Genomic DNA, 105,151 nt, shown 5'->3' with positions numbered 1-105,151 from the left:
CTTCCTCGGGTTCCTCTTCCTCGGGTTCCTCTTCCTCGGGTTCCTCTTCCTCGGGTTCCTCTTCCTCGGGTTCCTCTTCCTCGGGTTCCTCTTCCTCGGGTTCCTCTTCCTCGGGTTCCTCTTCCTCAGGCTCCTCTTCCTCGGGTTCGTCTTCCTCGGGTTCGTCTTCCTCGTGCTCCTCTTCCTCCGGCTCCTCTTCCTCGGGCTCCTCTTCCTCGGGCTCCTCTTCCTCGGGCTCCTCTTCCTCGGGCTCCTCTTCCTCGGGCTCCTCTTCCTCGGGTTCGTCTTCCTCAGGCTCCTCTTCCTCGGGCTCGTCTTCCTCGGGTTCGTCTTCCTCAGGCTCCTCTTCCTCAGGCTCGTCCGCCGACTCCCCCTCCGAGAGTTCCATCAACATATCGAACAAACGGGTTTCGTGCTCCACCAAGTCCTCAATTTCCTGTGGGACTTCCACCTCATCAGCCTGTTCGTTGATCAGCAGTATCAGCTCCCGGACCCCGCGGCTTTCTCCCCAATCCGCCTCTTCGGACCGCCCGGATTGTGCGTAGGTCAAAAACGGTTGAACACAGCCAAACACCAGGGCCGCCACCCAGGCAATCAGTCGTTTGTTGGCGTTTTGTTGGAGTTTTGTAATCATGAGAAACAATCGGAATTCTCGCCGGAAAATTCCTCTTTGCTCCAAAAAAAGTGCACAACAAACTTGGCCCCACCCAATTCGCTGGCCAATAACTCAATGCGCCCGCCATGAAGATCCACAATACGTTTGACAATGGCCAGACCCAGACCGTAGCCACCGGTGCTCTGGTTACGGCTGCTGTCCACCCGGTAAAACGCCTCAAATACCTTGGATCGCTCCTCCTCGGGAATACCCACACCATCGTCTTCAATCCGAATGCTGTAACAGTCTTGGGTAATCACCGAAGAGACTCTCACCTGCGTCCGAGCATGCTTGCAGGCATTACTGATGAGATTCTGCAACAATCGGGTCACACCGGTCGGATCGGCCATCAGCGGTTCTGAGGCCAAGTTACTTTGATCCATATCGATGTGTGGGTAGAGTATGTTGAGATTGCGACAAATCTCGTTGACGGGTTTAGACAGACTGAAAGCGGCTTTTTCCAGAATCGGCTGATGAACCAGCTTGTGATGCTCCAATACTTCTGCCACCAGCTGCTCCAGTTGATCGATATCCCCTCGAATAGCATCGGTCTTTGGCGTAACGCCTGCCTCCAGCAGGTCGTCATCAAGCACTTGGAGTCTGAATCGTATCCGGGTCAGCGGGGTTCGAAACTCGTGTGAGACCGCCTGCATGATCTCCCGCTGCCCCTTCAATAACAGCTGTATACGATCAGCCATCGCATTGATCTTCTCGGCCACCAGCGCGATCAGATCCCCTCCGGCCATTTTCACCCGCTCTTCCAGCTGCCCTTCGCCAAAGCGATTAACCATGGCTGCAATCTGGCCGAGACGCTGCTCCAGACGGTGTACCAGCCAGTAGGAAACCAGCGCGATCAACAAGATCGTAACCGTAATCATGCTAAGCACCAGCTTGGCAGGCAACTGCTCGAACCGCGGGATCGGGCCGATACGCAGAACCTCACCATTCTGCCAATAGGCAAATACGCTGAAGTGGTGTTCGGTTTCTGCCCCGTAATCCACCACCGCAGTACCTTTGCGTAAGCGGGAACGTTGCTGGCGATCCAGCCCCAACGTGTCCCTGGATACCAATGCCAGGGGATAGGCGCTGTACCGCTGCAACCGTTCAGGGGCAAGACGACCGGTTTTGCGGCTCAGTTCGGTAATCAACAACAGTGCATGGCCTCGGAACTGCTGCTCAGTAAGTGAGCGAATCCTCAATTCCACCAATTTGACCGGTTGTGCTCCCTGGAAGTCGAGCGGCAGCAGCCAGCGTATGCCTGATTCCTGTTTCGATAGGTTGACCGCCTGACCCGCCTCCAGGGCCAATTGTTGCGAGGCACTCAGGTTCTGAAAGAATGCTTCTCCATGATCAAATGTTACGGCTCCTAACAATTCCGCCGCGATCTCCAGATAGCGAGGACGAGCACTGGTAGGGGTTTTGGCCAACGCATCGGCCAACAATGACATAACGCCGGTCATTGCGTTTTGCTCATAGACCCGATAGCGGTTGTCATAGCTGAAGGCGTACAGCCCATAGTTGAGCACTGCCGCCAAAACAACCGATGCGAAAATACCACTATAAATCCGTGTAAACATTGTTCGTGTATTCTTCTCGAGCTCCCCGCTTTGGTCTCAGTCTACATCACCCCCCTCGCGCGACAAAATCGCCGTATGGGCTGAAACCCGCTTTTTAACGTTTCCTGAACATCGCCTACAAAACCACAACATTCCCCCCACAGACGAAGTGCGCGTGACCACCCAGAATGACATGGCTGACCAAGCACCTGCGCCGGTCACCACAGATATAAACCACCCCAAAAAAATGTGACCCAATTCGCTTTCAGGATGGATTGATGAGTACCAAGACACACTTTTTAAGGACTGAAGCCTGGTTGGCTTATATAGCCATTGTCCTGCTGTTATTGCACGTCAGGTTAGTGCCGTTTGAGCCGGATGCAGTTAAACCGCGCAATATCTTTCAGTTTGATCTGATGATGACGTTCGACGCTGCTCCCGCAGATACTGCGGTTTCGGTGTACCTGCCCCAACCGTCCGAACGCCAGGATGTATTTGCTGAAACGGTGCAGGCTAATCACATGGAGCAGTCAGTCTATACCGCCGACAGCGGCAGGATTTCGCGCTGGATCGGCGGTCGTGATGCCGACAGTATCAGCTATAGCGCGATGATCAGCAGTGTGGGATACCGCTACGAGATACCCGCCGAACTTCGAATCAATCCTGATCTGGACTCCAGCTGGCAGCCTTACTTGCGGGCTAGTGAAGCGATAGCCGTACAGCACCCGGAAATACAGTCCCTTTGGCAGAGCATCAGTCCCACAGACGACCAAAGTGTTTTGCAGGTTCTCCAGGTCATCTATAACTACACCAGCGGCCTGGAGACACTGCCCTTTAAGGGGCTCACCGACTCTCTGACGGCCCTGCGTTTAGGTGCCGCCAGCTGTAACGGCAAGAGCCGCCTGTTCGTGTCCCTGGCGCGCCTGAATGGCATACCCGCGAGATTGGTCGGTGGTATCGTGCTGAACGAAGGTCGCAAGAAAACTTCTCATCAATGGGTGGAAGTCTACATAGAGAACCAATGGGTTGCCTTCGATCCGACCAATCGCTACTTTGCCCAGCTGCCCTCACATTATCTGGAGCTCTATCGGGGCGATCACAGCCTGTTCTCACACACAGCGAACATCGGATTCGACTACAGCTTCAATATTCAGGACCAGTTTATCTCCCCGGCCTTGCTGCCACATGTCAACGAAGATGATGCAGGAGCCACTGTTAACAGCAGTATCAACCTGGCCGCATTGTTGACGCAAATAAACATGCCGGCAAAAACAGTTTCTATCTTTTTGATGCTACCCATTTGCGCATTGATCATCACCGTTATGCGAAATCTGATGGGTCTCAAGAGCTTTGGTATTTTTATGCCCATGTTGATCGCATCTGCCTGCGCATTCGTGGGTCTCGGTCCGGGCCTGCTGGGCTTCGCTCTCATTGTCGTCATTGCCTTTGCGGCTCATGTACTACTCCATCCCTTGCGTCTACTGAAGATTCCGCGACTCGCCACCATTATAAGCGTGATCAATTTAGCGACGATTGCCTTGCTCTACACGGTGGATCGGTTTACCGATATGCAGTTCGGCCTGATGTCTCTGTTCCCAGTGATCATCATCAGTTTTGTAGCGGATAAACTCCATGACTTGGCCGAAGAGCGTGACTGGCTGGAACTCGCCAAAACCATTGCCGGAACCCTGATCAGCATCGCTGCCTGTTATTTATGCCTGACCTCCGCGCTATTGCACGGAATATTCGCCGTCTACCCTGAAACTTACTTACTGGTTCTGGCAGCTCAAATCTATATGGGGCGTTGGACCGGCATCCGGGTCGCAGAATTGTTACGTTTTCGTAACCTTGTGAATCAACAATTCGGCGTCATGGGCATTAACGCCCGCAATCGCGACTACGTTGCACGTCTGAATTCCAGCCGAGAGCTGCGCAGTGCGGCGGACAAACTGGAATCCAAGACCAGGCTGCGCTCTGCCGGCATCCCCGTCCCGGACACACTGGCGGAGTTTTCGGAGTTTGCGCAACTTGAGCAACTGAACGAAGTCCTGTCTTCACTCCAGGAGTTTGTCATTAAGCCGAACGCCGGCAGTCAGGGCAATGGAATACTGATTATTAAGGGCCGCCAGGGCGAACAATTCATCGGCAGCAGTGGTCAATCCATCTCCCTGCTGTCGATTCGACGACATCTAACGGAGATCATCAACGGCAACTACTCGCAGCTTGGTGACAGCGACACCGCCTTTCTGGAGCCATTGATTCACCAGCACCCCCTGTTGCAAACCATCGCGCCTTACGGTTTGTGTGATATCCGCATCCTGGTCAGTGAGGGGCGTATCTTGAGCGCCATGTTACGACTCCCTACCAGGGATTCCGGCGGCAAGGCCAATCTTCACCAGGGAGCGATTGGCGCCGCTGTTGATTTGCAAACCGGCGAGATCAGCCGCTGCCAAAGGAACGGACAACCCCTGGCCAGGCACCCCGACAACCAGGAGCCCTTAATCGGAGTGAAACTACCCTATTGGCAGCAGATATTGGATATCAGTGACAAGTGCAGCCAGGCCATTCCTCTGGGTTATATGGGCATAGATATCTGTCTGGACAAAGAACGTGGCCCGCTGGTTCTTGAAGTCAATGGCCGTCCCGGGCTGGAAATTCAGAATGTGAACCACTTCGGCCTCTACGACCGTCTGACCATCAGCAATGGCGTTACTCAATCCACCTAACTCACCTTGGTTTAAAAAGGAGACTACCATGCGAGTCCACTCCACCTGGATACCCGTATCTGTATTCTTTGGTCTGTTCAGCGCGGTCGGGGCAACCGACTACTGGTTATCCCAGGACCAACTGCGCTATAAACAGGTCGTCGTCAGTCCGATCGATGTGCCCGAAAACAGCAGTGTCGTTGTCAGAACGCCCATTGATCAGCAGAGCGTTTCCCAGGCGCTATACACCGACATCCTTCAGAAGGAACACGCCGGAGTCCCCCTTGCCGACCAGTCGGCGTTTACACAATTGCCGGATATCACTCAAGCCGCCATTCTGGATAAACGAATTCTGGAGCTTATGCAAAATAAGGAATACAACGAGGTGATCCGGTTATGCCGCAGTACCCATCTTCAGCGGCGCCTCTCTGCCGGCATTCAATTTGATTATGCACTTGCACTGTCCCGCAGCGGCCAACACAAAGAGGCCATGCAGGCCTACCGAGTGCTGCTCGACCATCAACCGAACCACCAGGCGGCGGCCATCAATCTGGGTTTGCAGCTCTTGGTTTCGAAGCAATATGCCGAGGCCGGCGAGATACTGACCGGGGCCGTCAGCATCAGCTCCGGTGTGCGCAAAGCCAAGGCGCTCTCTGCTTTGGCCAGCGCCCTTAAACGCCAGGGCGATTGGGCCGGCGCTGAGAAAGCCTATGCCCGCTCCATCGAATACCGACCGGGGCATGCCAATACCTGGCTAAAGCTGGCTCAGGCAAGACAACAGCTGGATATGCCCTATGTCCATACGGAAAAAACCTACGAGCGCGCTGTGGCTCTGGCTGTAGACAGCGCGGCAGCCTGGAGCCAACTTGGCCGCTACCGGTTGCTTAAGCTCGACTTCACCGGCGCCATCGACGCCCTGAACCGGGCCTCAGCATTGAGCGGGCGCAATGAACGACTGCGCAAGGATCTTGCCTGGGCGAACCTGGAGCACGGACGGGTGAAAGCGGCACATGGTCACTGGAGCTGGTTAAAGCGATACGCCAAATCGGACAATGACCGGCTTCTGGCCGAACACATGCTGGGATTGATCAATCAGCAACAACGGTCCTTGGCACCACTGCCCCAACATCGGGCCGAATTCCGCTACGCACAGGCACTGCTTGCGGGCAAACCCGGCGGCCACAATAACTCCGACCATGAGAACGGAGACCACGAAAGCTCGATAAAGCAGCTGCAGACGCTGCTGGCGTCACCGGAATGGGAGGCGCGGGCCAGGCTGCAACTGGCCAGAGGCCTTGCCAATCACGGAATCGAAACAAGATCCGCAGAGTACAGCAATGGCGCGAAAAACCAACTTTTTGTCGCGTATGAGCACACTGTCACAGCATTTGCACCGCTTTTAAAGGAGAATCTCCACTTACCTGAAATCCATCGGCAGAAAATTGAATTTGCCAGCCAACACGGAATGCTTGATCTGGCCTTAATGGAGCTTGAAGAATCATTGAAACAACACCCGGATTCCATCATCCTTGCCGCACAGAAAATTGACCTGCTGAGTCTCCGACAACAGTGGGATCAGGCCAGCCAATATCTGGATACGCTACCCGAAACCATGCGTAACCATGACGATATTGCTCGCGCCGCCCACCGGCTGGAAAACCGGTTCAAACCCGGCAAACGCCACTTTTCGGCCATTTTACCGTCGGTTCATTCGATTTTATTCAATGACGCCAGTATCTAACTAAAATCGAGTTGATGACCATGAAAAACGCTTGTATCTATTCCACTTTGCTGTTCGGCCTCAGCTGCGGTATTCAGGCTGCAGAAATTGACCTGAAAACCGGTATCGGCCATGACAGTAATCCCTTTCGATTGACCGATTCCTTCCCTGTCAATGCGGACACCTACTGGCATCAAGCCGTCAGAATCGATCTGGGAAAAGACACCTCCTGGATTGGCCAGCTCAATTTGCGGCGTAATATTTACCAGGAAATCGATACGGCTGATCACCGCAGCATTGATGCCCGAGCGGGCTACAAAGGAACGTTTTCAGACGGAGTGCACGACTATAAGCTCTCTCTTGCATACCGCGATCAGGACAAGAGCTACGTCAGTCGCTTTAGCGGCTTGCCCTATGCCGTTGGGGGTACCTCGGCCTCTGATCGCTATGATTTCAGTCGCTGGCATCCTCGGGCGGATGTGAACTTCCAGATTGCCAAAGGACAAACCCTTCAAGTCAGACTGGAACACCGAGATATCGATTATGAAGACTATCTCGATCTGGGACTCACCGATCTGGATTACCATCAAACCGGTGTGAGGCTCGGATGGAAGCATCGACTCAACCGTGAATTCCGCTACGAGCTGTTTTCCGACGTTCAACACCGGGAGTATGAAAATCGCCTGGCCAAAGATGACCGCGGCGGCAACATTAGCGATAAACACTCACAGTACCGCTATCTCACACTCGGTGCCAAGATGCGTTATCGACTGGCTCGACAGACCTACGTGTATCTCGGCCTCGAAGTGATAGACCGCAATGATAACGGCGGAGGATACTACGACACGGAAACCTATCGCGGCAGCATCCGCCTGCGACGAATTTTGCCAACCAAGTCCGAGTGGAGCCTGAGCCTGAGGTACAGCGATCTGAACTACGATCGTAAGGACACCAATGGCGATTTGGAAAACGATGCGGAAACCCCCAGTACCGACGGATTCAGTGCCGTCGCTCGTTATACAAGACCGTTATTCACCCTGGGTGACGCACCCGTAGAAGGGTATGTGCAGCTTAACTACGATGACTACGACGCCGAGATTGATGCCTATGCCTACGACCGTACCCGGTTTGAAAGTGGCCTCAAGGTAACATTCTGACCTGAAATTTGACTGCCGGCAGGCTATAGAAAAACTTTGTTTTTATGGCCTGTTGTCTCGCCACCTGCCTCAGTGCTTTCTCATCTCTCTCCATGGTTCCAACATACCCGGCCGACTTTCACAATCGCTCCACCAACGCACTAAAACGCAATCCGCGATAAAAAACCGACACTTTTTAGAAAATTAATTTTTTTGATAATTTTTGACGGAATTTTCTCAATCGCTGCGTTTACCCCTTTGAGGTGAGTGACTTTCAATAACCTTAAGAACTTTTGAGAGAAGTGAGCGATGAAAAACATAAAGCTAAGAAATGCGATTCAACATATCAATAAGTCCGTATTGGCCTACGGCTCCCTCGGCGCCATGGCGCTGTTTAGTCTGAGCGCTGCAACTCAAGCACAAGAAACGCCTGGTTTCAGCAGCGATGAACAGGCTCTTGCCAGTCAGATTGAAGAGATCGAGGTCATGGGCATCCGCCGCAGTCTGAAACGCGCCCTGGATGTAAAAGAGAGTTCCAACTCCATCGTCGACGCTATCAGCGCCGAAGACATCGGCAAGTTTCCTGATAAAAACGTTGCCGACTCACTGCAGCGAATTCCCGGTGTTTCCGTGGACCGAGGCTGGGGCGAAGGACGCGACATTTTTGTTCGTGGTACCGACAGCGCTCTTAACCGCACATTGATGAACGGGCAGAATGTTGCCTCGGCCTTTTGGTGGGCCAACGACAACCCCAGCAGGGGCTTTAACTATTCAATGCTCGCCTCAGAATTGGTTTCCGGCCTGGAAGTCTACAAGAGCCCAGAGGCTGACCTTGACGAAGGCAGCATCGGCGGTGCGGTTATTGTCCGTACCCGTCGCCCGCTGGATCTCGATCCACTGACAATCAACGCCTCGGTCGAAGGACTCTACAGCGAACTACCGGACGAAGTGGACCCTCAGGCCTCCGGCTTAATCAGCTGGAGCAATGAGTCGGGAAGCTTCGGAGTACTGGCTTCATTTGCTTCACAAAAGCGTACCATGCGCCGGGACGGCCTTGAGGCGTTTCCCACCAACAGCCTTTACGATGTCACCGACCAACACGGCAATGTGACCAATGATGTTTACGCAGTATGGGGCGGCGGCTCAGCCATCTTCAGTCAGGAGCGGGAGCGCGAAACCAGCAACCTGACTCTGCAATGGCGCCCCACCGACCAGTGGGACATTGTCTTTAACGCCGTCCAGTCCGGCATGGATATGGACAACAACAACCAGAACTACCTGTTCCTCGCTGGCGGTGCCGCGGTGGACAATAATATCGCCGTCACAGATCCCCGTTTTATTGACACGTCAGATGGCAAACAGGCACTGGTTGGCGGCACCTTGCAGAACCTGAGTGGTACCGGCGCGGCCATTGAGCCGATTTACCGTCGCGGTGCCTATGTGGAAACCGAAGTTTATGACATTGATGCCACCTTTGAAGGCAATGGTTGGCAGGCGCATATGCAGGTGGGCATTACAGAAGCCTCCGGCGGCAGCGACCACGATCAAAACTATTGGTTTGAAGGCCCTACTCGCTCAGTCATCAATCTGGGACCGGAAACTGTTGAATTCAGTTATCTGGACATGGACGCAACCGATGCCTCCGCCCTGACACTCAAACCGGGTAACTTCCGCGACTTTATTCGCAAAATGGAAGACGAAGAAACCTACCTGCAAGGTGACCTGACGTTTGATGTGGAATGGGGTCCGGTGAACAGCTTTAAAGTCGGCGCCAAATACCGTGACCACACCATTGAAAACAACCGTACCACCGGTCGTGCCAATCCCGATCACCCTCGTTTTGCCGAGCTTGAAGCCATCACCCTGGCTGACGTTTCCTCAAGCCTGACACCCAAGCTGCATGAAGAAACCGCCAGCGCCGGCTCACTGACCCAATACGCCTGGCTGGACGAAGATCTCGCCCGTGAACGCATCGACTCCATTCTGGAAGACGGCGTTTGGGACTACAACTTCGACCAAAATGCCCACTACAACATCAACGAAGAAATCACCGCCGTTTACGCCAAAGCGGACTTTGAAACGGAAAAAATGCGCGGTAACTTCGGCTTACGGGTCGTCAAAACCGACCTCTCTTCGTCCGCATACCAGAACGGCGAGCTGGGTACCGTCAGCACCAGCTACACCGACTACCTGCCCAGTCTGAACCTGGTCTACAATCTCTCGGAAAATATCAACATCCGCGCGGCAGCTTCCAAAGCCATGGCCCGCCCCAGTTTCCAAAAACTGTCTTCCAACCTGGTGGTCGACGCCACCAATGGCGAAACCGCAACGGCGGGTAATCCACTGCTGGACCCCTTCTACGCCAAGCAATTTGAAATTGGCGCTGAGTGGTACTTTGGCGACGCAGGCATCCTCTCCGGCACCTACTTCTACAAAGACATGTCCACCTACATCGTCGACAGCACCCAAGTGGAAGTGATTGATGGACAAAACGTCAGCGTCACTCGCCCGTTCAATGCCGAGGGCGCTAAAATTCAGGGGCTGGAGCTGCAATGGCAACAGGAACTCGGCATGGGCTTTGGCATAGTGGCCAACTACACCTTTACCGACGGAGAGATTGCCGCGTCTGTGGGTGACTTCGAACTGCCCGGCAACTCCGAAGACCAGGCCAACGCATCGGTATACTACGAAGACTCAAACTTCAGCGCGCGACTGTCCTACAACTACCGCTCCGAATCCTACGGAGATCTGGTATCCGGCTCCCAGCGAGTTATCGCCGCTTACGACCAGTGGGACGCCACCTTCAACTGGAACGCCACCGACAACATCGACGTGTTCGTGACCGCCGTCAACCTGACCAACGAGGTTATCTACCAGACCACCAGCGATGGCATTCCCGGCTGGGGCTTTTATGAAAATGGCCGCCGCTTTAGCGCCGGTCTGCGGATGAACTTCTGATCACCCGCAACGGTTAAACCCTCTTCTCAGAGCTTTGGGGCGCACGCGCCCCATTTTTTATGTACAGGATGTACGGTACTTCTTTATCACCTCGGATCCGTCAACTCTACACCGGGCCGGGTTTTATTACGCTGCCAAAACGCATGCAAAGCGGGTTTATCCTCAACCCGATAAAGCTCACGAAACTCAATCCAGTCCAGCATACAAAACAGCGAAATCGACCGATAATCCCACTGGTCAAACTTACCCTCTGCACACATCTGCTCCAATGCATCCATTGTTAATTCGATACGTTCACGCTGCAACTTGCCAATCACACGTTTCTCAGCGTCCTCCACCTCAGAACGCTTCAACAACAGCAGAATCACAAAAGAATCGTTGGCCCCATCGATCAACGTCAACGTATTCTGCCCGTCCCAATCCAGCTTCTCACGACCCAACTTCTCAGTCAGATAATTATAAATCTGACGGGAATCCATAATCGTCGTATCACCATCAACCAACACCGGCACCTTCATCACCGGACTGATACGCTTCATCTCCCGTCGGCCCTCAGGCCCCAACACATTCAATTCAGCAAATTCATGCTCAACACCATCAAGATACAAACGAATCCGACGCGCAAACGGAGAAGGCAAAGAGCCAAGAACTTTCATCGTTAAAACCTCTTAAATTCTACAATTCTACTGAACCAGCCCAAGTGGCAACTCCGTGGTGTACTTCACCTCACTCAGCGCCACACTGGAATTAATATCCTGTACACCCGGTAACTGCGACAAATGCTTACGGAAAAACTCCTCATAGGTCTCCACATCCCGGGTAACAATACGCAACAGAAAATCCGTCCGTCCCATCATCACATAACACTCCGTGACCTCGGGAAAAGACCGGATCTTCTCCTCAAACTCCCCCACCGCCTGTCGCCCGTTAGCCGTCAATTTCACCTCTGTATAAATCACAACATTCAGCCCCAACTGCTTGCGATTCAACATCCCCACCCGACGATCAATAAAACCCGCCTCCTCCAGCCGCTTGATCCGCCGCCAGCACGGGGGCTGCGAGAGATTCACCCGCTCGGCAATCTCAGAGGCCGACAAACTGGCATCGGACTGAATCAACTCCAGGATTTTACGGTCAGTTTTATCAAGGGATATAGGCACAGGCCGGGCTCCACAATGGACAATGGTCACAAGAAGGTTCTAGAGATTAAATTAATACCCACAAAACGGCAATCAGTATATATATCATTCCTCCGCGGGCCAATAGATGGTGAAAATCATACCCACCTCAACATTAAAACAAGCAAGAACACCACTTAGAACTAAGCCCATCGAGCACTACAGACTAAAAGGCGGATGGGGGCTTCGTTTTTGAGCATCAAAGGCGAGCGCCGAAGGAGTAAAAAAGACCGGCGTATTTTGCCGGGCTTTTTTGGGACTGAGGGAACCCCGGAGGGGCGCCGACTCGCTCAAAAACGGAGCCCCCAGCCGCCGCTTGAGGCACCCAAATACGGCCCACCCGCAACACAAAGTACGTCCATATAATAAGGAATACTAGAGTACAGCCCAATTGTGCTTTAACATATAAATATGAATTATCTGAAAGGAACCCCACCCCAGTGAACTTCGATCAATCCGGAAGAAACCTCACCCAACAACTCGTCCACACACTGGGAATGGACATCGTCCAGGGCAAATACACCCAACAACAGGGTCTCCCCTCCGAAGCCGAACTCTGCGAACAATACAACATCAGCCGCAGCGCCACCCGTGAAGCGGTCAAAATGCTCACCGCCAAAGGCCTTATCTCCTCCCGCCCCCGGCAAGGCATCCGCATAGAACCCAGAGACCAATGGAACCTCTTCGACGCCGAAGTACTCCAGTGGATCCTGCAAGGTACCCCCACCCTCGAAATGCTTCGCGACTTCCTGCAACTGCGGATCGCCGTAGAACCCGAGGCCGCGGCCCTGGCCGCCGAACATCAGGCCCCCGAAAAAATCGCCCTCATCGAACAAGCACTGGAACGCATGAAAGCCGCAGAAAGCGGCCTCGACGACGCCCTCGAAGCCGACATCGCCTTTCATCTCAGCATCCTTGTCGCCAGCGGCAACCCCTTCTATCTGCAACTGCGCAGCTTTATCAACACCGCGCTGCGAGTCAGTATCCGATACACCAACCGCATTGCCGGCGTCGAAACCGCCAGCTACAAAACCCATAAAAAGGTCTACGATGCCATCGTCAAAGGCAATGCACAGGCCGCCCGCCGGGCCAGCCGGGATCTGCAGGCAGAGGCACTCGAACTGATCAAAGACGAACTTCAGGCGGAGACGGCTTAATCCCCCTGAGACCCAATTAACTAAAAGGGAGTTCAATCCATGCTGCGAAAGATAGTCACCCTATCCCAACTGACCTTTTGCCTACTGATTCCCTATACCCCCGCCTTCGCCGCCCCATGCGACACCGACGCCCATCGTGCCTTCGATTTTTGGCTGGGAGAATGGCGGGTAACCACTCCCGATGGCAAAGTCGCCGGTATCAATCGCATCGAACAGCAATACGGCGGCTGTGTCATCAGCGAACGTTACGTTACCGGTCGAGGCTTCAGCGGGGAAAGCCTCAATATGTACGATACCGGCCGCGGCATTTGGCACCAAACCTGGGTGGATAACACCGGCACCCTGCTGCTTCTCGAAGGCGGTATAAAACAGGGCAAAATGGTGCTTGAAGGGAAAAACCGCGACGGTGACGGCAACATCACGCGGCACCGAATTACCTGGACCCCCAACAAAGACGGCAGTGTGCGACAACTCTGGGAATCCACTGACGAAAAAGGCCACTGGAAAACAGTGTTTGATGGCCATTATAAACGTCAGTGAAATCCCACGACCTAAGTTGACCCTGTAGCCCCCTCCCCACCAATCCCCACTCCAAACGGTGCATTTTAAGACTTGCCTGCCCCTCTGTTTATTTATAATATAAATACTATTGTACAAGACTACCCAAGAACCCAAGGCAGCCAGGACAAACCATCCATGTTGAGCCAATATAACGACCTGAAAGACGCCACCGTATTTATCACGGGAGGCGGCTCCGGTATAGGTGCCGCCTTTGTTAGAGCCTTTTGCCGGCAAGGCGCCAGAGTCTCATTTGTCTCACTGGCCAGTGACAATGGCGATGCACTGTGCGATAGCATCGAGTCAGAAACCGACAATCGTCCATGGTTTCAAGCCTGTGATATTACCGACACAGAACACCTCAAAACCTGTATCCAGGACACTCAGTCCCAGCTGGGAGGCATCGACATCCTGATCAACAACGCCGCCCGCGATACCCGCCATCGGCTGGACCAACTCACCCCGGACCAGTGGGACGAATCACTGAATACCAACCTCCGCCCCCACTTCTTTACCGCCCAGGCGGTCGCTCCGGCCATGAAACAACGGGGTCGCGGCAGCATCATCAATGTCGGCTCCAATTCATCACTGCTGGGGCTTAGCGGCTACCCCGCCTACGTCACCGCCAAAGCCGGTATTCTGGGTCTGACCAAAGCCCTGGCCAGAGAACTGGGGCCGGACAATATTCGTGTCAATGCGCTGATTCCCGGCTGGGTCATGACCGAGCGGCAAAAAGCACTTTGGGTCACACCCGAAGCCCTGGAAGAATGCCTGGCCCAACAGTGTCTGAAAACCACCATCTCCGAAGAGGATGTTGCCAATTCCGCCCTGTTCCTCGCCTCCAGCGCCTCGGCAATGATTACCGGACAATCTCTGATCATCGACGGCGGTCGTGTCTGATGACGCTTCCAATAAAGTATATTGCCGTGGATTGGGGCTCCAGCTCCTTTCGTGCCTACCTGGTGGACGAAGACAGACAAATTATCCAGCAGGTGGAAAATGATCGCGGTGTGCTCTGCCACAAACAGGAAGAATTCACAGATACTCTGGCAAGCGCTTGCAGCGACTGGCTGGACAATGACCCTAACCTGCCCATTGTGATGGCCGGTATGATTGGCAGCCGCAATGGCTGGCAGGAAACGGACTATGTCTCCTGCCCAGCGGACGCCAGTGCCATTGCCTCACATATCGCACGGCTGGAATCAGAACTGGCAACCGACATCTTGTTGGTGCCTGGCGTGTGCGGAAAAAGTCCCAACGGGCTGGCCGATGTGATGCGCGGCGAAGAAGTACAGATACTGGGCGCGCTGGAGCAGTATCAAAGCTCGGACGCGCTCATTTGCCTGCCAGGTACACACAGCAAATGGGCGCAGGTTCATGATTCGAACATTAAACACTTCTCCACTTTTTTCACCGGCGAGATGTTTGCTCTCCTGAACCACCACAGTTCCATTGGTTCCATTCTGGAGAACAAAGAATACTCTGAAGATGATTTTTTTCGCGGCCTGCAATGCAGCCGCAAAGACGGCGGTCTGCTTCAGCATGTCTTCTCTACTCGCGCCAGCTTACTCAGCAGCCAATGGGACGGGGAAAGCCTCCATTCCTACCTGTCCGGCATCGTTATCGGCAATGAATTCAAGGGCGCATGTGAACTTTATGGTCAACCGGATAGTAGTAACTTACTACTGGTCGGTAACAGCCAGCTACAAAAACTGTACCGTCAGGCAGCAGACTTTTATGGGTTCAGCAGTTTCTCCATTGCCGCTGAAAGCGCATTTATCTCGGGCCTGGATCAGGTCACTCAAGCCTATTATTCATCTACCACGGAAGCGCTATGTTAACGCCCTATATTAATGACTGCCCGCTGGTTGCCATTCTTCGCGGCATCACGCCAGAGGAAGCATTACCCGTTGCGGAAATTCTGCTTGAAGCCGGATTCTGTATTCTAGAGGTGCCACTCAATTCACCGGAACCCTACCGTTCAGTTGAAGCCATCAGTGCCAAATTCGGAGAACGGGCACTCATTGGCGCGGGAACCGTTACAACCCCGGAGCAAGTGAATCGAGTTCATAGCGCCGGGGGCCAATTGATTTTTTCCCCCAATTGCAATGTGGATGTGATTCGACGCACCGGTGAGCTGGATATGGTATCCATGCCGGGCTGCTGCACACCCACAGAAGCCTTCACTGCCCTGGACGCCGGTGCCGATGCGCTCAAGTTTTTTCCGGCGGAGTTGATCAGCCCCGCAGCCATCAAAGCCATGAACGCGGTGTTGCCTCCCATACCCATGCTGGCGGTTGGCGGCATTAACAATACCAATATGCTGGATTACCTGCGTGCCGGAGCCACAGGGTTTGGCATCGGCTCTTCACTGTATAAACCTAGCAAGCCTTTGGAAGAGATTCGCAGCAGTGCCCGCGAAATCATTGCTGCCTTCAAACAGGCGCAAGCTTCACTTTGATTTGAACCGCTATGACAGATTCGATTGACTATGAGTAAAAACAAGAAATCACTACGCAGCCGCGAATGGTTTAACAATCCTGAAGATCCCGGCATGACAGCCCTGTACCTGGAGCGCTACCTGAACTACGGCCTCACCCAGGAAGAACTGCAAAGCGATCGCCCGATTATCGGCATTGCTCAAACCGGGTCGGATTTGGTGCCCTGCAACCGTATCCATATGGAGCTGGCCGATCGTGTCAAACAGGGGATTCGCGATGCCGGCGGCATTCCACTGGAATTCCCGGTACATCCTATTCAAGAGACCGGGCGGCGCCCAACAGCGGCCCTGGATCGCAACCTGCAAACCATCTCCCTGATCGAAGTGATTCACGGATACCCTCTCGACGGCGTGGTGCTGACAACCGGCTGCGATAAAACCACCCCGGCGTTGATCATGGGAGCGGCCAGTACCAACCTACCCTCCATTGCACTGTCCGGTGGCCCCATGCTTAACGGCGACTATAAGGGCCGCTGCGTGGGTTCCGGTACTGTAATATGGGAATCGCGTAAGCAGCTCAGTCGCGGCGAAATCACCACCGCCGAATTTATGGCCAAGGCGGCGGGCTCAGCACCGTCGGCAGGCCACTGTAATACCATGGGTACCGCATTGACGATGAATTGCCTGGCGGAAGCACTCGGTATGATGTTGCCCGGTTGCGCCTCCATACCGGCGCCCTATCGCGAGCGGGCGCAGATGGCCTACCACACCGGCAAGCGTATCGTTGGTATGGTGCACGAAGACCTGACACCGGAAAAAATTCTCACTCGTGAAGCGTTCGAAAACGCCATTATCATGTGCTCGGCCATTGGCGGCTCCACCAATGCCCCGATTCATATCAACGCCATTGCCGCCCATGCAGGCCTGGAAATCACCTTGGACGACTGGCAGCGCCTGGGGCAAAAAGTACCTCAACTTGTCAATTGTCAGCCTGTCGGTGAATACCTCGGGGAAGAATTTCATAAAGCGGGTGGCGTTCCCGCAGTTTGCCGCCAGCTGCTGGAAGCCGGCTATCTGCGCCAACAAAGTCTGACCGTATCCGGACAGACGCTGGCGGAAAATTGTCGAAAGGCTGAAACGCTCGATAGCCGCGTGATCAGGTCCGCAAAGGAAAGCATCACCGAACACGCGGGGCTGATGGTGCTGAGTGGCAACCTGTTTGATTCCGCCGTTATGAAAGTTTCTGCCATCGACGCGGAATTCAGAAAGCGTTACCTGTCGAACCCAGAAGCTCCAAATGTATTTGTGGGTCGAGCCATCGTCTTTGACGGCCCGGAACATTACCACGCGGCCATCGATGACCCCAGCCTGGAAATCGATGAAGAATGTATTCTGGTGATGCGCGGCGCGGGCCCCAAGGGTTATCCCGGCTCCGCGGAAGTCGTCAATATGCAGCCACCTGCGGCATTGTTGGACAAGGGCATCAGCTCCTTGCCCACCATCGGCGATGGTCGCCAGAGCGGCACATCAGGATCGCCCTCTATCCTCAACGCATCACCCGAAGCCGCTGACGGCGGTGGCCTGGCATACCTGCAAACGGGAGATCGCATCAGGATCGATCTGGAAAACTGTCAGGTAGAAGCTCTGGTAGACGAGCAGGAATGGCAACAACGCAAGGACAACTGTGAGTTCAGCGTACCGGAGAGCCAGACATGGTGGCAGGAAACCTACCGGGCCCAGGTGACCAATATGGATCGCGGAGCAATCTTTGAAGACCTGGTCAAGTATCGCAATATTATCGCCAGTACCGCTCGGCATTCGCACTGAGCCTCACAACTTTTCGCAATTCTGTATTAGGAGATGCTATAAGGTTTGTGGGTTGTTTTGGTTCAAACTATGGCGGCAAAGTGCCATAACCGGAAGTTCATAATCCTGGTTCAGGGCACCATGGGCCTTCGATGATGTCCGCAACGGCCGCACGGATGTAGGTCGGATTAGAAGCGCTTCGCGCTTCGTAATCCGACGTTCCGCCGAAGGTTTAAATTGGCGGCGGCCGTGTATAAATCACCTGTTGCAGGCACATTCAAGGGTGTTAAAAACCGGGCCGCAGCCAACGAACAGCTCCAGCGGAACCGTCGGATTACGCTCCGCGAAGCGGAGCTAATCCGACCTACGCGGGAAGAAAATCCTGTTGTCTCGAACGGCAGCTCCTGGCACTTTGCCGTCTAACCGATCCCAACCACCGCCTATTGTAAATAAAGCTCAATCTTCAATATAAAAAGTCAGAATCTCAATAAGTTGGTCATCTTACCAGGTACACTAAACCGCTGGCGCCAGCTCCTCTGAAGATCGCCAGACCAACTCGGCACGGTTTCCAAACACCAACCGATTGAGAGTCAGAGCGATACAAACACAAAGCACCAGTGTCACCAACATCAGGTGAATATAGTGAATCGGTGTCCAGACGAAGGAGAAAAAAGCGTAGATAAACACCCCCATTACCACTGCTGCCATACCTGCCTTGGCCTCTACGTTGCGGAACATCAGACCGACAATAAAGATTGACAGAATCGGCATACTGAGAAGCCCCCAAAGCTGCTGCAGCAAGTTAATAATACTGTCGGCCTTCTGATACATAGGAACCATCAACAGTGAATTCGCCACCAAGATTACGGTAACAATCGCACTGATCTTTGATACCTTGACGTCCTTGTTGACATAGTTTTCGTGAATATCGCAAACATATAACGCCACTGCGGAATTCAGATTACTGTTGTAAGTCGTCAACACGGCAGCCGCCAGTGCTGCAGCGAAAATACCGGACAACCAATGTGGCAACAACTCACCAACCAGTCGGCCATAAGCGGCATCGCCAATGTCTCCATACAATTTGTAAGCGACAATACCTGGGAGAACCACAATCGCCGGTACGATCAACAGCCGAATACCGGCTGCGGCAAACACACCCTTTTGCGCCTCCTTTAAGCTCGGAGCCGCCATAGCCCGCTGGGTAATCACCTGATTGGTGCTCCAATAAAACGTCTGAATGAAAATCATACCGGTCAACAGTGTCGTCCAGGGTATCGGGGAGTCGTCATCACCTATCATCGTCAGACGATCTGCAGGTATACCCGAAAAGTCATAGTCGATAGCCTGCAAAGACAGGATTACAACCATGATGGCCATACCTAACAACAGGATACCGGAATAGGTATCGGACACCGCCACCGCACGCAGACCACCAAAGAACGCATAGGCTCCTCCCAACAGCGCGAATGCCGCAGCAATCACGATCAAGGGAATATCCACCTGAAACATATTCTGCATAAACAGTGAACCGGAATAAATCGCTGCGGGCATCCAGATAAAGGCAATCGCCAACAGGAAAATGCCGCCAATCAACGCACGGATATGGCGGTTGTTATAGCGTTTCTCCAACAGTTCCGTGGTAGTGGTGCAGCGGTGCTTATAGTACTGCGGCAAGAAAATTTTGGCCAAAATGATCAAACCCAGTACGGCGGATATTTCCCACCAGGCCATCAACATCATCTGGTTGCCGTTCATACCCACCAGCTGATCGGTACTGAGATTGGTCAAGGTGATAGAGCCGGCAATAAAAATCCAGGACAAGCCGCCACCGGCTAAAAAATAGTCCCGATTGGAATCTGAATCACTGCGCGGTGCCTGTCGGCATTTTAAATAGGTGACCAAGGCAATAGCGGCGGTAACCGCGAAAAACACGGCGACCTGAATTACTTCCAACTGCATAGATTTCTCCCGGAGGTATTATCAATTATTATTTGAGGTGGTCCAAACGGCCACATCATGTGCACCGAGTTCTCTACCACCAATCAAGAAACGAGCGTCCTCGGGTGCAGGTACTGACTGAGCCGACACGCTATAGTTAAAGGCAAAACCCAGTTGGCCCCGGCGGCGAATACGCAAGTCCTTTGGCAATGCCAGCGTTTCGACACCCGCCCGCTTGCACACCTCCGCGGTTAACTCTTTGAGGAATGACTCGCAACTCAACGTTGCCATATAGGTATAGGGCCCCAGCCGAACGACGGCGGCACGCCCATCTTCATAGGTCGCCAGCGTTTCTACATCGGCGTTGAGCAGCTCGATGGATTCACACCACCGCTGACTCTCGTAGACACGATCACCTTGCCGTAATGGATCGTGACAACCCTGACGTAACGTTTCCACTGACAGGACTTTAATCGGTATTAAGCACTGCAAGGGCCCGGGAGGCAAATTGTCAGGCAGATTAAATTCGCTCGTTTTAGCCCCTGTTCGCGGTGCAAAAATAAACTGCGCCGAACTCGCCTGGCACCGATCCACAAATTCTTCCGCAAGAATCGGCAGGCACGGCACCACCACCAGGGAGTAACCGTCGAAGCTTGCCTCGGGGGAAATGAAGTCCACATCCACACCTAACTGCCTTAAGGCCGAGTAGTACTCCAGCTGTATCTTATTGAAATCGTAACTCTGACCCTGAACCTCGATTTCACTCACCCATTGACCTTCGGCCGCTACCACAATGGCTGCGGGCGCCTGCGCCGTCTCTTCGTTAGTCAGTGCAAGCAACTCAATCTCATCGGCCAGGGTTTCGATTTCCGACCAGGCTTCAGAGCGGGATTGATCAGGGCGCAGCAGACCGGCGTGCATTTGCTCCTGAGCAAAGGCAGCTTGGCGCCAGCGAAAAAAGCAAACACTGGCAGCACCGTGAGCAAATGCCTCCAGACTCCATAACCGCACCATACCCGGTGCCGGGCGGGGATTTGACGGCGCCCAGTTTACCGGCCCGGGTTGTTGCTCCATGATCCAAAAGGGCCCCTTGCTTATCCCGCGCGTCTGATCATGGTAATAACTTGCGTAGTCCGGGTGACCGGTGCGCATATAAGGCTGGATGTCTTCCGGTTTGGCATCGGCAAACAAGAAGTCGGTCCGACCCAGGGGATAACTGTCGTAGCTGGCAAAGTCCAGAGGCGCAGCCAAAGCAAAGTTGTCGACCCCGGTATCCTTCATGGGAATAAAGTTGTGAGTAATAAAATGACTGGGCGCATACTCCCGGATAACGTTCACCATCTCGCTATGGAAGCGGATCACTTGCTCCGACGAATAACGTCGATAAGCCAGCCGATGGGATGGATTGGTTTCGGTGACCGCCCCCACCGGCAGTTCGATTTCGTCGAAGTGGCGATATTCCATGGACCAGAAGACATTGCCCCAAGCCCGGTTCAGGCTATCGATGTCTGAATAGTTTTCTTCGCACCAGCGGCGAAAACCGTTCAGAGCAGAAACGGAAGCGCTTAAAGTCGTATCGTGGCAACAGAGTTCGTTGTCCGTCTGCCACCCGACGACGCCCCCACGAGCCCCATATCGTCGCACCAGTTGCTCGGTGATTCGCAACGCTTCGGTACGATACACCTCACTGGAAAAATCATAATGACGCCGCGAACCAAATCCACGAACCCTACCACTGTCCGGGTCCACCGCCATGATTTCCGGGTGCTGATCCACCAGCCATTTAGGTGGGGTGGCGGTAGGGGTACCAATTACGACATCAAGCCCTTGCGCTACCAATGTATCAATGGCCCGATCGAACCAATCAAACTCGTAATGCCCCGGAGAGGGTTCCAATCGAGACCAGGCAAATTCGCCAATACGAACAACCGCCAAGCCCAACTCTTTCATCTGATGGGCATCGCTGGCCCATAACTCTTCTGGCCACTGCTCAGGGTAGTAGCAAACTCCTAGCATAGAATCATCACCTTGGAATAATCAGTCGGTTATTTTGTCGCGGGATAGTTGATCAACCAGGGTAACCCGCATAAACTCTTATAAATAATATGATAAATAATATGCTTGTGATAAACGCCCGTCAAACGGTTTGACCCCTGGAACCCGACATGACCGAACAGTCCACGTCCGAGACGCCTTTTGTAACCCTGGAGAACGATCACGCCAGCTTTATCCTGGATTGCCGCAATGGCGCTCCCGCCCTTCTTTATTGGGGGGCTCCGCTGGGAGATTCAACAACACCGCCTATGCTTGCCGACCTCCATACTCGCCAGGAGGCGCCGTGTTGTAGCGATACAGAAGCAGAGATTAGCCTGACGCCAACCGACGGCAGCGGCTATTTGGGCGAAACCGGTCTTCAGGTTCATCGTAATGGTCAAAGCTGGGACATATTCCTGCATCTTGTGGATATTCAGCTCCTGAACAGCAACCGTGTAGAACTGACCAGTGAGGACCATACCCACGGTCTGCGGCTTGTTCATCGTCTGCAGCTGGAGGACAGCGGCGTTCTGCAAATCAGCACCGAAATCACCAACACGGCCGACCAGCCATTAACCGTTAACAGCTGCAGCGCTGCCACCCTCCAATTGCCCACTTGTCTGGATCAGATTCTGTCGTTCGAGGGACGTTGGGCCAACGAGTTTCGGCTACAGACCGTCGACACCTTCAGTGGAAGTTTTTGTCGCGATAACCGCCACGGGCGTACCTCTCATCATTCCTTCCCCGGCCTGATTGTCCAGCACAGTGGTACCAACGAAAATCATGGTGAGACCTATGGTTTTCACCTCGGCTGGAGTGGCAATCACCGTTTAAAGGTAGAGCGGCTCGCCGACGGGCGTCAGCTGGTGCAAATGGGAGAACTGCTGTTACCCGGAGAAATCATTCTACAGCCCGGACACAGTTACCTCAGCCCGTCGCTCTACGGTTGCTATAGCTCCGATGGCCTAAATGGCCTGCGCCGCGGCTTTCACGCATTTGTACGTAAACACCTGCTATCGCCGTCGCTGAAATCGAGACCGCGCCCGATTCATTTTAATACCTGGGAAGCCCAATACTTTGACCACAATCTGGACACCCTTGAAAAGCTGGCCCGTGCCGCCGCCGAAGTGGGGGCCGAACGCTTTGTACTGGATGATGGCTGGTTCAAAGGTCGGCGGCATGATCGAGCGGGGCTTGGCGATTGGTCCGTCGACTCAGACATTTACCCGGATGGATTGCAACCGCTGGTCGATACCGTCAAATCACTGGGCATGGAATTTGGTCTGTGGCTGGAACCGGAAATGGTCAACCCCGACAGCGATCTTTACCGCCGGCACCCGGATTGGGTATTGAGCTGTGAACCGGCGCCACAGGTGCTGGCGAGACATCAACTGGCGCTCGATCTGAGCCGCCCGGAAGTACAGGACTATTTGTTTGAACGCATCGACAAGCTGCTCGGAGACTATGATATCGGCTATCTCAAGTGGGATATGAACAGAGACCTGCACCAGCCTGGAAACCGTGAGGGCCGCGCCTCAGTCCATTTTCAGACTCGTGGCCTGTACCGGCTATTAAATCGAGTCCGCACCGCTCACCCTCATGTGGAAATCGAAAGCTGCGCCTCCGGCGGAGGCCGCGCGGACTATGGCATTCTGGCCCATACTGATCGTATCTGGACCTCCGACAGCAATGACGCCCTGGATCGACTCGCCATTCAAAAAGGCTTTTCGCTGTTTTTCCCGCCTGAAGTGATGGGCTCCCACGCAGGGCCCTTGGATTGCCATATTACCGGCCGTCGTATCCCCATGGCGACTCGCGCTGGTGTGGCTTTTTTCGGGCATATGGGTATGGAAGTTAATCTGTTGCAGGAAAGCCCGGAAGAAAAGGCATTGCTGACCGATGCGATTAAACTTCACAAACTTTTTCGCCCGCTGTTACATAAAAGCCACACCCTGCGCTTGGATACTGAGGCCTTTATCGATGCCTTTGGTATTATCGCCGACGATCGGCAACAGGCCTTGTTCAGTGTCACAATGCTGAGCGATCACCGCTCTACCCTGCCGCCTCGACTTTATTTTCAGGGATTGGAAGCGACCACTCGATATCACCTGCAACTGGCATGGCCTTCGAATATTGAATTGCCTTTTGTGTCCATTCTCGACAAACTCAAGAGCGATGGAAATTGCTCCGGTGGCATGATCGCCAGCGGAGAGGCATTGATGACGCACGGTATGCAGCTGCCGTTAATCAAACCTCAAACTTTATTGATTCTTTCGCTGCTAGCGACGGAGACCTGTTAATATGTCGTTCATCAGATTTAACGCCCTGGCTGCCTCACTCCTGTTGATTTGCACCCCATTTTTGGCCACGCACTCATACAGCGAACAGCTCTATCCCCCGTTCGTCGCCAAATTACAACCACAGCTGGCACAGGTGGGAACACACAAAGTAGGAGTGAGAACGCTCAAGGTTGTGCATGGGAATCAGCTCGATTTCCGCACTTTTGAATATCACGATCGCCCGTTGACACTGGAGGTGTGGTACCCAGCCCGAGCCTCCGGCAATGAAAGAACAGCCAGTTACGGGAATGTCACAAGAAAAGGCAAACGCTTTAGTCTGACTGGTACCGCTTTTCGCGATGCGCAGCCTCTGCAAACCGAAGGAGGTTTTCCGCTGGTCGTCATCTCCCACGGTTACACGGGTTATCGCACGCTGATGTTCTACTTGGCCGAGCATCTGGCCTCTCATGGCTATGTCGTGGCGGGCATAGATCACACCGATTCAACCAACGCCGACATCAGCAATGGGCTGGACGACAGTGTCGGTTTTCCCAGCACGCTCTACCATCGCTCTCGCGATCAGCAGTTCGCACTGGACTATCTTTACAACACCAGCTTTGTTCATAGTAACCTCGACACAGATAACGCAGGACTGATCGGGTTTTCGATGGGCGGCTATGGTCTCATCAACACCGTGGGCGGATGCTATCAATTCACCAGAGAATCCATTCTGCAACTCAATCCGGATTCGACTGCGGAACAAATCAGCCACTTTCAGACCCTACTGAACACCTGTACTGCCGGCAAAGCGTCTTCTCAACCAGACCCTCGCTGGAAGGCTGCCATTGCGCTCGCTCCCTGGGGTCAGCAGCTGAACTTACACGACAGAGCCAGCCTGGCAACGATCAAAACGCCACTGCTTTACGTCTCTGGCGACTTGGACGACGTATCACACTACCCCAGCATTGAGCGCCTGTACCAGGATACAGGCAGCCGGCATAAATACCTGCTGACACTGCTCAATGCCCGCCACAATATCGCCCCGCACCCGGCCCCCGCGGTAGCCTACGAAGATGCCTACGATCTGGAACACTACTTTGAACCGGCCTGGAGCTTGCCGCAATTAAATCAGATCAACCGACATTTTGCCCTGGCCATGATGGACTGCCATGTGAAAAATCTAAAGGACCGCTGCAAAATGCTGGAGCTCTCAGGAAACAGTGGCACCAAACCCCACTGGCCGGGATTCCCCGCGCGCTTTTCTACCGGAATGACCTGGCTGAATGGTCATTCGTCCTCTCAAGCATCCGCTGACTAGGAGCGGTGTAACACCGCACCCTAACCCTTACAATCCACAGCCCAGGAGACGCCACTAACGACTTTTCAACACCATTTATATCTTATATAAGATAGTCTATTGAATTATATTTGTATGATATATATTATTCATTAGGCAGTTAAACCCATCCAATAATAATTTCAGGAACGCTGATCATGTTGATAGAGAGAAATCACTGGAACATCAGGAAGCGCCAAGCGCTGGCCGCCACTCTGGCGAGCACACTCACCCTATACGGTGCAGGCACTCTGGCGGAAGAGATCAAAGGACAGGAAGACCTTCTGGAAGAGGTCACTGTTACTGGTATCCTTGGCAGTTTGAAACGCGCCATGGACGTCAAACGCGATGCCGTGGGCGTGGTAGATGCCATCGCCTCAGAGGACATCGGCAAATTCCCCGACCAGAACGTCGCCGAATCCCTGCAGCGCATTCCCGGTGTATCCATTGACCGCAGTGGCGGTGAAGGCCAATACGTGACCGTGCGAGGTCTCGGCCCCCAATTTAACTCAGTCTTAGTCAACGGTCGCCAGATCGCCACCGAAAACCAGGGGCGAGAATTCAGTTTTGATACCCTGGCTGCAGAACTCATCGCCGGCGCCGACATCTACAAGAGCCCCACTGCCGCTATGCAGGAAGGCGGCATTGGCGCCACCATCAATGTTAAAACCGCCCGCCCGCTGGATCTGGATGAATTTACCGCATCCGGCAGCCTGAAAGGTGTTCACGATGACCTCACCGGCGAAACATCGCCATCCTATTCCGGCCTGGTCTCCAACACCTTTGCCGACGGCACCATGGGTGTGCTGCTGTCGGTATCACACAGCGAGCGGAACGCTCAGAACAATCTGGTGGAAACTCGCTACTATCGCCCCGGTCAGTCCATTACCACGCAAAACGGCGAAACCTATAACGGTGTCTATATTCCCCAGAACTTCGACGTAATGGTGGACGAACAGGACCGCTCCCGTACCAATGCCAATGCGGTGTTCCAGTTTGCACCTAATGAAAACATGGTGATCACCGCCGATGCCATGTACTCGGCATTCGAAGTGGAGTCCGATACCCACGCTCTAGGTCACTGGTTTACCGACAGCAACATTATCGACGCAGAACTGGGCGCCAACGACACGCTGGTATTCCTCGATAGCGCCGCCACCGGGGCTACCGATTTTATCCGTCGTACCTACAACCGCGATACCGAAACCAAAGGGTTTGGCTTGAATCTGGACTGGCAGATCAACGACAATCTGAACGCCAAGATCGATCTGTCCACCTCCACCGCCGAAGACAACAGTGGCGGCAATATTCCATTCACGGTGATCGGTTATAACAACGCCTACCAGTGGGATGGTCGTGCAGGGGACGCCGGCTCCATTACCATCGCTGGTGGCCAGGATGCCCTTCTCAACGCTTCCGCCGGCCGCGCTCATTACAATGAACGCAACGGCTGGGACCGCGAAGACGAAATTACCGAACTCAAGGCGGATTTTGAGTGGACCCCCGATTCACAGACTCTGACCTCTGTAAAATACGGTTTCTACTACCAGGACCGCACCAAAGACAATCAGCGCAAGTTCGCTTCAGACTGTAGTTTCTACTGTGGATACGGCACCGATGTTCCTGACGAACTGCTCAGAGTCTACAACGCCGAGAACTTCTTTGGCGGCCTGCCAAGCCAGTGGCTGACCTACGATATCGAAGCCTACTTTGACTACCTTGCCACGGGTGGCGTTGCCTCACTCCAACAGCAGGCCGACGAAGCGGGACAAGACGTGGATATTGCTGCCCTCTACGCCGCGTTGAACATGGACAATCCCAATACGGCGGCAGACAAATTCAGCGTAGAGGAAGAAATCGTCAGCGTTTACCTGGATCTGACACTCGAAGGCGAAATCGTGGACTTGCCCTGGCAGTTAAACCTGGGTGTGCGTTACAGCCAGACCGACTCTACCCTGGGCGGCTTCACCACCGAGCTGTCTGACCTGCAACCCATTCCCAACGATCCTTCCGACCTGAATGAGGTTTACAACAGCGACGGCACGGATGTTAACGCCAACAATGAGTACACCAACATACTGCCGAGCGCGAATCTGCGCCTGGATCTGAATGACGACATGTTGGTTCGTCTGGGTTTCTCCAAGACCTTGACCCGTCCCACCATGGATGACTTGGTACCGGCAACAACTATTACCGTATCTCGTCCTGATACTCTGCAAGCTGTTGGCGGCAACCCCGATCTGAAGCCGTTCCTGTCTACCAATCTGGACCTGTCTTTCGAGTGGTACTATGATGCGGGCAGCTACTTCTCCGCCGCCGTTTTCACCAAAGACGTTGAAGACTTTATTACCGGCCAGGTCGCTACTGAAACCTACAACCTGGAAAGCGGCGCCTACGAATTCAGCGTATTGCGACCACGCAACGGTGAAGAAGCGACCATCGACGGGCTGGAACTTGCCTGGACTCACATCTGGGAGAATGGCTTCGGCATCCAGGCCAACGCCACCTTTGTGGACAGCGATGCAGAGCTGGACCCGAACGACATCAACGAATCCTTCGGTCTCGAAGGCTTGGGCGATTCCCACAATATCGTTCTGTTTTACGAACGCGGCCCGCTGCAGGCGCGGATCGCCTACAACAACCGCGGCGACTTCCTGCAGAACGTGGTTAACCCTCGCGGTGGTACCGAGCCGCTCTACACCGAGGAATATGCCCAGTGGGATATCAGTGCCAGCTACGATGTTACCGATAAGATCACTGTATTCTTTGAAGGTGTCAACATTACCGAAGAGGAAACCCGTCGCCACGGTCGTTTCAGCAATCAGCTGATTAGCCTGGAAGACAATGGTGCCCGTTATGCGATTGGCATCCGTGCCAACTACTGAGTTTGTCTTGTCTTGTACCTGTGCTTTTTAGGGACTAGGGAGAGCGCTGCTCTCCCCTTTTTTCTTTATCTCCACACAGGAGTCTATAGCAATGACAAATCCAGTGAATCATATCGTGATCGTTGGAGGCGGCACCGCAGGTTGGCTGACAGCCGGCCTGATCGCCAGCAAAAATCAGCCGCTGGATGCATCCGATCTTAAAATCACACTGATCGAATCCCCCGACATCCCCACCATCGGCGTCGGCGAGGGCACCTGGCCCAGCATGCGCCGCACTTTACGGGAAATCGGTATACGAGAGACCGACCTGATTCGTGACTGCCACGCCGCCTTTAAACAGGGCAGTCAATTTATCAATTGGTGCAGCGACAATCGCCAAGAACATTACTTCCACCCATTTAACCCTCCCATAACCACCAGCGATCCGTTCGAATTCTGGCAACGCCAGTCGGGCTCAACACAAAGTTTCGCGGACTGCCTGGACGCCCAGCCCACTCTTTGTGAAGCAGGCCTGGCACCCAAAACGATTACGACAGCCGAATATGCGGGAACGCTCAATTACGGTTACCACCTTGATGCCGGTGCTTTCTCTACCCTTCTACAGAAACACTGCTGCAATGCTTTGGGCGTTCGACATCACCTGCAGAATGTACAAAGTGTGCACCGCGCCGAAAATGGTGACATCTCGCACTTGATCACTGCCGACGGGCAAACACTGCAGGGAGATTTATTTATCGACTGCACCGGATTTCGCGGATTGTTGATCGGTGAATCTCTGCAAGTGCCCTTGATTCCCCAAGGCCACATTCTATTCGCAGACCGGGCGCTGGCAGGCCAGGTTACCTACGACCAACCAGACCAGATCATTGCCTGCCAAACCCGCTCCACCGCACAGAGCGCAGGCTGGATTTGGGACATCGGCTTGAGTCACCGTCGCGGTATAGGCTATGTGTATTCCAGCAACCACATCAGCGACGAAGCCGCCGAACGCGAACTGGCGAACTACATCGGGCCGGGCTTCGGAAATACCAGTGTGCGACGCATCAACATCAACAGCGGTTACCGAAAGAAATTCTGGGTGAACAACTGCATCGCCATCGGCTTGTCCGCTGGGTTCCTCGAACCTTTGGAAGCCTCCGCACTTATGCTTATCGAACAATCCGCCAACATGATCGCCGAGCGACTGCCGGCCAATAGAATGGTAATGGATCGCCTTGCCGAGCAGTTCAACCAACGCCAGCACCATCACTGGGAACGTATTGTAGAATTTTTAAAACTGCATTACGTACTGAGTAACCGGCAAGCCCCCTTTTGGCAAGAAAATCGGGAAGTCTCGTCCATTCCGGAATCGCTGTCTGAAAAACTCCAACTTTGGGAATACCACGCTCCCACCGCTCAAGACTTTAGCGCTGAAAGCGATGTCTTTTCCTGGATCAGCTACCAGTACATTCTCTACGGCATGGGCTTTAAAACCGAGGCGAGACCTACTTGTGCCGCAGACCGCTGCGCGAAACTGAGCCAACTGCGTGATCGACGATTAGAGCAATTGCTGACCCAGCTGCCAAATCATCGCCAGTTGGTCGATAAAATTCGGCAATACGGTTTACAAACCGTCTGAACCCGAGCGCAAACAGGTATTACTATGAACATCACTCCCCTTGAACAACTCAACACCACCGACCTGGCCATTAGCGGCACCCAAGGCCACCCTCACGCAAAAAGCAGACAGTTGATCAATTTGGTGGTCACGGAAATCGCACAGATTTCATTGGATATGCCTGTGATTTTCGTCAAGGACGGCAACACGGGCCAGTTCCGTTGCGTCGCCCTCCTGGGGCTGGAACAGAATCAGAACCTGATGTTCAACCAACCCAGATGGCACAGCCACTCCATCCCCAAACATATTCAGCGCGAACCCTTTTGCATTGGACCTATTGATCAACAGCGAAACACTCTTGGCCCCTGCATTGATCTGGATAGCGACTATGTCACCACTCAATCCGAAGGTACTGCTCTCTTTACCGAGTTAAGGGAGAAAACTGAATTCCTGAAACGAGTGGAGGAATTTCTGGCGACGCTGTTCGAAGAAGAGCGTCTGACTCAAGAATTTATAAACACAATAGTGGAGCTAGGCCTACTCCGTGAAATTTCCGTCGAGTGTCAACCTCAACAGGGAGACAACCGCTCGCTGAGCGGGCTGTTCATCATTGATGAAGAACGCTTGAGACAGTTTGACGCCGATACCGTTAAAAGACTGATGGACCAGGGGTTTTTAAACCCGATATTCGCCAGCCTCAACTCCCTGGGTCAACTCAATCGGTTGACGGCGCTCTTCAATCAACAATCAGAATCCACTCTGGTCCAAACAACCGTTCAATTAAAGTAACCCCTGAACATCAACGTACCAGAGGATCTGCAATGCCTTTCATCCCCAAACGGTAAATCAAAACATTGCCCGCTTCGGGCTGCTCTGCAAGTTGAGCATCCGTCAGATTTTCACGAGCACTGGTAATAAACATCGTAGCCAGATCATTGCCACCAAACGTCAAACACGTCGGCTGGCTTACCGGTAACGGCAACTCACCCACCTTTTGTCCGTCCGGGGCATAACGAACCAGCTTGGAACCTCCCCACTGTGCGCTCCAGAGAAACCCTTCAGCGTCCACCGTAGCACCATCCGGATAACAACCCACTTCGGTCTTGGCAAACAAACGTCGGTTGCTGATCGACCCGCTTTCAGGCTCAAAATCGTAGGCATAAATCTCCTGTCGAGGAGAATCCGAGTGGTACATCACCCGAGAATCGGGACTCCAGCACAGACCGTTTGAAATCGTAATCCCGTCAACCACAGACGACAGACTCAAATCCGGGTTCAAGCGATACAGACCACCCTGGTGATAAGAATCATCCGACTCAATCATAGAACCCGCCCAAAACCGCCCCTGGCGGTCCACCCGGCCATCGTTAAAACGCAGACCGGGTTTATCCAACTCAGGACGCGCGATCCAGTCCAGCTCACCGGTGTCCAAATCATAACGTGCCACACCACTGGCAAACGCGGCCATGATCAATTTATCTTCGGGAACACCTTCAAAAAAACCAAAACACCCCAGCCTTTCTGGAAGAGACCAATCCTGGCGCTGCTCCGTGGCCAAGTGATAACGGTACAGTTTGCTCTCCTGAATATCCGTCCACCAGACAGCACCATCCCGCGCATGCCAGATTATGCCCTCACCAAGATGATTGCCGACTTCAATGCTGCCTAGTTTTTCACCAGAATACTGTTCCATCGTTCCATTCACAGAGTGGGTTAAAGACATCAGAATTATAATCTCATTTATATGATTATTTAAAGGCCTATGAACAACCAGTCACAGATAAATCGGCAAAGGCTTTGACTCCAAAAATCCCGCAGCTATACACTCGTTTGAAAAGCAAGAGACATAGAAGAACCTGCAAGGAGCCACACCATGACCGCCGACTACACCCTCTACGGGGCCGATTTATCACTCTATACCGGCAAAGCCAGAGCCTATATGCGCTACAAAAACCTGAACTGGCAAGAAGTGCTGGCCACCGCAGATGTCTACCGCGACGTCATACTTCCCAAAGTCGGAGCCCCCATCATTCCCGTACTGCAAACCGCAGAAGATCAAGTCGTCCAAGACACCACCGATATTATCGACTTTCTTGAGCAACGCCACCCGGAAGGCTGCATCTACCCCAACACCCCCAAACAACGACTGGCGGCACTACTACTGGAATTTTTTGGTGACGAATGGCTACTCCTGCCCGCTATGCACTACCGCTGGAACTACCTTGAGCAACAACGGGAATTTATCTTGCAAGGATTCGGACAAATCGCAGGGCCCGACGCCAGCACCGAAGAACAAATCAAACTGGGCGAACAACTCTGCGCCCCCTTCCGCGGTTCGGTAGAAAAAATGGGCGTCAACGAAGACACCAAAGCAGCGATAGAACAAACCTACCTCACCCTGCTCGATCAACTCAACGAACACCTCACTCACCACCCCTACCTGTTGGGAACACGCCCCTCCATCGGCGACTTTGGACTCATGGGCCCACTCTACGCCCACCTCGGTCGCGACCCCTACCCAAAAGCCCTAATGCAAAAACGTGCACCCAAAGTCTACGAATGGGTTGAACGCATGAACAACCCCGAGCCGCTGTCAGGCGACTTTCTGCCCAACGACGAAGTCCCCGAAACACTCCTGCCGATTCTAAGAACCCAGAGCAAGGAACAACTACCCGACGTACTCAGCGTCATTCAGCACAACGCCACCTGGCTCGAACAAAACCCGGATGGCAATCTGCCAAGATTTCTGGGCGAACACGAATTTACAATAGGTGATGTAAAAAGCAAACGCTGGATCAGCAGCTACTCACAATGGATGTTCCAACGCCCACTGAGCTTCTACCAATCACTGACACAAGACCAGTACCAACCGGTCGATAATTGGCTGGAAAGCATAGAAGCTCTCACGGAATTAAAGACACAACTTACACACCCAGTAAGACGCAAGCAGGGACAACTGGAGTTGGTAGCCGCCTAAAGCGCTTAATGTTGGAGTCCGCCGCATTGTGGCCAATTAAATGGTGGATTACGCCGCTTCGCGGCTAATCCCCCCTACGAATGCCTTAGAACCGCCTTAAGTAAGTGCCATTCGGGTCAGACTCCTTGATCTTTAGCCCAGCATAACAGTAAAAACTCTGCCCATTGAGGCACCAACGCTCGTGTACCTCAGAGCCAGCGGTGGTCAGGGTGTTGTTTTCAGAGCTTCAAAAGCGAGCGCCGATGGAGTAAAAAAGACCGGCGCTTTTTGCCGGGCTTTTTTTTGGGACGGAGGGCAGCCTGGAGGGCCGCCGCTTAGCTCTGAAAACAACACCCTGGCCGCCGCTTGAGACACAGAACTTCGCGACACTGCTAAGGCCAGTCGCCCTCAGAGCGGGCTGCTACAGGGATTAGCCCCAACTTGGCTGGTATTAGCACCAATCGGTTCGGAGGCCTCCGCAAGAACTTGATCTATACTCGATGGCCGCTTGTGGCACCGATCCAGAAGTCTGACCCCGGCCTGCTTGCACCGCCACTACCGAACCGCCAACCGCTCCATAAACGGGTTCTCATCAAACGCCTTACCAAATGACCGCAACGCCAACAAACTGCCCTCAAACTCAATAAGACCATCCGCAATTGCACCGGCAGCCTCAATATCCCTCTTCACCAACCGATTAAACGTCTCACGACTCATCGACAAAACCGCATCCGCATCCAGCCCATCCTCCATCAACAACACCCCATTACGAAGACGCGCCGTAAACTGCTCACCACTGTCACGGATATCATAAGCCACAGAAATCCGCTCCTCACCGACCTCCTCAGCCCTGACCCGATAACGCAAAGACCCGATAATATCCCGCGCCGACTGCGACTCAATACGAGCAAACGCAGCGTCCTTCACACGCGCCGCCACCATCGCAGGCGTCAACTTACCCTCAAGCTCCAACGCCGACGTCAAATACCAGGACCGCCAAGTCGTATTCAACTCCGCATAGCCCAACTCACGAAACGCTGCCGCCTTAAGATTGCGCGCCTCCATATCCCCATGATCCACCCGAATCAAATAGGTCAACAACTCTGCGGCGAACTGAAAATCTCCATCGCGATAATACTCATTAGACGCAGCAAAAACCCGATCACGCCCCCCCATCAACTTAATATGACGGCGAGCCAACTCCACCGGCTCCGTCGGCCGATACTCAATACCGTCACCACTAAAATACCCCATCAACCCGGCATGCATCTGCGGCGCAATATGTCGAAACGTTCCGTAAACTTCGGTAGAGAACGAACCATTCTCCAAATACTCCGGTACCTCCGTAAACTGCGCCTTCAGCTCCTCGATACCGTAACCCTTATTGATATAACGAATGGATTGATCATTGATCCACTGCACCAAATCCCGAAACTTCGTTACCGTCTCTCGGATATTCTCCTTGCCATGCATCGGCACCAAATGCGAACCCAACAGATGCTCCACGTCATAACTCAACACCGCATCCACGGCACGAATATACCCCGCCGGCTCACGAAACTTGGCTCCACGGATCGTGTAAATATTCGGAACCGAATGAAAAATTTCGTCGCCAACTGTAACCGCCTTAAACGCCGGCAAATACAAACCAAACTCAGACTTTGCCTCACCGCCGGTATAAAACACCTCTAGCTCGATCCCTTCAATCGTCAAACGGGTATTCTCAGAAAAGGTATCAGTCGGCGGAATATAACCCGAGTTACCACCATACTTGGCGCCGCAGCAACCGTGGTAATGTCGATCTTTTTCGGGTAATGCCATGCCGCCGTAATACACCACACGCACCGCCTGCGCAGGTGCCGTCGCCCCAAACTCGCTATTCATCTCCTCGACAAAATTATCCCAGGCATAAATACGAACCTTGCCCGCCTTAACGTCCGCTTCAGACACCAAACCTGTCGTACCGTTGTAATGATCCGGATGATGGTGAGAATAGAACACCGCGGTGACAGGTTTATCGCTGAACTGACGGATCTCCGCCAAAATCGCCTCGCCCTGCTGATGACTGAGGCCCGTGTCATATACGATCAGGCCATTGTCTCCCTCAATCACCACACTATTGGCCGCCCACCCGCCGGGATTGTTGATGGACCACAGGCGCTGATCGCCTATTTGATAAACCTTGGGCTCAAAATGCTTTCGGTGTTCATCAAAGTGTCCGGGCCAGGTCCTTTCCACACTGGGGGCCTTGGATAGATGCTGCGTTGTCGTGCTTTCCTCTTTACAGGCGGTCAAGGCCAACACAGCCAGCATGGCGGTAACCCAGGGTCTGGAAGATGAAATGAGTGTCACGATGAGGTCTCCATTGGGATTTTCTCCAGTATATCCAGCGTGATTAAGATACAATTAGCCAATAATCAGCCAGTTATATCCTATTATTACTGATTTTGAGCCCATGACCGACAACACGAGAAACCCCGACTCTTCCGTCTCCCCTCTGGCGGAAACCGATATCCATCAACTGGTCGATCACCTGGTAAAACTATCTGGCGGAGCCATTTCAACCCCCGGACAGACAACCCTTTCGGATCCTCGTGGCACTGGGCTGATGCAGGGCTGGGAGCTGGCCAGCGGTGTGGAACTGCTGCAATGGCGGGCGCACCTCAAACAGCCATTGGAGCTGCAACGCAGCCCGGCACCTGAACAGCAACCCGTCTGGTCGATCCTGCTGACGGACAGCGCCAGCCTGGTTGCCAGCGATGCGCAATCTCCCAAGCCAGCCGAGCGGAGCCGCAACGGCATGGCGTACCTATACAATCATCATCTGGCGCTCAACATGCTGTTCGGGAAAGCAGGTCACATTCGCATGCTGTTGATTCGCCTTAAGCCTCCTGCCTGGCAACACCTGCTGAAGCAACGTCCCCGCCACGTAGACGAATTTATCAATGCGCAAGAACCGCGCTTTTACGGATTTGATCTACAAGCCGGAAGTGCCAAAGGATTTGTGCAGCTGTTTGAGCAAGCGCAGCCGACCTTGGCAGAGCAAAAGCAGCAGGCACTACCCTGGCAGCAACTTCAGTCCGTTTTGGATATATGCAGCGATATTTTCAGCCGCCTGGAATACCGCAGCCTGCAGCCCACGGCCCGACTTCGCCCTCGTGATGCAATGCGAATTCAGCGGGTACGCCAATTGATGTTGGAAGATTTCCAATCACCGCTGGATCTGGCCATCATCGGCCGGGAAGTGGGGTTGGGACGCGACAAACTGCGGCAACTGTTTGGCCAGGTCTTCGGCTGTACACCCTTCCAATATTACCAGCAACAGCGGATGCAGGAGGCGCATCGCTTGATCACCCATGAGGGCTGCAGTGCTATGGATGCAGGTTACCGGGTGGGTTATAGCCACCTGGGACATTTCGCCCAGGCGTTCAAGAAGCAGTTCGGATACCTGCCAAAGGATGCCAGACTGAACCAGACCTAGGAGCGTCTACTTGCTAAAAAAGGAGCCTCAACCAGTAGACACAGCATCTCAAAAAGCAACGTAGCCCCATTTAGCGCCGTCACCCCACTGGGGTCCAATGGCGGTGCGACTTCCATAAGATCCGCGCCTATAAAGTTCATACCGCGAAATTCCCGCAATAACCTCTGCGCCTCTCTCATAGTAATACCGCCGGACTCCGGGGTACCGGTACCCGGCGCATAGACCGGATCCAGACCATCAATATCGAAACTCAAGTACACCGGATGATCACCGATAATCGCGCGGGCTTTTTCCGCCACGGCTCGCCAGCCCAGATCATCAAACTCCTCGATGGTAATCACATGCATACCCTGTTGCCGGCTGTACTCCAATCCGTCGGCAAAATTCTGACCACCCCGTATGCCAATCTGAATCGTCTTATTGGGGTCAATAACACCGGCCTCTGCGGCAAGCCTGAATGGTGCCCCGTGATGAAACTTTGATCCCTTGTAAGGCCCCCAGGTGTCGGTGTGCGAATCAATATGAATCACCGCTACCGGCTCTTGCTGAACGTTTGCCAGAGCTTTCATAATCGGCCAGGTAACCGAATGATCCCCGCCAACCGCCAGTGGCAGTACCCGTTGTTCGGCGATGGCAAGAAAATAGGATTCTATGTCCTCAACAGCCTGATCCAGGTTAAACAAATCATTGAAGTGCACATCACCCAGATCTCCGATCCGCGCCATCTCAAAAGGTTTAACCCCCGTCACTACATTGATCGCCCGCATCATGGTGGACTGATTGCGCACTTCTCTTGGACCATGACGGGCTCCACTGCGACAGGTAACACCTCCGTCAAAAGGAATGCCGATAATGCCGATGTCCACCTGGTTGAGATCGCGCACCAAGGGCGTCCGCATAAAGGTAGCAATATCGCTATAGCGCTGATTCAGATGAGGGGTTTGGGCTTGCCCCAAAATATCGGTAGTCTGATAAAAATCCTTGAACGTTGATACAGAGTTTGACACTGCAGTCATCTCCTCAATCGAATTAAATTAAAGTGCCGCAGTGATGGCATCGAAAGCTCTGAGTTGATCCATAACCATTCGAGTATCCGCCATCTCCGGCTGACAGGACATCTTGGCAATCACCAGTTCGTTGTTCGGGTCGATATAAAGGGTCTGACCATGTACGCCCAGCGCCATAAATGTTCCCGGGTGAGGATCACGGACCCACCACTGGTTGTGATAGGCGCCCCCGGGAAGCACCGGGCCGTATTGGGATTTGGTAAATGCCTCGATCAATTGCGCATCGGGAAAACGACACCGATCAATCCAATTCTTCGGCACGATCTGACTTCCGTTATAACATCCACCATTGGCCATCATCTGGCCAAAGCGGGCAAAATCCCTGAGGCAAATATTAAAGCCGCCTTCAAATGCCGCATAGCCGCCGGCGTCCACAATTGAAACCAAGTCCTGCTCAGCACCGAGAGGATGCCAGATGAGTTCCGCAAACAAGTCGTCGAAGTGTCTCTCTGTGACGCGTTCCAGTACACAACCGATCACATTGGTAATAACGGATTGATATTCAAAACGTTCACCGTGGGCATGGCCATTGGAACGTCTGGTTTGCGCGTAAGACAACATGTCAGTGGGGCCGCTGTACCCCATTTCTGGCTCCCGCCACCCTGTTGCCGTCTCGCAATTGCGCCAGTCAGCGTTGAGATCGCTATAATCCTCGTTGAACTGAACGCCCACTTGCATATCGAGTAATTGTTGAAGAGTCGCTCCCGCAAAACCCGTTTGTTGCAACTCAGGCAGTATTTCATCAACACGATCCTGTGTAGCAATATGACCCTGCTCCATCAATACGCCTGCCAGGGTAGAGGTAAAGGATTTGCTGCAGGACATGATCAGATGAAGGCTATCTTCACCCATACCATTGTAATAAGACTCATGCAGTATGCGGCCACGATGCATCACCAGAAAGCCGTCCGTCCAGGTTCGTTGCAATAGTTGCGATAACGAACAGCGCTCTCCCGCACTATCGATAAAGCTTACACCCTCCAGATTTTTCGCAGCCTGACTCAGTTCCGATGTATTTTTTGCACGGGCCACCCTGAGTGTTCGTGTAAATTGCTGCACTCGCTGAAAACTCCAGCGATTAAAGGGAGGACGAGTCCAGTTGCGGTTATCGACACGCTGACCTTCGGGCAATAAAGCACTTTTCCCCAAAGGCAGAACACTAAAACTGTTGATTACATTGGCATTCATTAAAAACTCCCAATTAATGCATTTGCGAACAGACGATGATGGGCTTGCCAGACGACGCAAAATTAAGAACAGAAAACAGTAACAATGACATCACAATAAAGGCACCGCATACGACGGTGACCGCAGTCCAAGACCCCGGAACTAATACGGATACCACCAGGCTCGGACCTGCCGCAATGCCAATCGCCTGGCAGGCGCCAACCAAAGGCATCCAAATGCCACCGGTATCTGCATCGGCCACCATCGCCATTTGAGCGGGCAACCACAGATTCCAGCAAAATTGAAACAGCATCCCGGCTAACAGGTAATGGGTAAAGTCAACACCCGCCAGAAACCCTGTCAGACTGATGATCTGCCCAAGCGCGCAAATGCTCATCATCGACATACGGCTAACCCATCGATGCATCCCCAGTGCCAGCAGCGCTCCCGCTGCGCCGGCTAACATCGACAATGACAATGCTTGAGCGACACTCTCCAGATTAAAACCGGCGTCGAGACCAATACGCTCGACAAACGCCCACAGTGATGACTGAGCCACAAAGAAGGCGACAATAGCCAGCAGCCCCCAAACCGGCTTCCATACTCGCTTCGAATTCGATCTGGCTGCAACTTGACCGTTTAACGGCATCCACCCACTCAAAGCAAATGCCATCAACGCCAACGCGGAAGAGCTGGCGAAGATGACAACAATGCCGCCACTGTCAATCAGAGTCGGAAGCAGTTTGAATGCAACTCCGGACCCCAATAGCTCCGCTACCACGGCCAAGGCGAAATTGCGATCCAGGTTACGGGTATCTCCAATGGCAGTGATTGACAGAGCTACCAATCCGCCTGCGGCTATCCCAGCCATAAGACGGCTGAACAATAGCGCCGGAAAATCCGCCCCGGACAACCAACTGAATCCGTTGGCGATGAGCAACAGCAGCGACAGATTGCGCCCCAATACAGCCCATGAGACGCGACGAACAACAACTAATCCTAATAACGACGCCAGCACAACGCCCACCATTTCAATGCTTGTCATTAGAGCACTCTGTTGGTGATCCAGCCCAACAGAGTCTTGCAGGGCACCGACGTAGAGCGGCATTACCAGGAAGATAAACGCACCGGTAAACAGCAAACCGACCATGGCAAGCAATGGTTTAGCCATTGGAAACAACCTTTATTGGAAGTTGTAATTCAGACTTACGCCATAGGTTTGTCCCTGACCGGTATAGCGTGTAAATACGTCATTACCCGCCGTGTTGGATACGTAGTAAAACTCGTCCCCCAGATTCTTACCCCAGAGAGACAACTCCCAATCACCGGCATCGGAGCCCAGGCTGAGGCGGGCATTGAACACCTGGTAATCCTCCACCAGATCGGTGCCGTCGTTGTTGGACAGATAAGAGTAATAATCATCGGTATACATATAGTCCGCGGTCGCCCGCATTACCAGACCATCGGCCACCGGCCACTCGTAACTCACCAACGCGTTATAAGACCACTGCGCGGCGTTGGGAAGCTCCGAGCCCGACAGATCCAGACCGTTGGTAAAGGTGTTAAAGTCAAAGCCTTGATCAAACTCCTCCACTCGGGTATCGAGCCAGGTAGTGGCCAGTTTTACATCCAGCCCCATGAACGGTCGCCATTGCAGCTCCAGCTCCAATCCCTTGACTTCGGAGCGGGGCACATTCTTGAGCTTGGTCAGAAAACCAAATACCGGGTCCGGTGTGGCATCGCCCACCTGCTTGTCACGATAATCATAGAGAAACGCAGCGCCATTGAGTTGCATGGTGCTGTCCAGCAAAGTGGCTTTGAAACCAAGTTCATAGGCCAGCAACTCCTCTTCTTGATAAGGACGATAGGTGTCAATGCCATTGGAAGGTTGACCGTTAAATCCACCGGATTTAAAGCCGGTGCCGACACTGGCATAAATAAGCCAGTCTTCATTGGGCAGATAATCCAGTCCGATTTTGCCGGTGACTTTTTCAGTGGTGATTTCATCACTGATTACCGGGTTGTCGACCGCACCGGTATTGAGGTCAACGCTGCTGAAAGTGCCACAATCTCCTGGCTCAAACTCGGTACCGTCGGACTCAGTAAAACCGAAAAAGTTATAGAGCCCGGACAGGGATCCATCGACATCGTAGGTACAAATATCAATCTCGCGCTGCTCGTGCGTATAGCGAGCCCCCAGCGTAAGCCGCAGCTCCGGGGTCAGTTCATATTCGGCGTGAGCAAACAGGGCGCGTATATCGGTGTTCTGCTCATACCGGGTTTCAGCAGAGGTGACACCGGCGGCATTGGAGGCATCGGCAAAACCAAACAACAGACGATCCTCAACCTCATCACCGGCCAGATAGACACCGGCGATCCAGGTCAGGTCTGTGGCACCGCTTGATGTCAGCCTCAACTCTTGCGACCAGCCGGAGATTTCCGTATCCATTTCGTTGAGGGAACGAACGTCAGCCAGCCCGTCCCAGTCGTTACTTTCGCTGCGCTCAAAGCGCTCCACTGACGTAATCGAAGTCAGAGAGAAATGATCCAGATCCCAATTGACGGTAATTGAGCCGCCCCAGGTCTCCACATCCCGCGACGGCGTCAGTCCCTGATCCCAAATAGCGGCATTGTTGTCGTCCTGATCGTTCACCACTCTGGGTTTACCACCGGCGGCACAACCCCAAGCATCCTCGCCACAGAGAGCGGGGTCATAGAAGCTGGGCTGCGCAAAGAATGCCTGTCCCACCTGATTGTCGGACTGGTCGCGACTGCCGTGTAGATTAAACAACACATTAACGCTGTCACCGGCGGCCCAGTCCAGCAGCACCCGACCGGCAAAGGTATCCACTTCACCGAGCTTATCGCCGTTAAGTTCGTTTTGCTGCCATCCTTCGCTTTGGCGCTGGGCCTCAAAAGCGACTCGGCCATTGAGGCCATCGGCTACCGCGCCCGACACAAAACCACCCAGCTTTTTATAGTCGTAGCGACCGTAATCAACACTGATGCCAGCCTCGAATACTTCCGTGGGTTTGTTACTGATAAAATTGATCGCACCGCCGGTGTTGTTGCGGCCATAGAGATCCCCTTGAGGGCCCTTCAGCACTTCAATGCGCTCCACATCAAACTGAGCGCCGCGGGTCATAACCGGGTAAGCCACCGCGACCTCATCCACATAGAGCCCCACGGTGCCGTTGCTATTGGGGCTGATATCATCAAAACCCACTCCGCGAATGGTGTACACGGGTATTCCCGAAGCCCCCGCCTCGGTCAGATACAGGCCCGGAGTATGTTTGGCCATATCCAGAGCACCGCCGATGCCCAATTCACGCATCTGGTCGCCGCTGAAGGCACTGACGGCGATGCCGACATCATTAAGAGTCTGAGCCCTCTTTTGGGCGGTCACCACCACCTCTTCCAGAACAAATCCTTCATTGGCCTGAACCTGGGACGCCATTGAGGCGGCAATGGCAGCTATCAGTAGATGTCTTCTCATTTGTCATTCTCTCCAGCTTTGGCGCTCCTCAACCATCATGAAGGGAGCACTTATTTATAGATTCAAAATTAATTAAAGTCTTAAATCATTCAATTTTCACTCTAGAATTGAAGAAATATCATTTTTTTCTAGAATAAAAACTAGAATACTCCGATAAAACAAGATGTCAATCTATAAATAAAGGAATTTTTTGTCTGTAAAATGCAAAAAGAGCTCTTTTTTATAGATATGGAATTAGTTATTCTGCGCTGAACAGCACCAACATACTGTCGCCACCCGAATAAGGAACGCATTATGGCCACCGAAGCAGAGTCAGATTTGGCCACCACCGGGACAGAAGAGGACAAAAACAACTTCCGTCGTCCCACCCAGGCTCGGGGCATTGCCAAGTTTGAAAAGATCCTGGATACGGTGCATGAACTGATAGAAAACCGCGGCATCGACAATTTCAGCCTTTATGACGTCGCCGACGCCGCCGGCGTGGCCACGGGCTCGGTCTATCACTTTTTCCCCAGCCTGCAGGCGGCCTTTGTGGCTCTGGTCGAACGCTACGACCAGGAATTCGCCGATATCATTGCCGCACCGGTGGACGCCAGTCTGGTGAATGACTGGGAGGACATTCTGTTTCACCACACAGAACGCAGCCGCGCCTACTTGAATCAAAATGCCCCGGCCCTGAACCTGCTTCTTGGTCCGGGCCAAAGCTGGCGCTCCCGCCTGGTGGACACCGAGGGCAACATGGTCATTGCCCAGTCCATGCTGGAAAGCTATCGACAGCTCTATATCGTACCTTCAGTGCCAGATCCCGCAGAGCTATTGCTGTTTGCCATCGAAATACTGGAAGCGCTTTGGGGCCTGTCCTACCAACGCCATCGCATGATTACCGATGACATGGCCGAGGAAACCCGCAAGGCCATGGTGGCCTACTTACGGCTTTACTTTCCCAAGCATATGGCACCGGCAGAGCAGCCGGTCTAACCCTGCTTCTGCCCCATAATAATGGCTATCATGTCATCGAAGACCCGCAGAAAATAATCCAGATCCTCGCGGCTATGCTGGGGGCATAACAGGAACATATTGAAGAACGGCATAATCAGTAATCCGTGATACCAGAGATAGGCGTGCGCAAATTCAAACAGTCCACCAAAACCAATTTGCGTGATCCCCGTTAACGGGTCTTCACATCGATCCGGGATAAAGTGAAAACAGAGTCGATTGCCCATCATTTCTGATCGAAAAGGCGCCTGATACTTTTCAAAGATATCCGCCATACCCTGGCGCACATAGTCCGCATTGGTGAGTAACGGATCGAATACCGAAGGCGTCATCACCTCCTGCATGGTCACTCGAAGCGCGGTAGTGGACATGGTATTGCCAGTCAAGGCGTTGCCCAGAAATCCCAAACCCGCACCCGCAAAGAAACCCGCTTCGTCCTGCCACTGCTCTAACTGGTCGGCGATTTCTCGTGTCATCCCGAACACAGCCCCGGGGATACCGGAAGAAATCGCCTTGCCACAGGACCACATATCAAACTCAAGACCTTGTGCGCCGACAGAACCGTTCCAGGCGTGGCCGAGCGTGTGAGTTTCATCGTAGCAAAGCAAGGTGCCGTATTTTTTCGTCAACTCACGAACACCTGCGTGCCACCCCTCCTGTGGCCAGGCCCAGCCGAAGTTGCTCATGACAGGCTCCATCATTACCACCGCCACATCCCGGTTCTTGAGACACTGCTCCAGAGACTCAAGATCATTCCACACAAAGATTCGGGTACCTTGATCCACATCGCCGTGATACTGCGGCATTTCGTGATAGCGAGAAATCACTCCCGGTTCCGGCATCATCTTCTGGGTTTCGTCGATGGTGCCGTGGTAAGCAAAGTTGGCAATCGCAATATTGGGGCGCCCCGTGACGCAGCGTGCGATTGACAACAGGTAACGATTGGAATCCGACGCGGTCAGTGCATGCATCCACACCGGCAGTTTAAAATGCCGCTCCAACTCAGCGGCGGCGGCCGCCTGCTCGGCGGTCCCCATCATGGGATCGATGCCGGTATTGAGAAGACTCTCTGCCGCTGCTTTGATAGCCGGGTTTTCAGGGCCATGCCCGAACATGGAGGGCGTGTCGCCAAACTGCAAGTCAATGTATTCATTGCCATCCACATCCCACAGCTTGCCCCCCATGCAATGGCTGGCAAACGGCAAGATCGGCGTCTCCCAATCCTTCTGATAAGAGCCAAAGATGCCCCACAACATGTTTTCTCGACCCGCCTTCTGCAACCGACTTGATTCAGGCATCTTGGCTTGCCACAGCGCCAGATACTTTTCGTATAGCGCTAGCAGCTGGTCCTGCGGAATCACTCCAAACTTTTCCACCTCCGATGGGTAGAAACTCGCCAGATTATTGAAGTCGGCATCCGGCGCCCACTTGCGCGCGCAGGCATAGTCAAAAGCTTTATCGGACACCAAAGCCGAAGCCTTGCGAAAAACACGTCCGCCTCGAAAGTAAGCATCGCCTTTTACCCTTGCAGGCTGCTGGAAATGATTCATAGATGCACCTATGTGTAGATTCTTCTCTCCGGGCGCTTACTCCACCCACCTTTCTAGATTTCAAACTAGTAAGGCGAAATTAACACCATCAATTACTAGATGTCAATCTATTTTTATTCCAATTATTTCCGTTACAATTCAATTTTCTCGAATAAATCCCTATATTTCTAAATATATATCTTTTTATGGTGAAGAGAGATGACTATGAAAAGATGGAAGTCCGGTTCGATTGAAAACCTAAGGGCCTAAGACCAGCGGCAGGAATAATGAATACCCACCAGGAGCCGATCTTGCGTTATTGATACGCAAACCAACCCAGGAAGAATAAATTATTCTCAAATAATCCATTTTCATCCGACATACGAATAATTCTTACCTCTCACCTGCGCTATAGTTTTTGCCTCTCTGCCAAACGGGCGACCCCCGCCAGGCAGCCGGCCGCCCCACAAAGGATTGGCCCTTAAGCACTGCCCCGGCTGATCTCGGGGCGGATAACAACAAAACCATGGCAGCGGTTGCCAAAAGTAACCCACCTGCCCCAAAGGGAGACCCCGCGATGGCTCAGCCTGAGGCTCAGTCCGGCACGACCGCGACCGAAAACCCTTCCCCCTACCAAAGCAAACTGTATGTACCCCAGGCCTCTTCACGTCCGGGCGAAGCGGCAGACTTCAGCGACCTGAAGATCCCAGCCGCCGGCGATACCGGCAAGCCAGCTTTGGACTGCACCGCCACCGAAATCAGCGAATTGGCCTATGGCCTGGTAAGAGTGCTGGACGATGAGGGCCAGGCGACAGGCCCATGGGCACCTGCCCTGAAACCGGAACAACTGCGCCAGGGCCTGAAACATATGATGCACGTACGCGCCTACGACGAACGTATGTTCCGCATGCAACGCCAGGGCAAACTGAGCTTTTACATGAAGTGTACCGGCGAAGAAGCCATCGCCGTTTCCCAGGCCATGGCATTGGAGAGCGGCGATATGCTGTTCCCCACTTATCGTCAGCAAGGACTGCTGTTTGTTCGCGGCCGCCCGGTAGTGGACATGATGTGTCACTGCATTTCCAATTCCAAAGACAACCTGAAAGGCCGGCAGATGCCGGTGTTCTACAGCTGGAAAGAAGGCAACTACTTCAGTATCTCCGGCAACCTGGCCACTCAATACAGTCAGGCCGTGGGCTGGGCCATGGCCTCCGCCTACAAAGGCGAAGACCACCTCGCCTGCGCCTGGGTGGGCGATGGCAGCACCGCCGAGGCGGACGTCTACCACGCGCTGTTGTTTGCCAGTACCTATCGCGCCCCGGCTATCCTCAACGTGGTCAATAACCAGTGGGCCATTTCCACGCCCCAATCGTTTGCAGCCGCCGGCAGCACCTTTGCCGCTCGAGGCACCGGTTTCAGCATTCCCAGCCTGCGCGTGGATGGTAACGATTTTCTAGCTGTATACGCCGCCACACAGTGGGCTGCAGAACGTGCACGCCTGGGGCTGGGCGCCACCTTTATCGAACACTTCACCTACCGCACCGAAGGCCACTCCACCAGTGACAACCCCGACGGTTATCGAGCCAAGGGCGAAGGGCAGGCCTGGCCATTGGGCGATCCCATCGAGCGACTCAAACAACATCTGATCAATTTAGGTGAATGGAGCCAAGAGCAACACGAGGCGTTGGCTATTGAACTGAAAGACTCCGTTACCGCCGACTGGAAACAAGCTATCTCCTACGGCACCCTCGACGAAGGCCCCCACTGGCCGGTGGAAACCGTGTTCGACGATGTCTTCAAAGACATGCCTGCACACCTGCGCAAACAACGTCAAAAGATGGGGGTATAGACCATGGCCAAGATGACGATGGTTCAGGCGATCAATTCCGCTCTGGACTGCACCATGAAAAAAGACCCCAACGTACTGGTGATGGGGCAGGATGTGGGTTACTTCGGCGGCGTATTTCGCTGCACTGAAGGCCTCTACGAAAAATACGGCTCACACCGCGCGCTGGACACCCCCATTGCCGAGGGCGGCATTATGGCTGCTGCGATCGGCATGGGTGTTAATGGCCTGCGTCCCGTTGTGGAAATGCAGTTTGCCGACTACATCTATCCCGCCATTGACCAGATCATCAGCGAACTGGCTCGCCTGCGTCACCGCAGTGGGGGTGAATTTTTTGCGCCGGTCACCGTGCGTGCGCCCAGCGGTGGCGGCATCCGTGGCGGACAGACACATTCACAAAGCCCCGAAGGTATCTTTACCCATGTCTGCGGGCTCAAAACCGTTATGCCCTCCAACCCTTACGATGCCAAAGGCTTATTGATCGCCGCCATCGAAGACGACGACCCGGTGATGTTCTTCGAACCCAAGCGCATCTATAACGGCCCTTTCTATGGTCATGGCAGCGACAGCCACGGTGGTGAAAACAAGGTCATCACCAGCTGGAGCGCTCACCCCGCCGGTGAAGTACCGGAAGAGTACTACAAAATTGAGCTGGGCAAAGCGGCAACCGTTATGCCTGGCGATGACGTCACCGTACTGGCCTACGGCACCATGGTGCACGTAGCTGAAGCGGCGATCAAAGCCAGTGGCATCAACGCTGAGCTGATCGACTTAAGAACACTGCTGCCTCTGGATCTGGAAACCGTGGCCGAGTCGGTACAGAAAACCGGCCGCTGCGTGATTATCCACGAAGCCACCCGTACCAGCGGCTACGGCGCGGAACTGGTGGCCGAAGTGCAAGAAGAATGCTTCTGGTGTCTGAAGGCTCCTATCGAACGCGTCACCGGATGGGACACTCCCTACCCCCACGCCTTCGAGTGGGAATACTTTCCGAGCCGCGAGCGCATTATCGAAGCGCTCGAACGTACCCTCGCCTGCGATTAATCCTGGGAGATTACAGCATGTACAGTTTTAAATTACCCGACCTGGGCGAAGGCATCGTGGAATCCGAAATCGCCGAATGGTACGTAAAACCCGGTGACCTGGTGGAAGAAGATCAGCACATTGCCGATGTCATGACCGATAAAGCCGTGGTGGAAGTCACCGCCCCCGTCAGTGGCAGAGTGCTCGCCGTCGCCTGCGACGCCGGTGAAGTATTGGCAGTGGGCAGCGAGCTGATCCGTTTTGAGACCGATGGCGATCAACCCGAGCAACAAGCAACCGGCAGCCAGGATGAAGCCGCCGGCAAAGCTGCAGTGGAAACCGCAAACAAAGACACTGCCGATACAGACGCTGCACCCACAAAAGCGCTGCTGCCCGAAAAAGCTTCAGCTGCCCAAGGCTCTCCCGTAACGGCTTCTGCACCAAACCCCGCAACAAATGTGGCGGCTTTTACCGGCAAGGTGCTGGCCTCTCCATCCGTACGCCAGCGCGCTCGCGATGAAGATATAGACCTGGCCAGCGTACCGGGCAGCGGTCCTGCAGGTCGCGTGTCTCATAAAGACCTGGACACCTTTGTTGCCGCCGGTGGCGCACTGGTTGCCCGAAGCGCGTTTAGCGGCAAACAAGCCAGAACCTCCGCTACCGAAGTCAAAGTTAAAGGCCTGCGCCGGGTTATCGCCCAAAAAATGCTACAGGCCAAGCGCAATATTCCCCACTACTCCTATGTGGAAGAAGTGGACGTGACCAATCTGGAAGAATTGCGCGCACACCTCAACGCAAATCGCGAAGAGGGTCAACCCAAACTGACGTTGCTGCCCTTTATTGCCCAGGCGCTGGTAAAGATTCTACCGCGCTTCCCACACTGCAACGCGCATTTCGATGACGAAAACAGCCTATTGACTCAACACGACGCCGTCAATGTGGGTATCGCCACCATGACCGACACCGGGCTTATGGTGCCGGTGGTCAAACACTGCGAGAGCCTGGACGTCTGGCAGACCGCCGTTGAAGTGGCGCGTGTCTCCCAAGCTGCCCGCGACAGCAAAGCCAAGCCTGAGGAGCTTTCCGGCTCCACCATCACCATTACCAGCCTGGGTGCCATCGGCGGTATTGCCACCACACCCATTATCAACGCACCAGAGACCGCCATTATCGGCGTCAACAAACTGCAGGAGCGTCCGGTCGTGAAAGACGGCGTCATTGTAGTGCGCAAAATGATGAACCTGTCATCCTCCTTCGACCACCGCATAGTCGACGGCTACGACGGTGCGCAACTGGTACAGGCGCTCAAGCAACTGCTGGAAAACCCCGGCGCCATCTTTGTCTAGGAACCAAAGCACATGACTGAAAAGAAAACCTGCAAAGTACTCGTGGTTGGCGCAGGCCCCGGCGGCTACGTCGCCGCCATTCGCGCCGGCCAACTGGGCCTGGACACCATCATCGTCGAAGGCGAACGCACCGGTGGCACCTGCCTGATCCGCGGCTGCATTCCTTCAAAAGCCCTGATCCACGGCGCCAACCGTTTCCAGGAGATCCAGGAACATGTGGGCGATGGCAAATTCGGCATCTCACTGACCAGTGGGCCGGAACTCAATATGGCCCGGATGATCGCCTGGAAAGACAGCGTCGTCGACAAACTCAACAGCGGTGTCGAGGGTCTGCTGAAAAAAGCGGGTGTGACCGTGGTCAAGGGCTGGGCGACGTTTTCAAACGCCAAAAACTGCACCGTCACCACCGCTGACGGAGACATCCAGATAGAAGCAGAACACGTGATTCTGGCCAACGGCTCCAGCGCCACCGAACTGCCCAACATTCCCTATAGCGAACACGTCGTCTCCTCGACCGAAGCACTGCAACTGACCGACGTGCCCAAACACCTGGTCGTAATCGGCGCCGGCTATATCGGTTTAGAGCTGGGCATTGCCTACCGCAAACTGGGCGCCGAGGTGACCTTTGTAGAAGGCCTGGAACGCCTGCTGCCACTCTACGATAAAGAAATGACCCGTCCCATTGAGCAATGGCTGAAGAAGCACAAGACCGACATCATCTACCAGGCACGAGCACAATCGGTGGAAGAAATCGGCGGCAAACCCGTGCTCACCTACACCGACAAAAACGGCGAACAACAGCAGCTGAGCGCCGACAAAATTCTGGTCACCGTCGGCCGCCGACCCAACACCAACGGCTGGGGTTTGGAAAATATGTGTGTCGATATGGACGGCCCTTTTGTCAAAGTCGACAACCAATGCCGCACCGCCATGCGCAACGTCTGGGCCATTGGCGACCTGGTGGGCGAACCCATGCTCGCCCACAAAGCTTCGGCACAGGGTGAAATGGTGGCGGAAATCATCGCCGGTCACCGCCGCGAATTCGATCCAGTCGCCATTCCCGCCGTGTGTTTTACCGAACCGGAAATCGTCGGCGTCGGCTTAACCCCTGAACAAGCCAAAAACGAAGGCGAAGACGTGATTGTCGGCAAGTTTCCCTTTGCCGCCATCGGCAAAGCCCTGGCCATGGACGCCGGCACAGACGGCGGCTTTGTACGCATCACCGCCCGCAAAGCCGACCACATCATACTGGGCATACACGCCGTCGGCGCTCATGTCGCCGAACTCAGCGGCGAATTTGCCCTGGCCCTGGAGATGGGGGCGCGGCTGGAAGACCTGGCCCACACCATCCATGTACACCCGAGTCTCAGCGAAGCCACCATGGAGGCGGCGCTGGCCACACTCGGTAAAGCCATTCATATCAGCAACGGGTAGGTGCGCTGCCCGCGGCTAATATGGATAACCCAGTGCCGGTGGCCCACCACCGGCGAGTGGTCTAGCACCTTAACGGGCACCGGAGGATCTGGACGGATCCGCTCCTGTGAATGATGTAAACAACCCCGGTGCCCGCTTTTTGGCAATATTGACCAATGCCGCCGTGCAAAGTGGCCAAGCCTGCCAAAGCTCTGTGTTAGACTGATGGTTATTGTGAGAGAGAACAAAACTACGAGGCTCCAATGAAACTCTCTGCGTTTGGAAAAAAATTCGCCGGCGAATCCGGCATCGTCGAACTGATGGACGACCTGGGCACCGCCCTCAACGAAAATCCCGACATGATCTTTATGGGCGGCGGCAATCCCGGTCGCCTGATGGAAGTCGAAGCCATCTTCCAGCAACGTCTGGAAAACATCATGGCTGACCCGGCCCAGCGCCACAGCCTGTTTGGCATCTACCAGTCCCCTCAGGGAGACAAAGAATTCCGCGACCAGATCGCCGCCTTCCTGAAAAAACAATTCGGCTGGAACCTGACCGGCAATAACATCGCCGTCTCCAACGGCAGCCAGTCCGCGTTCTTTGTACTCTACAACATGTTCGCGGGTGTTATGGAAGACAGCAGCCAACGCTCCATCCATCTGCCCCTGGCACCGGAGTACCTCGGTTACGCCGACACCGGTCTGTGCGACAACTTCTTCACCGCCACACGCCCCAGCATCGAGCTGCTCGACGAAAAGCTATTCAAATACCACGTCGACTTCTCAAAGCTCAACCTCGACGAAAACGTGGGAGCCATGTGCGTATCGCGCCCCACCAACCCGACAGGCAACGTGCTGACCGATGACGAAATCGCACATCTGGACCAGATGGCCAAAGAAAAAGACATCCCGTTTATCATTGATGGTGCCTACGGGCTTCCCTTCCCCAGCATCATTTTTACCGAAGCCAAACCCCACTGGAACGACAACACCATCCTGGCACTAAGCCTGTCCAAACTGGGTTTGCCCGGTGCCCGCACCGGCATCATTGTCGCCAACGAAGACATCATCCGCGCCTATACCAACGCCAACACCATCGTCAGCCTGGCCTGCGGCACCATTGGTCCGGCCCTCGCCAAAGAACTGTTCAAGACCGGAGAAATCCAGACCCTGTCCCAGCAGTACGTAACCCCATTCTACAGGGACGGCTCCCAACAAACCGCCCAATGGTTCCGCGAACAACTGGGAGACCTTCCCTTCCACATCCACAAACCCGAAGGCGCAATTTTCCTTTGGTTGTGGTTTGAAGGCCTGCCCATTACCAGTCAGGAACTCTACCAGCGACTTAAACAGCGCGGTGTATTAATCGTACCCGGCCACAACTTCTTCGTGGGCATGGATGACGATTGGGACCACAAACACGAATGCATCCGAGTATCCTACGCGCAGGATTCGGAAACCGTGAAGCGTGGTGTGGAAATTATCGCGGACGAAGTGAAAAGAGCCTACGAAACGTAGCGAACTAAGTGCCAGAAATTGAGCCCGCAAGAGCTCCGCCTATGAATTAATAATGAGGCACTGCACTCAGGGAACCTCGGTGCAAAAGGTGGCCGGTGTGCCTATGGCGCCGCCACCATCTACTGGAAATAACCTTGACGGGTGGTGCCCTCACCGACACAATGCACCACCCAAATAACTCAGCGGGAGCCCCCCATCATTCACCTGGCCCTACACGTTATTGTTCCCGCGATCGTCGCCGGCCTCTTCTACCGCAAAGCCTGGCTCATGGCTCTCGCCGTTATGATGGCCACCATGGTGGTGGACGCAGACCATCTACTGGCCGACCCCATCTACGACCCCAACCGCTGCAGTATTGGTTTCCACCCCCTGCATCGCATTGTCCCCATCCTGCTGTACGGCGCACTCTGTTTTCTGCCAAAAACACGGCTGGTCGGACTGGGTCTGATGATCCATATGGCACTCGACTCTATCGACTGCCAAATGACCAACGGCGTCTGGTACCAATAGTCGCCCTCGGAGATTCTGATTACCAAATTAATCGCTTGACTGAAGATCAACTTCTGATAAATTGACCAACGTCTAACCAAATAAATTACCGGAGGATACTCATGATTGTCGCCAACCCCCTCCGGGCAGCTTACTAAGTCAGGCCAACACCTTTTCCTGACCCCTCTGCCCGGTGATTCACCGGGGCCAGTACGCCCCCAAACCGAATTTTTTCGGGCGCCAACGAGCGCCAGGGGTTATCATGACTACATCTTTTACCCTGTCCCAACTGGGCTGGAGTACCTTTTTTCAACAACAACTCACACTCGACGAATGGGAAGGCTATTACCCCGCCAGAGTCGTCGCACACCACAGAACCCACCTCGACCTGATCAGCGAACAAGGGGCAACACAACTGCAACACCACGACAGCCTGCCGCCCATGACCGTTGGCGACTGGCTATTGCTAAACAGCGAGGGATGCTTCCATCGATGCCTGGAACGCCTGTCACTTTTCAGCCGCAAAGCCCCGGGGCGAACAATCGAGGAACAACTGATCGCCGCCAATATCAACACGGTATTTGTGGTGGTTTCCCTCAATGCGGACTTTAACCTCAACCGCATCGAACGCTACCTCGCGCTCATTAAAGAGGCAGAATCGGAACCCGTGGTTGTGCTCACCAAAGCAGACCTGTGCGAAGACCCGGACCAATATCTGCAACAAGTACGGTCACTGGATCCACTGCTGATGGTCGAGGCGGTGAACGCTCTCGATGCGCATGACCTGCAAAAGCTGGAGGCCTGGCTAACACCGGGCTCCACCGTGGCTTTGCTGGGCTCATCCGGCGTTGGTAAATCCACCCTGCTCAATACCATCACAGATTCCTTGCAACAGAAAACGGCTGCCATCCGCGACGATGACGGCAAAGGTCGACACACCACCACCGCCCGCTCGCTTCACCTGAGTACCCGGGGTGCCCTTATCGTGGACACCCCTGGCATGCGTGAACTGCAACTGGCCGATTGTGAACACGGTGTTGAAGAAACCTTTGCGGAAATTACCCAACTGGCGAATCAATGCCGCTACAAGGACTGTGAACACGACCAGGAGCCCGGCTGTGCCGTCAGGCAGGCCATCGAAGATGGAACTCTGGAAGCCCGTCGGTTGCAAAGCTTTCACAAGCTGAAACGCGAACAGCAATTCAACGCAGCGACACTGGCGGAGAAGAGAGCCAAAGATCGGTCATTTTCTCGCATGTGCCGGCGGGTTCAGAGTGGTGCGCGACATCGCAAACAAGGGAATAACAGCACTTAGATCGCGCATGGATGGCGGGTACACTAAATAGTACCCGCCCCACTTGAACTGTCCGATACTACAAAAAGTTTGTGTTGTTGCTCTATCGCTTCCCGTCGTATATCGGTCCAAACGAAAAAACGGAGTCTTCTGCGGTATCGACACGAACACTGACCGCCTTAATATCAGGTGCGCCAAAAGACTGCAGCCTAATGATGTTTGCAGCACCACCACCGTAGGGTTGATCGATGATAAAGCTGTGGTGGTCGCCGTGCAGTAACAACACGGGTTTACCGAATTTTGAACCCAGCTCGCCGATAAGACTCCGAACATCTTTAAAACCGTCCGGGCGTGGAGTTTCAAAGAACATATTTGCGTGGTATGCCAATACAACGGCCTCTGCCTTCTCCAGCGTCGCTTCCGCAAAGGCCTGCTCTATCCAGCGCAGATTGGCCTCATTTCTCCGGCGATACTCAGATTCAGCTTTTTTGTAGCCATCAGTAAGACCGTTGTTAGACCCTACAATATGAGCGGTGACAAACAACACCCCAGCCTTCCACCAAAGAGCGTTTTCGGGGAAGCCCTGATCGACCTGAGTGCGCAGTTTGATTGGCTGGCGACCGAGACTGTCGCTGTTTGGGAAGAACCATTCACGAATCACTTTCAGCCGCTCAACCGGTTTGTAGCCTCCCGCGACGATTCTACGGCAATCCGTCCATTCGTTGTCACCAGGGGTGTAGATCAATGGCCCTTCGAACCTGCCAAAGTCCTCCAATATCTTCTTTTGAGCCTTGTCACCACAGTTAGTGCCACCGCCCTTGGTGTCCCCCAGATGTATTGTGAAAGCGGGGTTAGCGTGATTGATTGTCGAGATCAATGTGTAGTAGGCGGGGTAATCCTTGGGTATTGAGTAAGCGGTGTCCGCCAAGACAACAAAGTTGAAACTGCCAGTATCGGTAGTTTGTTGCTTGTGATCGGCGAATGCCTCTCCCGTTATCAGCAACAAACCTGCAACGGCAATGCATAGCCTTTCGAAGATCATAGTATCTGGTCCATAGTCTGGAGCGACAATCCCTGGGATCTGCAGTATAAAACGATGAGGTTACAGATTTCCATGCGCGGGGAGTCGCATCGACGCAAGTGACCTTCTCACGCCAACCGCCGTTGAATCTCCCGCGCCACCAACCACAACCGGTCCTGCCCCCAAAGCGCCAGTATTGCCTGCCCCTGCTTATCAAGTAACCGATAACTGGGCACGCCCCACAACCCCGCCTCGTACATAGCCAGGCGATTGGCCTCCAGCTGCTGCTCCCATCCGGGTTGCCCTATTCGGCTGCGGGCCTCACTCCAGTCCAATCCGGCGTTTTCCACCACGCGCCTTAGCCCTTTATCGTTATTAGTGTTTACGCCCTCAACAAAGGCACAGCGCAAAAACGCACTCAACAGCTCATTGCCCTTGCCCCGCTCGCAGGCCCAGGGATAAAGCGAGTAAGCCCGCCGGACGGGATCGCCAATAGGGTCATACATTTTGTCAAAGGCCACATTGGCTGAGTGAGCCTCTCGGACCGTATCGCTGAAGATATACAACCCCTTTTCACGGGTCGCCGGTACGCCGCGCATCACCATTGGCAATACCGGCCGCACCACCAGATTAACACCCGTGTCATTCGCCAGTTGCACCGTTCGATCAAAACTGATGGCGGTATAGGGGCTGCGCAGCGAGGGGTATATCTCCAAGGTCAAGCTGCCGTTGTCTTTTAAGGGGCCTGATTCCACTGCGGGTCGAGGCACCAGCATGGGCTTCTCGGCGAGCTTGTCTGCACCCAAGTGCGCCAACCTTTCCTCCAGATGATAAAGCCGGTCAACGCCCCAGTACCATTCCTTGCCGTAGTAAAACATCGCACCAGAGTAATGTTTTAACTGCTCCCTGCGGGCATTACCCCTGGCGACCACAGCTTGCGCCTGCCCCTCTGGCAAACTGTCCAGCTGCGCCTGCAGACGTAGCAGCTCGGCTTTGTCATCGCTCCAAAGCGCACGACTGATGGCAACAACCTGCTTAACAAATTCGCGGGAATTCAGGTTGGCCAATATCTGTGTTGCCAGCTGCACCAGCTCGGCATCCAGCTCAGCGCAATGCTCCGGAAATTCCAAACCATATTCGGGCGCAACCAGATGAGCGTCGTAGCGGGACAGCTTTAGCAGCAACTCCGGCTCAACAGCGTTATTGCCCCTGGGGCCGGACACCAGATGACAAACCAGCTCGATATCGTAACGATTGGCAAGGTCGGGCAAGACCTGCGCCGCGAGATAACTGTACCCATCATCCACCTGATGAAAGTACTCCACCCGATGGCGATGCCCGCTGCGCAGCCGGTGCTTTTCGATTTTTGCTCGCTGACCGCTCAGTCGGGAAGGGCGATTCAGGTGGGTAATCACCTTCGACATCAGCCAACGTTTAAAAGGGCTTGGCGCCATGGAGGCGACCCCACCCTGATCCTTGAACTGTTCGCTCATCTGCTGCGCTCTATTGCTCTTATCAAGTGACCCAAGGTTACCTTAAGCTCAACGCTAACCCAACAATGCCTCGCAACCCGTACCTGCCAACAGGGAATTGACCCGCTCTTTGTCTTGCTCTGAGAGCTGCTGATATTCCTCTCGAATCCAACCCAGGCACTTGCCCTGATACGGAAAACTCTGCTGAGTCCAGGTGGCGCCATCAATCTGCGTCTGCCATTGTTTTTCGCCGGCTTGCAGCGCCTTGGCATTGGCCAACAACGCTGGCACATAGGTACGGCCTATCTCGGCAAGAATATCCTTTAGCGTATCCGGCAGAGATTCCAGAACCAGCCAGTCGCTTTCTTCCAGACCACTGAGATCTTCCATCAAACCTACCCAGGTTACAGTGCGCGGAGACAACTCATGAGCAATCGCCCGTGGTGTCGGGTCGAACCCGACCAGCTGGGTCAACTGCCCATAAATGGCAAAATCTCCGGAGCCGGGTTTATTCCCCAGCAGAAAAGGCAGCTGCTTAAAATGGGCCTCCAGCAATTGGAGCAAACGCCTATAACTGGCATCGATTATCGGCGCCGTCACTTCATTGGAACCCACGAATCCCAAGCGACCGATTTGGCGCTCACTAAAAAATGCCTTGGCTTGCTGCAGTTGATCCTCGGCCAGAGTGACATCGTGAGCCAGCGGCAACAGCGTACCGGCGTTGTCCGCATCCGCCTCAAAATGCCAGCGGTAGTGAAACATGAACTTAGTGCACCACTCATCGCCATAGTCCTCCAGCAGGAAATTGATAAAGGCCAGGGCCGGGTCTTCAGGGATTACCGCGCGTTGGGGTTGCGCCTGTTCCAGCCTCTTGATAATGGGCGTGGAGTCGCAAACCGCCTCCCGCCCGTCATCCTCATTGTCGAAAATAAAGGTCGGCAAAAAAGGAATCTTGGGTTTGGCAATTCCGAGCTTATCCAATACCGCATTGGGGTCACCCCAGATCATAGAGTGGGGAATTCTGCGATAGCGCAACAGCGCCAGCATCTTGCGGGTGTAGGGTGAACCAACTGCGCCGATCAGGCGCAGGGGATTGGGGATGGGCATGGGACTCTCTCCTGTTACTTATGCTTGTCGCCGCACCAGTGTAGACCCCATTGCACTAACCGCCTGTGTATTCGCGCCAATAAAGGGTTCTGCAGTACAGTTTTTGCTGCTACTCGGTAGATAGTTATTAGGGTTTTTACTCTGTGCTCCGGTTGGCGGAGTCAGAATCATAGCCAGCAAGTTAGGAAGACAAGCGCCAATTTCCAATCAAATTCGAAGATTTTCGCTGCATTTGCCTCTCAATCAGAATATTCATCTGGTCGAATCTGGCATGTGACGCCGGACGCATGGGCCGTCCAGAATGTGACAGAGTTGACAAACAGGCTGTGAAATGATGATAATCGCTTCATCAGTGGACTGTCCGGCCTGTTTGGCCATAGGCGGTTCACAGTTCGATTCAGCAAGTCATTGCTGATGGAGCTGGCGGCACAGCATCACGGTTTCTAATAACTACTGCAGTAGTTACTGAATGAGACTGAAGGTAGCCCCTCCTGCTCCTCGAACGGGCAAACCCGTGGTAACACGGGGACGCAAAGCCAGTGCCCTACCCCGAGTGGAGGGTCGAACGGTTACCGAAAGGAGTTGTGCTAAGCCAGATGAGAGGTCATCCCGACCTCACCATTCTTCCTTAAGCTCAACGGTGTTTTTATTCATCTTCTGCCCGTACGTCCGGCGGTTAGGTGATAGCAGATAGGGCTTAAACATGGCGTCTTTACTGAATCAGTCCAAGTGCCCGCCGCTTATCTACAGCGCTATGGGTGTGGTCGCGATCATCACCAGCTGCTTGTTGACCGTTTATGTTGTCAACAGCCGCGCCGAAGCGGCCGAGATTAACGGCCAAGCCAATAATGGACGGGACTACAACCAGATCCCGTTTGATACCTACGATGCCACCAATGTGTGTCGTGAGGAGGCGACGGATCAGCTGGGGGCGTCGCTGGTCAGGATTCTGCCCGACTGGCATTCCACTCGTTTTGAGGCAGACCGGCAAACCTATCTTGTGGTTCTCAAGGCTGATGTCGGCACTTTGCAGAACTTTGAAGATGCTTACGTGTATTGTTATATCGATCCGAGCGATTACGCCATTAAATACTTTAACGCCTACGATTCGAAACAGAAGCCATTACTGTCCGGATTCAGCTTTGGAGACATTATCGATTCCTTTGGGCCATCATCCTATGATTCGGGCCGAAGACATTGAACAGCGCGATAGAAAGAATCGATAGAGGAGGCCGGGCGAGATAATGATGTGTAATCCGCAACTGAAGACAACAGCCCTGAATGAAGTCATTACGCTAGATGACCTCAGGCGGCACGTACGAGTGTCGCTTCACTGTAAAGCAGAGGTGGCCACTGAAGAGGGCGAGGTATTAACAGCACTGGTCACCGATGTGTCGCGCTCAGGCATTGGGCTCAGCGGCGACCGGCATTTTATCGAGACATTGCTGCCCAAATTTCGTCGACCTGACCGGCACCTGCCCGTGGAATTTACTGTCTATTTTATTCTTCCAGACGATAACCTTCACTGCGAAGAGATAAAGATCAGCTGTAGTTCTGTGTATGTACGCCGACTTGGGGTGGATGCTTATGGGCTAGGGGCTCAGTTTGTGCAGTTCCTTGAGGGCGATGCAGCGCTTGCAGAATACCTGGTTCAAAGAGAAATGGCATCCAGTGCTTAATCGTTTTAAAAAATCTCGTGCAACGGAGCCGCCAAACTTTGTAGGTATCGAGCCCATGATCTGTCGAGACGCCTTGATCACCGCTTTTCGCCAACTCAAGCCGTTGGCCTCTCTTTCCGAAGCAGGCCGGGAGCAACTGGCTGAAAAAGCGATGACGCTTGATTTCAACACCAACGAGACGCTGATCAGAAAGCTGCAAGGTCCGACGCAACTCTATCACTACCTGCTGGAAGGTGAGATTGAGTATCGAGTCAGCATGATGGAGCGCACTCATCTGTACCACTCAACCAGCGAGGATTGGTGCCGCAATCCTCTGGAGGAATTAATAGAGGAGAAAGGTGGCAGTATTCGAGCCAAAACGAATTGCCGGTTGTTAGTCCTCAGCAAGAGCTATGTGGATGAGTTATTGAAATCCTCCCTGGACACAGCCTCACTCCCTCCCCGCGCCATCAATGCCAACCAGGCGTTCGCAGGGGCTGCTGTCGAACACCACCACGAGCAAGATTGGAGCGAAGTGTTCCTCAATACCCCTCTTGTTGCCAAACTGCCACCGACCGCGCTGCAAAAAGTCTTTCGGATGATGAAGGACCAGACATATTGCGCCGGAGAAATTGTCGCTAAAGAAAATACACCAAGCGATTCGTTTTTCCTGATTAAAAGCGGCCGCGTTGAGATGAGTAACAGCCCCGCAGGCCCGTTGGAGCAACCTATTGAACTGCGCCCCGGGAACTACTTTGGCGACGAATCCCTGATAGCGGGCACACCTGGTAGCTTCGACGTTAGGATGTTGGACGATGGCGTGCTTGGGTGTTTGGACAGATGCAGTTTTAATGAGGTATTCCGGCAGTCTCTGGTGAAGACCATCGGCGACAGAGAAATCAGCGCAATGCGAAATGACCGGCATTCGCTTTGGATCGATGTTCGGCTGCCGGCGGAGTTCAGGCGCGGCCATATGAAAGACAGCGTGAATTTACCTGTGGGATCTTTGCGCAAACACCTCGCGGGTCTGGATGCTTCCTCGCGGTATTTTGTATGTGCCAATGGCGGCAGCCGCAGTGAGCTGGCCACCTATCTGCTCTGCCAGCATGGGCTTGATGCTTATATGTACCAAGACGATATGAAAGTGGTTAACGGATAGAGTATTCCCAAGCATAGAAAAGGAGCGGCCACCATCAGGCAAACCGCCCCTTTTCTGTGCGCTACATATCAGCAGCTTTACAACGGTTCCAACCGCACCGCCACCATTCCCGCATCCAGACCTTCATCCCCCTCGTTAATATTCACCGCCGTCACCTTACCGGCACAGGGTGCCTCGTGAGGAATTTCCATCTTCATGACTTCCATAATAAACAGAGTCTCACCGGCAGCAACGGCCTGGTCAGGCTGTACCATAACCTTCCAGATATTACCTGAGGTTTGCAGTTCTACATCAGTACTCATCAATCACACTCCCATGGTTTTAATATTGTCGAGGCTGCAGGTATTGGATATGGCCCTGGCCATTTGTTGAGCCTGGTCTACGGTGACTGCCACAAATTTGAGTACGGCACCGGGCTTGGCCTGACCCAGCTTCCAGAACTCCGAGGTCGGCACCGTAAACGGATTTATAAAGCCGCCCATACTGGGGCCATCGTTAACCAGAATAATGGGGGTTTGCCCCGCCAGGTTGATGCCGCCAACGGGATAGCCCTGGTCGATGATATTAGAAGGTTCCGAGCCGTGTTCCGGCCCCTTGTTATAGGCTTTTTCTGAGAAACTCAGTTCAGGTCCTTCCAGGCGAAAACCGGTGCGGTCGCTTTTGCTGGAAAGTTTCCAGTCGGCGCTGAGAAAGGTATCGATACCCTGCTCATCCAACCATTCGTCATTTGGCCCCAGCACGACATGGATGCTCCAGTGTTTGCCATCACCCAGTTGCGGGCGGGCGTGTTCGGCTACCGTTCTGCCGGCGGTGGCCGCGTCAATGTCTGTTGTTTTGAGCGAGAGGGCTTGGCCTTCTTTTAATGCGTGGCCGTCCACACCGCCGATACCGGCTTTGTGAAAGGTCGCTTGAGAACCCAACCAGGGTACCGAATCTATGCCTCCGGCAAGGGCCACGTAGGCACGTATGCCTTCGCAGGAAAACTTCATCTCCAGGGTCTGGCCTGCGAGTACCAATACGCTTTGCCACAGGGGCACTGGCTCACCATCAAGCTTGGCCTGCATATCAGCGCCTGTAATTGCAATTAAGGTATCCTGCTCAAACTGTAACGTTGGCCCCATATACTGGCATTCCAATGCCGCCGCGCCGGATTCGTTGCCTACCAACAGATTAGCCAAACGAAAAGACCAACTGTCCATGGGACCGGATGGCGGAAAGCCCTGGTTGCGAAACCCAATACGACCGGGGTAATCCTGTACGGTGGTTTCCAGGCCGGGTTTTATTACTTGAATCATGGCCGCCTCCTAAAAAGTTTGATCGAAGTCGAGGCTCTGTACCCAGGCCTGATAATGTTTGACTGAGAATTTCTGGTACTCCACCAAATTGTATACGTAGGTACCAGCCGCTACCTGGGCTTCATAGTGTTCAAATTCATCCACGCTACAGGGAACAAATTTGACCCTGTCGCCCGGTTGGAACAGACAGATGCTGTTTTCGAACACGGGGAAGCGTTTATCCGCATCCCAAATGGGGACCGGTGTACGCGCAAAGATCTGGTAGCCGCCCGGCAGTTGTTCGGGGTAAATAGCCGTAGACGCACCACCCATGCCAATAGCGCCTTTGGGAGTCCAGGTTCGGGGAGGGTTATATTTGGGGGCAGTTAACTTGCAGCGCGGATCGAGCGGCATCATAAACGGCAACCCGGGCCAAAAACCGAGTGAAGCCACCCAATACTCAGTGCCCGAGTGCACACGGGCAAGATGCGCGGCGTCGTTCAGGCCGTTTAGCTCCGCCACATAGTCGGGGTCCGGCTGTTTGTCGGCGTTGATCTTGGCGGTATAGTCCTGTACACATTCGCGGGTCCAGGGGTCGAGGTATACCGCCGGGATATAAAACAGGCGGCTATTGAGTTCTATATCTGCGCTGGGTCCCAACGACGCCAGCAATTCACTGAGTAAGGCAACGGCATCGGCGTACCCCAGAATCTCGGGTTCGTAGTGAACCAGCGTGGATGCAAAACAGGGCGCGGTTTCGATGATACCCGCCGGTTGCTGCTCTTCTATAGCAGCCGCCAGAGCCTGGCCGAGAAAGTTCAGCTCCAGATTCATCTCATCACCGAATTCGATCAGCAAGTAGCGGTCGCCGCCGGGACTGAAGCGGGGTTCTTCAAAAATCATACGACTGGCTCCTCAATGGCATTGCGGGTCAAGGCCTGCAGATTGTCATCGATAAAACGTGTGGTGACTTTGCCTTCCCGATACTGTGGGTGATTCATTACGTTTAACAAAAAGCGCTCATTGCAACGGGGGCCTTCTATCCGGGTTTCTTTCAGTGCATTGGCCATAGCGTCAATCGCCCGTGAACGATCCGGCGCCCTGACGATGATTTTGGCGATCATGGGATCATAGTAGGGTGTTACCCGATCCCCCTGCCTGACACCGGTATCAACACGCACATCCTCACCCTCTTGCGGAAAAGTCAGCACCTCCAGCAATCCGGGCGATGGCAGAAACATCTTGTCGGGGTCTTCGGCGTAAATCCGGCATTCGATGGCTGCCCCCCGATGGGCGATCTGCGATTGATCCAACGTCAGACTGTCATCCTCCAGCGCCAGGCAAATCTGCATCGCAACAATATCAGTATGGGTAACCATCTCCGTCACGGGATGCTCCACTTGCACTCGGGTATTCATTTCCAGAAAGAAATACTCATTGCTATCATCGTCGAACACAAACTCCACCGTACCGGCACCAGCGTAGTTTTGAGAGCGGGCCAAATTAACCGCACACTCCGCAATTTGCCGGCGCAGCGTTTCGTTTAAACCAGGCGCCGGAGACTCCTCCACCACTTTTTGGAATCGCCGCTGAATGGAGCATTCCCGTTCGTAGAGATGAATCGCTTCGCCTTTGCCGTCACCAAATACCTGCACCTCGATGTGGCGGGCATTTTTGACATAGCGCTCCAGAAAGACGGTACCGTCGCCAAAAGAACGCTCCGCCATAGACTGGGTAGAGGCGGCAATATCCAACAGTTGCGGCGCCGACTCCACCAGTCGCATGCCAATGCCGCCACCACCGGCCGAGGCCTTCACCAACAAAGGATAGCCTACTTCACTGCCCGCCTCCTCAATGCCGTCGAGTTCTCCCGTGGCGAAACGTTGACTGCCGGGCAACACTGGTACACCCGCCGATTGCGCCAGTTGCCGAGCCCGGTCTTTGTCGCCCATCTCGCTGATGGTGTCCGGTGCGGGACCGATCCAGCGTACCCCGGCAGCCATAATCTGCCGGGCAAAGTCGGTATTTTCTGACAGGAAGCCATAGCCGGGGTGCACTGCCGTGGCACCACTGACCGTGATTGCCTGTAGCACCTTTTGGACATCCAAGTAGCTTTCGGCGGCCTTGGCAGCACCGATATGAATGGCTTCGTCGGCCAACTGTACGTGCATACTCTCCTGATCCGCATCGGAGTACACCGCAACGGTGGCAATCCCCAGTGAGCGGCAGGAACGAATGACCCGGCAGGCGATTTCGCCTCGGTTGGCAATCAGGACTTTGTGTTTGGATACGTCGATCATATTAAACCTCAATGGCAACAACGGAGTTAACACAATTGGCCACCGTCTGTACCAGCGCGACGGCATTGGGCGTGTCGGAATGGACGCACAGGGTTTGAGCCCTTACAGGCAACGTCTTGCCTCCAACGGTAACCACCTCTCCAACCGTCAGTGCGCGCTTTACTTTGTCCGCTACAGTCTGAAGTGGTGGCGCTTTGTGTTCACGGGTGATAATCAGCTGGCCGTCGTCGCCATAATCCAGATCCGCGAAAAACTCGGGGACAAACTCAACGCCCTCGCCACGATAGATACGTTCCTGCAAGGTACCCGCCATTCCGAAAATGGGCAGCTTATACACCTTGGCAGCATCCGCCACGGCATGTGCTACATGTTCATATTTGGCCGCCATACCATAGAGAGCACCATGGGGTTTCAGGTGGCTGAGCCTCAATCCCTCTTTGTGCACAAAGCCCTGTAAGGCACCAATCTGGTAAATGATGGCGTTGCGCAGTTCTTCTCGTGACAACTTCATTTCTCGCCGCCCAAAGCCCTGACGATCGGGCAGAGAAAAGTGCGCACCAATGCGAACGTCGTGCTGTTTGGCCAAGAGCACGGTCTTCTGAATATGGTCCGGGTCCGAACCGTGAAAACCACAGGCAACATTGGCATGGGTGATATGGGGCATAATGCCGGCGTCATCACCCAGCGTGTAGATACCGTAGGACTCGCCCATATCGCAGTTAATAGAAATCATATTATCGCTCTCCACCACTTAGTCCGCGTCGGCAATACCATCCGCCATGGGTTTGGCAAAGGTATTGAAGCGCAAGAGATAAAACACAATCGCGGCCAGTATTGCCGTAACCGGAGCCGACCAGGCCGAAAAACCACTATCGCTATTGAGAAGCAAGATCCCCACCACGGACGCCGAGGTCCAGGCCACTAATCCACTGTGTGGGTTTGCAGGCGTTTCCAGTTCATCGCCGTTTTGGGACAAGGGGGTGATCAGAATGTACACCAGCGCGATAGACACCCACGCCACCACAAAAATGCCCTGATAAGCCAACGCCGAGAGGATAAAACTGAATACGTCGGTTAACATGACCGCAAACACGATAATACCCACGGCGATGGCCACCAATACCTTGGGCAGCGTAACCCCGGTAACGCCCGTGGCAAACGCCTGCAGGTTAACCGTTGCCAATTGAAAGTTGGCGGTATTGATGCGTGTTTGACTGACCCAGATAAACAGCAGCCCCCAAAACCCCATCAGTTTGAGGATGGCAAATACGATGGAGGATTCAGACACTTCTCCGCCCGTTGGAATAGTGGACGCCAGGAATACGCCAATAAGTCCATTGACCATAAATGTACACACATAAAAGGGAATACCGAAGTTGAAACGGGTGTGATACTTGCGGTCTTCACGCTTACCAAAACGGGCGTAGTCCCAGGTGTACATCATCATGATCCAGATGCCCATAAAGTAGCAGAAGCAGTTAAGCCAGCGGGAATCCAGTTGATCACCTTGAGGTCCCATGGACAGCCAGGCATTGCTGTAACCGTATTCCTTCAACGCGAAACCGAGCACTGCCACCAGACCGAGAATGTAGAACGGCAGCAATACACCATTGAGTTTGTCCAGCCACTGACCTACTCCGCCAAACACTAAAGGTACGCTGTAGAGCACAACAAACAGATAGGCGTGCCAGAGTTCCAGCCCTGGAAACTGATGCTGAATGGCCAGGGCAATTACCGAGCCTTCGAACACACCATAGTAAATCGCTGTACTGAAGAAGATCAGGGTTGCCAGGAGCTCACCGGCACGGCCAAACACCCGGCGCGAGAATAATCCCACAGATTGCCCGGTTTCGATGGCGTAGCGGGCAATCAGGCCATTGATTAGACCGTAGCAAATCACCGACGCCATCATGCCGGCGATGGCGTTCCTGGCGCCATAGTTAATGGCCAGTGTAGCCGTGACCACCAGCCAGAACATAGCGCTGAAGAGCGCCCACCAGGCCATGGTCAACGAGCCTTTGGACATGCGCGCCGAGTCCGGCACGGTGGTGGACGAAAAATCGGGGTCCGTGTTGGTGCGGTCGGTATGGACGCTTCCGCTGTCGTTAATAATCCCAGCCATAAGATACCTCAAGGACTCTCTTGATAAAACACGTTGTAAAAAAGACCACCGGGAGTTGCAGTTTTTACGCATCGCTCCCGGTGGCGACAGAACAATCAGCTACGATAGCAACTAAAAACTGTACCGCAGCGACGCACCGGCCCAACGGGGTTTGCCCTGGGCTTCTTCGTTACACCCACACACAGTAGCCAAATCAAAACCAATCACGTTGTAGCGTTCATCGAAGACGTTATCCACAAACAGATCCAGCGCCCAGTTGCCGTCGTGGTCTTCCCAACTGACACGCACGTTGCTGACGATCCAGCTGTCGAACTCGGTGGAATCAAAGTTGGACAGATTGGAGTAAATGCTCGATTGGTAGCTGGTACTGAACTGGAACGCCAAATCACCGGCAAAGATATCGTTGAATGTGTAGCGCACAAACGCCGAGGCAGTGACTTCGGGCGAGAAGGTCGGCTTGACATCCACCAGAATGGAGCCGTCACCGATCAAGTCCAGATCCTCAACATTGGCGTCGATAAACGCCGCCGTCAGCATCACATCCAGGTTATCGATGGGCGATGTGATAATCTCGACCTCTGCGCCTTTCACGGTGGAGTCGTTGTTGGTAATAATGTTGCCCAAACCGGTCCAGCGAGCCGCCTGATAGTCTTTGTAATCGTAGTAATAGGCGGCGCCGTTAAAACGCAGCAGACCATCCATCAGGTCAGATTTAAACCCGATTTCATAAGCGTGCAACACTTCTTTGTCGTAAGGTGTCTGTTCCGCCGTCAGGCTGGCATCACCGGAATTAAAGCTGCCCGCCTTAACACCGCGATTAAACCCGGCATATAGCAGAACGTCTTCGTTAAGCTGCCAGTCCAGTTGTATCTTCCCGGTCCAGAGGTTTTCGCTGCTGTCGTCCTCGATATGAGGGCTGCCGTTGCCAGCGGGTACATCCCAGGCTTTGGGATCATCGTTGTTGGTAAAGTACACGTCAAAGACATAGTCTTTCGATTCTTTGGTACCCCTCAGACCGGTGACCAGTTTTAAACTGTCACTAAGATCGAATTCCACCTGACCGAACAGGGAGTAGGAGGTGGTCTTAAGATCGGAAACACGGGGTTGATCGAAATTGGCCGGAAAACCGGAACTGGAGTTGGCCAGGGCACTCAAGCCCGCAATACTGATCGCGTCAATGTCCAGATAGTAAAAGCCCGTTACCCAACGCATGCTATCGGTGTCACCACTGAGACGGAACTCCTGGGTTACAGAATCGATATCCGCTTCGCCAAACCAGGTATATTGACTCTCGGGCGCCGCCTCCAGATCCAGGGTAGTGAATTTCTCATGGTGCTTGAAGTCGGTAATCGCGGCAAATGTCATGCCGTTGTCGAACTCATAGCTGAAATTGGCGGTACCACCGTAGGTTTCGTAGGTATTGATATCGTCAAAGGCAAAATCGCTGGAGGTGGTAAAGTCGTTGCCATCCGGGTCCAGATAACCATAGGCATCGCGTCCGGCGGGACGGGTTGCATCGTTGTCACCGTCGAAAAAGATATCGACCGCCTCACCATTGGGACCAATAGCCTCGCGAGTTTCATTGGCCGTCACACGGAAGGTATTCAAAGTTCTGCCGTTTTCATCCAGCTGAGCAATAGACGGCGTGGATTGATAAGGCCCCGTGGACTGTTTGGATTCAGAGTAGAAACCAATCAGGCTCAAGTTGGACTGGTCGCTGATATCAATGGCCAGTTGGCCGCGCAGCGCCCAGCTGTCATCACCGCCGAGATCGTCGCCGGTACCCGGCAGGTCGGGCTCACCATTGGTAAGATCTGGCGCATTGCCGTTGGGGTCTTCCACAAAGGTCTGACTTGGGTACTTGTTGTCCAGGTAGCCGTCGTGCTGGCCGGTAAAACCGGACAGGCGGTAAGCAACGCTGTCGCTCAAGGGTCCGGAGATGGCAGCCTCAACCCGGCGCTCGTTGTAAGCGCCAATCTTGGCATCCACATAGCCCTCAAAATCCTGGCTGGGTTTGCGGCTGATAAAGTGCACCAGCCCACCGGTGGCGTTGCGACCAAACAGTGTGCCTTGGGGTCCCTTCAGAACCTCAACCCGGTCCACATCGAAGGTGGCGAAAATCGACCCCTGCTGAAAGGCGACATAACCTTCGTCGATATAAACAGCGTTCGGTGATTCCACATGGTCATTAAAATCGTTCTGGGTAACCCCGCGAATGGAATACTGGCGCTGCTGACCTGCAAAACTGCCGGACAGGGACACTCCAGGGGTAAAGTTGGCAACGTCGGTGCTGTCCTCGACACCCATTTTGCGCATCTGGTCACCGGAGAAACTGCTGATGGCAATACCCACCGACTGCGCGGATTCCTCGCGCTTCTGTGCAGTAACCACCACCTCCTCCAGCATAAAGCTGCCGGATTGCGCATAGGTGTGTGTAGTGCCTATTGCCAGAGTGGCGATGGCAATCGACAGGGCGCTTTTACGGATCAAGCCCTGCCTTGCGGATAAAAAGTGTGACATATCTCCTCCCGGTATCAATCTCGGTATCGGCTGAATTGGTTTTATTGGTGTCGACGTCAATCATGTTGCGCCAATCCTGTAATCCTGTAAATTTCGATTTTAAGATTGCTGTTTTCGGAAAATCCGAATGCTAAACTGGAATCAATACTCTCTAATAGGCGGCAGAAACGGGATAACCTTATGGCCTTCACCTTTAAACAACTGCGCTATTTCATCGCTGTGGCGGAAACCGGCAAGGTGTCAGACGCCGCCGTTGCCGTGAACATTTCGGCCTCCTCGGTAACCGAAGCGATTAAGGATCTGGAGTACTATCTGGGCACGGAGCTGTTCGAACGCAAACGCACTGGGCTCGACTTAACCCCCGAGGGATTTCGCTTTCTTACCCATGCCACCCGCATCCTGAATGATGTGCAAAGTGCCCGGCAGTTTGTGCACGAAGACGCCCAGGGCGTTGAGGGAAAACTGAGGATTGGCTGTACGATAACGGTTGCGGGTTACTTTCTTGCGGGCCTGTTGCAGCGTTTTCGTCGCGCCTTCCCAAACGTGGAAGTGGATATTGCGGAACACTCCCGCATGGAGCTGGAGACGATGGTCGACAAAGGCGATATCGATCTGGCCATGCTGTTGGTCTCCAACGTGCGCCCCAGCAAGAAACGCAATACCGTCTCACTGGTGCGCTCCCAACGGCGTTTGTGGCTGGCCAATGATCACCCCTTACTGGAAAAAGACATAGTCACCTTAGAGGACATTGCTGAACAACCTTACATACAGTTGTTAATCGACGAGGCCAGTGAAACCACCCGAACCTACTGGCATAAATACAAGTTGGAGCCGAGGGTCGTGTTTAAAACAGCCTCGGTAGAAGCCGTGCGAAGCCTGGTGGCGACAGGAGCAGGAGTAACTATTCTTTCGGATATGGTACATCGGCCCTGGTCACTGGAAGGGGATCGAATCAATACCGTGGAAGTCAAACAGCAGATTCCTTCCATGGATACCGGCTTGATGTGGAGCAGTAAGCGTGCGACACCGGATTTGGTAAAACGGTTTATCGACTTTAGCCGCCTGCAATATACTTCCGGTGGCCACTCTCGTTAGACCCTATTAACCTTTACCGCACCAGGCTTCTGATCTAGGCTTTTTAGAGTCAACCCCGGCGCGCAGGCATGACCAAAACCTTCTTTCTGGACGACAGCTGGCTCCTCACCGACGCTCTCACCAGCGAGTACCGGCTGGGGTTAGTGTTGCTGTCTTACTTGACCGCGTGCCTTGCCGCCTACGCCGCCTGGGGGTTGTCGGACCAGTACCGGCAGGAATCCGGTCGATCCCGGCATTGGGTATGGTTGGTGGGCGGCGGATTTGCCATGGGTTGTGGTATCTGGGCCATGCATTTTATTGGGATGCTGGCCTACTCGCTGCCGATGACTGTGACCTATGATCTGACCATTACCCTATTGTCCATGCTGCCTGCGGTTATCGCCAGTAGCCTCGCCATTTACATCAATAGCCGCAGAACGGTCTCACTGCGCAATATGGCGTTGGCCAGTGTGTTTTTTGGCATCGGCATCGGCACTATGCACTACATCGGTATGGCCGCAATGCAGCTCGATGCAACCATGTTGTACGACAAGGTGTTGTTTGTGTTGTCGATTGTGGCTGCAGTGATGCTGTCGTACATCGCGTTGAAGATGAAGTTTCTGACCGAAAACACCCTCTCCGGACGCTACTATCTGCGCTTTAAAGTAACCAGCATACTGATCATGGGTGCAGCAATCACCGGCATGCACTATATGGGCATGGCCGCCGTATACTTCTTCCCGAACAGCGAGAGCCAAAACCTCGGACCCGGTATTGACCCGGTACTGTTATCCAGTCTGGTGATGATTGCCACAGGCCTGGTACTGACGCTTGCCATTGTGGTGACCCGGTCCAATCAGGAAATCCGCCGCGCCAATGAGTCTCTGTACTTTAGCCGCGAGCGGCTGCGGCAGGCCATTGATACCATCTCCGACGGTTTTGTTCTCTATGACGCCGAGGACCGGCTGGTGATGGCCAACCAGGTGTTCAGGGATATGTACCCCGAAATGAGTGAGATGATCAGACCCGGTCTTGAATACGAAACCTTTGTAAAAACACTTGCCTCGCATCTCAAGGATAAAGATTCGGATCAAATCAATTATTTTCGACAGCGGCTGGATTGGCACCGCCACCCCAATGACACCTTTCACGAGCAACTGCACGACGGACGCCAGGTATTTGGACGGGAACGGCGGGCCGATACCGGCGACGTGGTAGGTGTCTGGACGGATATTTCCGTATTGAAACAAACCGAACGCAAGCTGGAAGAAAGCCGTAGTCAAATGCAGGCGCTGCTGAGGGCGACACCAACCCCCATTGTCGTTCGGGCCCTGTCTGATCGCAAGGTGCTCTATTTGAACAACACCGCCAGAAAATACGCAGAACAGCAAAACATCGATCTCAGACCCGGACAGATAAAGACGGCATTGGATACCGAAGCCTTATCCCAGTTGGAGCAGACGTTGTTTGAAAACGGCGAAATCATGAATCAGGAAGTGTCTCTCTATACACTGGACAATCAAATACGAACCCTGGTGTATTCCGCGGCTATGATTACCTACGATTACCAGCGATCGATTCTTTACTCATTTGTGGATATCACCGAACGCAAGGAACTGGAAGAAAAACTGCGTGAACTCGCCCATACAGATTCCCTGACCGGGTTGCATAATCGTCGTTTTTTCACCGACCAGAGCAAGAGAGCAATTGCATTGGCATTGCGCAACCATGATCCCCTTACCATGATGATGCTGGACATCGACCACTTTAAGCGTATCAATGATAACTTTGGCCACGACGCCGGTGACAAGGCGATTCAGGCAATGGCAGATATTTGCCGGGACTGTGTCCGCCAGGTGGACATTATTGGCCGCATGGGTGGCGAGGAGTTCGGTATCGTCTTTCCGGGAAAACCGCTGGAAGAACTCGAACCGGTTGCCGAACGCCTGCGACAGCGCACCGAAGGTCACCAGCTCATTATTGATGGGAACCCGATTGAGTTTACGATTAGCCTGGGGCTGGCGCAATTACGGCTGGAAGGCGACTCCCTTGAGGAGGTGATGAAGCGGGCGGACGTTGCGCTTTATAAAGCCAAGGAGGCGGGACGCAACCGCGTGATAAACGCAGAAAATTGAAATAAAAATTCCCAAGTAGTGTTTCTGGATGGGCACTTAGTGTTTGCCGCTCCACTTATGCCGACTTTGCTAATTGCCGCCTTGAGCTGTTGGCATCTACCGTTTGAACAAACCGGCCCAGTCGCGCCAATGCCGCTGCGGAATCTTTAAGTACTGGTACAAACGTCTGGTAGACATGAAACTGATGCTCCACAACATCCATCTCCACAGGCACGTGATATCGTTCTAACTTTTGATGAAACGCCCGGATTTGGTCGATAAAAATCTCTGAACCCCCTGCCTGAATATAAGTGGCTGGCAGCAGCGAGGGATCGAAATTGGAAAAGTCCACACGCGGATGATTCTTGGCGGCTTCACCCATATAGAGTGAATACCACTGTTTGATCAGACCCCGATCCAACAGGTCGGTACTTTCGCAGCCAATCATACTTCCTTCGCTGGCGTTGGGTTGGACCCAGGGGGAGATCAGTATCGCAGCGGCAGGCGTGGTGGCTATGTCAGTGGTTGCCAGTGACTGCAAAGTAGCGAGTACCAATGCGCCTCCCGCGGAATCGCCACCGAGTATTACGGGTATCTCTGTAAACTGCTGCAATATGGTCTGAGTAACGGTCAGACAATCGTCCTGCGCCGCCGGGAACCTGTGCTCCGGCCCCAGCCGATAGTCCACCCCCAATACCCAGGCATTGGATTCCATTGCCAGATGCGCCAGGGTATTACGATAGCCATCCACGGATCCGATTACGTAACCGCCGCCGTGAAAATAGACCAGCACCCGCTCCGGTTGCAGGGAGTTACGCGGTCTCGCCCACTGACAGGGAACGCCCGCAATATCAGTGTGAATAAAGTCTACCTTGCGCTGCAGGGGTGAGTAGAGCTTCATCAGCGCCTGACGCCGTCGCAGCCATTGAGGTGGATGGTGTTGCGCTGCCTTCAGTAAACCCTTGGAGATTCGAAACAGCAGTTCCGTGCGCAGGCTTCTGCCCGCAACGCGTTTGCCGTTGGTGAGTAAACTCCAAACCGCCGACAGAAATATTTTGATTATATCGACCATTGCCATTATTCAGCCGTCACGGTTTCTTTTCGCTTTTTTCCCCTGGCCATCGGCTGGGTCTCTGCCGCAATCGCAGGTGCTGCAACCACACGTCGCGTCGACAGGTCCGCCAGATTCGGCTCCGCCATCTCCTTCACCCATTTGCCCCAGGTGTAGGGCCACAGGATCGGATCACCGTCCGCGTCCAGATACCAGCTCTTACAGCCACCCACCCAAACAGTGCTACTGAGACCGGCCTTGATGTAAGCCATAAATCGGTCCACCGCGGTTTCTGTGGCTTCCACTTCGTCAAACAGATTCTCTCGCCAGCGATTGATCAGCTTGATGATGTACTGGCTCTGGACCTCACTCATGGCGATCACGGAGAAGTTGCCGATGGGTGTATTGGGTCCCAGCATCAAAAAGAAGTTCGGATAGTTGGGCACCATCAGCGAACGGTAGGCCCTGACTTTATGGCGCCAAGCATCATCAATATTCAAATCTTCTTTGCCCACCAGATTCATCGGTCGCATGTAGGCGGTGGGATCGAAACCAGTGGAGAGGACGATCACATCAAGTTCGTGGTGCTGGCCATCTTTGGTGTGAATACCGGTTTCGTCGATACGCTCAATGCCTTCGGTAATCAGGTGTGCATTGGGCTTTTGAATCGCCTTGTAAAAGGTGTTATTGATGATCAGGCGCTTGCAGCCCACCTGGTAATCCGGCGTCAGCTTATTACGCAGTTCAGGGTCTTTGACACTGAATCTCAAGTTCAGCTTGCACCCCCACTCCATGATTTTGCGCTGCACCTTGCGGCCAATCACGGCTTTGGTAAAGATGTGCTCCAGACTGCGGGTAAACCAGACCCGGCGACGATTCATCATGTTCGGGTTTTGGCGGAAACGCTCTTTCATCTTTTCAGAATAGAGACCGTCGGGAATCTTAAAGATCCACTGGGGAGTACGCTGGAATACGGATACCTCTGCACCCATATCAACCAACTCGGGAATCACCTGCGCGGCCGTTGAACCTGTACCGATAACACCAATGCGCTTGCCGCGCAGGTCAATGCTGTGGTCCCACTCGGCGGTGTGAAACATAGTGCCGGCATAGGTGTCGATGCCGGGGATATCCGGTTTGGCCGGGTGGTGCAGAATCCCGGTGGCAGAAACCACAAAGTCAGCCACGATGGTATCGCCCTTGGAGGTTTTTACCGTCCACTTGCCGTCTTTATAAACCGATGAGATCACTGCCTCGTTAAGGCGCACCTTTTCACTCACACCGTACTTGTCCGCCACTTTCTGGAAGTACTGCTGAATCTCGTGGCCACGGGCAAACACGTTGCTCCACTCGGGGTTGGGCTCAAATGAGTAGGTATACATATGGGAGGGCACGTCACAGGCAACCCCGGGGTAGGTATTTTCCCGCCAGGTACCACCAATCCTGTCGGATTTTTCCAGGAGAGTGATGTCGGTGATGCCTGCTTCCCTGAGCTTAATGGTCATCAGAATGCCGGTCATACCGGCGCCGATAATCACCACCGATGGGTTTCTTTTTGCTTCCATAGTTGTCTCCCGGACAAAATCAAACGCTGAACTCGATCATTGTGAAACCCAGTGTAGATCCACCCCCCCATTGGAGGAATGTGGCCAGCGGCCATCAGTTGTGAAAAACGGCCAAGTGCTATAGTCTTTGCCCATGGCAATCAAAAACCTGACACCTGCTCAGATGGCCCACCATATTAAGGCCGTACGCCCCGCTCTGGAGATGATGAGGACTCTGGGGTTTGGCCCTGAAGCCTGTCTGGAGGGCACCGGGCTCAGTCTGGCGAGGCTTGAAGACCCGGACCAGGGCATCACCCAACAGCAGGAGTACACCTTTCATCGCAATCTATTGCGGCTCAGCGGCGATCCCTTACTGGGGATCAAACTAGGACTGAGCTACCGCCTGGAGAGCTATGGGTTATTTGGCTATGCGGTTCTGAGCGCTCAAACGGTGGGCGAAGCGCTGCAATTGGCTTCTGATTACGGTGCCCTTACCTTTACCCACTTCTGCACCGAGCGATTTGAAGAGGGCGATGTTGCAGGCTTTGCCTTTAGCCATAATTACCCTCTGCCTGCCGATTTGCTGCAGATGTTCTGTGACAGGGACATTGTTGCCGTCGCCAACTCTCAGGTGTTGCTGGGGTTGGACGATTTTAACGCGATACGGGTACGTCTGATGCATAGCGCCCACGAACACCTGGGTGCCTATCGCGACTATTTTGAATGTCCGGTCACCCTGGGGCACTTTCGCAACGAAGTTCTGTTCGACAAAGAACTGCTGAGTCGTCCCTTGCCACAACGGGATATGGAAACCTCTGCTTACTGTCGCGAACAGTGCCGTAAATTGCTCGACAAGCTCAGTCAACAGGGCACGTTTATTTGTAGCGTGCGAGAAGCGCTGGTGGCCACACCCGGCTATTTTCCAAGCGTTGAGGAAGTGGCTGAAAAACTGGGGTTTTCCGTAAGAACCCTGCGCCGACATCTGGATAACGAGGGCAGCAGTTACCAGAAACTGCTGACGGAAATCCGCCATCAGCTGGCATTGGATTATCTGGCAACAGACGTCTCAGTAGAGCAAATTGCCGAAATGCTCGGGTACAGTGAGACCGGCAACTTTTCCCACGCGTTCAAACGCTGGCAGGGAGTATCGCCCAAGCAGTATCGGCTGCAAACCAGGTAGGCATGCAGCGTGATAACTATACCCAAGTGCCACACCTTGATACTCCATTGTTTGCTGACACTGTCTCTTGTCATACCAGAGGCAAACGCAGACACCGCTCAGTCTCAAAATCCTTCAGCCCAAAAGCTGCGTATCGCCAGCTGGAACCTCGCCTGGCTGGGGTCCGATCCCAATAACAAACGCCGTCAGCACGACTATCGCCAGCTCAGCCGCTATGCGAGCGAGTTGAACGCGGATGTGATCGCACTGCAGGAAGTCGAGAATGCCAAGTGGGCGAGCAAGGTTCTGGGCAGCGGCTACGACTATTACTTTTCCAGCCGGGATGCGTCGCAACGGGTGGGGTTTGCGGTGCGCCAGTCGCTGCCTCTGCAAAGGCACTGGCGAGAGTACAGGGCACTGGATACCGGCAATCTGCGCTATGGTCTGGATCTGACGCTTTCCGGTGCGCGGGACTCCCTGCGGCTGTTAGCCGTGCATTTGAAGTCCGGCTGTTTTCGCGAGTCGTTGGCGCCCAAGGATATTGATAAAATGCCGGTTGTCAGCAGCAAGCAACGTTATCGACGCCGCTCCTGTGACCGACTGCGTGAGCAGATTAAGCCCCTTGAGCGCTGGATCGACCGACGCGCTGCCGAGGGACAGGCGTTTGTCGTATTAGGGGATTTTAATCGCCAGCTAACGACGGATGTGGAGCGCGAATACGGCGAACGGGAGGGGCTGTGGCAGGCCCTGGACGATTCGGGGGCCGAGGCCCTGTGGACGCCTGCCTTGAACAAAGAGTCCCGCTGCTGGGGCGGGCGCCACCGGCAATATATCGATTACATCCTGTTGGGCACCAGGGCTCAAACTCGCTATGTGCCCAAGTCCTTCCGCCAGCTGCTGTACCGCGAGCCCTACCAGCGTGAGCGGGCTCAGCGGTTAAGCGATCACTGCCCTATCTCCATTGAGTTGAACTGGCTATAAGAACATCGTTTCCGCAATAATTCGATCAAGGATTCCAGTGAATATTTAACTTAACAAACGCTCATGTTAAGTTAAACACCTTCATTCCAAGCGGTTACTTGAGCAGCCATGGCCACCCTGAAAGATGTCGCAAACAAGGTGGGCGTTTCCGTCGCCACCGTCTCCTACGTGCTGACCGGGCGCGGTTCCGTCAGTAAGGAAATGACCCAAAAGGTATTGGACGCGGTTAAGGAACTCGGCTACCGCCCCAATCGCAAGGCCCAGGCCATGCGTACGGGCAAGAGCAAGTCCATCGGCATGATCCTGCCGGATTTGACCAAACCTTACTTCCCACACCTGGCCCAGAAAATAGAAAGCGCTGCCCGTCAGCAGGGCTACGCGGTACTGCTGGTAGACTGCCAGAATGAAGTGGAATCCGAGCCGGAGGGTTTTGAGCTGCTGGTGCAGCAGGGTGTGGACGGCATTATCTGGTTCCCCATGGGTCAGGAGATGCCGGTTAACCTTAAGACCCTGAACTGCCCTCTGGTGTTGCTGGATCTGGTTGAACTCAACGGCTACGACAGCGTTCACTGTGACTTTATCAAGAGCGCCAGCATGCAGGCTGAATACGCTTACGAGATGGGCCACCGCCGGGTAGGTCTTCTGGCCGGTCCGCAGAACATTGAATCCGCCCGCGAGCGGCGCAAGGGCTTTCTGCAGGGTGCAGAGGGCAAGCTGGACATCGTCTGGGATTTGGAAGTGCCTTTCTCCACCGAACTGACTGATGAGGCCCGCGAGGCACTGCTGGCCCGGGATGTCACCATGGTGATCTGTGCCGATGACCTGATCGGCATCGGGGCCATGAGTGCGCTGCAGGAGAACGGGCTGCATGTGCCGGAGGACATTTCCGTTATGGGTTGCGATAACATCCCCTGGTCCACTCTGGTGTCTCCCAAACTGACCACCATTAATCAACCCATCGAGGCGATCGGCGCGGAGGCAGTGGCCATTCTTACGCGCAAGATCAACACGCCGGATTCCACAGCGAGGTCTACCAAAATGGATGTGGATTTGGTTGAACGGGAATCGGTGCGGCGGTTGAGCTGACACCTGAATGATCGTGTAGATGGACCTCCAGGGCAATTGCAGGATGCAACTATGAATAAGATAACCACGCTAGCTATTGTCGCTGCCAGCCTGGCAAGCGGCTTTGGTTTGGCCGTCCTCTCACCCTTCAGCGCCTGGCAGTCGCAGCCGGATGGCCTGTTCTCTCAGGAGAGTCCAACGACGGATTCGTCCCCAATTACTGCCGCGCCCGCTGTCGGCATCAACACCATAAGCCTGCAGGACGCCGAACACGAACGCGAGTCACAATTTCGGGGAGTCAGTTCTGTTGCTGACATTCTCACTTTGCCCCACGACTTTATGCAGACTGAGGCTCTGTACGTAATGGCAGGCCGCGCTGATGTCGACCAGCTGCACCAGTACATCGACCAGGCTGAAGCCCTGCTCTATCCCGATGAACGAAAAACAGCGCTGCAGATTCTCTATTCCAGATACAGCGAAATAGATCCGCGAGCGGCGTTAAATCACCTCCATGCCAAACAACTGGATATTGCGGACAATCTTATCTACGGAATTTTCAATTCCTGGGCCAAAGTAGATTTGAACGCGGCCATCGCCAGCGCCAACAATCTGCGTATTGCCAGACAACAGAAACTGGCCAGTGACGCCATTCTGGCTGCCTACGGCAATCGCCAACCGCAATTACTGCAAGACATCGCCAACCGTCTGCTGCGGCACAGTAACATCGGCCGCTTTTCCAGCATTAGCCTATTGGCTAATGCAAGCACAAATCCTGAAGACAGCATTCGACAGGCGCTGGCCATTGCCGATGTCAACGTACGCCGCGACAGCCTGTTCCGCATCGGCCGTGAACTGGCAAAACACAATCCCAGGCAGGCGCTCGATTATATGCAAGCCATTCCCGAATTACCTTTACGCAGACAACTGCAACAGCAGCTGCTCAACCAGTGGGCATCGGAGTCGCCCCGCGAGGCACTTGACTATGCACTGCGGGAAACTCACGCCAATGTCCGCCAGAACAATATCCGCGCAGTGCTGCAGGTCATTGCGGGGAGCCAGCCCGAACTGGCGTTGCAACACCTGAATGCGCTGGAAGGCAGAACGCGGCAGCGGGCGGCAACAACCATCTTCAGTCAGTGGGCATCCCAGGATATACACAGCGCCGTTGCGGCTGCCGCAGCCCTGGAAGACCCTCAGACGAAACAGCGGGTTATCTCCGCCCTCAGCCATCAATATGCCCGACAACATCCCCACGAAGCCATGGCATGGGCCGATCAGCTGCCGGATCATATGAAAGCCAGTTCGATTCAAAACGTGATTAGCAGTGTGGCTCAGCAAGACCCGGACAAAGCGATTGAGCTGGCTTTAGGCAATACCTCGGGCATGAAACAAACCCGGGCACTGCAATCCATTATTGGCCAGATGGCAAACTCAAACGCTCGCCGCGCCACGCAGTACCTCAGCTATCTTCCCGAAGGCTCCGTCAAGGACAACACCGTGAGAAATCTCGCCGCCAACTGGGCTCGCGCAAACCCCAGGGAAGCTGTTGACTGGATCCGTGAGCTGGAGGGTCGTCAATATTCCGGAGCCATGCAGAGTATTGCTCAGACCGTCGTTCGCCAGGATCCGGAGTTTGCGGAGCAGCTGCTGGTCGAGTTACCCAACCACGAGCGTCAGCAGTGGGTGACTGAATTAAGCAGCATCAAAGCAACAACCGATATTGACGGGGCCTTCAGCTGGCTCAGTCAATTTGCGCAAGAACCCTACTACAGCCAGGCTATTGATCGAATTTTGCAGGTCAGCGCGGCCACGGATACCGCCCGCAGTGTGCAAATCTTTGAAACCCTCGAAAACCAGGCGGAACATACCAACGCGGCTCTCACCATTGTGAGCCGATGGGCGCAGCAGGACCCCGCCAGCGCTGTGAGCTGGGCCACAACGCTGTCTGATCCCAACTCCAGACAGCAAGCGATGGATGCCGGTCTCGGACAGTGGCTGCGCTACGACCGGCACAGTGCTGTTGAATGGGCGGTCAATCTGGAGGAGAGCGAAAGCCGGGACCAGACCTTAACGTCGATGGTGCGACAGACCACATACACTGATCTCGACCTGGCGCCACTGATTAACAGCATCAGCTCAGACGAATATCGCAACGAGGCCACCAAAATACGCTTCCGCAATTTGTGGCGGCAGGATGCGGAAGCCGCCGAGCGATTTCTGGACCAGGTTTATGTTTCTGACGCATTGAAAGAATCTCTGCTTTCCATACGCCATTGACGGATGTGCGACTCACGAATGATCGTGCTGCTTGAGAAATTCGCGAATAAACAGCCGAATTTCTCTGGCCGCACTGGTGTCCATTTCATCACAAAGCCGGACAAACGTATCTCGCTGCTCTTTATTGATACGAATAATCAGCTGGCTGTCTTTTTTGACTGCTTTCTTTGAAGTCTTTTCGGACTTTGCAGACCCCTTCTTTATGCTGCTTTCCTGATCAACGCTTGGCATGTTCATACTGCTGCTTTTCTCCAACAGATGTCTATCTTTTGTATATACATCCCGATGTCTTACATTGCTTATGTTACAAAAGTATGAAATATGCAGCGTGTAATAAATATTTCATATAACTCGCGAATCCGATGTATATACTTTGAGTATGCAATGTAATGCATCGCTTTCATTAGATAACAAATCGAACCATTAGCACGCTCCAGGGACTGGTGTGTCGGAGGAACAAATATGAAAAACTTGCTGAAAATTTCTGCTTTTGTGGCTTCTTGCTTTGCCTCGCTCAGTATTTCCGCTGCCGAGATTAGCGCCGCTGATTTAGCCAAAGGGGTGACAGAAGTCATTGAAGTAACGGAAGTTCAACCGGAGTATCCCTCCATTGCACTCTTCCGCAAGCGCGAGGGCAGCGTCATGCTCAAGTACACCATCGATGAATCCGGAGCCCCCAGTGATGTGGAACTGGTGTCCGTCAATGGCTCTGAATTGTTCGTTCACTCATCCATTCGAGCGTTAAAGGCCTCTCGTTTCCAGCCGGTGCTGCTAAACGGTGAGCCGGTGCGTGTCAGCGGCCTCTATCGTAAATACAGTTATGTTCTTTCGAACAATTACGGCAAGCGCACGCATCAGCAGAACGACCTGATGGCGTCACTGTAGAGCTTGGCCGTTTGCCTGCCGACCCAACTGTTTCTCACTGGCGTTGTTGATAAGTTATGGTGTCGACAGGCAGATTTGTCAGCAGCGGCTAATTTGCCACAGGGGCGAGCGCAGTGGAAATTTCCCGGGCTTTGGCCCTGGCCGCTGCCCGCACCTTTCCAGCGTCCAGGCTCAGGACTTTACCATTCTCCATCAGTACACGGCCTGAAACTATGGTGGTGACCACATCCTGGCTATCCGTTGCGTAGATAAGGTGAGAAATCACATTATAAAGAGGCGCCACCCGGGGGCTGTCCAAGGCCACTTGAATCATATCGGCACGCATGCCGGCTTTGAGTTGGCCGGTTATCTCGCCCAAACCCACCGCCTGCGCACCCATACGGGTGGCCATAGTCAAAGCGCTGTAGGCAGGGATCAGTGTTGGGTCGCCATTGTTGGCCTTGTGAATCAAGGCTGCCAGGCGGATCTCTTCCCACAAGTCCAGATCGTTGTTGCTGGCCGCACCGTCGGTACCCAGGCCCACCAATACACCAGCCTCCAACATCTGCGGCACCGGGGCGATACCTGAAGCCAGTTTGAGATTGGAAGTGGGATTATGAATGGCGCCCACTGTCTTGCCCGCCAACATAGCCATTTCTTCGGCGTCCGGGTGCACCATATGAGCAGCGATCAAGGGCAGCTCCAGCATGCCCAGATGGGCAATATGGCGAACCGGTGTGCGCTGGTAGCGTTCCTGAATCAGTTGCACTTCCGACTCTGTTTCCGCGACGTGCATGCTTACCGGTACTTTTAAACGCTGAGACGCCTCCACAACCTGACGCAGATGCTCCGGTGATACCGTGTAGGGAGCATGGGGCGCAAACGCGGGGATAATACGCTCATGGCGCCCCTGCCAACGACCAATAAAGGCCTCAGCCGCCGCAAAAGAATCATCCCAGCCTTTAAAGCCCGGACTGGGAAAGTCGATAGAGGGTGAGGCGAGTACCCCCCGCAGGCCACATTGCTCGACCACTTCGGCTATTACATCGGGATAGAAGTACATATCAACAAAGCTGGTGACACCGCCACGAATCATTTCCCAGCAGGCCAGCTCTGCGCCGACCTTGATAAACTCCGGATTTACAAACTGGCCTTCCATGGGAAAAATATAGTTATTGAGCCAGTCCATCAGCTCCAGGTCATCCGCCATACCACGAAACAGTGTCATGGCGGTGTGGGTGTGGCCATTGACCAGTCCCGGCATCAATACACGGTTCTTACCGGGCAGTTTTTTCCGTGCCCGATAGGATTCATCAACGCCTTTTGCCGAACCCACGGCGACAATGTCTCGACCTTTAACCGCCACAGCCCCCTGCTCAATCACCTTCGGTTGATCCGCATCCATGGTTACCAGATAGTCACCATAAACGATCAGATCCACTTTTTGTTTACCGGCCCAGCTGGGCTGGGTCGCGAACAGGCTCAGCAACGCCCCCAGTGTTATCGCGCGCAAAAAAAATCCGGGGTGCAAACCCCGGATTTCTTGCGACTGAAGATCAGTCGAACTCATAGCGAACTTCCGCTCCCCAGTAGCGTGGCTCGTTAACAAAAGCCGTCAGGTTAAGAAAGTTAAGCGCTCCATCCACGGCGATCTCATCCGTAACGTTCCGCCCGACCAGTGCAACATCCAGATTGCCTTCGGGATTCTTGTAGCCCAAACGCACACCGCCAATCCAGCGGGAGTCTGCAACAAATTCCACCGATTCGTGGTAGAAGATGTTGGAATCCGAGCGATAGTTCCAGTCGGTAGATGCGTAGAGCTGCCCTGCATCAATATCCACACCGTACCAAAGATTGATATTGGCGATCCACTCCGGTGCACGTGGCAGCGGATTACCGTCAATGGACACTTCGGTGACCTCGCCGAAAAAGCCGTCACGTGTGCCAACGACGGGGTCTTTACCGGTACACTGGGGCGTGGATCCACAAAGATCATCACGCAGACTGCTGTCACGAATTTCCGAGTCGTTGTAGCTCAGGTTGGCGTTAATACGGAAATTTTCACTGACAAGAATCTCCAAGTCTGTTTCCAGCCCCTGGCCCACCGTTTCATCGGCGTTCAGCAGAGAGTTGGTGTTGGCCTCACCCCCGGTAGCGGTCAGCTGCTGATCTTCAATCTCGTAGCGATAGACCGTGGTATTCCAACGGGCACGGCCGTCGAGCAAAGTAGCTTTAAAGCCGAACTCGATGGAGGTCAGCGTCTCGGTATCTGCCTCACTGGTAAAACCAAAGCGACCAATGGTCACCGGACCGCGGGAGGCATTACCCGCGCGACCAAACAGCGTCCAATCCTCGTTCATGTCGTAGGTCAGAGCCAGATCCCAGTTAACGTAGCTGTCGTCTTTTTCGATGCTCGCAGGTAGCGCAAAAGAGCCGGTTCCAGGGACCACATCAAGCTCCTTGTCGTCCTCGGTGTAACGTAAACCGGCCGTCACCTTCAAATCTTCACTCAGACTATATTCCACCTGACCAAAAATGGCGGCAGAAGTGGTTTCCTGCTCGGTAAAAGTAATCGCGGTTTGCGCGTTGGAACTTGGGTCGAAGTCCACGTTATCTACCGTTAGGTCTTCCTTGAAGTAGAACAGACCGGCCTGGTAGAACCAGTTGTCCTGCTGAGAAGAAATGCGCAGTTCCTGGTTAAACTGATAATGATCTGAAAGACCATCACCTGTGGCCACGCCAAAGAAGGCATTGAATCCCAGCTGGCCGATATTCTCCGGGCCACCGATGATACCGCCATCAATATCCCCCCGAGAGAAGCTGTCCAAAGTGTCGTAACCGGTGATGGATACAATGGTGTAGTCTTCGGCATCGTAAGTCAGGGTCAAGGCACCACCGGCGTGGTCGATCTCGCCGTCAGTGGTACTGTCTTGGGTCAAGTCCTCAGGATCAAAACCGGAACGCACACCCTCTTTGCCCACTTCCAGGGCGTTGGCATAAAACGGCTGAGGCGTGTCGCCATCCTGTTTGAACGCGTGCAGTTTAACGAGTGCTGTCAAATTTTCGCTGGGTTTGGCCAACACTTGCAAGCGATAGGCATATTCGTCAAAGCCGCCGATTTCCGAGCCATCTGCATTGTTATCGATCCAGTCGTCACGGCCGAGGTACTTGAATGAGAAACGCGCGGCGACACTTTCTGACAAGCCGCCACCAATCGCGCCTTCAAAGCTGCGGTTGCCGCGCTCACCGTAGGAGGCCTGCAGATAGCCTTCAGTTTCAAAGGTGGGGCGAACAGTATCGATCTTCACAATACCCGCCGGCGTATTGCGACCAAACAGGGTTCCCTGGGGGCCACGCAGCACTTCGATTTGCTGTACATCGTACATGGGAATGGCCTTGAGAATCGCATTTTCCAGCGCGATATCATCCATCACCATGGACACGGGTTGGTTGGCGTTCACATCAAAATCGGTGTTACCCAGACCGCGAATGTAAAAACGCGGTGACTGGCGACCGTTGGATGATTCGATTTGCAGGCTGGGCACCCGGCCGGCCAGAGCGCGAATATTTTCACCACTACCGAGAAAGTCCCGGCTGCTCTCAGCAGAAATCGCCGACACGGATGCGGGTACATCCTGCAGGCTTTGGGCGCGTTTCTGTGCGGTAACGATCACCTCTTCCAGCGCCAATTCCTGGGCAACGACCGAAGTTCCTCCGGTCAGGGTGGTGGCGAGTACAGCGGCGGCCAGAGTGCCCCGGCGTACGCCGTTTTTAATTAACAGATGTTCCTGGGTTGTCATGGCGTAATCTCCTCAGACAATTCAGTAAAGTGTGATTGCTTTTGTTATTGATAAACCTACATGTCTCTCTGACGGCTAAATGGAATCCCCGTAGGGAACCCAGATATTTTTAACCTGCGTGGCTTCACGCAGAAATTCTTTGCCCTGGCCATCATCGTTGGCGAGCCAGTCGATCTGACGGCCACGATTCACCCAAGTGCGTTTCAAGTTACTGACCGATGCGGCTTCCACCATGGCGCTGCCATCTGCGTCGCCCTGATACCAGATGGCATCCACCTGGTTATGTTCGGCCAACACTTTCATCAATTCTTCGCGCTCACCGGTGACGATGTTAATAACCCCGGAAGGCACATCTGAGGTTTCCAACAGCTGATAAAAATCCGTCGCTATCAGGGCGTGTTCACGGGAAGGCACCAGTACCACGCGATTACCCATGGCCACGGCCGGGGCTAACAGCGACACCATCGACAACAGCGGCGACTCGTCGGGGCAACCTATGCCCAGAATACCCAGGGGCTCATTCATCGCCAGCGCCACACCTTTGATAGGTGGCTGATGCACTGCACCATCATATTTGTCCGCCCAGGCCGCATAGAAAAACAATCTTTCCACACTGGCTTGAACTTCACGAACAGCCTGCGCGTCACTGACACCGGTAAGGTTAACCAGCCGCCTGGCCAGCTCCTGTTCCCGATACGTCAGGTTTTCAGCCAAAAAGTATAGTATCTGTGCGCGATTGTGCCCGTTGCTGTTACTCCAGCTGCCGGCTTTAAATGCCGCCTCAACAGCATTGCGAATGTCTTTGCGGTTGCCTTCTCCGACCAGGCCGGCCTGGGCGCCATCCGCTGCCAGTACCGGCAGGCTGTAACCGCTGTCCGGGCGCACCTGCTTGCCACCGATATACAACTTGGCAGTCTGGTCAATGCCGGGCAGGCTCTGGCTTGGCGTTTTCTTGGCTGCTTTTGCAGACTTTTTCGTGGCTTTCGGCTCGCTTCCGGTTTTATCTTTCAAATAGGCGTACATGCCCTCACGACCACCTTCACGACCAAAACCAGACTCTTTGTAACCGCCAAAACCACAGGAGGCATCGAATTGGTTAGTGCTGTTTACCCAAATCACACCGGCTTTGACCTGGGGCGCAACATCCAGCGCCCTGTTCAGGTTTTCTGACCAGATGCTGGCAGCAAGACCGTAGCGGGTGTTGTTGGCCAGCGCAATTGCTTCCGCCTGAGTACGGAAGGTCATTACACTTAATACCGGTCCAAAAATTTCTTCGCTGGCGACAACATTGCTCGATTCAACTTCGGTTAACAATGTAGGTGGGTAAAAACAGCCTTCGCTCGGGCACAACTGTTCGGGCTGCCAGAGAATAGCGCCCTCGCTAACACCCCGCTGTACCAAAGAATCGATGCGTTGTTTTTGAGAGGGATCGACAATCGCACCGATATCGGTGTTTTTGTCGAGGGGATCTCCCACTCGTAAGGTTTCCATGCGGGTTTTGACTTTTTCCAACAGCCGGTCAGCGATGCCTTCCTGGACCAGCAGGCGAGAGCCCGCGCAGCACACCTGGCCCTGGTTAAACCAGATGGCATCCACCAGACCTTCAACGGCACCATCCAGATCAGCGTCATCGAATACGATAAACGGAGACTTGCCGCCCAACTCCAAGGTCAGGTGTTTACCGCTGCCGGATGTCCGTTCGCGAATCTGACGACCCACTTCGGTAGAGCCGGTAAAGGCGAGCTTGTTAACGTCCGGATGATCCACCAGGAATGCGCCAGTGCGACCGTCACCAGTCACAATGTTAACCACACCGGGCGGCAGACCCGCCTCCTGGCAAAGTTCGGCAAACATCATCGCCGTCAGGCTGGTGTACTCGGCCGGCTTTAAAACCACGCAGTTTCCGGCCGCCAATGCCGGTGCAATTTTCCAGGCCAGCATCAACAAGGGGAAGTTCCAGGGAATAATCTGCCCGACCACACCCAGGGCTTCGAAATCACCCAGTTCAGATTCCTGCAATTGCGCCCAACCGGCGTGGTGATAAAAATGACGCACGGCCTGGGGGACATCAATGTCGCGGGTTTCGCGAATGGGTTTGCCATTATCCAACGATTCCAGCACCGCCAGGCGGCGGGAATGCTTTTGCAGCAGGCGCGCAATGGCGTAGAGGTAACGGGCGCGGCCGTGGCCACCCAAGGCCCACCATTCGGACTGTGCCGCCCGTGCGGCGTTTACGGCGGCATCGATGTCGGACTCACCGCCCTGGGCCAAGGTGCCCAGGTGTTCGCCGTTGGCGGGATTGGTACTGTCGAAGGATTCGGCTTGTGCGGGTTTTACCCATTCGCCGTTAATAAATAACTGAAATCCTTGTTGGTGTTGTTCTAACCACGCCTCAACGTGGCTGGTACTCTCCGGGGCTGGTCCGTAGCTCATGGTGTCAAAAATTTCTGCAATGCTCATAGTGGAATTCCGGTGCGCGTGAATCAGGCCATGGGGTGACGGTGTGCTGCGGAGTAACGGCCGCTGATGTGGTGCTCCAGCTGTCGTTCAATATCTCCAAGCAGGCTGGAAGCTCCGAAACGGAACATCTCCGGGTTAAGCCAGTCGTTACCCAGCTCTTCCTTTATCATCACCAAATACACCAACGCGTCTTTGGCAGTGCTGATACCACCTGCAGGTTTAAAACCAACGGGATATCCGGTTAATTCGAAATAGCGGCGAATCATGCGCACCATCACCAGGCTCACGGGCAAAGTGGCGTTGACGGTCTCCATACCGGTGGAGGTTTTAATAAAGTCCGCACCGGCCATCATGCACACCATGGACGCCCTGGCGACATTGTTCAGGGTTGCCAGCTGACCGGTGGAGATAATGGTTTTCATATGGGCATGGCCACAGGCCTGACGATAGGCTTTGACCTCGTCGTAGAGCGCCTGCCAGTCTTCGTTAAGTACAAAGCGACGGGAGATCACAATGTCAATTTCGGTGGCCCCGGCGGCAACGGAAAGTTCGATCTCCCGCAAGCGGGTTTCCAGCGGTGCCAAACAAGCGGGGAATCCCGTGGACACAGCGGCTACCGGGATATTGGTGCCTCGCAGAGCCTTTACCGCTTCTTCCACCATGGCGTGATACACACAGACCGCACCGGTGGTGATGTGCAGATCCTCAACGCCCAGAGCTTCCGCAATATCCTGACGCAGGGGGTGGCGGGCCTTCGAACACAGCCGACGCACACGCCCTTCGGTATCGTCACCGGACAATGTGGTCAGGTCGATACAGCTGACCGCTTTAAGCAACCAGGCAGCCTGCCAGTCTTTCTTCAGGGAACGGCGGGTTTTAAGTGTCGCGCAACGGCGTTCAACCGCACTTTGATTAACCCGAATATCGGTCACCCACTCCAGGTTCAGATCCGTTCCCGGGTTCAACAAGGGCGGATGTTCAGCCGCGCTGTGTTGGCTTACTTCTTTGAGCTCCGGGGGTTGTGAGGCATCAAGCGCCTCTACCTTGCTATTCTCGGCCATCACTTGTCACCCACCGCCGTTTTCAGAGACAGTTCAATCATGTCATCCAGAGAGTTCTGACGCGCCTCGCCAGACAAGCCTTCGTGGGTTCGAATCAGGTCGGTCACGGTGCAGATCGCCAGTGCTTTGGCACCGAACTCGGCAGCAACGCCATAGAGCCCAGCGGCCTCCATTTCAACACCCAGGATGCCGTAACGCTCCATCACGTCGAACATGTCCTGGTCGGGGGTGTAAAATAAATCGGCGGAAAATACATTGCCCACACGCGCGTTCAGGCCCATGGCGCGAGTGGCATTTACCGCACGCTCCAGCAGACCATAGTCAGCGATGGCGGCAAAATCGTGGTTCTTAAAACGGATGCGGTTAACATTGGAATCGGTACAGGCCCCCATGCCGATCACCACATCACGCAGCTTCACATCGGGGCTTACCGAGCCGCAGGAGCCGATACGAATAATCTCTTTAACGCCATAATCCGTAATCAGCTCCTTGGCATAAATCGAGGCCGAGGGTATTCCCATTCCGGAGCCCATAATGGAAATACGCTGCCCCTGATAGCTGCCGGTAAAACCCAGCATATTACGAAGGTTGGTCACTTCGCGGGCGTCGCTCAGAAACTTTTCTGCAACATATTTGGCTCGCAGCGGATCGCCGGGCATCAGAACCAGTTCTGCGAAGTCTCCGTTGGCGGCATTAATGTGTGGTGTCATGAACCTGCTCTCTCTTCAGTAAAACTTATGCCGTAACCCAGGGCCGGCAAATTAAAATAATTGGCCAATGTCTGGCCGATGTCTGCAAAAGTTTCTCTTCGTCCTTGTGAACCCGGTGTCAGACCGAGCTTTTCCAGTTGGTGACTGTAGACCAGTATGGGCACGTGTTCACGCGTGTGATCGCTGCCCTTCCAGGTAGGGTCGCAGCCGTGGTCGGCGGTGAAAACCACCAGATCTTCTTCGCCCATGGCGTTGAACAACTCAGGCAATCGCTGATCAAAATATTCGAGCGCGCGAGCGTAACCGTTTACATCACGGCGGTGCCCGTACTCGGAATCGAAATCGACAAAGTTGGTAAATACCAGACTCTGGTCCGGCGCCCGCGACAGTGTTTCCAGAGTCGCATCAAACAGCCCCTCCAATCCGGAGGCTTTGATTTTTTCGCTGACACCCTGGCCGGCAAAAATGTCGTAAATCTTGCCAACCGCCAGTACCTGCCGATCATGCTCAATCAAACTGTCGAGCAATGTCGGCTGCGGCGGTTTGACGGAAAAATCCCGGCGGTTGCCGGTGCGTTTGAACTGGCTCGCGTTCGCGCCAACAAACGGTCGTGCAATGACGCGGCAGATGTTGTAGTCCTCCAGCAGATCAAATGCAATCTGGCAGATCTCCAGCAATCGCTCTAACCCGAACGCCTCCTCGTGGCAGGCAATCTGAAACACGCTGTCGGCGGAGGTGTACACAATCGGTTTGCCGGTGCGGCAATGCTCTTCGCCCAGGCGGGCAATTATCTCTGTGCCGGAGGCGTGACAATTGCCAAGCACGCCGGGAAGCTTAGCGCGCTCAACGAATTGGTCGAGCAACGCCTCGGGAAAGCTGTCTTGTTTGTCAGTAAAATAGCCCCAGTCGAACTTGACGGGCACACCGGTCATTTCCCAATGGCCACTGGAGGTGTCTTTACCGCTGCTGAGTTCCTTGGCGTGGGCGTAGGCACCCATCACATCTGCGCTGGTATCGCAGCCTTCGGGAAACCGGCCGCTACTTTCTTTTGCAGCGTGCATCAAGCCAAGACGAGTCAGATTTGGCAACCGTAATGGGCCCGTGCGCCCCTCTTCAGCTTGCCCTTGCGCGCAACGCTGAGCGATATGGCCCAGTGTATTGCTGCCTGCGTCGCCAAAGCGCTCCGCATCCTCGGTGGATCCGATGCCAAAAGAGTCAAGTACCAGAATCAGCGCACGTTTCATGTCGTTACTTTTTGAGACCTCGGTAAATTTTGGATTTAACCTTTAAGGAAATTCTGTGTATCTCATAACTATAGGAAGCCGATGTAATTTTGCCGAGAATCGGCAATTACGCGCCAAATCTTTGCGCATATCTGACTCGGTGAATCCTATGGTTCAGGCTCAAACGCCTTAAGTTAAACGTTTAAGGTACATTAACGGGATTCTGGCACTACTGTCAAGACCGGATTTTTGGAGTTTGAAAATAGAGAGACTCTGCGGCTGTCGTCAGGGTTGTTTTAACAACAATCGAATCCATACCAGGCGATGATCCGAGGAGGCATGACGGGAGGTCACCAGGTCGTGGTCCGGCTCATTCATCGCCGGCCAGAATACGCCGCTGGAAAGCACTTGCAGCCCATGGTGGGAAGGCAACACATAATCAGACCGGATGCCCCAAGTTGCGGTGTGAGTGTTGGCGTGGGGCAGCCAGGGTTTGTTTTCCGCCCCGCCGCGACTGACAGGTTTGAAGAAGTTATTCACCAGGCTATGTCCCAGCAAGCCGGCAATGCCTTCGATACGAGCCTCCCCATCCACGATGGAGGCATTCAGATCCCCGGCGATGACGAAGGACGAGCCCGCTGGCAAGCCGCCTCGTTTACCCGTATCGTCGTAGATATAGCGGGAAGTTTCCGGTTGCAGGTAGTCTCTCCAAAAACGTATTTCGTCGTGATTGCGCTTACCGTTTCGATCCTCGGCACCATCAAACACCGGTGGCGTCGGATGACTGGCAAGAATATGAATCCGATGGTTATTCACTTTGATCGGAACATCCCAATGGGATTTTGAAGACAGCCGCAGCCGGCTCCACTCTGCATCGGTATACCACCCTTCGTTATCGTCTGATCCATATCCAGCACCCGGCCGCAATGCCTCAGGCATATCACGCCATAGAAAGCGCTGAAATGTTCGAACCTTATCGAGCTCAATCGGGAATCGGGACAAAATAGCCATACCGTATTGGCCGGGATAATGTCCAAAACCCTGGGCATCACCCGGCAATTGACCCGCAACGCCATTCTTGTCGAGATCCAGATCAGTGACCAGGCCCGAATTCACCTGCTCCGTATACAGGTAGCGGTAGTCAATAGGTTGGGTTCCTTGTTGCGAAACCTTCAGGTAGTTTTTGCTAAACGCACCCAATCCCGCCTCAAGATCGGAAATATGGTCGAATTCGTTAAGCAACAAAACATCCGGCCGTACTAACTGAATAATGCGAGCGATATTGCGAATACGCAGATTGCCGCCGCTAGCGAGCTGCGCTTTCAAGGCGTCGCTGGAGTTTTCGCCTCCAAAGCTCGGCCCATCAAGACTGACATTAAAAGTGGCAACGGAAATAACCTGCCCCTGGGGCTGGTAGGCGCTATTGGATGTTCTGGGATCACCGGCGCAAGCCGCCAACATTATCGCCCAGAAAAGTATTAAAAGTCGGACCGGGCCAACAATACAACGCATGGTTTGGATCTTGTCCTTAACCGTGGTGAATATTTTTGTTCTCTGTCAGTTCCGCTTAGGTTATCCGTCGCAGTAGGGTTTGAGGTTGCTCTGCCGGTGGATCACCCACTGAAATAAACGCCCTCAAACACGCTTGCATCTGCTCGGCGTCGTTCTGGTTCGCCGCATGAATCCAGGCCAGTGGTCTGTCTCTATCAACGCGCTCTCCGATTGCAACCACCTGAGTTAAACCCACGCGGTGGTCAATGGTATCTTCCGTCCTGTGGCGACCACCGCCCAATTCCACAATCCCGTTACCCAAACGGCGAACATCCATGGCGTTTACCACGCCTTCCTGTTGAGCATAGACCGGAACCTGCACCGGCGCCTGCGGCAGATATCGATCCGGGGATTCGAGCAGATCTGCAGGCCCTCCCAATGCCACCACCATGTTAGTGAAAGCTTCTGCGGCGGCACCGGATTCAAGGGCCTCAGCCAGCCGAACAAAGGCCTGTTCGCGCTTGTCCACCAGCCCGGAAGAGATCAGTAACTCAACGCCCAGCTCCATCACTACCTGATGCAGTCGCGCCTCGCGCTGCTCACCGGATAAATAGTCAATGCACTCCCGCACTTCGAGGGCATTGCCGGCCGTTCGACCCAATATTTGCGACATATCCGTAATCAGTGCCGTTACCGGTAAATCCAAACCCTTTCCCACCGCCACTAGTCGGGCCGCCAGATCTTCTGCCATCTGCAGCGTGCGAGCAAAGGCACCATTGCCGGTTTTGATGTCCATCACCAGAGCGTCCAAGCCGGCGGCCAGCTTTTTGGAGAGGATCGAGGCGGTGATCAAGGGTAGCGATTCTACGGTTCCCGTGACATCACGAATCGCGTAAAAGCGGCGGTCCGCCGGTGCCAGACCGTCCGTTTGCCCGACGATAGCGCAGCCCACCTGTTGCACCACCCGTTGAAAAGTCTTGCTGTCCGGGGTGGTGTTGTAACCGGGAATACTGTCGAGCTTGTCGAGGGTACCCCCGGTATGCCCCAGGCCCCGACCGGAGATCATGGGCACATAGGCCCCACATGCAGCCAGCATCGGGGCCAGCATCAGGCTGACTTTATCCCCGACGCCGCCCGATGAATGTTTGTCGAGAACCGGCCCCGACAGGTCAAGGGACTGCCATTGCAGAACATCACCGGAGTCGCGCATGGCCCGGGTCAGGGCCACTGACTCCATCGCAGACATATCCCGAAACAAGGTCGCCATGGCAAAAGCCGCAACCTGGCCCTCACTAATGGTACTGTTGGTTAATCCCTCCACGAAGTATTCGATTTCCGCGGCAGACAGCTCTCCGCCGTCACGTTTTTTGCAAATGATGTCCTGTATCAGCACCGCTTCTCTCCCGGATCACTTGGATTAAGTGTAACCCAGACACTATTCCACGCTTGCATCTTGGGTGAACCTGGCCTAGGATTTACGTTAGTACTTACGTAATTTGTTTTATTATTTGAGCAGCCATGAAAAACCTGAATGATTTCAATGAATTGGCCCTTGGCAGCCGCTTAAAGAGCCTCAGCGACCGGATGTTTGCCGATGTAGATGCTCTCTACAAGAGCCGTGGCATCGAATTATCCAGCCGCTGTTTTGCCTCACTGCTGCTGCTCAGAGCCAATGGTTCCATGGGCATTACGGAACTGGCCAGGCAGCTGGGTCAAACCCACTCGGCTGTGAGCCAGCTCAGTAAAACCATGTTAAAGGCAGGGGTGATTGATCAGGCCAAAGACCCCTCCGACGAACGCCGTCGTCTGTTGCAGATCACTCCTGCTGGCACACAGTTGTTGGAACACAACAAAGACCTGATGGACGATATCGAGGCCGCGTTGCGCGATGCCATCGCCGTAACCCAGCATGAATTTATGGCGGCTCTGAACGGCTTGGATCAACAGCTGGATGAAATGAGTTTGTTTGACAGAGTGAAGACGCGGGAAAACGCCCGCCGGGAGAAAGCCGTGGAGATTATCGACTTTGAACCCCGCTATCGGGATGATTTTAAACGCTTGAATGTGGAATGGCTGGAAAAATACTTTTACGTGGAGGCGTTCGACAATCAGGTGCTTTCCAATCCTGAGGAATATATTCTTGAGCCCGGCGGCCACATCTTTTTTGCGCGGCTTGACGATGAAATCATTGGAACATCATCATTAATTCGGCAAGAGGATGGCCGCTTCGAATTATCCAAGATGTCCATCACCGAAAAACACCAGGGGCTCGGCCTCGGCCGTAAACTCGCCCAGCGAGCCATTGAACAATTTAAACGCAGCGATTCACCGCAACTCTTTTTGGAAACCAACACCCGCTTGACGCCCGCCATTCGCCTCTATGAATCCCTGGGTTTTGTGCATGCAAAACCCGAGGTGGAATCCCACTACCAGCGGGCGGACGTCTATATGATTTACGAAGGTGACTGAATGCCGCCTAAAGGCTGTATTCAATCACCAGTTGCGGCGCCTGGTTGCTGTTACCGTTATACGAGCGGGCATTGCGTTGCGTCAGCGCGTCATCCTCGGCGGAAATTCTGAGCATCAGAGCTGAACCCTGCATCCAATTATTGTGGTCCACAATCTCTTGCACAATAGCGGACAAATCCGGTGTCTGCTGCGCCTCGCCAGCCTGGTCCACGGCCGTCCAGGCATCAGGAGACCAGTGAACGGTCGCCTGAGTCGCGGTGCGGCCACTGACATCGAAACTGCTGTAAGAAAACGCGCTGGCATCACCCGAGTATTCGCCTTCGATGCTCAGGTTAACGTCGTCATCGCTGGTACTCTTACTGGTAAACTGGATGTAAGCACGACTGATAATTGCACCCGCTGGTACAGGCACATCGGTAAAGCGCAGACCAACCGTCTGATGCCCGGACAAACCATAGGTGGATGACACATAACTGTCATAACCCAGCTCCAGATCCGAACCGTTTCTGGCGATGCTGCCGCTCTCGCGCTCTTCCACGTCGTCGTTACCGGAGCTGATCGGTATCACCACCTGCTGGCCGACAATGGAAAGTGAGGCGGCATCAGAGCTCGCCAGCTCACCCAGATCATCCTCAGCTTCTGCATGGATAGTGAATTGACCATATCCTGGCGGAAACCAGTCAAGCTCATAGGGGGCCTGCATGTCCATGCCCACTTCAACGTTATCCACGTAAAAACGCACAACACTGACACCGCCATCGGCATCAGCAGCGGATGCCGTCAGGCTGACCGCTCCAAACCCTTGAACCACATCATTGTCTGCCGGTGTAAGCAGCTGCACCTGGGGAGCCAAATTGGCCACTGCACCATTGCTGTATTCCACGTAAAGATATGGATCTTTGTGCGCCGAACCGTTTGCAGAATCGGCGACGCGTTTGCCGCTACCGGTAACCATCAAACTCAGCGCGCTCTGCTCATTCCAACCCGGGCGATTAACCACTTGTTGCAGTACCGGCGCCAGATTTGGCGTCGCCTGCTCCAGGCGGGTTTCGTTAACCTGCGACCATTCCAGCGGATTCCAATTGACACTGGTCATGGTCAGGCTGCGTTGGCTGAGATCGAAGTCCACTTCGCTGAATGGTACAGAGGAGTCCACATCTTCTGCCTGCACCGTCAGGTCGGTGAATTCATCGTCCGTTTCGTCTGCACTGAACTGCACATGGGCATGTTCGATGCTGACGCCCTGGGGCAGCCCCAGATCCGGGAATCGCAAACCCACCACCTGGGCTCCTTTACTGCCGTCTTCCACCAGTTCGAGATCAGAACTGGACAGATCGACGTTGCCGGAATCGGACTCCTCAGCATCATCGTCGCTGTCTTCAATACGCGCAAAAACTATGGACGGGTATTGAGCGGCGCTGTCACCCGTTGCGCGGACGCCGTGACCGTAAATGTCGATGATTTCGATTTCCAGATCATTGACGTCAAAGTCCAGCGGCAGATCCCTGACCCGTACGTCGAGCACATAAGCCGGCGTAGTGTTCATGTCATTATTGATAAGGGGGCGAAACTCCTGGGCTGTGTTTTCCGGGCTGGCCGGATAGGGTTGCGGCATATCGTCCATCTTGTCGAGATAGCGGCGATAAGCGCTCTGGCCGCGATTGTAGGCATAGGCGAAGAGTTCCAGCCCATCCACATAGTCGTTGTTGTCGCGAAAGTCCCCGGCGTTTTCGCTGATGGACTCAAAGTCATAACTGCGCTCATAGTTCGAATTCAGCAGACGTACTTTTACGGCCATAATCGCTGTGCTCTGGTAAGGCAGAGTCACTCGAAACAGGGCGGAATCCAGATCGTGATTGAGCTGGGCGATCTCGGCGTCCGCCAGTGGCGCGTGCAGGTGAACATAAGCGGCGGGATCGAAGGTGCGCATCGGATTGACGTTAATGGTCCTCTGCCCATCGTGTCGCATTACGCTGTAATGCAGGTGCACTGTACTGGTGTGACCGGATTCTCCCATCACCCCAACATCATCGCCCTGATCTATACGCGCGCCGATTTGCAGCCCCTGGGCGATGGTGTCCAGGTGGCGGTAGGCCATATAGATATGCCCCCAACCCTGATTGCCACTGAATTGCTGGTCACAGCGGACCTCCACATAACGACCTTCGCCGGTGGACTCCATTTGTGCGTCCGGGCCATCTTCAATCTCGGTAATCTCGCCGTCACAGCGACTCACAATCATGGGTGGCGTGTTTTCGTCGTAGTCGACCCCGCCGGAAGTGACCGCAGCGGTCACGTCCATGCCTTTGTGAAAATCAAAGAAACCGATGTTGCTGCTTGATACCGACTTGTAGCGGGGACCAAACAGCGACATAAAATAACGCTCGCTATAACTGGGGGAGTAGGTATTGGGAGCCTGGCTTAGAATATCGGCGGCGACAGGAGCAACGAAGCCATAGCTGTAGGCAGGCTCCACATTGGGACGGCTTGTGTCCACAAATGACGTGACCGAGAGGGGGTGACCTGGGGCTGCGTGGAGTGGAGCGGCAAAAGCGCAAAACGCCAGTGCAGTTAAATGCTGTCGAATCATCATTGAATCCCTTCGTTGAGGTTGGTTGTCATGCTATCGCAGCTATGAAAACCGGGTTGTAAACCACGTCACAATTTGAGGGGGATTCGACGATGACAGTCCCTTCTGACCAGCTTGCACCCTATATCCCGGGCCGTGCTAGCTCTCCCAGATAACTTTACCTTTCAGCGGTGCGGTCAGGAAATGGCCGTAGCGCTGCTCCAGTTGGTCTCGCTTGAGCTTGAGGGTTGGGGTCAGCAGTCCGTTTTCAATACTCCAGGGTTCTTCCGTCACGATGATGTGATCCAGCACCTGATGGGATTCCAAATCGCCATTGACAGCCTCCAGGGTCCTCTCCAGCTGCTGACTAACTTTAGAGCGGTCATTGGAAACGCCCTCGCCTAGTACCACTAAAGCAATGGGCTGTTTACGACCAATGCCCATCACACATACCTGTTCAATGTCCGTATTGCGCCCCAGACTGCTTTCGATAGGTACCGGAGCCACATATTTGCCCTTACCGGTTTTAAATTGCTCCTTAACACGGCCGATGATCTTCCAGGAGCCGTCCTCACGCAGCTCCGCGCGATCACCGGTTTTAAACCAATCCTTGATAAAAGCATCGGCCGTGGCTTCCGGGTTGTTGTAGTATTCCTTGAAAATGGCGTCGCCGCGAATCAGGACTTCGCCCTCCTCCGACAACGTCATCTCTACGCAAGATAATGGTGAACCAATGGTGCCGAGGTACTCCATTTGAAACGGCAAATTGCAACAGGACAGACCCGAGGTTTCGGTCATGCCCCAACCCTCTCCAATATTCACACCAATAGTGTGGAACCAGCGCAACACGTCCGGAGAAATCGGCGCACTGCCGGAACCAAATCGGACAGCTTTATCGAGCCCCAGACCGGCACGAATCTTGTGCGCCACGCGCTTGCCGATAAACGGAATCTTCAACAGGAGTTGAAGCTTTTGGTTGGAAATCTGAGCCAGAATCTGGGATTGAAACTTGGTCCACAAACGGGGCACGGAAATAAAGTTGGTGGGACGGGCGTAGCGCACGTCATCAATAAAAGTCGACAGCGACTCCGTAAAGTAAATATCAGCCGGACGATAATAGGACGGCAGCTCCACCACACAGCGCTCGGTAATATGGGCCAGCGGTAAATAAGACATTACCCGCTCATCCTCCGCCGCGCCAGGCAGATCTGCTGCGCTTTTTGCGGAGGCAGCCACATTGCACTGGCTCAAGACCACACCTTTGGGCAGGCCGGTACTGCCGGAGGTGTATATCAGCGAGAACATATCGTCCGCTTCAGGCTCATGCAGCTCCTGAATCGGTTCATACTCCTGAAGCCAGTCTGTCCATTGAACCTTGCATGAGAGAGTTGGATAAGGATAGGCGATACTCAGCAGATCTGCAGCCATGGCCTCCTCCAGCGCCGCTGTATCGTCGAGTTTGCCTACAAAAATGGCTTTCGCGCCGCTGTGGTTCAACACGTGTTTAATGGTATCCGCCCCGGCGGTCGAATAAATCGGAACGCTGATCAAACCGGCCATCATGATCGCTGCGTCCGAAATAAACCACTCGGCAGAGTTCTTAGCGATAATTGCCACCTTGTCGCCCTGGCTTAAGCCATTGGCGAGCAAGGCGCTGGCGATACGTCGAGCCTGGTTATCTACATCGCCCCAGGTATAGGTCGTCCATTCGCGGTCGACAGGTTGGTGTAACCAGGTTTTGTTTGGGTGCTGGGTAACGTTGTATTGCAGCTGGGCCAGAGGCAGACGATATTCCATGATCTTCCACGCGTTGGTTATTGTTGTGCCGATTTATATCACGAATAACCAGATTCTGGCAGGTCAGCCAAACTTGAGTAATTGTAGAAATCGACATAATATTGGTGATTCTTGCCAACCCATTTCCAATTAGAGGTCAATCCGACATGGTGACTGTGACCATCCTGGTATTTGACTATGCTCTGTCGGCCGCCGTTATGGGGATTAATGATTTGCTCTACTTCGCCGGCAACCATTATGCGCGCCTCAATAGCCGGAGAGAGGGGGCGCTCTTCAATATCCGCATCGCCAGTTGCGATGGTCAACCGATCAAAATCATGAACAACCTGACACTGAACCCGCATTGCGCCATCTCGGATATTGAGGCCAGTGATGTATACCTGGTGCCAACCATCACCGGGGGTATCGAAAAGACGCTACAAAAGAACCCATGGCTGATCGAATGCCTGCAAAAGGCTGCTGACACCGACTGCCTGATCGGAAGCAACAGCAACGGCTCCTTTTTTCTGGCAGAAGCCGGCTTACTGGAGAACAAACAGGCCACTACCTTTTGGGATGACGTCAATTTGTTTAGAGAACGCTATCCGCAAATCGACCTGCGACCAGATCAACTTTTAATTCACGATGGAAACATTCTCTGTGACGCTGGCGGCACCGCCTGGTTCGACCTGGGTCTGTATCTTGTGGAGCTGTTTTGCGACCATCAAACCGCGATGGACAGCGCCAAGTACTTTCTTGTGGACCTTGAACGCTCCACCCAGTTTTCTTATTCACCCCTCAGCAGTAAAAAATACCACGGGGACCACATCGTGAGAGACATCCAGCAATGGATGGAAGATCACTACAATACCAATGTCCGTATCGATGATCTGTGCGAGCAGTTTGGCCTTTCCAACCGCTCACTGGTCCGGCGTTTCAAGCAGGCGACCGGCATCACCCCGCTGAATTATCTGCAGGACGTGCGATTGGATTCAGCCAGCCGTCTGCTGGTTCAATCCAACCAGACCATTGAGAAGATCACCCACGAGGTGGGTTATGAAGATATTAGTTCATTTACGCGCTTGTTTAAGCGAAGAACAGGGTTTTCGCCCAGCGGATACCGGGCGAGATTCAGGGCCGTGCATGTGCCAAGGAATTAACGCAATAGTATTTACCATTTGAAGTCAGGGTTGCTGAAAGAAACTCAGGTTCAACGCCACTGGTTGCCCTAACCAGTACGCGTACTCCGTGTGATCCTTGAGATCATCACCCGTCAGCGCATGCACAAACACCGTTAACCCCTGCCTGTTTTGATCAAGCCATAATATGTAGCTTTCAAAGTCCTTCTCGCCAAAGGTTATCTGGCAGCTCCAGCAAGGGTGTGGGCCTACCCGTTTTTCATGAAACCGACCGACTTTTAGGCCAAATAGATCGCCGGATGCATTACAGACATTCTTCGCCACATGCTTCGACGCTTCATCGAAATAGATATGTGCGTGATAGGCTTTATGTGAATTAACGGGTCTTTTGGGTTCAGGCATGACAAATAGCGTATTTAACCTTGGGTCTTTTTCCAATCGTCAGTGAGTAAACCCGAAAATCCCCAATCTTGCTCGGCAATTTCCTGAATAACCACATGAGTGTGCTCGGGCTTTTTATTCAATACCCGAACCAACGAATCGGTAACATCTTTGACCAACTCCGCCTTTTGTTCTCTGGTTGCTCCCTGGGTAATCTGGATATTCACATATGGCACATTTTTCTCCTTTCGTGCAAACAATCGACGGTCAGCAGACAGGCTTTATGACGCCGCCAGCACAGTCCTGCGCCGGCGGCGATGGTTTTAGACTTTTTTGACAAATTTTGCGGTAACCATCATTTCACCGACGCCAGGCAATTTGCAGTCGAGCTCGTGATCCTTGCCTTCCACAATCCTTCTGATCGTAGTTTTAGTACCGATTTTGAGAACTTGAGAACTGCCTTTTACCTTAAGGTCTTTAATTAAGGTAACCTTATCGCCTTCAGCGAGAAGAGTTCCGTTAGCATCTCGAACCTCGAAAGCGTCATCCTGCTCATCCTCCGACGGATTCCACTCATAGGCACATTCAGGACAGACCAGATTCGTTTGATCCTGATAAACGTACTCTGATTTACACTTTGGACAAGGAGGATACGACATAGACTCTATTTTCCGGAATATTTGGGGGTTGTACCAAATGGTGGAGTTTACCCTATTTTGCTGATGGTACGAACCCGGATGCAGAGAAATAGCGCTGCCGAAGATGGCTATCCGTCACTGCTCAATCTTTATTGAACCAGAATTCAATTTCATCCGTTTCAACTTCAAACATCGCTGAGTGCTCCACATTGGCCGGAACATGATACCATTCGCCCACCCCGATTCTCAGTGTTTCACCATTCATGGTGAGAATCAGCTCGCCCTTGGTAATGACACCATGGTTGTCGGTGTCATGGGTATGCAGAGGTATTGAGGTACCCGCCGGGTAAGAGGCAAATAGAACGTCACTGCCTTTCGCCTCAAGCTTGTAGGCATCAAAGCGACCATCGTATAAAGGCAGTGTTTTTATCTTTTCTGGATAACTTCCCGGCACTTTACTCTCCTTTTGGATGCGAATTGCCAGTGGGGTCAGCAATGTTTCTATTGGCAGATATCAGAAAACACCCCGTTTACCAACATTGCCAAATCATTCGGGTCCAACTCGATTTCCAGTCCTCTACGACCGGCACTGACATAAACCGTCGGATGGCTTTCCGCCGAAGAATCGATGATCGTTTTAAGTCGCTTCTTCTGACCCAGCGGGCTTACCCCGCCCAGCACATAACCGGTAGAACGTTCGACGTCGGTCTTATCAGCCATGATCGCCTTCTTTCCACCTGCCGCTTTTGCAATAAGCTTCATACTCAACATGGAAGAAACGGGTACCACCCCTACCACCAACTCCTTGTTGTCGAGTTTAACCACAAGCGTCTTGAAAACCCTGCTCTCCGACACTCCCAATTTTTCGGCGGCCTCCAAACCATAGGCGGCACTCGACGGATCGTGAGCGTATTCGTGCACTTTATGAGCAACTTTTGCCTTTTTAGCGGCATTAATCCCTGGTGTCATTTTTCGTACAACTCCAAAGGCAGCCCATCTGGATCCTGAAAAAATGTGTAGTACTTTCCTGTGTATTCATCTTTTCGAATGGCCTCGACTTCAACACCGCAAGACTCCAGGTAATCGGCATACGCCTCGACTGATTCTACGACAAAGGCCAGATGCCTTAGACCTCTTGCCTCCGGGCCGGAAACCCGTAATGGTGGCTCTGGAAACGAAAACAGCTCAATCTGATTCCCATTCGGGAGCTCCAGATCAAGTTTGTAGGAATGCCTCTTCTCCCTATAGTTTTCTGCTACGATTTTAAGGCCTAGGGTTTCAGTATAGAAAGCCTTGGATCGCTGATAATCAGAGCAGATAATCGCGACGTGATGTATACCTTCCAAAGTCACTTCTCAATCCTCATCATGCCGTTTCGCCTCCCCATCATTTCCATGTTTGAAGTTACCTTAGGGATCGGCATCGGCAGCTGACGTGTTTTTTAACGCATGCCATGCTTTATGATATTTCTTAACTCGCTCCAGGTCCTTGGTATCAACCGAGTGAAGGCGGAGGATATTAATATTATCCTCAATATCAGCAACCTTCACCTTGGCTGCCAGAGGGTTAGTCTTGACTCGGTCAACAAACTGGTCATAGGTCTCGCCCTGCATCTTGGTTAATGCTTCAACGGCCTCTACGACCACATCCGGAATACCATCGTTCAACAACTCATCAGCGGTGATGTCAGAATCCTCAATCACATCGTGCAAAAGGGCCACCGACATCTCTTCTGCGGAGGTCATTTTTGCCATTATCCTAAGAGGGTGAAGAATATAGGTTTCACCGGCTTTATCTTTTTGGCCTTTATAGGCACGTAGTGCTATTTCCAGTGATTTTTCGATTAAGTTCATAGTTATCTGCCCTTCAATGCCGCCTGAACCCATACCCATATTCAGATCGAACGAATGATCATGTTTTATGCCTGGATAATACCCAATGCGGCTAGCAAAGCGATCACTATAAAAAACCAGAATAGGCAACCAATTAATATCCAAACATAGTTAGCGAGCGTGAATTTTGAATTAGCTATTCCATGTGGGTCCCCTAATACGGTGTTTATAGCAGACTGCACCTTCAGAAAAATCGCTAGCAGTATAGGGAGTACCACTAAACTCACCAGGTCGGTATAAGGAGAACCAACTGCATTATAGGACAATCTATCGCAGACACTGCCTAATATTGACAGAACCACATAGATTGTGGCCATTAGCCCCGGAGACCAAGAACGACCTGTTTTTTTGTCATGTAGTCGGCCATCAACAGCCGTGAACAGCGAGTATGCAAAAAATATGTTAAAAAACCCTCTGGCAATTGGCCATATATCTTCGTCATTCTTGGCTCTATATAGATACCAATTCCGGTAAAACCAATATATGGAATACATACCAATCGTAGATATGAATAATACGGATAGCTTCAGTGGCGATACGCCATAGAATTCACCTTCTGCAATAACGGAACTGTCTTCCAACTCCGAATTTGGCGCATCATATATACTCTCATTCATTCAATTTCCTCCTTGAAAATATGACCTATGTCAGAAATAGACTGGTTTACACCATTAATTTTAAGCGGATAATAACCGGAATCGCTATCGCAACCGAATTGACGGGTGATACGATGCTGACTGACATTGTTATGTATTTTCTGGCGCATGCATTTCATAGCTATTGATATTCTCTGGAATCACTTCCCAGCTTGCTTTTGACCCAACGAATATATGTTTACCAATTTCCAGTTCCGGGTTTTCATTCAAACAACCCAATGTGATACCGTGAATTTTCCCGGCGTATATACCACATAGAGTTGAGCCACATTTACTGCAGAACTGTAAACCAAATCCATGCTGACTGGCATATGTTGTCAGTAGATCAAAACCTGATAACCATTCGAATTCTTCAGGGTTAACCAGCGCATATGCCGATGCTTGGGAACTGAATGCTTTTCTGCAGCGAGAACAATGGCAAGATCGAGCATCCTTTAGAGCCCCGTCGATCCTGTACTTTACTTCACCGCAGAAACATTCTCCTGTTAGCTTCACGTAACCCTCCTATATGTATAACGTCACCTGTACAGCCCGGAACAAGCGCAGCTTGCGAAGGTCCCGTCAGCGCTATTTTTGAGTGTCCGCTGTCTCCAGTATTTCCAAACCTACCACCATTTTTTTGGCATCGCTCTGACTTTGATTGTTAACCAGTATTGCAGCTTCTCCATTCCGATGTCGTCCTACCACTGCCCCCTGCAAAGAAACCACCTTTATTGCTCCTTTGCTCAATTTCAGGAGATTTTTCGAGGATACCATCTTCTCCAACTTTGTTACCTGACGCAGAGCAAGTACCCCAGTTATATTCCCAGAATATTTTGTACTTAGAACCTGCCATAGGATAAAGTCTAAACTTATTAGTGCATTGTGCGGATTGGTAAGCGTAGCCAACTTCAACGTAAATCGGATTATCCGTTGCCAACCTAATTGTTTTTGTTTTTCCTATACTTTCGTTCGAAGATAGATAGATGCTGCCTATATAACCCTCGCTACGAAAGGCGGTTTCATCGGTGCAGGAGCTGTAAAAAGAAACCGATATTTTGTCCTCAGTCCACATCTTCTCCTTAAGATGCGGGGCTTCAACTGTAAGTGTTGCAACATTGCTCTCACTGGGTTCAATATAGGGTTTTTCTTCCAGCCCGAAAAAGCTTTCGTGCAATTGAGTTGTACTGCAACCCTGGATCAGGGCTGAAATAACTAATAGCGAAAACCTACTTACATGCTTCATAATACTCACTTAATGCTTAATGTTATGCTCAAATAAGGTGCGGCTCCTTATTTGTTTCAATAACTCTTTTGACCGTTGCGCCACCTATGTCTTTACAAGTTTGGCCATCATTCATATTCAGCCTGACAGCTTGACCTCTTACTACCGGGCGAACAAAACGCCAGGGCCAAAACCCGAAACGCTGAGAACCAACATAGTTAACTACTGCGTTAGCCCCTAAAGAGTCAGCTTTATCGGCAAAGGCTGGTAAAATATCAGTAACGCTGCCGTAAGAGTTCTTTCCTATTTTGATTTTGCGAATATTTTCATATTGTATGTCTGATGATGGCAGCCCTGTCACCAGGCATATATCCAATGAATCACTCGCACCAGCAGAAGCTGAAACAAGCATCAAAAATCCAATAAGGTTAAACTTTTTCATAATTACTTCCTTATGTTTCTTTAGCTAAAGGAGCATCGTCCTTCACCACAAACCCCATTTTTGCGGTTGGTGCTGATGTATGCGGACCGCAATAGTTAATGTTCAATGACAGGTGATATGTGCCCAGGAGAGCGAACGGAAGGCAGTAATGCTGACGACGGACCTTCCGTTGGTACCACGTTGTCTCAATGCTGTTGATTGTACCCTATTTGGGAGCTGGTAAGAACCCGGAAAGTTTCGAATAGCGCTTCCATCGCCGTAGGCGCGATGCTGGCTAATATGGCTATGCGTTTCCTCCGCATCTTACTTTTCACATTTTCTTTAAATTGTTCCAATGCACCTAGTCGGACATCCAGCTATGAATACAGCAAGAACTAGGAGGATAAATCTGGCCAAGCTCGTCCTACACATAACGTTTCAATAACCGGATGACCAGCTGGAGCAAAGCGGAAGTTGGGATTTCCAGCGAGCGGTTTTGCGCGCGTAGTTGTTTGACTTGTTATATGCCATTGGCTCGATCTCTTAGCCAACCTAAGAGTTTTTGATCACTAACATAGCGGCGAGAGCCATCACAGATGCTTACGCTACGATCCTTGCCAGATATAAATAATAAATACCTTACTCCTTTTTCCATTTGAAGACTGTGTGTCTCCGACCAAAACGTTGCAAAATTCAACTGGAATCCATTTCTATTCTTGAACTCTTCGACCACTGAATAATTTGCCCGATATTGGAAGAATTCAGAAGCCCCTCTATCAACGATACTTTGCACATCAACAAGAACAATTTCCGGCGTTTTTCAAGACAGATGTCACCATTAGTTCATTTTTTACGCTGCTTTCTCACACTCATGGTCCGAGTTATCCGGGTTTAGTTCGACCTCTTTGATGTAATCCCACTTCCTAGCCTCTCCAGAC

83 protein-coding genes and 1 riboswitch are annotated in these 105,151 nt (G+C 53.4%); of the genes, 37 read left to right on the top strand and 46 right to left on the bottom strand.

Going from position 1 to position 105,151, the window contains the following annotated elements:
• Window positions 1–634: hypothetical protein (locus tag HBA55_RS31745; protein ID WP_206020071.1), on the bottom strand; the 634-nt coding region annotated here is incomplete at its 3' end.
• Complete coding sequence (locus HBA55_RS31740; RefSeq protein WP_166999769.1) at window positions 631–2,232, bottom strand: ATP-binding protein; 1,602 nt, start codon at window positions 2,230–2,232, stop codon at window positions 631–633. The genes HBA55_RS31740 and HBA55_RS31745, both read right to left, overlap by 4 nt.
• Before the next feature lie 257 nt (window positions 2,233–2,489).
• On the opposite strand from HBA55_RS31740, the gene HBA55_RS31735 reads away from it, so the two are divergent.
• The 4 genes from HBA55_RS31735 (at window position 2,490) to HBA55_RS31720 (ending at window position 10,730) form a co-directional block, all read left to right on the top strand.
• Complete coding sequence (locus HBA55_RS31735; RefSeq protein ID WP_166999768.1) at window positions 2,490–4,937, top strand: sugar-transfer associated ATP-grasp domain-containing protein; 2,448 nt, start codon at window positions 2,490–2,492, stop codon at window positions 4,935–4,937.
• 28 nt (window positions 4,938–4,965) lie between these two features.
• Window positions 4,966–6,657 carry a tetratricopeptide repeat protein gene (locus HBA55_RS31730; protein ID WP_166999767.1) on the top strand — a complete coding sequence of 564 codons (1,692 nt, stop codon included), beginning with the start codon at window positions 4,966–4,968 and terminating at the stop codon, window positions 6,655–6,657.
• Window positions 6,658–6,677: 20 nt separating this feature from the next.
• Entirely contained in the window at window positions 6,678–7,793 is a 1,116-nt protein-coding gene (locus HBA55_RS31725) for a hypothetical protein (protein ID WP_166999766.1), read from the top strand.
• Between the two features lie 288 nt (window positions 7,794–8,081).
• Entirely contained in the window at window positions 8,082–10,730 is a 2,649-nt protein-coding gene (locus HBA55_RS31720) for a TonB-dependent receptor (protein WP_166999765.1), read from the top strand.
• An 86-nt stretch (window positions 10,731–10,816) separates the two neighbouring features.
• Here the strand turns inward: HBA55_RS31720 and HBA55_RS31715 are convergent, their stop codons facing one another.
• Together HBA55_RS31715 and HBA55_RS38100 are read right to left on the bottom strand one after the other, a co-directional pair.
• Window positions 10,817–11,386 carry a glutathione S-transferase family protein gene (locus HBA55_RS31715; RefSeq protein WP_166999764.1) on the bottom strand — a complete coding sequence of 190 codons (570 nt, stop codon included), beginning with the start codon at window positions 11,384–11,386 and terminating at the stop codon, window positions 10,817–10,819.
• Window positions 11,387–11,413: 27 nt separating this feature from the next.
• Window positions 11,414–11,890, bottom strand: a complete 477-nt coding sequence (locus HBA55_RS38100; protein ID WP_166999763.1) for an Lrp/AsnC ligand binding domain-containing protein — start codon at window positions 11,888–11,890, stop codon at window positions 11,414–11,416.
• A 458-nt stretch (window positions 11,891–12,348) separates the two neighbouring features.
• On the opposite strand from HBA55_RS38100, the gene HBA55_RS31705 reads away from it, so the two are divergent.
• The 6 genes from HBA55_RS31705 (at window position 12,349) to HBA55_RS31680 (ending at window position 17,890) form a co-directional block, all read left to right on the top strand.
• Entirely contained in the window at window positions 12,349–13,065 is a 717-nt protein-coding gene (locus tag HBA55_RS31705) for an FCD domain-containing protein (RefSeq protein WP_166999762.1), read from the top strand.
• A gap of 39 nt (window positions 13,066–13,104) precedes the next feature.
• Window positions 13,105–13,605 carry a hypothetical protein gene (locus HBA55_RS31700; RefSeq protein ID WP_206020070.1) on the top strand — a complete coding sequence of 167 codons (501 nt, stop codon included), beginning with the start codon at window positions 13,105–13,107 and terminating at the stop codon, window positions 13,603–13,605.
• A 156-nt stretch (window positions 13,606–13,761) separates the two neighbouring features.
• Entirely contained in the window at window positions 13,762–14,523 is a 762-nt protein-coding gene (locus HBA55_RS31695; protein ID WP_166999761.1) for an SDR family NAD(P)-dependent oxidoreductase, read from the top strand.
• On the top strand, window positions 14,523–15,464 hold the full coding sequence (locus tag HBA55_RS31690; RefSeq protein ID WP_166999760.1) for a 2-dehydro-3-deoxygalactonokinase: 942 nt from the start codon (window positions 14,523–14,525) through the stop codon (window positions 15,462–15,464). Before HBA55_RS31695 ends, HBA55_RS31690 begins: the two co-directional genes overlap by 1 nt.
• Complete coding sequence (locus HBA55_RS31685) at window positions 15,458–16,084, top strand: 2-dehydro-3-deoxy-6-phosphogalactonate aldolase (RefSeq protein ID WP_166999759.1); 627 nt, start codon at window positions 15,458–15,460, stop codon at window positions 16,082–16,084. The genes HBA55_RS31690 and HBA55_RS31685 overlap by 7 nt, the downstream gene beginning before the upstream one ends.
• Window positions 16,085–16,114: 30 nt before the next feature.
• Window positions 16,115–17,890: an IlvD/Edd family dehydratase gene (locus HBA55_RS31680; protein ID WP_166999758.1), complete on the top strand. Its 1,776-nt coding sequence runs from the start codon at window positions 16,115–16,117 to the stop codon at window positions 17,888–17,890.
• Window positions 17,891–18,382: 492 nt separating this feature from the next.
• Here HBA55_RS31680 and HBA55_RS31675 read toward each other — a convergent pair whose 3' ends face one another.
• Together HBA55_RS31675 and HBA55_RS31670 are read right to left on the bottom strand one after the other, a co-directional pair.
• Window positions 18,383–19,831, bottom strand: coding sequence for an SLC5 family protein (locus HBA55_RS31675; protein ID WP_166999757.1), 1,449 nt, complete (start codon window positions 19,829–19,831; stop codon window positions 18,383–18,385).
• 21 nt (window positions 19,832–19,852) lie between these two features.
• Complete coding sequence (locus tag HBA55_RS31670; protein WP_166999756.1) at window positions 19,853–21,826, bottom strand: beta-galactosidase; 1,974 nt, start codon at window positions 21,824–21,826, stop codon at window positions 19,853–19,855.
• A gap of 149 nt (window positions 21,827–21,975) precedes the next feature.
• Here HBA55_RS31670 and HBA55_RS31665 point away from each other — a divergent pair, with 149 nt between their 5' ends.
• The 5 genes from HBA55_RS31665 to HBA55_RS31645 all read left to right on the top strand — a co-directional run bounded on the left by HBA55_RS31665 (window position 21,976) and on the right by HBA55_RS31645 (window position 30,730).
• Window positions 21,976–24,144 carry an alpha-galactosidase gene (locus tag HBA55_RS31665; protein WP_166999755.1) on the top strand — a complete coding sequence of 723 codons (2,169 nt, stop codon included), beginning with the start codon at window positions 21,976–21,978 and terminating at the stop codon, window positions 24,142–24,144.
• Between the two features lies 1 nt (window position 24,145).
• Window positions 24,146–25,441 (top strand): alpha/beta hydrolase family protein, encoded by a 1,296-nt coding sequence (locus HBA55_RS31660; protein ID WP_166999754.1) that lies wholly within the window; start codon window positions 24,146–24,148, stop codon window positions 25,439–25,441.
• Window positions 25,442–25,617: 176 nt separating this feature from the next.
• Window positions 25,618–28,344 carry a TonB-dependent receptor gene (locus HBA55_RS31655; RefSeq protein WP_166999753.1) on the top strand — a complete coding sequence of 909 codons (2,727 nt, stop codon included), beginning with the start codon at window positions 25,618–25,620 and terminating at the stop codon, window positions 28,342–28,344.
• A 91-nt stretch (window positions 28,345–28,435) separates the two neighbouring features.
• Complete coding sequence (locus HBA55_RS31650) at window positions 28,436–29,962, top strand: tryptophan halogenase family protein (RefSeq protein ID WP_166999752.1); 1,527 nt, start codon at window positions 28,436–28,438, stop codon at window positions 29,960–29,962.
• A gap of 24 nt (window positions 29,963–29,986) precedes the next feature.
• Window positions 29,987–30,730 carry a SapC family protein gene (locus tag HBA55_RS31645; protein ID WP_166999751.1) on the top strand — a complete coding sequence of 248 codons (744 nt, stop codon included), beginning with the start codon at window positions 29,987–29,989 and terminating at the stop codon, window positions 30,728–30,730.
• Between the two features lie 10 nt (window positions 30,731–30,740).
• Here the strand turns inward: HBA55_RS31645 and HBA55_RS31640 are convergent, their stop codons facing one another.
• Window positions 30,741–31,634 carry an SMP-30/gluconolactonase/LRE family protein gene (locus tag HBA55_RS31640; RefSeq protein WP_166999750.1) on the bottom strand — a complete coding sequence of 298 codons (894 nt, stop codon included), beginning with the start codon at window positions 31,632–31,634 and terminating at the stop codon, window positions 30,741–30,743.
• 180 nt (window positions 31,635–31,814) lie between these two features.
• Between HBA55_RS31640 and HBA55_RS31635 the strand changes: the two genes are divergently transcribed.
• On the top strand, window positions 31,815–32,918 hold the full coding sequence (locus HBA55_RS31635) for a glutathione S-transferase family protein (protein ID WP_166999749.1): 1,104 nt from the start codon (window positions 31,815–31,817) through the stop codon (window positions 32,916–32,918).
• A gap of 534 nt (window positions 32,919–33,452) precedes the next feature.
• Here HBA55_RS31635 and HBA55_RS31630 read toward each other — a convergent pair.
• Entirely contained in the window at window positions 33,453–35,249 is a 1,797-nt protein-coding gene (locus HBA55_RS31630) for an alkyl sulfatase dimerization domain-containing protein (protein ID WP_166999748.1), read from the bottom strand.
• Window positions 35,250–35,352: 103 nt separating this feature from the next.
• Here HBA55_RS31630 and HBA55_RS31625 point away from each other — a divergent pair, with 103 nt between their 5' ends.
• Entirely contained in the window at window positions 35,353–36,378 is a 1,026-nt protein-coding gene (locus HBA55_RS31625) for a helix-turn-helix transcriptional regulator (RefSeq protein WP_166999747.1), read from the top strand.
• Here the strand turns inward: HBA55_RS31625 and speB are convergent.
• The 4 genes from speB to HBA55_RS31605 are packed head-to-tail and all read right to left on the bottom strand — an operon-like array spanning window position 36,375 to window position 42,108.
• Entirely contained in the window at window positions 36,375–37,385 is a 1,011-nt protein-coding gene (speB, locus tag HBA55_RS31620; protein WP_206020069.1) for an agmatinase, read from the bottom strand. The two genes, HBA55_RS31625 and speB, sit on opposite strands and share 4 nt — an antisense overlap.
• A 27-nt stretch (window positions 37,386–37,412) precedes the next feature.
• On the bottom strand, window positions 37,413–38,633 hold the full coding sequence (locus HBA55_RS31615; RefSeq protein WP_166999745.1) for a serine hydrolase domain-containing protein: 1,221 nt from the start codon (window positions 38,631–38,633) through the stop codon (window positions 37,413–37,415).
• Between the two features lie 13 nt (window positions 38,634–38,646).
• A complete protein-coding gene (locus HBA55_RS31610; RefSeq protein WP_166999744.1) occupies window positions 38,647–39,783 on the bottom strand; it encodes an MFS transporter in 1,137 nt (378 codons plus the stop codon).
• A gap of 12 nt (window positions 39,784–39,795) precedes the next feature.
• Entirely contained in the window at window positions 39,796–42,108 is a 2,313-nt protein-coding gene (locus tag HBA55_RS31605) for a TonB-dependent receptor (protein WP_166999743.1), read from the bottom strand.
• 294 nt (window positions 42,109–42,402) lie between these two features.
• On the opposite strand from HBA55_RS31605, the gene HBA55_RS31600 reads away from it, so the two are divergent.
• Window positions 42,403–43,086, top strand: coding sequence for a TetR/AcrR family transcriptional regulator (locus HBA55_RS31600; protein WP_166999742.1), 684 nt, complete (start codon window positions 42,403–42,405; stop codon window positions 43,084–43,086).
• Here the strand turns inward: HBA55_RS31600 and HBA55_RS31595 are convergent.
• The gene (locus tag HBA55_RS31595; RefSeq protein WP_166999741.1) at window positions 43,083–44,654 is read right to left on the bottom strand and encodes an aminotransferase class III-fold pyridoxal phosphate-dependent enzyme; all 1,572 of its coding nucleotides are present in this window, start codon (window positions 44,652–44,654) and stop codon (window positions 43,083–43,085) included. The two genes, HBA55_RS31600 and HBA55_RS31595, sit on opposite strands and share 4 nt — an antisense overlap.
• A gap of 556 nt (window positions 44,655–45,210) precedes the next feature.
• On the opposite strand from HBA55_RS31595, the gene HBA55_RS31590 reads away from it, so the two are divergent.
• The 7 genes from HBA55_RS31590 (at window position 45,211) to rsgA (ending at window position 53,582) form a co-directional block, all read left to right on the top strand.
• Complete coding sequence (locus HBA55_RS31590; RefSeq protein WP_166999740.1) at window positions 45,211–46,482, top strand: thiamine pyrophosphate-dependent enzyme; 1,272 nt, start codon at window positions 45,211–45,213, stop codon at window positions 46,480–46,482.
• A 3-nt stretch (window positions 46,483–46,485) separates the two neighbouring features.
• Complete coding sequence (locus tag HBA55_RS31585; protein ID WP_166999739.1) at window positions 46,486–47,523, top strand: alpha-ketoacid dehydrogenase subunit beta; 1,038 nt, start codon at window positions 46,486–46,488, stop codon at window positions 47,521–47,523.
• Between the two features lie 17 nt (window positions 47,524–47,540).
• Window positions 47,541–48,848, top strand: a complete 1,308-nt coding sequence (locus tag HBA55_RS31580) for a dihydrolipoamide acetyltransferase family protein (RefSeq protein ID WP_166999738.1) — start codon at window positions 47,541–47,543, stop codon at window positions 48,846–48,848.
• 12 nt (window positions 48,849–48,860) lie between these two features.
• Window positions 48,861–50,282 carry a dihydrolipoyl dehydrogenase gene (gene lpdA, locus HBA55_RS31575; protein WP_166999737.1) on the top strand — a complete coding sequence of 474 codons (1,422 nt, stop codon included), beginning with the start codon at window positions 48,861–48,863 and terminating at the stop codon, window positions 50,280–50,282.
• Window positions 50,283–50,524: 242 nt separating this feature from the next.
• Window positions 50,525–51,778: a valine--pyruvate transaminase gene (locus tag HBA55_RS31570; RefSeq protein ID WP_166999736.1), complete on the top strand. Its 1,254-nt coding sequence runs from the start codon at window positions 50,525–50,527 to the stop codon at window positions 51,776–51,778.
• Window positions 51,779–51,919: 141 nt separating this feature from the next.
• The gene (locus HBA55_RS31565) at window positions 51,920–52,288 is read left to right on the top strand and encodes a DUF6122 family protein (RefSeq protein WP_338109495.1); all 369 of its coding nucleotides are present in this window, start codon (window positions 51,920–51,922) and stop codon (window positions 52,286–52,288) included.
• A gap of 241 nt (window positions 52,289–52,529) precedes the next feature.
• The gene (gene rsgA, locus HBA55_RS31560; protein ID WP_166999735.1) at window positions 52,530–53,582 is read left to right on the top strand and encodes a ribosome small subunit-dependent GTPase A; all 1,053 of its coding nucleotides are present in this window, start codon (window positions 52,530–52,532) and stop codon (window positions 53,580–53,582) included.
• An 82-nt stretch (window positions 53,583–53,664) separates the two neighbouring features.
• On the opposite strand, the gene HBA55_RS31555 is transcribed toward rsgA, so the two are convergent.
• From HBA55_RS31555 to HBA55_RS31545, 3 genes are all read right to left on the bottom strand, one after another.
• Window positions 53,665–54,603, bottom strand: a complete 939-nt coding sequence (locus tag HBA55_RS31555) for a hypothetical protein (RefSeq protein WP_166999734.1) — start codon at window positions 54,601–54,603, stop codon at window positions 53,665–53,667.
• A 107-nt stretch (window positions 54,604–54,710) separates the two neighbouring features.
• Window positions 54,711–56,075, bottom strand: a complete 1,365-nt coding sequence (locus HBA55_RS31550) for a DsbA family protein (protein WP_166999733.1) — start codon at window positions 56,073–56,075, stop codon at window positions 54,711–54,713.
• A gap of 54 nt (window positions 56,076–56,129) precedes the next feature.
• On the bottom strand, window positions 56,130–57,161 hold the full coding sequence (locus HBA55_RS31545) for a glutathione S-transferase family protein (protein ID WP_166999732.1): 1,032 nt from the start codon (window positions 57,159–57,161) through the stop codon (window positions 56,130–56,132).
• A 495-nt stretch (window positions 57,162–57,656) separates the two neighbouring features.
• Window positions 57,657–57,738, top strand: a riboswitch (cyclic di-GMP riboswitch).
• 126 nt (window positions 57,739–57,864) lie between these two features.
• Here HBA55_RS31545 and HBA55_RS31540 point away from each other — a divergent pair.
• The 3 genes from HBA55_RS31540 to HBA55_RS31530 are packed head-to-tail and all read left to right on the top strand — an operon-like array spanning window position 57,865 to window position 59,978.
• Window positions 57,865–58,362: a hypothetical protein gene (locus HBA55_RS31540; RefSeq protein WP_166999731.1), complete on the top strand. Its 498-nt coding sequence runs from the start codon at window positions 57,865–57,867 to the stop codon at window positions 58,360–58,362.
• Window positions 58,363–58,405: 43 nt separating this feature from the next.
• Complete coding sequence (locus HBA55_RS31535) at window positions 58,406–58,840, top strand: PilZ domain-containing protein (protein WP_166999730.1); 435 nt, start codon at window positions 58,406–58,408, stop codon at window positions 58,838–58,840.
• A 55-nt stretch (window positions 58,841–58,895) separates the two neighbouring features.
• Window positions 58,896–59,978 (top strand): cyclic nucleotide-binding domain-containing protein, encoded by a 1,083-nt coding sequence (locus HBA55_RS31530; RefSeq protein WP_166999729.1) that lies wholly within the window; start codon window positions 58,896–58,898, stop codon window positions 59,976–59,978.
• A 77-nt stretch (window positions 59,979–60,055) separates the two neighbouring features.
• Here HBA55_RS31530 and HBA55_RS31525 read toward each other — a convergent pair whose 3' ends face one another.
• The 7 genes from HBA55_RS31525 to HBA55_RS31495 form a co-directional block, all read right to left on the bottom strand.
• Window positions 60,056–60,280 (bottom strand): biotin/lipoyl-containing protein, encoded by a 225-nt coding sequence (locus tag HBA55_RS31525; RefSeq protein ID WP_166999728.1) that lies wholly within the window; start codon window positions 60,278–60,280, stop codon window positions 60,056–60,058.
• A 3-nt stretch (window positions 60,281–60,283) separates the two neighbouring features.
• Window positions 60,284–61,273, bottom strand: a complete 990-nt coding sequence (locus HBA55_RS31520) for a 5-oxoprolinase subunit C family protein (RefSeq protein ID WP_166999727.1) — start codon at window positions 61,271–61,273, stop codon at window positions 60,284–60,286.
• Window positions 61,274–61,282: 9 nt separating this feature from the next.
• Window positions 61,283–62,155: a 5-oxoprolinase subunit B family protein gene (locus HBA55_RS31515; protein WP_166999726.1), complete on the bottom strand. Its 873-nt coding sequence runs from the start codon at window positions 62,153–62,155 to the stop codon at window positions 61,283–61,285.
• Window positions 62,152–63,552, bottom strand: coding sequence for an acetyl-CoA carboxylase biotin carboxylase subunit (locus HBA55_RS31510; RefSeq protein ID WP_166999725.1), 1,401 nt, complete (start codon window positions 63,550–63,552; stop codon window positions 62,152–62,154). The genes HBA55_RS31515 and HBA55_RS31510 overlap by 4 nt, the downstream gene beginning before the upstream one ends.
• A gap of 1 nt (window position 63,553) precedes the next feature.
• Window positions 63,554–64,285, bottom strand: coding sequence for a 5-oxoprolinase subunit PxpA (gene pxpA / locus HBA55_RS31505; protein WP_166999724.1), 732 nt, complete (start codon window positions 64,283–64,285; stop codon window positions 63,554–63,556).
• Between the two features lie 18 nt (window positions 64,286–64,303).
• The gene (locus tag HBA55_RS31500; RefSeq protein WP_166999723.1) at window positions 64,304–65,674 is read right to left on the bottom strand and encodes a purine-cytosine permease family protein; all 1,371 of its coding nucleotides are present in this window, start codon (window positions 65,672–65,674) and stop codon (window positions 64,304–64,306) included.
• Window positions 65,675–65,785: 111 nt separating this feature from the next.
• Window positions 65,786–68,194, bottom strand: a complete 2,409-nt coding sequence (locus HBA55_RS31495) for a TonB-dependent receptor (RefSeq protein ID WP_166999722.1) — start codon at window positions 68,192–68,194, stop codon at window positions 65,786–65,788.
• A gap of 180 nt (window positions 68,195–68,374) precedes the next feature.
• On the opposite strand from HBA55_RS31495, the gene HBA55_RS31490 reads away from it, so the two are divergent.
• Window positions 68,375–69,289: a LysR family transcriptional regulator gene (locus HBA55_RS31490; RefSeq protein ID WP_166999721.1), complete on the top strand. Its 915-nt coding sequence runs from the start codon at window positions 68,375–68,377 to the stop codon at window positions 69,287–69,289.
• Between the two features lie 68 nt (window positions 69,290–69,357).
• The gene (locus HBA55_RS31485) at window positions 69,358–71,403 is read left to right on the top strand and encodes a sensor domain-containing diguanylate cyclase (protein ID WP_166999720.1); all 2,046 of its coding nucleotides are present in this window, start codon (window positions 69,358–69,360) and stop codon (window positions 71,401–71,403) included.
• Between the two features lie 55 nt (window positions 71,404–71,458).
• On the opposite strand, the gene HBA55_RS31480 is transcribed toward HBA55_RS31485, so the two are convergent.
• A complete protein-coding gene (locus HBA55_RS31480; protein ID WP_166999719.1) occupies window positions 71,459–72,454 on the bottom strand; it encodes an alpha/beta hydrolase in 996 nt (331 codons plus the stop codon).
• Window positions 72,455–72,459: 5 nt separating this feature from the next.
• A complete protein-coding gene (locus HBA55_RS31475) occupies window positions 72,460–73,998 on the bottom strand; it encodes a flavin-containing monooxygenase (protein ID WP_166999718.1) in 1,539 nt (512 codons plus the stop codon).
• A 133-nt stretch (window positions 73,999–74,131) separates the two neighbouring features.
• Between HBA55_RS31475 and HBA55_RS31470 the strand changes: the two genes are divergently transcribed.
• The 4 genes from HBA55_RS31470 to HBA55_RS31455 all read left to right on the top strand — a co-directional run bounded on the left by HBA55_RS31470 (window position 74,132) and on the right by HBA55_RS31455 (window position 79,459).
• A complete protein-coding gene (locus tag HBA55_RS31470; protein WP_166999717.1) occupies window positions 74,132–75,157 on the top strand; it encodes an AraC family transcriptional regulator in 1,026 nt (341 codons plus the stop codon).
• Window positions 75,158–75,166: 9 nt separating this feature from the next.
• A complete protein-coding gene (locus HBA55_RS31465) occupies window positions 75,167–76,117 on the top strand; it encodes an endonuclease/exonuclease/phosphatase family protein (protein WP_166999716.1) in 951 nt (316 codons plus the stop codon).
• Window positions 76,118–76,225: 108 nt separating this feature from the next.
• On the top strand, window positions 76,226–77,203 hold the full coding sequence (locus HBA55_RS31460) for a LacI family DNA-binding transcriptional regulator (RefSeq protein WP_166999715.1): 978 nt from the start codon (window positions 76,226–76,228) through the stop codon (window positions 77,201–77,203).
• Window positions 77,204–77,254: 51 nt separating this feature from the next.
• Entirely contained in the window at window positions 77,255–79,459 is a 2,205-nt protein-coding gene (locus HBA55_RS31455; protein WP_166999714.1) for a hypothetical protein, read from the top strand.
• A gap of 12 nt (window positions 79,460–79,471) precedes the next feature.
• Here HBA55_RS31455 and HBA55_RS31450 read toward each other — a convergent pair whose 3' ends face one another.
• Window positions 79,472–79,696, bottom strand: a complete 225-nt coding sequence (locus tag HBA55_RS31450) for a hypothetical protein (RefSeq protein ID WP_206020068.1) — start codon at window positions 79,694–79,696, stop codon at window positions 79,472–79,474.
• 225 nt (window positions 79,697–79,921) lie between these two features.
• On the opposite strand from HBA55_RS31450, the gene HBA55_RS31445 reads away from it, so the two are divergent.
• The gene (locus HBA55_RS31445; protein ID WP_166999713.1) at window positions 79,922–80,344 is read left to right on the top strand and encodes an energy transducer TonB; all 423 of its coding nucleotides are present in this window, start codon (window positions 79,922–79,924) and stop codon (window positions 80,342–80,344) included.
• A gap of 88 nt (window positions 80,345–80,432) precedes the next feature.
• On the opposite strand, the gene HBA55_RS31440 is transcribed toward HBA55_RS31445, so the two are convergent.
• From HBA55_RS31440 to deoA, 8 genes are all read right to left on the bottom strand, one after another.
• Window positions 80,433–81,893 (bottom strand): amidohydrolase family protein, encoded by a 1,461-nt coding sequence (locus HBA55_RS31440; protein WP_166999712.1) that lies wholly within the window; start codon window positions 81,891–81,893, stop codon window positions 80,433–80,435.
• A complete protein-coding gene (locus HBA55_RS31435) occupies window positions 81,880–84,123 on the bottom strand; it encodes a TonB-dependent receptor (RefSeq protein ID WP_166999711.1) in 2,244 nt (747 codons plus the stop codon). Before HBA55_RS31435 ends, HBA55_RS31440 begins: the two co-directional genes overlap by 14 nt.
• A 75-nt stretch (window positions 84,124–84,198) precedes the next feature.
• The gene (locus tag HBA55_RS31430) at window positions 84,199–86,583 is read right to left on the bottom strand and encodes an aldehyde dehydrogenase family protein (RefSeq protein ID WP_166999710.1); all 2,385 of its coding nucleotides are present in this window, start codon (window positions 86,581–86,583) and stop codon (window positions 84,199–84,201) included.
• A gap of 23 nt (window positions 86,584–86,606) precedes the next feature.
• Window positions 86,607–87,644, bottom strand: coding sequence for a deoxyribose-phosphate aldolase (gene deoC, locus HBA55_RS31425; RefSeq protein ID WP_166999709.1), 1,038 nt, complete (start codon window positions 87,642–87,644; stop codon window positions 86,607–86,609).
• Window positions 87,644–88,354: a purine-nucleoside phosphorylase gene (gene deoD / locus HBA55_RS31420; RefSeq protein ID WP_166999708.1), complete on the bottom strand. Its 711-nt coding sequence runs from the start codon at window positions 88,352–88,354 to the stop codon at window positions 87,644–87,646. Before deoD ends, deoC begins: the two co-directional genes overlap by 1 nt.
• The gene (locus HBA55_RS31415) at window positions 88,351–89,598 is read right to left on the bottom strand and encodes a phosphopentomutase (protein ID WP_166999707.1); all 1,248 of its coding nucleotides are present in this window, start codon (window positions 89,596–89,598) and stop codon (window positions 88,351–88,353) included. Before HBA55_RS31415 ends, deoD begins: the two co-directional genes overlap by 4 nt.
• A 264-nt stretch (window positions 89,599–89,862) precedes the next feature.
• The gene (locus tag HBA55_RS31410) at window positions 89,863–91,038 is read right to left on the bottom strand and encodes an endonuclease/exonuclease/phosphatase family protein (RefSeq protein ID WP_166999706.1); all 1,176 of its coding nucleotides are present in this window, start codon (window positions 91,036–91,038) and stop codon (window positions 89,863–89,865) included.
• Between the two features lie 106 nt (window positions 91,039–91,144).
• The gene (deoA, locus tag HBA55_RS31405; RefSeq protein ID WP_166999705.1) at window positions 91,145–92,461 is read right to left on the bottom strand and encodes a thymidine phosphorylase; all 1,317 of its coding nucleotides are present in this window, start codon (window positions 92,459–92,461) and stop codon (window positions 91,145–91,147) included.
• A 125-nt stretch (window positions 92,462–92,586) separates the two neighbouring features.
• Here deoA and HBA55_RS31400 point away from each other — a divergent pair, with 125 nt between their 5' ends.
• The gene (locus tag HBA55_RS31400; RefSeq protein ID WP_166999704.1) at window positions 92,587–93,537 is read left to right on the top strand and encodes a bifunctional helix-turn-helix transcriptional regulator/GNAT family N-acetyltransferase; all 951 of its coding nucleotides are present in this window, start codon (window positions 92,587–92,589) and stop codon (window positions 93,535–93,537) included.
• Window positions 93,538–93,544: 7 nt separating this feature from the next.
• On the opposite strand, the gene HBA55_RS31395 is transcribed toward HBA55_RS31400, so the two are convergent.
• Entirely contained in the window at window positions 93,545–96,034 is a 2,490-nt protein-coding gene (locus tag HBA55_RS31395) for an Ig-like domain-containing protein (protein WP_166999703.1), read from the bottom strand.
• A gap of 231 nt (window positions 96,035–96,265) precedes the next feature.
• The gene (locus HBA55_RS31390) at window positions 96,266–97,903 is read right to left on the bottom strand and encodes an AMP-binding protein (protein WP_166999702.1); all 1,638 of its coding nucleotides are present in this window, start codon (window positions 97,901–97,903) and stop codon (window positions 96,266–96,268) included.
• A 146-nt stretch (window positions 97,904–98,049) separates the two neighbouring features.
• On the opposite strand from HBA55_RS31390, the gene HBA55_RS37925 reads away from it, so the two are divergent.
• The gene (locus HBA55_RS37925) at window positions 98,050–99,042 is read left to right on the top strand and encodes a GlxA family transcriptional regulator (protein WP_166999701.1); all 993 of its coding nucleotides are present in this window, start codon (window positions 98,050–98,052) and stop codon (window positions 99,040–99,042) included.
• A 24-nt stretch (window positions 99,043–99,066) separates the two neighbouring features.
• Here HBA55_RS37925 and HBA55_RS31380 read toward each other — a convergent pair whose 3' ends face one another.
• The 10 genes from HBA55_RS31380 to HBA55_RS31335 form a co-directional block, all read right to left on the bottom strand.
• Window positions 99,067–99,423, bottom strand: coding sequence for a DOPA 4,5-dioxygenase family protein (locus tag HBA55_RS31380; protein ID WP_166999700.1), 357 nt, complete (start codon window positions 99,421–99,423; stop codon window positions 99,067–99,069).
• A gap of 14 nt (window positions 99,424–99,437) precedes the next feature.
• A complete protein-coding gene (locus HBA55_RS31375) occupies window positions 99,438–99,662 on the bottom strand; it encodes a tautomerase family protein (RefSeq protein ID WP_166999699.1) in 225 nt (74 codons plus the stop codon).
• Window positions 99,663–99,725: 63 nt separating this feature from the next.
• Window positions 99,726–100,061: a zinc ribbon domain-containing protein YjdM gene (locus HBA55_RS31370; RefSeq protein WP_166999698.1), complete on the bottom strand. Its 336-nt coding sequence runs from the start codon at window positions 100,059–100,061 to the stop codon at window positions 99,726–99,728.
• 121 nt (window positions 100,062–100,182) lie between these two features.
• Window positions 100,183–100,494, bottom strand: a complete 312-nt coding sequence (locus HBA55_RS31365; RefSeq protein WP_166999697.1) for a cupin domain-containing protein — start codon at window positions 100,492–100,494, stop codon at window positions 100,183–100,185.
• Between the two features lie 47 nt (window positions 100,495–100,541).
• Window positions 100,542–101,009 carry a Cys-tRNA(Pro) deacylase gene (ybaK, locus tag HBA55_RS31360; protein ID WP_166999696.1) on the bottom strand — a complete coding sequence of 156 codons (468 nt, stop codon included), beginning with the start codon at window positions 101,007–101,009 and terminating at the stop codon, window positions 100,542–100,544.
• Window positions 101,006–101,392, bottom strand: a complete 387-nt coding sequence (gloA2, locus tag HBA55_RS31355; RefSeq protein ID WP_166999695.1) for an SMU1112c/YaeR family gloxylase I-like metalloprotein — start codon at window positions 101,390–101,392, stop codon at window positions 101,006–101,008. Before gloA2 ends, ybaK begins: the two co-directional genes overlap by 4 nt.
• A gap of 57 nt (window positions 101,393–101,449) precedes the next feature.
• Window positions 101,450–102,022, bottom strand: a complete 573-nt coding sequence (locus tag HBA55_RS31350) for an HD domain-containing protein (protein ID WP_240946396.1) — start codon at window positions 102,020–102,022, stop codon at window positions 101,450–101,452.
• 656 nt (window positions 102,023–102,678) lie between these two features.
• On the bottom strand, window positions 102,679–103,083 hold the full coding sequence (locus tag HBA55_RS31345; protein ID WP_166999694.1) for a GFA family protein: 405 nt from the start codon (window positions 103,081–103,083) through the stop codon (window positions 102,679–102,681).
• A 148-nt stretch (window positions 103,084–103,231) separates the two neighbouring features.
• Window positions 103,232–103,813, bottom strand: a complete 582-nt coding sequence (locus HBA55_RS31340) for a hypothetical protein (protein ID WP_166999693.1) — start codon at window positions 103,811–103,813, stop codon at window positions 103,232–103,234.
• 28 nt (window positions 103,814–103,841) lie between these two features.
• The gene (locus HBA55_RS31335; protein WP_166999692.1) at window positions 103,842–104,234 is read right to left on the bottom strand and encodes a hypothetical protein; all 393 of its coding nucleotides are present in this window, start codon (window positions 104,232–104,234) and stop codon (window positions 103,842–103,844) included.
• Window positions 104,235–105,151: the final 917 nt, after the last annotated feature.

The sequence above is a fragment of the Pseudomaricurvus alkylphenolicus genome (genome assembly GCF_011683955.1).
Lineage (GTDB): Bacteria > Pseudomonadota > Gammaproteobacteria > Pseudomonadales > Cellvibrionaceae > Pseudomaricurvus > Pseudomaricurvus alkylphenolicus.
This window is presented reverse-complemented; position numbering and strand designations above follow the sequence as displayed.

Excerpts from the sequence above, each read along its gene's own strand:
- HBA55_RS31740 (WP_166999769.1), bottom strand. The coding sequence starts at position 2,232 with ATGTTTACACGGATTTATAGTGGTATTTTCGCATCGGTTGTTTTGGCG.
- HBA55_RS31735 (WP_166999768.1), top strand. The coding sequence starts at position 2,490 with ATGAGTACCAAGACACACTTTTTAAGGACTGAAGCCTGGTTGGCTTAT.
- HBA55_RS31730 (WP_166999767.1), top strand. The coding sequence starts at position 4,966 with ATGCGAGTCCACTCCACCTGGATACCCGTATCTGTATTCTTTGGTCTG.
- HBA55_RS31725 (WP_166999766.1), top strand. The coding sequence starts at position 6,678 with ATGAAAAACGCTTGTATCTATTCCACTTTGCTGTTCGGCCTCAGCTGC.
- HBA55_RS31720 (WP_166999765.1), top strand. The coding sequence starts at position 8,082 with ATGAAAAACATAAAGCTAAGAAATGCGATTCAACATATCAATAAGTCC.
- HBA55_RS31715 (WP_166999764.1), bottom strand. The coding sequence starts at position 11,386 with ATGAAAGTTCTTGGCTCTTTGCCTTCTCCGTTTGCGCGTCGGATTCGT.
- HBA55_RS31700 (WP_206020070.1), top strand. The coding sequence starts at position 13,105 with ATGCTGCGAAAGATAGTCACCCTATCCCAACTGACCTTTTGCCTACTG.
- HBA55_RS31695 (WP_166999761.1), top strand. The coding sequence starts at position 13,762 with ATGTTGAGCCAATATAACGACCTGAAAGACGCCACCGTATTTATCACG.
- HBA55_RS31690 (WP_166999760.1), top strand. The coding sequence starts at position 14,523 with ATGACGCTTCCAATAAAGTATATTGCCGTGGATTGGGGCTCCAGCTCC.
- HBA55_RS31685 (WP_166999759.1), top strand. The coding sequence starts at position 15,458 with ATGTTAACGCCCTATATTAATGACTGCCCGCTGGTTGCCATTCTTCGC.
- HBA55_RS31680 (WP_166999758.1), top strand. The coding sequence starts at position 16,115 with ATGAGTAAAAACAAGAAATCACTACGCAGCCGCGAATGGTTTAACAAT.
- HBA55_RS31675 (WP_166999757.1), bottom strand. The coding sequence starts at position 19,831 with ATGCAGTTGGAAGTAATTCAGGTCGCCGTGTTTTTCGCGGTTACCGCC.
- HBA55_RS31670 (WP_166999756.1), bottom strand. The coding sequence starts at position 21,826 with ATGCTAGGAGTTTGCTACTACCCTGAGCAGTGGCCAGAAGAGTTATGG.
- HBA55_RS31665 (WP_166999755.1), top strand. The coding sequence starts at position 21,976 with ATGACCGAACAGTCCACGTCCGAGACGCCTTTTGTAACCCTGGAGAAC.
- HBA55_RS31660 (WP_166999754.1), top strand. The coding sequence starts at position 24,146 with ATGTCGTTCATCAGATTTAACGCCCTGGCTGCCTCACTCCTGTTGATT.
- HBA55_RS31655 (WP_166999753.1), top strand. The coding sequence starts at position 25,618 with ATGTTGATAGAGAGAAATCACTGGAACATCAGGAAGCGCCAAGCGCTG.
- HBA55_RS31650 (WP_166999752.1), top strand. The coding sequence starts at position 28,436 with ATGACAAATCCAGTGAATCATATCGTGATCGTTGGAGGCGGCACCGCA.
- HBA55_RS31645 (WP_166999751.1), top strand. The coding sequence starts at position 29,987 with ATGAACATCACTCCCCTTGAACAACTCAACACCACCGACCTGGCCATT.
- HBA55_RS31640 (WP_166999750.1), bottom strand. The coding sequence starts at position 31,634 with ATGGAACAGTATTCTGGTGAAAAACTAGGCAGCATTGAAGTCGGCAAT.
- HBA55_RS31635 (WP_166999749.1), top strand. The coding sequence starts at position 31,815 with ATGACCGCCGACTACACCCTCTACGGGGCCGATTTATCACTCTATACC.
- HBA55_RS31625 (WP_166999747.1), top strand. The coding sequence starts at position 35,353 with ATGACCGACAACACGAGAAACCCCGACTCTTCCGTCTCCCCTCTGGCG.
- HBA55_RS31615 (WP_166999745.1), bottom strand. The coding sequence starts at position 38,633 with ATGAATGCCAATGTAATCAACAGTTTTAGTGTTCTGCCTTTGGGGAAA.
- HBA55_RS31610 (WP_166999744.1), bottom strand. The coding sequence starts at position 39,783 with ATGGCTAAACCATTGCTTGCCATGGTCGGTTTGCTGTTTACCGGTGCG.
- HBA55_RS31605 (WP_166999743.1), bottom strand. The coding sequence starts at position 42,108 with ATGAGAAGACATCTACTGATAGCTGCCATTGCCGCCTCAATGGCGTCC.
- HBA55_RS31600 (WP_166999742.1), top strand. The coding sequence starts at position 42,403 with ATGGCCACCGAAGCAGAGTCAGATTTGGCCACCACCGGGACAGAAGAG.
- HBA55_RS31595 (WP_166999741.1), bottom strand. The coding sequence starts at position 44,654 with ATGAATCATTTCCAGCAGCCTGCAAGGGTAAAAGGCGATGCTTACTTT.
- HBA55_RS31590 (WP_166999740.1), top strand. The coding sequence starts at position 45,211 with ATGGCTCAGCCTGAGGCTCAGTCCGGCACGACCGCGACCGAAAACCCT.
- HBA55_RS31585 (WP_166999739.1), top strand. The coding sequence starts at position 46,486 with ATGGCCAAGATGACGATGGTTCAGGCGATCAATTCCGCTCTGGACTGC.
- HBA55_RS31580 (WP_166999738.1), top strand. The coding sequence starts at position 47,541 with ATGTACAGTTTTAAATTACCCGACCTGGGCGAAGGCATCGTGGAATCC.
- lpdA (WP_166999737.1), top strand. The coding sequence starts at position 48,861 with ATGACTGAAAAGAAAACCTGCAAAGTACTCGTGGTTGGCGCAGGCCCC.
- HBA55_RS31570 (WP_166999736.1), top strand. The coding sequence starts at position 50,525 with ATGAAACTCTCTGCGTTTGGAAAAAAATTCGCCGGCGAATCCGGCATC.
- rsgA (WP_166999735.1), top strand. The coding sequence starts at position 52,530 with ATGACTACATCTTTTACCCTGTCCCAACTGGGCTGGAGTACCTTTTTT.
- HBA55_RS31555 (WP_166999734.1), bottom strand. The coding sequence starts at position 54,603 with ATGATCTTCGAAAGGCTATGCATTGCCGTTGCAGGTTTGTTGCTGATA.
- HBA55_RS31550 (WP_166999733.1), bottom strand. The coding sequence starts at position 56,075 with ATGAGCGAACAGTTCAAGGATCAGGGTGGGGTCGCCTCCATGGCGCCA.
- HBA55_RS31545 (WP_166999732.1), bottom strand. The coding sequence starts at position 57,161 with ATGCCCATCCCCAATCCCCTGCGCCTGATCGGCGCAGTTGGTTCACCC.
- HBA55_RS31540 (WP_166999731.1), top strand. The coding sequence starts at position 57,865 with ATGGCGTCTTTACTGAATCAGTCCAAGTGCCCGCCGCTTATCTACAGC.
- HBA55_RS31535 (WP_166999730.1), top strand. The coding sequence starts at position 58,406 with ATGATGTGTAATCCGCAACTGAAGACAACAGCCCTGAATGAAGTCATT.
- HBA55_RS31530 (WP_166999729.1), top strand. The coding sequence starts at position 58,896 with ATGATCTGTCGAGACGCCTTGATCACCGCTTTTCGCCAACTCAAGCCG.
- HBA55_RS31525 (WP_166999728.1), bottom strand. The coding sequence starts at position 60,280 with ATGAGTACTGATGTAGAACTGCAAACCTCAGGTAATATCTGGAAGGTT.
- HBA55_RS31520 (WP_166999727.1), bottom strand. The coding sequence starts at position 61,273 with ATGATTCAAGTAATAAAACCCGGCCTGGAAACCACCGTACAGGATTAC.
- HBA55_RS31515 (WP_166999726.1), bottom strand. The coding sequence starts at position 62,155 with ATGATTTTTGAAGAACCCCGCTTCAGTCCCGGCGGCGACCGCTACTTG.
- HBA55_RS31510 (WP_166999725.1), bottom strand. The coding sequence starts at position 63,552 with ATGATCGACGTATCCAAACACAAAGTCCTGATTGCCAACCGAGGCGAA.
- pxpA (WP_166999724.1), bottom strand. The coding sequence starts at position 64,285 with ATGATTTCTATTAACTGCGATATGGGCGAGTCCTACGGTATCTACACG.
- HBA55_RS31500 (WP_166999723.1), bottom strand. The coding sequence starts at position 65,674 with ATGGCTGGGATTATTAACGACAGCGGAAGCGTCCATACCGACCGCACC.
- HBA55_RS31495 (WP_166999722.1), bottom strand. The coding sequence starts at position 68,194 with ATGTCACACTTTTTATCCGCAAGGCAGGGCTTGATCCGTAAAAGCGCC.
- HBA55_RS31490 (WP_166999721.1), top strand. The coding sequence starts at position 68,375 with ATGGCCTTCACCTTTAAACAACTGCGCTATTTCATCGCTGTGGCGGAA.
- HBA55_RS31485 (WP_166999720.1), top strand. The coding sequence starts at position 69,358 with ATGACCAAAACCTTCTTTCTGGACGACAGCTGGCTCCTCACCGACGCT.
- HBA55_RS31480 (WP_166999719.1), bottom strand. The coding sequence starts at position 72,454 with ATGGTCGATATAATCAAAATATTTCTGTCGGCGGTTTGGAGTTTACTC.
- HBA55_RS31475 (WP_166999718.1), bottom strand. The coding sequence starts at position 73,998 with ATGGAAGCAAAAAGAAACCCATCGGTGGTGATTATCGGCGCCGGTATG.
- HBA55_RS31470 (WP_166999717.1), top strand. The coding sequence starts at position 74,132 with ATGGCAATCAAAAACCTGACACCTGCTCAGATGGCCCACCATATTAAG.
- HBA55_RS31460 (WP_166999715.1), top strand. The coding sequence starts at position 76,226 with ATGGCCACCCTGAAAGATGTCGCAAACAAGGTGGGCGTTTCCGTCGCC.
- HBA55_RS31455 (WP_166999714.1), top strand. The coding sequence starts at position 77,255 with ATGAATAAGATAACCACGCTAGCTATTGTCGCTGCCAGCCTGGCAAGC.
- HBA55_RS31450 (WP_206020068.1), bottom strand. The coding sequence starts at position 79,696 with ATGAACATGCCAAGCGTTGATCAGGAAAGCAGCATAAAGAAGGGGTCT.
- HBA55_RS31445 (WP_166999713.1), top strand. The coding sequence starts at position 79,922 with ATGAAAAACTTGCTGAAAATTTCTGCTTTTGTGGCTTCTTGCTTTGCC.
- HBA55_RS31440 (WP_166999712.1), bottom strand. The coding sequence starts at position 81,893 with ATGAGTTCGACTGATCTTCAGTCGCAAGAAATCCGGGGTTTGCACCCC.
- HBA55_RS31435 (WP_166999711.1), bottom strand. The coding sequence starts at position 84,123 with ATGACAACCCAGGAACATCTGTTAATTAAAAACGGCGTACGCCGGGGC.
- HBA55_RS31430 (WP_166999710.1), bottom strand. The coding sequence starts at position 86,583 with ATGAGCATTGCAGAAATTTTTGACACCATGAGCTACGGACCAGCCCCG.
- deoC (WP_166999709.1), bottom strand. The coding sequence starts at position 87,644 with ATGGCCGAGAATAGCAAGGTAGAGGCGCTTGATGCCTCACAACCCCCG.
- deoD (WP_166999708.1), bottom strand. The coding sequence starts at position 88,354 with ATGACACCACACATTAATGCCGCCAACGGAGACTTCGCAGAACTGGTT.
- HBA55_RS31415 (WP_166999707.1), bottom strand. The coding sequence starts at position 89,598 with ATGAAACGTGCGCTGATTCTGGTACTTGACTCTTTTGGCATCGGATCC.
- HBA55_RS31410 (WP_166999706.1), bottom strand. The coding sequence starts at position 91,038 with ATGTTGGCGGCTTGCGCCGGTGATCCCAGAACATCCAATAGCGCCTAC.
- HBA55_RS31400 (WP_166999704.1), top strand. The coding sequence starts at position 92,587 with ATGAAAAACCTGAATGATTTCAATGAATTGGCCCTTGGCAGCCGCTTA.
- HBA55_RS31390 (WP_166999702.1), bottom strand. The coding sequence starts at position 97,903 with ATGGAATATCGTCTGCCTCTGGCCCAGCTGCAATACAACGTTACCCAG.
- HBA55_RS37925 (WP_166999701.1), top strand. The coding sequence starts at position 98,050 with ATGGTGACTGTGACCATCCTGGTATTTGACTATGCTCTGTCGGCCGCC.
- HBA55_RS31380 (WP_166999700.1), bottom strand. The coding sequence starts at position 99,423 with ATGCCTGAACCCAAAAGACCCGTTAATTCACATAAAGCCTATCACGCA.
- HBA55_RS31370 (WP_166999698.1), bottom strand. The coding sequence starts at position 100,061 with ATGTCGTATCCTCCTTGTCCAAAGTGTAAATCAGAGTACGTTTATCAG.
- ybaK (WP_166999696.1), bottom strand. The coding sequence starts at position 101,009 with ATGACACCAGGGATTAATGCCGCTAAAAAGGCAAAAGTTGCTCATAAA.
- HBA55_RS31340 (WP_166999693.1), bottom strand. The coding sequence starts at position 103,813 with ATGAAGCATGTAAGTAGGTTTTCGCTATTAGTTATTTCAGCCCTGATC.
- HBA55_RS31335 (WP_166999692.1), bottom strand. The coding sequence starts at position 104,234 with ATGAAAAAGTTTAACCTTATTGGATTTTTGATGCTTGTTTCAGCTTCT.